The organism is Sphingobium sufflavum (assembly GCF_021403115.1).
Classification (GTDB): domain Bacteria; phylum Pseudomonadota; class Alphaproteobacteria; order Sphingomonadales; family Sphingomonadaceae; genus Sphingobium; species Sphingobium sufflavum.
Genome location: NZ_JAJSSH010000008.1, coordinates 114,120 through 225,357, shown reverse-complemented (window position 1 = coordinate 225,357; position 111,238 = coordinate 114,120). Strand labels below are relative to the sequence as shown.

The 111,238-nt window shown below is 65.6% G+C and carries 104 protein-coding genes, 3 tRNA genes, 2 other RNA genes, 3 pseudogenes and 1 riboswitch (1 of these 113 running past the window's edge); of the genes and pseudogenes, 69 read left to right on the top strand and 43 right to left on the bottom strand.

Features of this window, described 5'->3' with window-relative positions:
* The 4 genes from LWE61_RS13435 to LWE61_RS13420 all read right to left on the bottom strand — a co-directional run.
* Positions 1–308 (bottom strand): 3-hydroxyacyl-CoA dehydrogenase NAD-binding domain-containing protein (locus tag LWE61_RS13435; RefSeq protein ID WP_234150808.1); only part of this gene is annotated, 308 nt, incomplete at its 3' end.
* 234 nt (positions 309–542) lie between these two features.
* A complete protein-coding gene (locus tag LWE61_RS13430; protein WP_234150807.1) occupies positions 543–1,745 on the bottom strand; it encodes a type III PLP-dependent enzyme in 1,203 nt (400 codons plus the stop codon).
* A 150-nt stretch (positions 1,746–1,895) separates the two neighbouring features.
* Positions 1,896–3,083 carry a carboxynorspermidine decarboxylase gene (locus LWE61_RS13425; protein ID WP_234150805.1) on the bottom strand — a complete coding sequence of 396 codons (1,188 nt, stop codon included), beginning with the start codon at positions 3,081–3,083 and terminating at the stop codon, positions 1,896–1,898.
* Between the two features lie 101 nt (positions 3,084–3,184).
* A complete protein-coding gene (locus LWE61_RS13420; protein ID WP_234150803.1) occupies positions 3,185–4,393 on the bottom strand; it encodes a saccharopine dehydrogenase family protein in 1,209 nt (402 codons plus the stop codon).
* Positions 4,394–4,663: 270 nt separating this feature from the next.
* On the opposite strand from LWE61_RS13420, the gene LWE61_RS13415 reads away from it, so the two are divergent.
* Complete coding sequence (locus LWE61_RS13415) at positions 4,664–5,881, top strand: DUF3419 family protein (protein WP_234150796.1); 1,218 nt, start codon at positions 4,664–4,666, stop codon at positions 5,879–5,881.
* A gap of 4 nt (positions 5,882–5,885) precedes the next feature.
* On the top strand, positions 5,886–6,599 hold the full coding sequence (locus LWE61_RS13410; protein ID WP_234150794.1) for a class I SAM-dependent methyltransferase: 714 nt from the start codon (positions 5,886–5,888) through the stop codon (positions 6,597–6,599).
* On the opposite strand, the gene LWE61_RS13405 is transcribed toward LWE61_RS13410, so the two are convergent.
* From LWE61_RS13405 to murI, 4 genes are all read right to left on the bottom strand, one after another.
* Positions 6,568–6,915 (bottom strand): hypothetical protein, encoded by a 348-nt coding sequence (locus LWE61_RS13405; protein WP_234150792.1) that lies wholly within the window; start codon positions 6,913–6,915, stop codon positions 6,568–6,570. The two genes, LWE61_RS13410 and LWE61_RS13405, sit on opposite strands and share 32 nt — an antisense overlap.
* Positions 6,916–6,999: 84 nt before the next feature.
* Complete coding sequence (locus LWE61_RS13400) at positions 7,000–7,305, bottom strand: hypothetical protein (RefSeq protein ID WP_234150783.1); 306 nt, start codon at positions 7,303–7,305, stop codon at positions 7,000–7,002.
* Between the two features lie 296 nt (positions 7,306–7,601).
* A complete protein-coding gene (gene hemA / locus LWE61_RS13395; RefSeq protein WP_234150776.1) occupies positions 7,602–8,822 on the bottom strand; it encodes a 5-aminolevulinate synthase in 1,221 nt (406 codons plus the stop codon).
* A 271-nt stretch (positions 8,823–9,093) separates the two neighbouring features.
* Positions 9,094–9,897: a glutamate racemase gene (murI, locus tag LWE61_RS13390; RefSeq protein ID WP_234150766.1), complete on the bottom strand. Its 804-nt coding sequence runs from the start codon at positions 9,895–9,897 to the stop codon at positions 9,094–9,096.
* 221 nt (positions 9,898–10,118) lie between these two features.
* Between murI and plsY the strand changes: the two genes are divergently transcribed.
* The 3 genes from plsY (at position 10,119) to topA (ending at position 14,525) form a co-directional block, all read left to right on the top strand.
* Positions 10,119–10,736 carry a glycerol-3-phosphate 1-O-acyltransferase PlsY gene (gene plsY / locus LWE61_RS13385; RefSeq protein ID WP_234150764.1) on the top strand — a complete coding sequence of 206 codons (618 nt, stop codon included), beginning with the start codon at positions 10,119–10,121 and terminating at the stop codon, positions 10,734–10,736.
* A complete protein-coding gene (gene dprA / locus LWE61_RS13380; RefSeq protein ID WP_234150763.1) occupies positions 10,733–11,821 on the top strand; it encodes a DNA-processing protein DprA in 1,089 nt (362 codons plus the stop codon). Before plsY ends, dprA begins: the two co-directional genes overlap by 4 nt.
* 79 nt (positions 11,822–11,900) lie before the next feature.
* Positions 11,901–14,525, top strand: a complete 2,625-nt coding sequence (gene topA, locus LWE61_RS13375) for a type I DNA topoisomerase (RefSeq protein WP_234150754.1) — start codon at positions 11,901–11,903, stop codon at positions 14,523–14,525.
* A gap of 124 nt (positions 14,526–14,649) precedes the next feature.
* Here the strand turns inward: topA and LWE61_RS13370 are convergent, their stop codons facing one another.
* Positions 14,650–15,399: an HAD-IIB family hydrolase gene (locus LWE61_RS13370; RefSeq protein WP_234150752.1), complete on the bottom strand. Its 750-nt coding sequence runs from the start codon at positions 15,397–15,399 to the stop codon at positions 14,650–14,652.
* Positions 15,400–15,606: 207 nt separating this feature from the next.
* On the opposite strand from LWE61_RS13370, the gene yghU reads away from it, so the two are divergent.
* The gene (gene yghU / locus LWE61_RS13365; protein ID WP_234150750.1) at positions 15,607–16,482 is read left to right on the top strand and encodes a glutathione-dependent disulfide-bond oxidoreductase; all 876 of its coding nucleotides are present in this window, start codon (positions 15,607–15,609) and stop codon (positions 16,480–16,482) included.
* 120 nt (positions 16,483–16,602) lie between these two features.
* Here the strand turns inward: yghU and LWE61_RS13360 are convergent, their stop codons facing one another.
* The 3 genes from LWE61_RS13360 to LWE61_RS13350 all read right to left on the bottom strand — a co-directional run bounded on the left by LWE61_RS13360 (position 16,603) and on the right by LWE61_RS13350 (position 19,285).
* Entirely contained in the window at positions 16,603–17,637 is a 1,035-nt protein-coding gene (locus LWE61_RS13360) for an acyl-CoA dehydrogenase family protein (protein WP_234150749.1), read from the bottom strand.
* Complete coding sequence (locus tag LWE61_RS13355; RefSeq protein WP_234150748.1) at positions 17,634–18,833, bottom strand: acyl-CoA dehydrogenase family protein; 1,200 nt, start codon at positions 18,831–18,833, stop codon at positions 17,634–17,636. Before LWE61_RS13355 ends, LWE61_RS13360 begins: the two co-directional genes overlap by 4 nt.
* A 137-nt stretch (positions 18,834–18,970) precedes the next feature.
* Entirely contained in the window at positions 18,971–19,285 is a 315-nt protein-coding gene (locus LWE61_RS13350) for a Rieske (2Fe-2S) protein (RefSeq protein ID WP_234150738.1), read from the bottom strand.
* A gap of 182 nt (positions 19,286–19,467) precedes the next feature.
* Between LWE61_RS13350 and LWE61_RS13345 the strand changes: the two genes are divergently transcribed.
* The 4 genes from LWE61_RS13345 to LWE61_RS13330 all read left to right on the top strand — a co-directional run bounded on the left by LWE61_RS13345 (position 19,468) and on the right by LWE61_RS13330 (position 24,202).
* Complete coding sequence (locus LWE61_RS13345) at positions 19,468–21,186, top strand: FAD-dependent oxidoreductase (RefSeq protein WP_326490646.1); 1,719 nt, start codon at positions 19,468–19,470, stop codon at positions 21,184–21,186.
* Positions 21,187–21,224: 38 nt separating this feature from the next.
* Positions 21,225–21,998 carry an SDR family NAD(P)-dependent oxidoreductase gene (locus LWE61_RS13340; RefSeq protein WP_234150737.1) on the top strand — a complete coding sequence of 258 codons (774 nt, stop codon included), beginning with the start codon at positions 21,225–21,227 and terminating at the stop codon, positions 21,996–21,998.
* 132 nt (positions 21,999–22,130) lie between these two features.
* A complete protein-coding gene (locus tag LWE61_RS13335) occupies positions 22,131–23,276 on the top strand; it encodes an acyl-CoA dehydrogenase family protein (protein WP_234150736.1) in 1,146 nt (381 codons plus the stop codon).
* Positions 23,276–24,202, top strand: coding sequence for an acyl-CoA dehydrogenase family protein (locus tag LWE61_RS13330; protein WP_234150734.1), 927 nt, complete (start codon positions 23,276–23,278; stop codon positions 24,200–24,202). The genes LWE61_RS13335 and LWE61_RS13330 overlap by 1 nt, the downstream gene beginning before the upstream one ends.
* 72 nt (positions 24,203–24,274) lie before the next feature.
* Here the strand turns inward: LWE61_RS13330 and LWE61_RS13325 are convergent, their stop codons facing one another.
* Both LWE61_RS13325 and LWE61_RS13320 read right to left on the bottom strand, forming a co-directional pair.
* Entirely contained in the window at positions 24,275–26,350 is a 2,076-nt protein-coding gene (locus LWE61_RS13325; protein ID WP_234150732.1) for a TonB-dependent receptor, read from the bottom strand.
* Positions 26,351–26,528: 178 nt separating this feature from the next.
* Positions 26,529–26,781: riboswitch (cobalamin riboswitch) on the bottom strand.
* Positions 26,782–26,850: 69 nt separating this feature from the next.
* Positions 26,851–27,303, bottom strand: coding sequence for a globin domain-containing protein (locus LWE61_RS13320; protein WP_234150730.1), 453 nt, complete (start codon positions 27,301–27,303; stop codon positions 26,851–26,853).
* Positions 27,304–27,403: 100 nt separating this feature from the next.
* Here LWE61_RS13320 and LWE61_RS13315 point away from each other — a divergent pair, with 100 nt between their 5' ends.
* On the top strand, positions 27,404–27,829 hold the full coding sequence (locus tag LWE61_RS13315) for an Rrf2 family transcriptional regulator (protein WP_234150728.1): 426 nt from the start codon (positions 27,404–27,406) through the stop codon (positions 27,827–27,829).
* Between the two features lie 22 nt (positions 27,830–27,851).
* Here LWE61_RS13315 and LWE61_RS13310 read toward each other — a convergent pair whose 3' ends face one another.
* Genes LWE61_RS13310 through LWE61_RS13290 form a run of 5 tightly spaced genes read right to left on the bottom strand, consistent with a single transcriptional unit; the run spans position 27,852 to position 33,752 of the window.
* Entirely contained in the window at positions 27,852–29,060 is a 1,209-nt protein-coding gene (locus tag LWE61_RS13310) for a CaiB/BaiF CoA transferase family protein (RefSeq protein WP_234150727.1), read from the bottom strand.
* Positions 29,060–30,214, bottom strand: coding sequence for a CoA transferase (locus LWE61_RS13305; protein ID WP_234150725.1), 1,155 nt, complete (start codon positions 30,212–30,214; stop codon positions 29,060–29,062). The genes LWE61_RS13310 and LWE61_RS13305 overlap by 1 nt, the downstream gene beginning before the upstream one ends.
* A complete protein-coding gene (locus LWE61_RS13300) occupies positions 30,211–30,987 on the bottom strand; it encodes an SDR family NAD(P)-dependent oxidoreductase (protein WP_234150723.1) in 777 nt (258 codons plus the stop codon). Before LWE61_RS13300 ends, LWE61_RS13305 begins: the two co-directional genes overlap by 4 nt.
* Positions 30,984–32,414 (bottom strand): aromatic ring-hydroxylating oxygenase subunit alpha, encoded by a 1,431-nt coding sequence (locus tag LWE61_RS13295; protein WP_234150721.1) that lies wholly within the window; start codon positions 32,412–32,414, stop codon positions 30,984–30,986. Before LWE61_RS13295 ends, LWE61_RS13300 begins: the two co-directional genes overlap by 4 nt.
* A 24-nt stretch (positions 32,415–32,438) precedes the next feature.
* Positions 32,439–33,752, bottom strand: a complete 1,314-nt coding sequence (locus LWE61_RS13290; RefSeq protein WP_234150720.1) for a metal-dependent hydrolase family protein — start codon at positions 33,750–33,752, stop codon at positions 32,439–32,441.
* Between the two features lie 226 nt (positions 33,753–33,978).
* Here LWE61_RS13290 and LWE61_RS13285 point away from each other — a divergent pair, with 226 nt between their 5' ends.
* The 4 genes from LWE61_RS13285 to LWE61_RS13270 all read left to right on the top strand — a co-directional run bounded on the left by LWE61_RS13285 (position 33,979) and on the right by LWE61_RS13270 (position 37,098).
* Positions 33,979–34,314: a 2Fe-2S iron-sulfur cluster-binding protein gene (locus LWE61_RS13285; RefSeq protein WP_234150719.1), complete on the top strand. Its 336-nt coding sequence runs from the start codon at positions 33,979–33,981 to the stop codon at positions 34,312–34,314.
* A gap of 237 nt (positions 34,315–34,551) precedes the next feature.
* Positions 34,552–35,880 (top strand): cytochrome P450, encoded by a 1,329-nt coding sequence (locus LWE61_RS13280; protein ID WP_234150718.1) that lies wholly within the window; start codon positions 34,552–34,554, stop codon positions 35,878–35,880.
* A 10-nt stretch (positions 35,881–35,890) separates the two neighbouring features.
* On the top strand, positions 35,891–36,727 hold the full coding sequence (locus tag LWE61_RS13275) for an SDR family NAD(P)-dependent oxidoreductase (protein ID WP_234150716.1): 837 nt from the start codon (positions 35,891–35,893) through the stop codon (positions 36,725–36,727).
* A 92-nt stretch (positions 36,728–36,819) separates the two neighbouring features.
* Entirely contained in the window at positions 36,820–37,098 is a 279-nt protein-coding gene (locus LWE61_RS13270; protein WP_234150714.1) for an NADH dehydrogenase ubiquinone Fe-S protein 4, read from the top strand.
* Positions 37,099–37,396: 298 nt separating this feature from the next.
* On the opposite strand, the gene LWE61_RS13265 is transcribed toward LWE61_RS13270, so the two are convergent.
* Genes LWE61_RS13265 through LWE61_RS13250 form a run of 4 tightly spaced genes read right to left on the bottom strand, consistent with a single transcriptional unit; the run spans position 37,397 to position 40,180 of the window.
* Positions 37,397–37,966 (bottom strand): NUDIX hydrolase, encoded by a 570-nt coding sequence (locus tag LWE61_RS13265; protein WP_234150712.1) that lies wholly within the window; start codon positions 37,964–37,966, stop codon positions 37,397–37,399.
* On the bottom strand, positions 37,963–38,643 hold the full coding sequence (locus tag LWE61_RS13260) for a TPM domain-containing protein (RefSeq protein ID WP_234150710.1): 681 nt from the start codon (positions 38,641–38,643) through the stop codon (positions 37,963–37,965). Before LWE61_RS13260 ends, LWE61_RS13265 begins: the two co-directional genes overlap by 4 nt.
* Positions 38,643–39,551, bottom strand: coding sequence for a TPM domain-containing protein (locus tag LWE61_RS13255; RefSeq protein WP_234150709.1), 909 nt, complete (start codon positions 39,549–39,551; stop codon positions 38,643–38,645). Before LWE61_RS13255 ends, LWE61_RS13260 begins: the two co-directional genes overlap by 1 nt.
* A 23-nt stretch (positions 39,552–39,574) precedes the next feature.
* Positions 39,575–40,180: a LemA family protein gene (locus LWE61_RS13250; RefSeq protein ID WP_234150707.1), complete on the bottom strand. Its 606-nt coding sequence runs from the start codon at positions 40,178–40,180 to the stop codon at positions 39,575–39,577.
* Positions 40,181–40,307: 127 nt separating this feature from the next.
* Here LWE61_RS13250 and mscL point away from each other — a divergent pair, with 127 nt between their 5' ends.
* From mscL to LWE61_RS13220, 6 genes are all read left to right on the top strand, one after another.
* A complete protein-coding gene (gene mscL, locus LWE61_RS13245; RefSeq protein ID WP_234150705.1) occupies positions 40,308–40,742 on the top strand; it encodes a large conductance mechanosensitive channel protein MscL in 435 nt (144 codons plus the stop codon).
* A 98-nt stretch (positions 40,743–40,840) separates the two neighbouring features.
* Positions 40,841–41,116, top strand: coding sequence for a hypothetical protein (locus LWE61_RS13240; RefSeq protein ID WP_234150703.1), 276 nt, complete (start codon positions 40,841–40,843; stop codon positions 41,114–41,116).
* 65 nt (positions 41,117–41,181) lie between these two features.
* Positions 41,182–41,532, top strand: a transfer-messenger RNA (tmRNA) gene (gene ssrA / locus LWE61_RS13235).
* A 421-nt stretch (positions 41,533–41,953) separates the two neighbouring features.
* A complete protein-coding gene (locus LWE61_RS13230; RefSeq protein ID WP_234150702.1) occupies positions 41,954–42,346 on the top strand; it encodes a tetratricopeptide repeat protein in 393 nt (130 codons plus the stop codon).
* Positions 42,347–42,716: 370 nt separating this feature from the next.
* Positions 42,717–44,495 (top strand): hypothetical protein, encoded by a 1,779-nt coding sequence (locus tag LWE61_RS13225; RefSeq protein ID WP_234150700.1) that lies wholly within the window; start codon positions 42,717–42,719, stop codon positions 44,493–44,495.
* 96 nt (positions 44,496–44,591) lie between these two features.
* The gene (locus LWE61_RS13220) at positions 44,592–47,273 is read left to right on the top strand and encodes a TonB-dependent receptor domain-containing protein (RefSeq protein WP_326490645.1); all 2,682 of its coding nucleotides are present in this window, start codon (positions 44,592–44,594) and stop codon (positions 47,271–47,273) included.
* Between the two features lie 59 nt (positions 47,274–47,332).
* On the opposite strand, the gene LWE61_RS13215 is transcribed toward LWE61_RS13220, so the two are convergent.
* The gene (locus LWE61_RS13215) at positions 47,333–47,983 is read right to left on the bottom strand and encodes a prolyl hydroxylase family protein (RefSeq protein ID WP_234150699.1); all 651 of its coding nucleotides are present in this window, start codon (positions 47,981–47,983) and stop codon (positions 47,333–47,335) included.
* A gap of 125 nt (positions 47,984–48,108) precedes the next feature.
* Between LWE61_RS13215 and LWE61_RS13210 the strand changes: the two genes are divergently transcribed.
* The 17 genes and pseudogenes from LWE61_RS13210 to LWE61_RS13130 all read left to right on the top strand — a co-directional run bounded on the left by LWE61_RS13210 (position 48,109) and on the right by LWE61_RS13130 (position 62,733).
* Positions 48,109–48,993: a type II secretion system protein N gene (locus LWE61_RS13210; RefSeq protein WP_234150685.1), complete on the top strand. Its 885-nt coding sequence runs from the start codon at positions 48,109–48,111 to the stop codon at positions 48,991–48,993.
* A 24-nt stretch (positions 48,994–49,017) separates the two neighbouring features.
* Positions 49,018–51,153 (top strand): type II secretion system secretin GspD, encoded by a 2,136-nt coding sequence (gspD, locus tag LWE61_RS13205; RefSeq protein ID WP_234150830.1) that lies wholly within the window; start codon positions 49,018–49,020, stop codon positions 51,151–51,153.
* Between the two features lie 62 nt (positions 51,154–51,215).
* Positions 51,216–52,727: a GspE/PulE family protein gene (locus LWE61_RS13200; RefSeq protein ID WP_234150828.1), complete on the top strand. Its 1,512-nt coding sequence runs from the start codon at positions 51,216–51,218 to the stop codon at positions 52,725–52,727.
* Positions 52,720–53,946: a type II secretion system inner membrane protein GspF gene (gspF, locus tag LWE61_RS13195; protein WP_234150683.1), complete on the top strand. Its 1,227-nt coding sequence runs from the start codon at positions 52,720–52,722 to the stop codon at positions 53,944–53,946. Before LWE61_RS13200 ends, gspF begins: the two co-directional genes overlap by 8 nt.
* Positions 53,947–54,150: 204 nt before the next feature.
* Entirely contained in the window at positions 54,151–54,612 is a 462-nt protein-coding gene (gene gspG / locus LWE61_RS13190) for a type II secretion system major pseudopilin GspG (RefSeq protein WP_234150826.1), read from the top strand.
* A gap of 67 nt (positions 54,613–54,679) precedes the next feature.
* A complete protein-coding gene (gene gspI / locus LWE61_RS13185) occupies positions 54,680–55,051 on the top strand; it encodes a type II secretion system minor pseudopilin GspI (protein ID WP_267961720.1) in 372 nt (123 codons plus the stop codon).
* Entirely contained in the window at positions 55,048–55,668 is a 621-nt protein-coding gene (locus tag LWE61_RS13180; RefSeq protein ID WP_234150681.1) for a GspH/FimT family pseudopilin, read from the top strand. Before gspI ends, LWE61_RS13180 begins: the two co-directional genes overlap by 4 nt.
* A gap of 98 nt (positions 55,669–55,766) precedes the next feature.
* A complete protein-coding gene (gene gspJ, locus LWE61_RS13175; RefSeq protein ID WP_234150679.1) occupies positions 55,767–56,423 on the top strand; it encodes a type II secretion system minor pseudopilin GspJ in 657 nt (218 codons plus the stop codon).
* Positions 56,416–57,414 carry a type II secretion system minor pseudopilin GspK gene (gene gspK, locus LWE61_RS13170; RefSeq protein ID WP_326490644.1) on the top strand — a complete coding sequence of 333 codons (999 nt, stop codon included), beginning with the start codon at positions 56,416–56,418 and terminating at the stop codon, positions 57,412–57,414. The genes gspJ and gspK overlap by 8 nt, the downstream gene beginning before the upstream one ends.
* A 2-nt stretch (positions 57,415–57,416) precedes the next feature.
* On the top strand, positions 57,417–58,580 hold the full coding sequence (gene gspL, locus LWE61_RS13165; protein ID WP_234150677.1) for a type II secretion system protein GspL: 1,164 nt from the start codon (positions 57,417–57,419) through the stop codon (positions 58,578–58,580).
* A complete protein-coding gene (gspM, locus tag LWE61_RS13160) occupies positions 58,577–59,044 on the top strand; it encodes a type II secretion system protein GspM (protein WP_234150675.1) in 468 nt (155 codons plus the stop codon). The genes gspL and gspM overlap by 4 nt, the downstream gene beginning before the upstream one ends.
* Positions 59,041–59,766: a type II secretion system protein N gene (gene gspN, locus LWE61_RS13155; protein ID WP_234150673.1), complete on the top strand. Its 726-nt coding sequence runs from the start codon at positions 59,041–59,043 to the stop codon at positions 59,764–59,766. The genes gspM and gspN overlap by 4 nt, the downstream gene beginning before the upstream one ends.
* 35 nt (positions 59,767–59,801) lie before the next feature.
* Complete coding sequence (locus tag LWE61_RS13150; RefSeq protein ID WP_234150821.1) at positions 59,802–60,554, top strand: prepilin peptidase; 753 nt, start codon at positions 59,802–59,804, stop codon at positions 60,552–60,554.
* Between the two features lie 81 nt (positions 60,555–60,635).
* Positions 60,636–60,911 (top strand): annotated as a pseudogene (locus tag LWE61_RS20960) (SDR family oxidoreductase); the annotation flags it as partial.
* Positions 60,912–60,981: 70 nt separating this feature from the next.
* The gene (locus LWE61_RS20635; protein ID WP_407696234.1) at positions 60,982–61,269 is read left to right on the top strand and encodes an SDR family oxidoreductase; all 288 of its coding nucleotides are present in this window, start codon (positions 60,982–60,984) and stop codon (positions 61,267–61,269) included.
* A 91-nt stretch (positions 61,270–61,360) separates the two neighbouring features.
* Positions 61,361–62,440, top strand: a complete 1,080-nt coding sequence (locus LWE61_RS13140) for a methyl-accepting chemotaxis protein (protein WP_326490643.1) — start codon at positions 61,361–61,363, stop codon at positions 62,438–62,440.
* Positions 62,441–62,526: 86 nt separating this feature from the next.
* On the top strand, positions 62,527–62,733 hold the full coding sequence (locus LWE61_RS13130) for a hypothetical protein (protein WP_234150671.1): 207 nt from the start codon (positions 62,527–62,529) through the stop codon (positions 62,731–62,733).
* Between the two features lie 60 nt (positions 62,734–62,793).
* Here the strand turns inward: LWE61_RS13130 and LWE61_RS13125 are convergent, their stop codons facing one another.
* Positions 62,794–63,450, bottom strand: a complete 657-nt coding sequence (locus LWE61_RS13125; protein ID WP_234150669.1) for an alpha/beta hydrolase — start codon at positions 63,448–63,450, stop codon at positions 62,794–62,796.
* Positions 63,451–63,566: 116 nt separating this feature from the next.
* On the opposite strand from LWE61_RS13125, the gene LWE61_RS13120 reads away from it, so the two are divergent.
* From LWE61_RS13120 to LWE61_RS13070, 11 genes and pseudogenes are all read left to right on the top strand, one after another.
* Positions 63,567–64,613: a cysteine desulfurase family protein gene (locus LWE61_RS13120; RefSeq protein ID WP_234150666.1), complete on the top strand. Its 1,047-nt coding sequence runs from the start codon at positions 63,567–63,569 to the stop codon at positions 64,611–64,613.
* 47 nt (positions 64,614–64,660) lie between these two features.
* On the top strand, positions 64,661–65,773 hold the full coding sequence (locus tag LWE61_RS13115; RefSeq protein ID WP_234150665.1) for a cysteine desulfurase family protein: 1,113 nt from the start codon (positions 64,661–64,663) through the stop codon (positions 65,771–65,773).
* Entirely contained in the window at positions 65,770–66,126 is a 357-nt protein-coding gene (locus tag LWE61_RS13110; protein ID WP_234150658.1) for a 2Fe-2S iron-sulfur cluster-binding protein, read from the top strand. The genes LWE61_RS13115 and LWE61_RS13110 overlap by 4 nt, the downstream gene beginning before the upstream one ends.
* Positions 66,127–66,190: 64 nt before the next feature.
* Positions 66,191–66,288, top strand: an RNA gene (ffs, locus tag LWE61_RS13105) — signal recognition particle sRNA small type.
* Positions 66,289–66,352: 64 nt separating this feature from the next.
* A pseudogene (locus LWE61_RS13100) lies at positions 66,353–68,056 on the top strand (DNA polymerase III subunit gamma/tau); the annotation flags it as partial.
* Positions 68,053–68,376, top strand: coding sequence for a YbaB/EbfC family nucleoid-associated protein (locus tag LWE61_RS13095; RefSeq protein ID WP_234150654.1), 324 nt, complete (start codon positions 68,053–68,055; stop codon positions 68,374–68,376). The pseudogene LWE61_RS13100 and the gene LWE61_RS13095, both read left to right, overlap by 4 nt.
* Positions 68,377–68,523: 147 nt before the next feature.
* A complete protein-coding gene (gene lon, locus LWE61_RS13090) occupies positions 68,524–70,920 on the top strand; it encodes an endopeptidase La (protein WP_234150652.1) in 2,397 nt (798 codons plus the stop codon).
* A 269-nt stretch (positions 70,921–71,189) separates the two neighbouring features.
* Positions 71,190–71,462, top strand: coding sequence for an HU family DNA-binding protein (locus LWE61_RS13085; protein ID WP_234150650.1), 273 nt, complete (start codon positions 71,190–71,192; stop codon positions 71,460–71,462).
* A gap of 137 nt (positions 71,463–71,599) precedes the next feature.
* Positions 71,600–71,902 (top strand): hypothetical protein, encoded by a 303-nt coding sequence (locus LWE61_RS13080; RefSeq protein ID WP_234150648.1) that lies wholly within the window; start codon positions 71,600–71,602, stop codon positions 71,900–71,902.
* A 54-nt stretch (positions 71,903–71,956) separates the two neighbouring features.
* A tRNA-His gene (locus LWE61_RS13075) sits at positions 71,957–72,033 on the top strand.
* Positions 72,034–72,088: 55 nt separating this feature from the next.
* Positions 72,089–73,141: a Glu/Leu/Phe/Val family dehydrogenase gene (locus LWE61_RS13070; RefSeq protein WP_234150646.1), complete on the top strand. Its 1,053-nt coding sequence runs from the start codon at positions 72,089–72,091 to the stop codon at positions 73,139–73,141.
* A gap of 210 nt (positions 73,142–73,351) precedes the next feature.
* Here LWE61_RS13070 and LWE61_RS13065 read toward each other — a convergent pair whose 3' ends face one another.
* Positions 73,352–73,669 (bottom strand): PilZ domain-containing protein, encoded by a 318-nt coding sequence (locus LWE61_RS13065; RefSeq protein ID WP_234150639.1) that lies wholly within the window; start codon positions 73,667–73,669, stop codon positions 73,352–73,354.
* Positions 73,670–73,813: 144 nt separating this feature from the next.
* Here LWE61_RS13065 and hisI point away from each other — a divergent pair, with 144 nt between their 5' ends.
* The 3 genes from hisI to LWE61_RS13050 all read left to right on the top strand — a co-directional run bounded on the left by hisI (position 73,814) and on the right by LWE61_RS13050 (position 76,712).
* Complete coding sequence (hisI, locus tag LWE61_RS13060; protein ID WP_234150637.1) at positions 73,814–74,188, top strand: phosphoribosyl-AMP cyclohydrolase; 375 nt, start codon at positions 73,814–73,816, stop codon at positions 74,186–74,188.
* Positions 74,172–74,735, top strand: coding sequence for a hypothetical protein (locus LWE61_RS13055; protein WP_234150635.1), 564 nt, complete (start codon positions 74,172–74,174; stop codon positions 74,733–74,735). The genes hisI and LWE61_RS13055 overlap by 17 nt, the downstream gene beginning before the upstream one ends.
* Positions 74,736–74,900: 165 nt before the next feature.
* Positions 74,901–76,712, top strand: a complete 1,812-nt coding sequence (locus tag LWE61_RS13050) for an acyl-CoA dehydrogenase C-terminal domain-containing protein (RefSeq protein ID WP_234150634.1) — start codon at positions 74,901–74,903, stop codon at positions 76,710–76,712.
* A gap of 44 nt (positions 76,713–76,756) precedes the next feature.
* Here the strand turns inward: LWE61_RS13050 and LWE61_RS13045 are convergent, their stop codons facing one another.
* The 6 genes from LWE61_RS13045 to LWE61_RS13020 form a co-directional block, all read right to left on the bottom strand.
* The gene (locus tag LWE61_RS13045; RefSeq protein WP_234150632.1) at positions 76,757–78,058 is read right to left on the bottom strand and encodes a cell wall hydrolase; all 1,302 of its coding nucleotides are present in this window, start codon (positions 78,056–78,058) and stop codon (positions 76,757–76,759) included.
* An 11-nt stretch (positions 78,059–78,069) separates the two neighbouring features.
* Positions 78,070–78,987 carry a cysteine synthase A gene (gene cysK / locus LWE61_RS13040; protein ID WP_234150624.1) on the bottom strand — a complete coding sequence of 306 codons (918 nt, stop codon included), beginning with the start codon at positions 78,985–78,987 and terminating at the stop codon, positions 78,070–78,072.
* 23 nt (positions 78,988–79,010) lie between these two features.
* Positions 79,011–80,309, bottom strand: coding sequence for an MFS transporter (locus tag LWE61_RS13035; protein ID WP_234150622.1), 1,299 nt, complete (start codon positions 80,307–80,309; stop codon positions 79,011–79,013).
* A gap of 1,260 nt (positions 80,310–81,569) precedes the next feature.
* A complete protein-coding gene (locus LWE61_RS13030; protein ID WP_234150620.1) occupies positions 81,570–82,955 on the bottom strand; it encodes a sensor histidine kinase in 1,386 nt (461 codons plus the stop codon).
* Positions 82,952–83,671, bottom strand: a complete 720-nt coding sequence (locus tag LWE61_RS13025; protein ID WP_234150618.1) for a response regulator — start codon at positions 83,669–83,671, stop codon at positions 82,952–82,954. The genes LWE61_RS13030 and LWE61_RS13025 overlap by 4 nt, the downstream gene beginning before the upstream one ends.
* 93 nt (positions 83,672–83,764) lie before the next feature.
* The gene (locus tag LWE61_RS13020) at positions 83,765–84,601 is read right to left on the bottom strand and encodes an EF-hand domain-containing protein (RefSeq protein ID WP_234150617.1); all 837 of its coding nucleotides are present in this window, start codon (positions 84,599–84,601) and stop codon (positions 83,765–83,767) included.
* A 235-nt stretch (positions 84,602–84,836) separates the two neighbouring features.
* On the opposite strand from LWE61_RS13020, the gene LWE61_RS13015 reads away from it, so the two are divergent.
* The 5 genes from LWE61_RS13015 to LWE61_RS12995 all read left to right on the top strand — a co-directional run bounded on the left by LWE61_RS13015 (position 84,837) and on the right by LWE61_RS12995 (position 88,652).
* Positions 84,837–85,253 (top strand): GtrA family protein, encoded by a 417-nt coding sequence (locus LWE61_RS13015; protein ID WP_234150615.1) that lies wholly within the window; start codon positions 84,837–84,839, stop codon positions 85,251–85,253.
* A gap of 165 nt (positions 85,254–85,418) precedes the next feature.
* Positions 85,419–86,678 (top strand): glycosyltransferase family 2 protein, encoded by a 1,260-nt coding sequence (locus LWE61_RS13010; protein WP_234150608.1) that lies wholly within the window; start codon positions 85,419–85,421, stop codon positions 86,676–86,678.
* A gap of 4 nt (positions 86,679–86,682) precedes the next feature.
* Positions 86,683–87,627, top strand: a complete 945-nt coding sequence (locus LWE61_RS13005; protein ID WP_234150606.1) for a glycosyltransferase — start codon at positions 86,683–86,685, stop codon at positions 87,625–87,627.
* 1 nt (position 87,628) lies between these two features.
* Positions 87,629–88,258, top strand: coding sequence for a class I SAM-dependent methyltransferase (locus LWE61_RS13000; RefSeq protein WP_234150601.1), 630 nt, complete (start codon positions 87,629–87,631; stop codon positions 88,256–88,258).
* 13 nt (positions 88,259–88,271) lie between these two features.
* Positions 88,272–88,652, top strand: coding sequence for a GtrA family protein (locus LWE61_RS12995; protein WP_234150599.1), 381 nt, complete (start codon positions 88,272–88,274; stop codon positions 88,650–88,652).
* A 12-nt stretch (positions 88,653–88,664) separates the two neighbouring features.
* Here LWE61_RS12995 and LWE61_RS12990 read toward each other — a convergent pair whose 3' ends face one another.
* From LWE61_RS12990 to LWE61_RS12980, 3 genes are all read right to left on the bottom strand, one after another.
* The gene (locus tag LWE61_RS12990; protein ID WP_234150597.1) at positions 88,665–89,486 is read right to left on the bottom strand and encodes a 2OG-Fe(II) oxygenase; all 822 of its coding nucleotides are present in this window, start codon (positions 89,484–89,486) and stop codon (positions 88,665–88,667) included.
* Positions 89,487–89,544: 58 nt separating this feature from the next.
* On the bottom strand, positions 89,545–91,254 hold the full coding sequence (locus tag LWE61_RS12985) for a hypothetical protein (protein WP_234150596.1): 1,710 nt from the start codon (positions 91,252–91,254) through the stop codon (positions 89,545–89,547).
* Positions 91,255–91,459: 205 nt separating this feature from the next.
* Positions 91,460–91,533 (bottom strand) — tRNA-Gly (locus tag LWE61_RS12980).
* 192 nt (positions 91,534–91,725) lie between these two features.
* Between LWE61_RS12980 and LWE61_RS12975 the strand changes: the two genes are divergently transcribed.
* From LWE61_RS12975 to purQ, 4 genes are all read left to right on the top strand, one after another.
* The gene (locus LWE61_RS12975) at positions 91,726–92,973 is read left to right on the top strand and encodes a LysR family transcriptional regulator (RefSeq protein ID WP_234150595.1); all 1,248 of its coding nucleotides are present in this window, start codon (positions 91,726–91,728) and stop codon (positions 92,971–92,973) included.
* A gap of 132 nt (positions 92,974–93,105) precedes the next feature.
* A complete protein-coding gene (purC, locus tag LWE61_RS12970) occupies positions 93,106–93,885 on the top strand; it encodes a phosphoribosylaminoimidazolesuccinocarboxamide synthase (protein WP_234150593.1) in 780 nt (259 codons plus the stop codon).
* Positions 93,886–93,991: 106 nt separating this feature from the next.
* On the top strand, positions 93,992–94,225 hold the full coding sequence (gene purS / locus LWE61_RS12965) for a phosphoribosylformylglycinamidine synthase subunit PurS (RefSeq protein WP_234150591.1): 234 nt from the start codon (positions 93,992–93,994) through the stop codon (positions 94,223–94,225).
* A gap of 5 nt (positions 94,226–94,230) precedes the next feature.
* The gene (purQ, locus tag LWE61_RS12960) at positions 94,231–94,902 is read left to right on the top strand and encodes a phosphoribosylformylglycinamidine synthase subunit PurQ (RefSeq protein WP_234150589.1); all 672 of its coding nucleotides are present in this window, start codon (positions 94,231–94,233) and stop codon (positions 94,900–94,902) included.
* Positions 94,903–94,964: 62 nt separating this feature from the next.
* On the opposite strand, the gene LWE61_RS12955 is transcribed toward purQ, so the two are convergent.
* Positions 94,965–95,744 (bottom strand): queuosine precursor transporter, encoded by a 780-nt coding sequence (locus tag LWE61_RS12955; RefSeq protein WP_234150588.1) that lies wholly within the window; start codon positions 95,742–95,744, stop codon positions 94,965–94,967.
* 114 nt (positions 95,745–95,858) lie between these two features.
* Here LWE61_RS12955 and LWE61_RS12950 point away from each other — a divergent pair.
* Positions 95,859–95,935, top strand: a tRNA-Arg gene (locus LWE61_RS12950).
* Between the two features lie 340 nt (positions 95,936–96,275).
* Here the strand turns inward: LWE61_RS12950 and LWE61_RS12945 are convergent.
* The 3 genes and pseudogenes from LWE61_RS12945 to LWE61_RS12930 form a co-directional block, all read right to left on the bottom strand.
* Positions 96,276–97,801 (bottom strand): annotated as a pseudogene (locus LWE61_RS12945) (putative bifunctional diguanylate cyclase/phosphodiesterase).
* Positions 97,802–97,871: 70 nt separating this feature from the next.
* Positions 97,872–98,150, bottom strand: a complete 279-nt coding sequence (locus tag LWE61_RS12940; protein ID WP_326490642.1) for a hypothetical protein — start codon at positions 98,148–98,150, stop codon at positions 97,872–97,874.
* 114 nt (positions 98,151–98,264) lie between these two features.
* Positions 98,265–98,555: a hypothetical protein gene (locus tag LWE61_RS12930; protein ID WP_234150835.1), complete on the bottom strand. Its 291-nt coding sequence runs from the start codon at positions 98,553–98,555 to the stop codon at positions 98,265–98,267.
* Between LWE61_RS12930 and LWE61_RS12925 the strand changes: the two genes are divergently transcribed.
* Positions 98,554–99,042: a hypothetical protein gene (locus LWE61_RS12925; RefSeq protein WP_326490641.1), complete on the top strand. Its 489-nt coding sequence runs from the start codon at positions 98,554–98,556 to the stop codon at positions 99,040–99,042. The two genes, LWE61_RS12930 and LWE61_RS12925, sit on opposite strands and share 2 nt — an antisense overlap.
* A gap of 4 nt (positions 99,043–99,046) precedes the next feature.
* Here the strand turns inward: LWE61_RS12925 and LWE61_RS12920 are convergent, their stop codons facing one another.
* From LWE61_RS12920 to LWE61_RS12905, 4 genes are all read right to left on the bottom strand, one after another.
* The gene (locus LWE61_RS12920; protein ID WP_234150583.1) at positions 99,047–99,538 is read right to left on the bottom strand and encodes a methylated-DNA--[protein]-cysteine S-methyltransferase; all 492 of its coding nucleotides are present in this window, start codon (positions 99,536–99,538) and stop codon (positions 99,047–99,049) included.
* Positions 99,539–99,635: 97 nt separating this feature from the next.
* A complete protein-coding gene (locus LWE61_RS12915) occupies positions 99,636–100,007 on the bottom strand; it encodes a hypothetical protein (protein ID WP_234150581.1) in 372 nt (123 codons plus the stop codon).
* A 137-nt stretch (positions 100,008–100,144) separates the two neighbouring features.
* Complete coding sequence (locus tag LWE61_RS12910; protein ID WP_234150573.1) at positions 100,145–101,587, bottom strand: globin-coupled sensor protein; 1,443 nt, start codon at positions 101,585–101,587, stop codon at positions 100,145–100,147.
* A gap of 88 nt (positions 101,588–101,675) precedes the next feature.
* Positions 101,676–103,973: a CDC48 family AAA ATPase gene (locus tag LWE61_RS12905; protein WP_234150572.1), complete on the bottom strand. Its 2,298-nt coding sequence runs from the start codon at positions 103,971–103,973 to the stop codon at positions 101,676–101,678.
* Positions 103,974–104,147: 174 nt separating this feature from the next.
* On the opposite strand from LWE61_RS12905, the gene LWE61_RS12900 reads away from it, so the two are divergent.
* The 6 genes from LWE61_RS12900 to LWE61_RS12875 all read left to right on the top strand — a co-directional run.
* Positions 104,148–105,026: a LysR substrate-binding domain-containing protein gene (locus tag LWE61_RS12900; protein ID WP_234150570.1), complete on the top strand. Its 879-nt coding sequence runs from the start codon at positions 104,148–104,150 to the stop codon at positions 105,024–105,026.
* 145 nt (positions 105,027–105,171) lie between these two features.
* Positions 105,172–107,019, top strand: coding sequence for a methyl-accepting chemotaxis protein (locus LWE61_RS12895; RefSeq protein WP_234150568.1), 1,848 nt, complete (start codon positions 105,172–105,174; stop codon positions 107,017–107,019).
* 36 nt (positions 107,020–107,055) lie between these two features.
* On the top strand, positions 107,056–107,340 hold the full coding sequence (locus LWE61_RS12890; protein WP_234150566.1) for an STAS domain-containing protein: 285 nt from the start codon (positions 107,056–107,058) through the stop codon (positions 107,338–107,340).
* Positions 107,337–109,712: a chemotaxis protein CheA gene (locus LWE61_RS12885; protein WP_234150564.1), complete on the top strand. Its 2,376-nt coding sequence runs from the start codon at positions 107,337–107,339 to the stop codon at positions 109,710–109,712. The genes LWE61_RS12890 and LWE61_RS12885 overlap by 4 nt, the downstream gene beginning before the upstream one ends.
* Positions 109,709–110,581 carry a CheR family methyltransferase gene (locus LWE61_RS12880; protein ID WP_234150562.1) on the top strand — a complete coding sequence of 291 codons (873 nt, stop codon included), beginning with the start codon at positions 109,709–109,711 and terminating at the stop codon, positions 110,579–110,581. Before LWE61_RS12885 ends, LWE61_RS12880 begins: the two co-directional genes overlap by 4 nt.
* On the top strand, positions 110,581–111,238 hold the 5' portion of the coding sequence (locus LWE61_RS12875) for a protein-glutamate methylesterase/protein-glutamine glutaminase (protein WP_267961717.1). It continues 416 nt past the right edge of the window; only the first 658 of its 1,074 coding nucleotides appear in the window; the start codon lies at positions 110,581–110,583; its stop codon lies beyond the right edge, outside the window. The genes LWE61_RS12880 and LWE61_RS12875 overlap by 1 nt, the downstream gene beginning before the upstream one ends.

The following is a 111,238-nucleotide window of genomic DNA, read 5'->3' as shown; positions in this document are numbered from 1 at the left end:
GCGGCATAGACATAGCTGAGGTCGGCATGGCCGTCGCCGCGACGCGAGGGCGTGCCCACCGCGATGAACACCGCGTCCGCGCCCGCCACCGCCGATGCGATGTCGGTCGTGAAGGACAGCCGACCCGCCGCCGCATTGCCCGCCACCAGATGATCCAGCCCCGGCTCGAAAATCGGGATCTGCCCCGCCTTCAGCGCCGCGATCTTGCGGTCGTCCTTGTCCACGCAGATCACGTCATGACCGAAATCCGCAAAACAGGCCCCGGACACAAGGCCAACATAGCCCGAACCAATCATCGTGATTCTCATGAAGTTGCGACTTTCCGGGATAGTTGATGGAAGATGGTGCAATGCGGCATGAGCCGGGCACCCTAATAAGGCGTCGTCCGACAGATGCAAACCCGAAGCTGAGCGGTAGCCATTTGTTCTGCATTGCAAAAGTTAACGTGGCGCATCGCCCGGAGCGGCCGGGTCATAAGAAAAATCCCCCGGAGTTGGCCTCCGGGGGATTTTCTGACTGGATGAGAAGAAGGCGATGGTCGATCAGCTGCTCGACTTGCCGAACCGCAGGACGTTCGAAACGCGCGGTGCGACGACTTCGTCACGGTACAGGCTGGCCATCGGTTCATCGGCCACTTCGGCCACATGCTCCGAAGAGAAGCCGTTGAACGCCGTCCGCATCGCACAGCCATAGGCGCCCAGCATACCGACCTCGATATAGTCGCCGGGCCTTGCGTCGCCGGGGAGCATGAAGGGGCCAGCCATATGGTCCATGTCGTCGCAGGTCGGACCATAGAAGCTGAAAGCCTCCATCTCCGTGTCGTTCGCTTCGGGGCGCAGCAACTGCACCGGGAAGCGCCAGCCGACATGGGCGGCATCGAACAGAGCGCCATAGGCACCGTCGTTGATGTACAGCTCATTGCCGCGACGCCGCTCCACGCGGACGATCAGCGAGCTATATTCGGCGGAGAGGGCGCGGCCCGGCTCGCACCACAGTTCGGACGAGTAGCTGACCGGCAGGCTCTCGAACGTGCGGTGGATCGTATCGAAATACAGCTCCAGCGCGGGCGGCTCCATGCCCGGATAGACGGACGGGAAGCCACCGCCGACGTCGATGATGTCGACCGTGACGGACGAGGCGACAATGGCGGCGCGCACGCGCTCCATCGCCTGCGTATAGGCGTGGGGACTCATCGTCTGGCTGCCGACATGGAAGCAGATGCCCAATGCGTCCGCGACCTGACGGGTGGCGATCAGCAGTTCCTTGGCATCGACCAGATCGACCCCGAACTTGGAGGCCAGGCTGATCTGCGCATGGTCGGAGGAGACGCGCAGCCGGACGCACAGCTCCAGATCGGTCGCGCCCTTCGTCGCGCGAACGATCTTGTCCAGTTCCTCCATCGTGTCGAGGGAGAAGGTGCGGACGCCATGCTGGAAATAGGCTTCGCTGATCGCCTCGTCGGCCTTGACCGGATGCATGAAGCACAGCTTCGCATCGGGCAGGGTGCGACGGACAAGGCGGACCTCGGTGATCGAGGCCACATCATAATGCGTAATGCCGCTGTCCCAGAGCGTCCGGAGAAGCTCAGGAGACGGGTTCGCCTTGACTGCGTACAGCGACTTGCCCGGAAACTTCTCGACGAAGAACCGTGCGGCGCGGGCGGCGGCCTGCGGGCGAATAAGCGTTACCGGTGCTGCCGGTTTGAGGGAGAGAGCTACCCCCAGCGCGCTATGATGCTTGTACAATTCAAGGGACCTCCAGTGTAGTTCAGCCAATTGTGCTGCCTTGCGGTGGAAGTCCCATGGGGCAGCGAGAGAGCGCGATATATGGCTACGAGGGGGGCCTGTAAAGTATGGGGGTTAAATATTCCCTGTCATGAAACTGTCACATATTGTTCAGGACAGGCGCGCCTTGAAATCCGCGTAGGAGAAGGACCGGACCTCCCGCAACGCCCCGGAATCGCTCTTCCACAGCCAGATGGAGGGGAGGGGGACGCCGTTGAAGGTGTTGGTCTTGACCATCGAATAATGGCCCTGGTCGAGGAAGGCGATGCGTGCCCCCGGTGCGGCGGGCACCGGCAGGGCATAGTCGCCGATGATGTCACCCGCGAGGCAGGAGGGGCCGCCGAGTCGCGTCACCGGCTCACCCGTGCGCTCGCCCAGCATGGCGGGGCGATAGGGCGCCTCGATCACGTCCGGCATGTGGCAGGTGGCCGAAATGTCGGTGATGGCAACGGGCATGCCATTGTCCATCACGTCGAGGATTTCGCCGATCAATATGCCCGCGTCCAGCGCCACGGCCTCGCCCGGTTCCAGATAGAGGGCAAGGCCGGTCTGTTCCCGGATCGCGATCAGGAAGGCGACCAGCGCGTCCCGCTGATAATCGGCGCGGGTGATATGGTGGCCGCCGCCGAAGTTGAGCCATTTCAGCCGGTCGAAATGGGGCGCGAGCCGCGATTCGATGGCCGCCCATGTCCGTTGCAGGGGCAGGAAATCCTGTTCGCACAGGCTGTGGAAATGCAGCCCCGATACGCCGTCGAGATGATCGGCGGTCAGCTGGTCGATGGGGAAGCCCAGACGGCTGTGCGGTTGGCAGGGGTCATATTTGGCGACCTCGCCCTCCGCATGAAGGGGGTTGATGCGCAGCCCCACGTCGAAGCTGTGCCCGGCTGCCCGCGCCGCGTCGAGGATCGGGCGGAACCGCGCGTGCTGCATGGGTGAGTTGAAGATGATATGGTCGGAGAGCGCGCAGATTTCCGGCAGATCCTCCGCCTTGTAGCCTGCGCAATAGGTTGCGACCTCCCGGTCACCGTCCGGCCCGGCATATTCCTCCCGCCCCAGTTTCGCCTCATAGATGCCCGACGCGCAGACGCCGTCGAGATATTCGGCAACCACCGGACCCAGCGACCACATCGAAAAGGCCTTGAGCGCGGCGAGCAGTTTGATGCCCGCCCGGTCCCGCACATCCGCGAGGATGGCGAGGTTCCGCCGTACCGCCGCCTCGTCCACGACGAAGGCGGGGGTGGGGACGCTGTTAAGGTCGAAATGGGCGAAAGCGCCCGGATCACCGGCCTTGGTTTCCATGATGACCTACCCCCGTTCGCCCTGAGCCTGTCGAAGGGCTGTTTTTCCTTGAAGTAAAGTACGAGGCTTCGACAGGCTCGGCCCGAACGGGGTTGGGGCCGTCAGAAGTCCAGCGGACCCTCAAGCTCCTTCACCTGCCATGGCAGGCCATGCTGGTTGAGCATGTCCATGAAAGGATCGGGATCGAGCTGTTCGATGTTGAACACGCCCGCGCCGCTCCACACGTCCTGCATGACCAGCGCCGCGCCGATCATCGCGGGGACGCCGGTGGTGTAGCTGACCGCCTGATTGCCGGTCTCCGCGAACGCCTCTTCATGGTCGCAGATATTGTAGATGTAGAGGGTCTGGTCCTTGCCATCCTTGCCCACGCCGGTCGCGATGTCGCCGATGTTGGTCTTGCCCTTGGTCGTCTCGCCCAGCGAGGCAGGCTCCGGCAGCACGGCTTTCAGGAATTGCAGCGGGATGATCTCGCGGCCCTCATAGATCACCGGGTCGATGCGGGTCATGCCGACATTCTGGAGCACTTCCAGATGCTTGAGATAGGCATCGCCGAAGGTCATCCAGAAGCGCAGCCGCTTGATCTCCGGGAAGTGCGTGGCCAGACTCTCCAGTTCCTCATGATACATGAGGTACATGTTCTTGGGACCGACGCCCTCGAAATCGAAGCTCTGCTTGGTGGAGAGGGCGGGCGTGGTGACGATCTCGCCATTCTCATAATGGCGGGCGGGCGCGGTCACTTCGCGGATGTTGATTTCCGGGTTGAAGTTGGTCGCGAAATGCTGGCCATGGTCGCCGCCGTTGCAGTCGAGGATGTCGAGCGTGTCGATGCGGTCGAACTTGTGCTTTTTCAGCCAGGTCGCGAACACGCTGGTCACGCCGGGGTCGAAGCCGGAACCGAGGACGGCCATCAGGCCGGCTTCCCTGAAGCGGTCCTGATAGGCCCATTGCCAGCTATATTCGAAATGGGCGGTGTCGCGCGGTTCGTAATTGGCGGTGTCGAGATAATGCACGCCCGTCTTCAGGCAGGCGTCCATGATCGACAGATCCTGATAGGGCAAGGCGAGGTTCACGACCAGCTTGGGCTTTACGAGGTCGATCAGCGCGGCCATCTCGTCCACATTGTCGGCGTCGACTTCCGCGGTGCGGATGGTCTGGCCGGTCCGCTCCAGCACCGACTGCGCGATCGCGTCGCACTTGCCCACGCGGCGGCTGGCCAGCGTGATGTCGGGAAAGATGCCGGGGTTCATCGCCATCTTGTGAACCGCAACCGATCCAACGCCGCCCGCGCCGATCACCAGAATCTTGCTCATCCTCGATGCACTCCCTTGTGCTTCAAATCCGTCCCGGCGTCATGCGCCGGAGAAAGGCGCGATATAGGCCATACTCACCGGGACGCAATGCGTAGCGAGGCATCGACCCCATCCCGCACAACCGTCCCGACCCCATGGTCATAAAAGCGCCATCGCGCTGTCACCCCATGGTCACTGCCGCCCTCTAACGGGCCTTCATGACGTTCCGAGGACAATCCTGGGCCAAGGACAATCCCGACAGACGGGCCGACAGACGGAGGGCAAGGGCGCATGAGCAAGACACGGGCAGAGGCGATCGACCGGGCGGTCATCAACCATGACGGCATGACGAAGGAAGGGCTGCTGGAGCGCGCCTTTGCCTTCGCCTTCCGGGGACTGGTCTATGCCCAGATATGGGAAGACCCGGTGGTGGACATGGAGGCGCTGGCGATCCAGCCCGACAGCCATATCGTCACCATCGCCAGCGGCGGATGCAATGTCCTGTCCTATCTGGTGGCGGACCCGGAGCGGATCACCGCCGTCGACCTCAACACCGCCCATATCGCGCTCAACAGGCTGAAGGGCGTGGCGGCGGTCCATCTGCCGGACTATGCCCATTTCCGCCATTTTTTCGGCGATGCCGACCGGGCGGAGAACATCGACGCCTATCGGACCCATATCCGCCCCCATCTGGACGAGACATCGCGCCGATACTGGGAGGGGCGCGACATGGTGGGCCGCCGCCGCATCACCATGTTCGGCAAGGGCGCCTATAAGCGCGGACTGCTGGGCGGTTTTATCGGCGCGGCGCATCTGGTGGCCAAGCTGTACCGGATCGACCCGCGCGACCTGCTGGCCGCCCGCGACCGGGAGGAGCAGCGCGCGATATTCGAGGAACGGCTCGCCCCGATCTTCGACCGGAAATTCGTGCGCTGGCTGACGGACCAGCCCGCCTCCCTCTTCGGCCTCGGCATCCCGCCTGCCCAATATGACGCGCTGGCCGGGGATGCGAAGATGGCGGCGGTGCTGCGCCAGCGGCTGGAGCGGCTGGCCTGCGACTATGACCTGAAGTCCAACTATTTCGCCTGGCAGGCGTTCGGCCGCGGTTATGGCAAGGGGCCGGATGCCCCGGTGCCGCCCTATCTGGACGAGGCGAATTACGAGATCGTGCGCGCTCGCGCGCCGCGCGTCTCGGTCAATCACGCCAATATGACGGACTGGCTGGCGACGCAGCCGGACGCCAGCGCCGACCGCTATATCCTGCTCGACGCGCAGGACTGGATGAGCGACGCGCAATTGACGGCGATCTGGACGCAGATCAGCCGTACGGCCCGGCCCGGTGCGCGCGTCCTGTTCCGCACCGCCGCCGAACCGACGCTGTTGCCCGGTCGCCTGCCCGGCGCGCTGCTGGACCGCTGGCACTATCATGCGGAGGAGTCGCTGAATTATACCCGGCGGGATCGTTCCTCCATCTATGGCGGTGTCCACCTCTATTCGCTGCGGGGCTGAACCGATGTTGGAGACGGGTATCGCGTCGGGGCCGGGCGCGCATGGCAGGCTGATGGATGCGCAATATCGCTGGCAACGGCATGTCTATGACCTCAGCCGCAAATATTATTTGCTGGGCCGCGACCGGATGATCCGCGCGCTGGACGTGCCTGATGGCGGGTCCGTGCTGGAACTGGGATGCGGCACCGGGCGCAACCTGGCGCTGGTGGCGCGCCGCTATCCCGCTGCCTGCCTCCATGGCATCGACATATCGGCGGAGATGCTGAAGAACGCCCGCCGCAATGCGCCCACCGCCCTGCTGGCGCGGGGGGATGCGACCCGGCTCGACGCCGCGCTGTTGCTGAGTCGCTCGCGGTTCGACCGCATCTTCATGAGCTATACGCTGTCGATGATCCCGGACTGGCAGGGCGCGCTGGATCAGGCGGCCCGGCTGCTCGCGCCGGGCGGGCGGTTGCATGTCGTCGATTTCGGTCAGCAGGAGAGCCTGCCGCGCTGGTTCCGGCGGTTGTTGATGGGCTGGCTGGCGCGGTTCCATGTCACGCCGCGCGCCGACCTTTTCGCGGCGGGTGGGGCCTGCGCCGCGCGGCATGGGCTGCGTTTCAGCGCATCGCCGAGCCTGCGCGGCTATGCCTGGACCATGGTGCTGGAGCGCCCCCTGGACGGGGAGGGGGTGTCAGGCGACGCGATCAGTGGCGAAAGAAATCAAAGTCGTCTTTAGGTCCGGTCAGCCGGTCGTAGGCGGCTTGCAGCATGTCCGCCTGCGCCTTCACCCGCCGGAAATGGTCGAGCGGCACCCAATGGCGCGTGTCGTTGAAGGAGTCTGCCGCCCATGTGGTGCTGGCGGACTCGGCCGGTTCGACGGGCGGGGTTGGCTCGACGGGTTCGGCCAGCGCGGCGATCAGGTCCGCCAGCCGGGCGAACTGCGCGCTGGACATGGCGATCTCCACATTCGGCTGGGCATTGGCGACGGCCGCCTTCATCCGCTCCGCCTCGACCCGCGCCATGGCGGCGATGTCCTGACCGATGGTATTCACCCGCATCTCCTTCTCAGGAGCGATATGGTAAAGAATATCCGTTAACCGATGGTAACGATGCCGACAGGCGGGATTTGCCGCCTGTCAGATCGCGCCGGGGCCGTGGTGATGGCGGTGTTTCAGCCGCTCGTTCGCGCGCCACTGGCGACCCATGATCCACAGCGGGACAGCGCCGATCGCGGCGAACAGCATCACCATGCGCAGGAACGGGCTGTGGCCGATGGGCATGGTCACGGCGAGGATGGTGAGTGCGCCGATGAAGAAGGCTGCAAATTCAGGATGATGGACGGGTCGCATCAGCCGCCAGGCGGCGAGGCACAAGAGGATCGCGCACAACAGGCTGCCGAAAATCAGCAGGATGGACTCCGCCACGGTGACCAAAAGCCACATCGCATCTCTCCCCTATTTTTGGGGATACTATGCCCAAAGACCGGTGTTGCAAAGGAGAGAATGGCGTGCGGGAAAGAGGCAGCAGGAGGGCGTGCCGGAGGCATGGGCGTTTGCAGCGCGTGCCTATTTTCAGGGGTTTGCACGGGTCATTGGGATGCAGGACTGGGGTATGCAGGCCATGATGCCACAAGACCGGGTAACGGCAGGCTGGGAGTCGGGGGTGGCGCTTCCGCTGCTCAGGAGCGGCAGGGGGAGGGCAGGCGGAACCAACAGGCTCCGCCCGCCCCGTAAAGGCGTCAGGCCGCCTCGCGCTTTTCCAGTTCCAGCCGGTTCCAGATCTCGGCCAGCGCCTCGACCAGTTCCACCATCATCGCCTCCGTATGGGACGGACCGGGGGTGAAGCGCAGGCGCTCTGTGCCGCGCGGGACGGTGGGATAGTTGATGGGCTGCACATAAACGCCATATTCGGCCAGCAATATGTCGCTGATCCGCTTGGCCTTGACCGGGTCACCGACCAGCAGCGGCACGATATGCGTGACCGTGTCCATGACCGGCAGGCTGGCCTCGCGCATCAACCGCTTCAGCGTCGCGGCGGACGCCTGCTGCCCGTCGCGCTCCACGCTGGACTGCTTCAGGTGGCGCACGCTGGCCAGCACGCCCGCGACCAGTACGGGCGACAGGCTGGTGGTGAAGATGAAGCCGGGCGCATAGCTGCGGATCACGTCGATGATGACCTTGTCCGCCGCGACATAGCCGCCCATCACGCCGAACGCCTTGCCCAGCGTACCCTCAATGATGGTGACGCGGTGCGCGACCTCGTCCCGTTCCGTGATGCCGCCGCCGCGCGCGCCATACATGCCGACGGCATGGACTTCGTCGCAATAGGTGATGGCGTTGAACTCATCGGCCAGATCGCAGATTTCCGCGATGGGGCCGACGTCGCCGTCCATCGAATAGACGCTCTCGAACGCGATCAGCTTGGGCGCGGCCGGATCGGCAGCCTCCAGCAGTTCGCGCAGATGGGCGACGTCATTGTGGCGGAAGACCTGCTTCTCACAGCCCGAATTGCGGATGCCCGCGATCATCGAGGCATGGTTCAGCTCGTCGGAGAAGATGATGCAGCCCGGCAGGATCTTGGCCAGCGTGGCCAGCGTCGCCTCGTTCGAGACATAGCCGGAGGTAAAGAGCAGGGCCCCCTCCTTGCCGTGCAGGTCGGCGAGTTCCGCCTCCAGATCGACATGATAATGGGTGTTGCCGCCAATGTTGCGCGTGCCGCCGGAACCCGCGCCGACATCGTGCAGCGCCTCTTCCATCGCGGCGATCACCTTGGGATGCTGTCCCATGGCGAGATAGTCGTTGGAGCACCATACGGTAATCGGCTTCGGCCCGTTATGCCCGGCGAAACAACGGGCATTCGGGAACATCCCCTTGTTACGGAGAATGTCGATGAAAACCCGGTAGCGACCCTCGCTGTGAAGGCGGTCAATCGCTTGCTCGAAAACCTGCGTATAGTTCATTCTGGCGTTTCCCCGCCTCCCGGCGCGTAAATCCTTTGGCGCGCCATAGCGTTTCACTGTGGCCAAGGCCACTGATAACGGCTCGCAACTGGTCATGTGGCTCGCCTCTTCGTGCCGTTCGCTATCGACCCGTGCCTCTCTGCGTCCGCACAGTCGATGCGACAAAATGTCCTATCCGGCATGGCTGGCAGGATAGGACATCCCGATGCGGTGGGGAAATTAGCGATAGGTCTGAGACTGATCGGGCAAGCCGATCAGCGGGCGGCCATGGTCAGAGAAACTCGATACGCTCCAGTCCGAACTGTGCCAGTCCGGGGCGCAGCGCGGCGACATCGGGATCGTTTTTGGTGAAGACCGCGGTGCCGGGCGTCGCCGTCGCGGGCCAGGGATTGTCCCCGTTCAGATGGGCGATGCGCCGGGCGATACCGTCGCCGCCGTGCAGGAAGGCGAGCGGGCGCGGGGCGGCGGCCTTCAACTCCTCCTCGACCAGCGGGAAATGGGTGCAGGCAAGGACCACAATGTCCATCCTGTCCCCGCCGGGCTGGTCGAGCAGGCCCGCCAGTGCGTCGCGCGCGATGGCCGGGTCGAGCGGTTCGCCGCGCAGCTTCGCTTCCGCCAGGTCGACCAGAGCGGCGCTGCCATGGCGCAGGACGATGCAGTCCGCCCCATGTTCCTGCGCCAGCCGGTCGACATAGGGCTGGCGGACGGTGGCGTTGGTGCCCAGCACGCCGATGACGCGGCTGACGGACTGAAGCGCGGCGGGCTTGATCGCGGGCACCGTGCCGACCACCGGCACGTCGAGCGCGGCGCGCACCCCGGTGAGGGCGATGGTGGAGGCGGTGTTGCAGGCGATCACCGCCATGCGGGGACGATAGCGTTCGACGAGGCGGCCGAGCAGGGCGGGCACGCGCGCGGCGATCTCCGCCTCGCTCTTGGTGCCATAGGGGTATCCGGCCCGGTCGGCTGCGTAGATCACCGGCATGGTGGGGATCAGCGCGCGGGCGGGCCGCAGGATCGACAGGCCGCCGACGCCGGAGTCGAAGAATAATAGGGGAGCGTCGGGCGAAACCGTCATCACAGCCGCTTGCCGCCTCCATGGGGGGCACGTCAACCGTAACAATCTCCGGGGGACGATTTGGATGTCGGCAAGGGGGTGTCGAGAGGATGGCAGGACGGTCGGGGCAGAATGGTCGGGTTCGGTCTGTCCTGCATCAAGGCATCTCGACGGCGCTCGCCCGGAACGGCTAGGAGGGAGGCCGGTTCGATCAGGGGAGACAATGCGTGGATGAGTGGCAAATGCCGGCAGTGGTGATGGCGATCGGCTATCTCCTTGGCTCGATCCCGTTCGGACTGCTCCTGACACGGCTGGCGGGCGGGGGCGACCTGCGCGCCATCGGTTCTGGCAACATCGGCGCGACCAATGTGCTGCGGACGGGGCGCAAGGGGCTGGCGGCGGCGACGTTGATCCTCGACGGGGCGAAGGGCGCAGTGGCGGTCGCCATCGGCGAGCGGCTGTTGCCCGGTGGCGGCGGGGCGGTGCTGGGCGGTGTCATGGCGTTCATCGGCCATTGCTATCCTGTGTGGCTGCGCTTTCAGGGCGGCAAGGGCGTGGCGACCATGCTGGGCGTCACGCTGGCGCTATCCTGGCCCATCGGCCTGATCTTTGCGGCGGTGTGGATCGGTATGCTGGCGGTGACGCGCATCTCCTCCATGGGCGGGATGACGGCGGCGGTGGCGGCCCCCGTGGCGGCCTTTCTGCTGGGTGAGCATTATCTCCTGTCCGGGCTGGGCGCGATGGCCGCGCTGGTGCTGTGGCGGCATCGGGCGAATATCCAGCGGCTGGCCAAGGGCACGGAGCCGCGTGTCGGCAAAGGTGCGGGCAAGGGCGCGGGTGAAGGTTCCGGGCCTGCATGAATTCCGACGGTCAGGATCGGTTCGACCGGCTCCGCCTCATCCGCTCCCCCAATGTGGGTCCGGTCGCCTTTCGCCAGCTGATCGCGCGCTTTGGTTCGGCCGGGTCGGCGCTCCGGGCGATACCGGACATGGCGGCACGGGGCGGCGCGCGCGCCTTTCGCGTGGCGGACGAGCGCGCCGTCTGGGCGGAGATCAAGGCGGTCGAGGGGCTGGGTGGGCGTCACATCTTTATCGGGGAGCAGGGCTATCCCGCGCTGCTGGCGGAGGCGACCGCCGCGCCGCCCGTGCTGATGGCGATGGGGACGCTGGACCTTGCCGAACGGCCGGTCGTTGCGATGGTCGGTGCGCGCAACGCCTCGGCCGCCGCCTGCCGCTTTGCCCGGATGCTGGGGCAGGATGTGGGCGCGCGCGGCGGGGTCGTCGTCTCCGGCCTTGCGCGGGGTATCGACACGGCGGCGCATATGGGGTCGCTGGGCAGCGGCACGGTGGCGGTGATCGCCTGCGGCCTGGATGTCGTCTTCCCGCCGGAAAATGCCGCGCTTCAGGAACGGATCGCGGCCGAGGGCCTGCTGCTGACCGAGCATCCGCCCGGCACCGATCCGCTCGCCCGCCATTTCCCCGCGCGCAACCGCATCATCGCGTGGATGGCGCAGGGGACAGTGGTGGTGGAGGCCGCGCCCCGTTCCGGCTCGCTGCTCACCGCCCGGCTGGCGGGGGAAGAGGGGCGGGAGGTGATGGCCGTGCCCGGCTTCCCGCTCGACCCGCGAGCGCAGGGGTGCAACGCGCTGATCCGCGAGGGCGCGACGCTGGTGCAGTCGGCGGACGATATATTGGAAAGCGTCGGGCGGATCGGCGAGGGCAGGGTGCGCCAGCCCGGCCTGCCCTATGCCGCGCCGCCGCCCGCCGATCTGGCGGAGGGGGAGCGCCAGCGGGTGGTCGGGCTGCTGTCGATGGCGCCGGTCGCGGTGGACGAACTGATCCGCCAGTCCGGCTGCGCGCCCGGCGCGGTGCAGACCGTACTGCTGGAACTGGAGATTGCCGGAAGGCTGACGCGACACGCCGGGGGGCGGGTCAGCCTGAACTAGTGGATCAGGATGCGCTTGACGGGTGGCCCCGGAGCCATTCACCCTCGCGCGTACACGTAAGGGACTGTATCGGGGCCACATGCAACTCGTCATCGTAGAATCGCCGGCCAAGGCCAAGACCATCGAAAAATATCTGGGCAAGGACTTTCGCGTCCTCGCCTCCTATGGCCATGTCCGTGATCTGCCGGCCAAGGACGGGTCGGTCGATCCCGACGATGGCTTTGCGATGGCCTGGGAAAATTATGGCGACAAGGCGCGCCAGTTGAAGGCGATCACCGACGAGGCAAAGACCGCCACGCGCCTGATCCTCGCGACCGACCCTGATCGCGAAGGGGAGGCGATCAGCTGGCATGTGCAGGAGGTGCTGCGCGCCAAGAAGGCTTTGCCGTCCGTCGTTGACCGCGTGACCTTCAACGCCATCACCAAGGCGACGGTGCTGGAGGCGATGACCAAGCCGCGCGAACTGGATACCGACCTGATCGACGCCTATAAGGCGCGGCGGGCGCTCGATTATCTGGTGGGCTTCACCCTGTCGCCGGTGCTGTGGCGCAAGCTGCCCGGCGCCAAGTCGGCGGGCCGGGTGCAGTCCGTCGCGTTGCGGTTGGTCGTGGAGCGCGAGCGCGAGATCGAGGCTTTCGTGCCGCAGGAATATTGGTCCGTCGCCGCCGTGATGGAGCAGGGCGGGCAGGAGTTCACCGCCCGGCTGACCCGCTGGCGCGGCGAGAAGCTGGACCGGCTGTCCATCGGCAATGGCGGCGACGCGGCCAAGGCCAAGGCGGATGTCGAGGCGGGCCGCTTCACGGTCGAGAGTGTCGAGACGAAGCCGCTCACCCGCAATCCTCCGCCGCCCTTTACGACCTCTACCCTGCAACAGGAGGCGGCGCGCAAGCTCGGCTTCTCGGCCAGTCACACCATGCGGGTCGCGCAGAATCTGTATGAGGATGGCGCGATCACCTATATGCGGACCGACGGCGTGCAGATGGACGGCAGCGCCATCTCCGCCGCGCGCAAGGCGATCGAGGCGCGCTATGACGGCGGTTATCTGCCCGACAAGCCGCGCCAGTATCAGACGAAGGCGAAGAATGCGCAGGAGGCCCATGAGGCGATCCGCCCCGTGGAGTTCAGCCGCGATCATGTCGGCACCGGCGACCATGCGCGCCTGTACGATCTGATCTTCAAGCGCGCGATGGCTAGCCAGATGGCGGCCGCGCGGCTGGAGCGGACCACCATCGAACTGCTCGACGGCACGGGGCAGCATGGCCTGCGCGCAACGGGTCAGGTCGTGCTTTTCCCCGGCTTTCTGGCGCTGTATGAGGAAGGCCGCGACGATGCGGAGGATGACGACAGCAAGCTGCTGCCGCGCCTCTCCTCCGGCGACAGCCCGGCGAAGAAGAGCGTCACCGCCGATCAGCACAGCACCCAGCCGCCGCCGCGTTTCAGCGAGGCCAGCCTCGTCAAGCGGCTGGAGGAGTTGGGCATCGGCCGTCCGTCCACCTATGCCTCGACGCTTCAGGTGCTCAAGGACCGCAACTATGTGCGGGTCGAGAAGAACCGCTTCTTTGCGGAGGAGAGCGGGCGTCTGGTGACGGCCTTCCTCGAACGATTTTTCGAGCGTTATGTCAGCTATGACTTCACCGCCGGGCTGGAGGACCAACTCGACGATGTGTCCGGCGGCCGTGCCGACTGGCAGTCGGTGCTGGAGGCGTTCTGGCGCGACTTCAAGCCCAAGACCGTGGAGATCATGGACAAGAAGCCGTCGGAGGTGACGGCGGAGCTGGACACGTTCCTCGCGCCCATGCTGTTCCCGGACAAGGGCGACGGGGTCGATCCCCGCGAATGTCCGCTGTGCCATCAGGGCAAGCTGGCCCTGCGCGGAGGTAAGTTCGGCGCGTTCATCGCCTGCTCCAACTACCCGGAGTGCAAGTTCACCCGCAAGTTCGGCCAGCCCGGCGGCAGCGACGGCGCCGATGCCGGGCCGGAAGTACTGGGTCAGGATCCGGTGACCGGGCAGGACATCACCAGGAAATCCGGCCGCTTCGGTCCCTATATCGAGATGGGCGAGGGCAAGGAGGCCAAGCGCGCGTCCATCCCCAAGGACTTGCCCGATGGCGAACTGACGCTGGACTGGGCGTCCAAGCTGCTGAGCCTGCCCCGGACCATCGGCGACCATCCCGAATCTGGTAAGCCGATCACCGCCAGCATCGGCCGTTTCGGCCCCTATCTGTCGCATGACGGCAAATATGCGAAGCTGTCGGGAACGGCGGAGGTGTTCGAGACGGGCATGAACGCGGCCGTCGTCAAGCTGGCCGAGGCCGCCGCGCGCGGGCCGGGGAGGAGCAAGCAGGAGCCGCTCAAGATATTGGGCAACCATCCCCGCACGGAGGCGGAGATCAAGCTGATGGCGGGCCGCTTTGGCGCCTATGTCACCGATGGCGAAACCAACGCGACCATCCCCAAGAGCATCGACCAAGAGGCGCTGACGCTGGAGGAGGCGGCCCAGTTGATCGACGATCGCGCCGCCAAGGGGCCGCCAAAGGGCAAAAAGAAGGCCCCTGCGAAGAAGAAAGCTCCGGCAAAGAAGGCCGCCGCCGAGAAGGCGACGGGTGAGACCGGGGCTGCGAAAAAGGCCCCGGCGAAAAAGCCTGCGGCGAAGAAGGCGGCGGTGAAGAAGCCTGCCGCGAAGAAGGCTGACGCCGACGGCTGATCTGATCGGTTTTGGGGACGGGGTTTCCTGTTCCCCTGACCGTCATTTCGGGGGAGGCGTGGATGGGGGCTGGCTGCCAGCCTGAGCAGCCCCGCCTAAGCCCCGCTTTCCGCCCGCAGACCGGTCAGTCCTTCTGGCACGCCACGATGGCGGCAATCACGCCCAGCGTATCCTGCGGGTCGCGTACGCGCACGGTGTCCAGGCCGATTTCCTTGGCGGGATAGTCATTGCCGCCGGGAAAGATGGCGTCGCCGATGAAGAGCATCCGGTCCAGCGCAATGCCGCTATGGTCGCGCAGCTTCTTGAGGCCATAGCCCTTGTCCACGCCTTCGCGCGTGATGTCGATGGAGGTCGCGCCGCCCATGTTGATGGCGAGGCCGGGCAAGCGGGTGCGCAGGTCGGCCTGGATGATCTTGCGCTTGGCAAAGTCCGGATCCCAGCTTTCCTTCGCCTCGATGGGGGCCTGCTGGCCGAGTGCGGAGAAGGTGATCTGGCTGCCGCGATCCTCGATCCGTTCGCCCCACAATTGCTCCGGCTGGAAACCGGTCGCGTCGAGCGAGGCCCCGAATTCGCGTATGATCGTCGCCTTTTCCTCGTCGGAGAAAAGTTCGGCATAGACGGTGGACCATTGGCCGTCGCGATGGGTGTAGAGCTTGGTGCCGGTCGTGGGCATCAGCCACAGGCGGGACAGGTCGGCGCGGTCCGGCAACTGGCTGGCGACCTGTTTCTGGAATTGCGGCCAGTCGCCGCCGGAGATGACGGCGACATGCGCGACGGTCAGCAGGTCGGCCAGCGCCTGTCCCATGTCGGGCTTCAGCGCCTGCTTGCTCTCGGCCAGGGTGCCGTCCAGATCGAAGGCGATCAGTTGTTTCATTCTCGTCGCTCCCCTGAGCCGCCGCATCGGCATGGCTGGTCTTGGATGGGCGGTCGCCTATTGCCCCGCTGCCTGCTTGTCAAAAGGACATTGCGCCTGTTGGCGGGGCGGGTCGTTGCTTGTCTGGCAGTAATTTGCACGACGGCCTTTTCCCGACCCGCCTGCGATCCCACATGAGGCGCGATTTCAGGCAGGAGCGTCTTCCCGATGAGCGAACAGACCGACTATGTACCCCCGCGGATTTGGACCTGGGACAGCGAGAGTGGCGGGGCCTTTGCCGCCATCAACCGCCCGGTCGCCGGTGCGACGCATGATGCGGACCTGCCGGTGGGCCAGCATCCGTTCCAGCTTTATTCGCTCGCCACGCCCAACGGGGTGAAGGCCACGATCATGCTGGAGGAATTGCTGGCGGCGGGCCATGCGGGGGCGGAATATGACGCCTGGCTGATCCGCATCGCGGAGGGCGCGCAGTTCGGCAGTGGCTTTGTCGACGTGAATCCCAACAGCAAGATTCCGGCGCTGATGGACCGCAGCGGCCCGACCCCGCGCCGGGTGTTCGAATCCGGGTCGATCCTGCTCTATCTGGCGGACAAGTTCGGCGCCTTCATCCCCGCCGACCTCGACGGCCGGACGGAGGTCATCAACTGGCTGTTCTGGCAGATGGGCAGCGCGCCCTTTTTGGGTGGCGGCTTCGGGCATTTCTACGCCTATGCGCCGACCAAGATCGAATATGCCATAAACCGCTATGCGATGGAGGCCAAGCGCCAACTGGACGTGCTCGACCGGCAACTGGCGGAAAACCGTTATATCGCGGGCGAGGCGTATAGCATCGCGGACATGGCGATCTGGCCCTGGTACGGCCAGTTGCATACCGAGAACAGTTATGGCGCGTCGGAATTCCTCGACACGGGCAGCTACAAAAATCTCGTCCGCTGGGCGGAAGAGGTGAAGGCGCGGCCAGCGGTGCAGCGCGGCCGCATGGTTAATCGCGCGACCGGGCCGGAAGAGTTCCAGTTGCATGAGCGGCATGACGCCAGCGATTTCGATACGCGCACGCAGGACAAGCTGGTCGCGGGCGAGTGACGCCTGACTTGTAGACGGAGAGGGCGTTTCGTCCTGTCCGGCACGGATGGTCATCCGGCCATGAGAAAGGCCCGCTCGCTTGCGAGGGCGGGCCTTTCTCTGTTTGTCGTCGCGAAAGAGTCAGGCAGTGGCGAGCAAGGCCGCCGCGATCTGCCGTCCGGCCTGTTCCTCCCACAGGTCCGCGCCGCCACCCAGCGCCTCGTTCAGCGTCGCGCGCTTGAGGTAGAGGTGGCACTGATGCTCCTCGGTCAGGCCGATGCCGCCGTGGAATTGGACCGCTTCCTCCGTGATCGCATGATAGACGCGGGCGGCATGCGCCTTCAGCGCGCCCGCCTTGACCGGCTGGGTGACGGGGGCGGTGCGGCCCTCGCTGGCGTGGGTCCACAACAGGGCTTCCGCGCTCGCGAGGATGGTCTTCATGTCCGCCGCGCGATGCTTGAGCGCCTGGAACATGGCCAGCGGGCGGTCGAACTGCCGCCGGGTCTTGAGATATTCGACCGACATGTCCAGCGCCGCCTCCGCGCCGCCCAGCGAATCCGCCGACAGGGCGAACAGCAGGTGCGCCTTGAGCGCGGCGACAAGGTCGCTGGCCGTGTTGCTGCCGGCCAGTTCCACGCCCGCGTCCGCGCTGACGCCGGACAGGGTGACGTCGAACAGGCGGCGGCTCTTGTCCCACAGCGGACGCTCGGTCAGGGTGATGCCGTTGGTGCCGATGGGGAGCAGCAGCACGCGCGAATCCGTCACGACCAGCAGTTCGCTGGCGGTGTCGGCGTCGGGCACGGCGTTCAGCGTGCCGGACAGGGTGCCGCCGGCTTCGGTCGCGGTGGCGAAGCGCAGCGATCCGGTCATCAGTTCACCGGCCACGGCCCGCTCGATCAGATCCTGCCGACCGGCCTTCACCAGCGCTTCGATCACCATCATATGCGCGGCGACGGGACCGGGGGCGAGGATGCGGCCGAGTTCGAAATGGATGACGCCCTGCGCTTCCGCGCCAAGGCCCAGACCACCCAGTTCCTCCGGCACGGTCATGCCCAGCCAGCCCATCTCCACGATCAGATCCCAGATCGTGGCGGGATCCTGACCGAGGCCGCCCTCGCCAAAAGCCTTGCGGGCGGCGTCCTGCAATTCCGCCCGGCCGATGCTGTCGTCGCTCATGCGGCGTCTCCCTGAATCGTCCAGTTCTTCGGTTCGCGCGGCATGGCCAGCATCCGCTCGGAGATGATGTTGCGCTGTACCTCGTCGCTGCCGCCCGCGATGGTCCAGGCATAGCTGTTCATGAAATCGGCCATCCAGTTGCCGGTTTCCATGCCGCCGCCAAAGGTGATGGGCGCATGATACTGCGCGTCCATGTCATCGAGGCGCAGGCCCAGCAGCGTAAACTCGCGCAGCACGCGGGAGTAGCGCAGCTTGATGAGGCTCGCCTGCCCGACCTGCTCCTCACCCGCGATGCGCCATGCCAGGAACTGGTCGGCGAGGGCGCAGGTGGCGTCCACGCTGGTCGCGAGGCGACCGAAATCGCGCATGACGCCCGCATCGTCGAGCCGCCCGGTGTCGCGGATCAAGGTCGCGATACGCACCAGCGCGCCGCGCATCCGCTCCGACAGTTCCAGCAGGGTCAGGCCGCGCTCGGACGCCAGCGTCGCCTGTGCCACGGCCCAGCCATCGCCTTCCGCGCCGATCCGCTCGCTGACGGGGATTTCCACCTCGTCGAAGAAGATTTCGGCAAATTCCTCGTCGCCATGGATCTGGTTGATCGGACGCACGGTGATGCCGGGCGTCTTCATGTCGCACAGCAGGAAGGTCATGCCCGCCTGCTTCGCCTTCTCGTTGCTGGTGCGGACGAGGAGGAGGCACTTGTCGGCATATTGGGCGATGGTGGACCAGATTTTCTGGCCGTTGATGACATAGACGTCGCCGCGCCGTTCCGCACGGCAGCGCAGGCCCGCAAGGTCCGATCCCGCGCCCGGCTCGGAGAAGCCCTGGCACCAGGTCTCGCCCTTCAGTATGGCGGGGAGATAGCGTTCCTGCTGCTCCTTGCTCGCGCATTCCAGGATGGTGGAGGCGGCATGATAGGTGGAGACGAAGGACAGGAGGAGGCGCGGCGTGTCGGCGCGGGCCATCTCCTCATAGATCACCTTCTGCTCGGCCAGCGAGCGTCCGCCGCCCGGCCATTCCGCGGGCCAGTGGGGCACGGCATAGCCGCCCTCGACCAGTTTCAGGAACCAGTCGCGCTGGATACGGAAGAAGGCGTCCGGGTCAATGGACTCCTGCCGCCACGTCGCAGGCGCATTGGCGACAAGCCATGCACGCACCTCATTACGCAGCGTTTCGAGTTCGGAAGCCTCCGCCATCACTCCTCCATATTCCCTCTGGCCGACAACTGACGCCCTGTTTCACGGACCGGGGGCCTTTGGCAAGAGTGGGGAGGGTTTCGTCCTCCATAAACGCCATGGCGTAGCGGGAAAGGAGGCCGGGCGGAGGGGCCGGATCAGACCTCCACCTCGATCCTGTCGCCCACGATCCTGACCGCGAACGTCTCGATCGGCTGGGTCGCGGGCGGGTTCATCGGCGCGCCCGTCTCCAGGTTGAAGCGCGCGCCATGGACGGGGCAGGCGATCCAGCCCGCCTTCATCCGCCCGCACTCCAGCTTCTCGTCCGCATGGCTGCACTTGTTGATGACGGCGAAGATGCGGTCCTTCGTATGGCATAGCAGGATGGGCTTTCCCGCTACCTCCACCAGCTTGACCTTGCCCGCCGGCACATCCTCCACATTCGCCACCGGGACATAATGTCTATCGCTCATCGCCTGCTCTCATCGGGGTCGTTCGGTCCCACCTTGCGTGCCCGGCGGGTTGGCGCAATGCGTTGGGCGCACTCTCGCCCGCCAAAGCAAAAGCCGCTGCCGCGCGGGTCATTTCGATTGATCGGCCCAGCGTCGATATGTCGGCGGGCATCGCCGGGCGTACCGGCAGGGGAGAGGCAGTCGTGAGCGAAGCGCAAAGCTATGACGTGGTGGTCGTCGGGTCGGGGGCGGCGGGCGCGATGGCGGCGCTGCGGTCGGCGGACAATGGGTTGTCGGTGCTGCTCATCGAAAAGGCGCACAAGTTCGGCGGCACCTCCGCGACGTCCGGCGGGGTGATGTGGATTCCCAATCATGGCCTCAATCAGGAAGGCGACAGCCGGGAGCAGGTGCTGGACTATCTGGCCGCCGTCACCAGCGGCCCGGTCAATCCGGAACGGCTGCACGCCTATGTCGATGAAGCGCCGAAGATGCTGCGCTATCTGAAGAGCACGGGCGTGGAGGTGATGGCGGCGGCATGGCCCGACTATTTCCCGGACAAGCCCGGCGCCCGCGCCGACCGTTCCGTCATTGCGCCGACATTCGACGGGCGGCGACTGGGCGACGACCGCTATTATCTGATGCGGGAGCAATATAACCGCTTCAAGCTGTTCCACCGCTACACGATGGACCTGACCGAGACCTTCTCGCTGATGATGCAGCACAAGGGCTGGCGGGGCACGGCGGCGAAGATGATCACCCGCTACTGGACGGATTTTTCGACGCGCAGGCTGTCGGGCCGCGACCGGCGCTTTACGCAGGGCGCGGCGTTGATGGGGGCGGTGTTCAAGCAGGTCTTCGACCGGGGCATCGAACTGCGGCTGGAGACGGGGCTGGAGGAACTGGCCGTGGATGCGTCTGGCACCGTCACCGGCGTCACGGTCAGCAGCCACGGGCGGCGGTACGACATTCAGGCGCGCCATGGTGTGATCCTGGCGGCGGGCGGGTTCGAGTGGAACCAGCAATTGCGGGATCGTTTCTATCCGGTGCCCGGCATGACCCGGCACAGCAGCACGCCCGAAGACGCGAATCGCGGTGAGGCCCTGATCGCCGCGGAAAAGATCGGCGCGTCGACCGAACATACGGAGGAAGGCTGGTGGATACCCACCATGACCCTGCCCATGCCCAATGCCTCCAACTTCCACGAAATCCATCAGGCGGCGTTCGACGTGGGCCGTCCGTGGAGCGTGTGCGTCAACCGCAACGGTGTGCGCTTCGTGGACGAGGCGACGGGCTATGACAGTTTCGGACAGGCGATGGTGCGCGACCATCTGGCGACCGGGACGAACATGCCCTGCTGGCTGATCTTCGACGCCAAGTTCCGCCGCAAGTTCAGCGCGGGCGGCCTGATGCCGACCGTCCATACGCCGGACCGGAAAATCCCCGCCGACTGGTGGGACCATTATGTCTGGCGCGCCGACACGGTGGAGGCGCTGGCGGCCAAGATCAACGTGCCGGTGGCGGCGCTGGCCCGGACAGTCGCCAACATGAACGGCTATGCGAAAACCGGCGTCGACCCGGAGTTCGGTCGGGGCGGCAATATCTACGACCGGTTTTTTGGTGACCCGACCGTCACGCCCAACCCCAACCTCGGCCCCATCGACACCGCGCCCTATTATGCGGTGCCGATCAACAATGGCGATCTGGGTACGAAGGGCGGTATCCGCGCCGACGCCCGCGCCCGCGTGCTGGACGGGGAAGGCAAGCCGATTCCCAACCTCTATGCGGCAGGCAATTGCTCCGGCAACCCGTTCGGCAATGTCTATCCGGGTGCGGGCGGTACCATCGGTCCGGCCATGACCTTTGGCTATGTCGCGGCCAACGACATTGCCGAGCGCACGGGCAATGCGCGGGCGGCGGAGTGAGGGGCTTGAGCGGCACTATGACAGAGGGATTGAGCGGGATGCAGGACAAGGTAGCGATCGTTACCGGCGGTGGCGGCGGCATTGGCGAGGCGATCGTGCGCGCGCTCGGCGCGCGGGGCGTGAAGGTGGTCGCGGTCGGCCGCAACCCCGCCAAGCTGGAGAGGCTCGCGGCATCGGTGGGAGACAGTTTCGCCCTGTCGGCCATCGCCGTGGACATCACCGCCGCGGATGCGCCCAAGGCTATCGTGGACCATGCCCTTGCGACTTTCGGCAGGCTCGACATCCTCGTCAACAATGCCGGCTCGTTCAACTTCGGCCCGGTGCACAGCACGACGGACGACATGCTGTCCGAAGTGCTGGCGGTGTCCATGGCCGCGCCGTTCCGCCTCTGCCGCGAGGCGCTGGCCCATCTCGGCAAGGGGGCGTCGGTACTGTTCATCGGTTCGACCTGGGGCATTTACGGCACGCCGGGCGGCGGGGCGTATAGCGTGGTGAAGGCGGGCCTGATCGGCCTGACCCAGACGATGGCGGCGGAATATGGACGGCGTGGCGTCCGCACCAACTATATCGCACCGACCGTGGTGCGGACGGAGATGACCGATGCCTTCTGGGAGTCCGATTTCTTTCAGCGGACCAACCAGGAACTGACCCCGTTCGACCGCGATTGCACGGTGGAGGATATCGCCAACAGCGCGCTGTTCCTCTGTTCGGACGAGGGCAGCTTCATCAATGGCCAGACCATTGCGGTGGACGGCGGTATCTCCACCACCCGCTATGTCGCGCCGGAGGCGATTGCGGCGCAGCGCCGGTAGCGCGGGGGCGCTATGCCATGTCCCTGAATGTGACGCCCCTTGTTTATGGGGCGCAGGCTGGTCTAACGCAGCCCGGAGGCTGGGTTGGGCCAAGGCTGGGCCTGACCAAGGCCTTGTGGAGCGAAGACGGACATGGATTTCAACTGGACCGAGGATCAGCAGGCCTTTCGCCAGAAGCTGCATGATTTCCTCGCAAGCACGCTGCCGGACGATTGGGAGGAGTTTTCCAAACATGGTCCGGCCAGCCCCGCGCTGACCGAGTTCGCGCGCGGTTTCTGCCGCCAGCTTGCCGAAAATGGCATGCTCTTTCCGCACTGGCCCAAGGAGATCGGTGGCGAGGGCCTTGGTCCGTGGGAGCAGCAGATTCTGGCCGAGGTCATGTGGGAGTGGGGCGAACCGCGCGGCGGCCAATATATGAACGTCAACTGGATCGGCCCCACGCTGGTCAAGTACGGCACCGAAGCGCAAAAGGCGAAATATCTGCCTCAGATCGCCAGCGGCGAGATGCTGTGGTGCCAGGGTTTTTCGGAGCCTGACAGCGGGTCCGACCTTGCCTCGCTTCGCACCCGCGCGGTCCTTGACGGCGATGTGTACCGGGTGAACGGGCAGAAGATATGGACCAGCTATGCCGGTCTTGCCGACACCTGCTTCCTGCTGACGCGCACCAGCGACGACCGCAAGAAGGGCATCACCATCCTGCTGGTCCCCATGGACACGCCCGGCATCGTCGTGCGGCAGATCCCCAGCCTGATCGGGGAGGGCGACATTCATGAGGTGTTCTTCGACGATGTGGTCGTGCCCGCCAGCCAGCGGTTCGGCGAGGAAGGGCAGGCGTGGGAGATCATCGGCTTCTCCCTCAAGAATGAGCGGCTGGGCATTCCCCGCTACCATCTCGCGCGCACCGCGCTCGACCGGGCGGTGGCGCTGCTGCAGGAGGCGGGCGAGTTTTCGCGCGACGCCGTGCGGATAGAGGCGGGCAAATGCGCCGCCCTGTGCGAGGCGGCGCGGACCGCGAATTACGCCATCGTGCAACGCCGCGTCGATGGCCTCGACGTTGGCGGCGAATCCAGCTCCGCCCGTTATAATACGGTGATGGCGGAGCGGGCCGTCGCGGAATTCATCGTGGAATTCGTGCCGGAAGCGCTGACCGAGGGGCAGCCCTACCTTAAGATGCACCACCAGCGGGGCATCGTCGCGGGCATTGCCGCAGGGGCCGCCGAAATCCAGCTCAACATCATTGCCAGCGACGTGCTGCAACTGCCGAGGGAACCGCGCTGATGCTGCTGTCACTCACCGATGACCAGAACCAGATTCTCGATTTCGTCGATACGCTGACCAAGCCCTATGCGGGCGTACCGCTGCATGACACCAGCCTCGCGCTGACCAGCGATGCGCTGGATGCGGAACTGGTGGAGGGCGGCTTCCTCGACGTGGCGGCCATTCCGGAACTGGGCGCGGTCACCGCCGCTCTGCTGGTGGAGAAGCTCGCGCGGTTGCCGTTCGCGGTCGAGTCCGCCGCGACGGCTCTCGTGCGGCCCTTGCTCGACCCGGAATTGCCGCGTCCGCTGTGCCTGATCGAGGAGGGACAGCTTCGCAAGCCGGTGCGCTTCCTGAAAGCCGGGGCGACGGTCGTGGTCGTCGGTAAGAGCGGGGTGCGCAGTTTCACCGTGACGGACGACTTGGTGCGCGATGCGGGGGATGAGGTGCTTTACGCCTATCCCATGGCGTTCCTGACCGCCATTCCGGCGGATGTGCGGACGCATGACGTCAGCGCGGACGAGGTGCTGCGGGCATGGCGCGTGGGGCTGGCGGCGGAGTCGGCGGGTCTGCTGGCGGCTGCGTTGCAGAGCGTCACCACCTATTTGTCGGAGCGCAAGCAGTTCGGCCGTCCGCTCGCGACATTCCAGGCGTTGCGGCACCGGCTGGCGGAAGCGCAGGTGATGACCAACGGGGCCTATTGGCTGGCGATGCGGGCTGCCGGGACCGGCGATGCGGGCGATGCGGCGCTGGCCGCGCTGCACGCGCAGGAAGCGGCCAAGCGCGTCGCCTATGACTATCACCAGTTCTTGGGCGCGATGGGCATGACGCTGGAGCATCCGTTGCACCTGTGGACCTACCGGCTCAAGGCGCTGTCCGGCGAACTGGGCGGGCGCGGGGAGCAGGCGCTGGCGGCGGCGGATACGCTGTGGGGCGCTGCGGCCTGATCGCGGTTTCCAGCATGGTGATAAGGATGACGCCCGCCTGATTGTTCAGGCGGGCGTTGTCGTATCGGTGGCTCAGAAGTGGAACTTCGTGCCCACGCGGAAGGTGCGGGGTTCGATGACGCGGCTCAGGCGTCCCTCGACCGGCCCGGAGTCAAAGGCCGGGATGTAGGATTCATATTGATAGGCGATGTCCTTATCCTTGCTGGCCAGCAGGTTGAGGACTTCGCCATAAATCTCCACCCGCTTGCCCTTCCATGCGGCGCGGGCGTTGACGATGGTACTGCCGGAATCGCGGCTGCTATTGTCCTCGATCAGCGGATAGGGGCCGAGGTGGCGGACGCGGACGCTGGCTTCCCACGCCGGGAACACGATGGCGGCCCCGGCGGATGCGGCATTTTCGAACGCGTTGGGGATATGGTCGCCATTGTCGTAGCGGGCGTGGCTGGCGGTGTAGTTGGCGTCGAGCGCCAGCCACTGCAGCGGTCGCCAGAACCCTGCCAGTTCGAAACCATGGCGGCGGCTGGCCCCCGATGGCTCCACCGCGTTGGAATCGCCGACGAAGCGCAACTCGCTGCCGACATCCAGCCAGTAATAGGCGGCGGTCAGCGTTGCGCCCGCCGTCTGGATGCGCGCGCCCAATTCCTTGCCCGTGCCGCGCACCAGCGTGGGGACGGGCGTGTCACGGTTCACCGCTCCGCGCACGTCGTTGGAATGGAAGCCCCGGCCCCAACTGGCGTAGAGTTCGACGATGGGCAGTGCCTGCCACGCCACCGATGCCTTGGGCGAGAGGATGGAATCATGGCCGCTGCCTTTGCCCAGCGTGGCGGCCACGGCGTCCCTGGCCCGCACGTCATAATGATAATAGTCGCCGCGCAGGCCGCCGATCACGCGCACCCCCGTCACCGGTTTCCACGTCGCCTCGCCATAAAGGGCCGCTGACAGTTCATTGACCCGGAAGCCGCCGAGCGAGTCCACGAAGGCGCGGTTGGCGGTGCGATGGACGCCGACATTGCCGATCGCGTCATAGCGGTTCTCCGTGCCGAGGGTGACAGCGAGGGCAGGCGTGACCTCCCAGTTCTTCTCGCCGCGCAGGCCCAATACCCAGCGCCGGTCGAACTGGCGGATCTGCGCGCTGGTGCCGTCGGTGTTGGCATAGGTGGGGTTCGAATACATCGACCAGTCGTAAAACTGGGCATAGGCGTTGGCGCGCCAGTCCGACTGGACCACCGAAACATTGCCGACGAACCGCGTCGTCTCGCCACGTGCGGAGGGATCGGGCGAGCAATAGGCGTCGGGGCAGAGGGCGGAGCCGATGATGCGTTCGGGGATCTGCTCCGTGGGATTCCAGCTGGCGTGATAGCCATGCAGGGTGACGGCCACCTCTCCCGTGCCGGTGGGCACGCGATATTTGCCGAAGCCGCTATAGTGGCGCAGATTTTCCGGTTCCTGCCAAGGTCCGTCATAAGCCTTTGCCTGCACCACCAGCGTCAGGTCGCCGGGACCGACATCATGGGCGGTGCCGCCCGCCGCGACGCGCCGCCAGCCATAGGAGCCGCCTTCCGCCGAAATCCAGGGCCGGTCGAAACCGTCGATGGTGGACATATAGGCGGCGCCCGCCAGCGCGAAATCACCGCCATCGGCGCGATACGGTCCCTTGCGATAATCCTCCCGCGCGACGATTTCCGGGATGAGGCCGTTGAGGTCGAGATAGCCCTGGCCATGGCCGTGGGTCCGCAGGTTCATCTGCACGCCGTCGATATAGGTGGTGAAGTCCGAACCATGGTCGAGGTTGAAGCCGCGCAGGAAATATTGATTGGCCTTGCCACTGCCCGAATGTTGCGCGGCGACCATGCCCGGCACGGCCTCCAGCAGTTCCGCCACGCGCAGCAGGGGACGCACGAGCAGGTCGGACCCGCTGACGGTGCCCTCACTGGCGGCATGGGCGATACCGATCTTGGCCTCGCCGCGACCGAAGACGAGGATTTCGGGTGTGCCGGCTTCGCTGGTGGTTTTGCTGCCTGCGCTGGCGGTTGCCGTTTCCTCCGCATAGGCCGCATGCGCCGGGAGGAAGAGGGCGAACGCGCAGGCCGTGGTCAGCAGGCGCGTGGTGGGCAGGCGGTAAGCCTGTGTCGATGTTATCGATGTCATGGGAAAAACACTCAGGGCGCCAAGCGACTGGAGGCGGAGGCGTGCCGTCCTGCGACGGTCGACGCGCGTCACCGGCCGGACGCCACGGGCGACCGGTACGCGAACCGATGCGGCCTCCACCGCTCGTTCGTCGCTCAGACGGAGTTCACCGTGCCGCGGCCATCCCCTGGACCCAGGCAAGAGCGACCAGACGCCGGCAGGTCTCCTGGCTCACGGGTCGTCGCTCGATACATGGCCTTCCCAGGTCTCGCATGATTTAGCGTCCGACCCAGTGGCTGGCGGCAGGACGATGGTCCGCCGCCGATATGCATTTCGCTCGCCGCTTACAGTTGCAGGGACAGCCGTGGCTTTGGTTGCCCCCGTATCGGGTGGCATCCGCACCACATTCCCATTCAAGCCCCTTGCGGGGCACCGACGCGATCATGCCCGGCCGACCGGGCAGGGCGTTGGTTACAAAGGCGAACCGATTTCCGCAAGGTGGATTGCGGAAAAGAACTGGGTCAGGCCGCTGCGTCGTACAGTTCCCGTTCCTTGCCGATCAGGATGTTGGCGAGGAACCAATATGCCTCTCCCCAAGCGGCGAGCAGTTCGTCGGTCGCGGCTTCCGCGCCCAGCACATCGCGGATGGCGGGCAGGAGAGCGTTGGCGACATGGGGATAATGTTCCGCCTTCACGCCTGTTTCGACATGGCGGGCGACCATGCGCTCCACCGCCGGGGTCAGGTTCTGCAACTTGTCGATATTCTGGGCATAGGCGAGGATCGCTGCCGCCAGCCGCTTGGGCTGTTCGCCGCTTTCCTGCGCGGCCTGATCGAAAAGCGCCTTGATGTCCGTGTCCACGAACAGCCGCTCATACATGCGTTGCGTGATGGCGAGACCGTGGCTCTGGAGGGCGGGTGCGCTCGCCTTGACGATGGCCATGGTTTCGGGGCTGAGGGCTGCTGCAGTGCTCATGGGACGACTCCTCTAAACATGTATTATGGATGCATCTATACGAGAGTCGTTTAAACATGTAAAGATGGTGCATGTTATTGGATGCCAGAAACGATCCCAAATGCGCCTGACCCGCTACACCGATTATGCACTGCGCATCCTGCTGCACACCGCCACCGCGCCGGATGGACGCACGTCGATCGCGGCGATTGCGGAGCGGCATGCGATTTCGAAAAATCATGTGATGAAGGTGGTGAACCAGCTCGCCAACGATGGTTTTTTGAAGACGGTTCGTGGGCGGGGCGGGGGGCTGCAACTGGCGCGCCCGGCGGAAGATATCCGCATTGGCGAGGTGGTGCGGCGGACCGAGCCGGAGTTGCAGGCGGCCGATTGTGGCGCTTGCATGATCCGCGCGGGATGCGGCCTGACCCCGATATTGGGCGATGCGATGCGGGCGTTTATCGAAACGCTGGACCGGGTGACACTGGCCGAGGCGGTGCGGCGGTGCGAGCCGGGCCTGTTCCCCTTGTTCGGGGAATTGGGCTGATCCGGGTGACCGGCGGTGCGGCCTAATCCACCACCCTGCGGGCGGCAAGGTCGGCCAGTTCCGCTTCCGACAGGCCGAGCAGTTCGCGGTACACATAATCGTTATGTTCGCCGAGCAGGGGCGCGCCGCGTTCCACCTTTGCCGGGTCGGGGGTCATGCGCCAGCTTGGACCGATGATCGGGCGGCTGCCGTTGCGATGGTCGCTGACCATGCGATAGCCCTCCCGCCCCCAGAGATGATCGTCGGAACAGAGGTCGAGCGAACTCTGGCTGCGGAAGGCGGGAACGCCCGCATGGCGGAGGCGGTCGGCCAGATGGCTGGCGTCCTGGGACGCCGTGGCGGCGGAGAGGGCGGCGTCGAGGGCGTGGCGGTTGGACAGCCGGTCGGGGAGGGTGGCGAAGCGCGGGTTCGCGGCCAGTGTTCCAGCGCCGAGGGTCTGGCATAGCGCCTGCCATTCTGGGTCGATGGCCACCGCGATGCTGATCCATTCGCCGTTCGCGCAGGGGTAGGTGCCATGGGGCGCCATGTCGGGGTGATGGTTGCCGTCGGCCTCCGGCACCGCACCGGTTACGCTCCACGCGAAGAGACTGTCGCCCACGAGGCTGGTCATCGTCTCGACGGCGGAAAGGTCGATATATTGGCCCTCGCCGGTGGTTTCGCGGTGGTGGAGCGCGGCGAGGATGGCGAGGGCGGCGCAAGCGCCGACGCTGCTGTCGCCATAGCGGATGTTCATGCCGCGCGGCACCTCGCCCTCATGCCCGACCAGCGCGGTGAGGCCGCTCAACGCCGCAAAGCTGGGGGCGTAGCCGCTCTGATAGCCCAGCGGACCGTCATTGCCCCACATCTTGATCGAGAGCTGGATGATGTCCGGTTTGATGCGGCGCAGTTCCTCATAGCCGAGGTGGGAGCGTTCCATCGCACCGGGGCGGATATTGTCGATCACCACGTCGCTCTGCCCGACCATGCGGCGCAGGAGGGTCAGCCCTTCGGCGGTTTTCATGTTGAGCTGGACCGACAGGATTTCCTGGTTGATCGACTGGAAATAGGGGGCGCTGTCTCTGTCGACGCCGCCATAGGCGCGCATCTCGTCGAGGTTGGTGGCGCTCTCCACCTTGATGACCTCCGCACCGAGATGGGCGAGCAGCTTGCCCGCATAGGGGCCGGCCCAGACCTTGGTGAGGGCGAGGATGCGGATGCCGGCGAGGGGACCGCCGCGATCGGGGAGGGGCATCAGGCGGGTTCGCTTTTACAGGTTTTACAACCGAAAGGGGGTAAGGACGGGGCGGGGGTAAGGTGGATGGGCGTAGCGCTCATCCGGTAGGGTGCGGTGGGGCAGGCGACCGGGCCGAAGACGGGGTGTTGGATCGTCTGGAAGAAGCCGCGGTGGACGAATTGTTCGTTGCAGACCAGATCGGCGGCGATGTTGACCGGGACCATGGCGACGCCCCGTTTCTGCGCGGCTTCCGACACGGCGACTTTCGCCTGACCGGCGCTCCATTGCGCGAAATGAACGCGGAACTCGGCCACGCGCTCCCTTGTACAATGAAACTCCAGCCAGTCGTCCGGGAAGGACTGCGCCCATTCCGGCTGGCCCATCAGGTCCAGCAGGCCGAGCCAGTGCGCCTGTGTGGTCATGAACAGGAAGACATGGCCGTCGCGCGCCGGGAAGCTGGTGCCGGGGCCGCCCATGTCATAGGCGCCGCGATCCGCGCCCGGCTCCGCCTCGCCCGCCAGCATGCGGCCCAGCACGGCGTCGGTGCGGTTCACCTGCACCTGCACCTCCGAAATGTCGATGAACTGGCCCTGCCCGGTGCGGCGCTGGCGCAGGAGCGACGCGAGGAGAGCGGTGGCGGCGTCGATCCCCGCCTCATAGTCGGAGAGGAACCGGCCCGCCCCCTTGAGCGGCGGCTTGTCGGGTGGCGTCTCGCTGGGCGAGTGATAGGCCCATCCGCCCGCATTGATGACGTTGATCGACCGGGCGATCTGCCATTCCGGCGGCGCGCCCTGCCCGAAGGGGGTGACGATGGCATGGACCAGCCGGGGATGCGCCGCGGCGATGGCGGTGGAGGTCAGGCCATGCGCGGCCCCCCACCGTTCGTCATGATCGTCCACCAGCGCGTCGGCGCGAGCGAGCATCCGGTCGAGCAGGGCGCGGTCGGCGCTGTCGGCCAGGTCGAGGACGACCGATTGCTTGCTGGTGTTGAGATAGTGGAAAAGGGTGCTCTCCCCCCGATGACATGGTCCCATGTGCCGGGTGGGCGCGCCGCCGGGCCGCTCCACCTTGATGACCGTCGCGCCAAGGTCGGCCAGCAGCTTGGCCGCATATTCCCCCGCCGGGCGCTCCGCGATTTCGATGAGGGTGAGGCCGTTGAGCGCGCCGGTCATAAGGACAGTCCGTCGTCGATGGTGAAGGTCGCGCCGGTGATCTGGCGCGCACGGTCGGAGAGGAGATAGAGCGCCATGTCGTCCAGCGCGTCCGCGTCCAGCAGGCGGCGGCGATGGGTGGCGGCCACATCCGCCTGTCCACGGGGGGAGGCGAACCAGTCGGCGTTGATGTCCGTCGCGATCCAGCCGGGTTGCAGGATGTTGACGTTGATCCCCTGCCGCACCCATTCGCGCGCGAACTGGCGAGCGAGATGGGCAAGGCCCGCCTTGGTCGCGGCATAGAGGGCGTCGCCGGTGCCATTCTGTTGCGCCGTGATCGACCCGATCAGGAGGATGCGGCCATCCTGCCGATCCGCGCTGCCCGATGCGATCAGCCGCCGCGCGCCCTCCCGCGCGACCAGATAGGTGCCGAGCAGGTTGGTGTCGATCACGCTGCGCAGGCCCGCCACCGGCACGTCCGTCGAGCGGCCGCCGGTGCCGGTGCCCGCGTTGCAGAGGATGCCGGTGACGGTGCCGAAATGCGCCTCCGCCGCGTCATAGGCGGCGATGACGGAGGGTTCGTCGGTCACGTCGAGGGGGATGGCGAGGGCTTGTCCGCCCGCCGCGATGATCCGCTGCGCGAGGGCCTCTGTCCGGTCGGTGCGGCGCGCGCCCAGCACGACGCGCGCACCCGCCGCGCCGAGCCGCCGGGCAAGGCCCGCACCGATGCCGGATGAGGCGCCGGCGACGAGGATCGTCCTGTCCTGTACGGAGGTGATAGGTGCCTGGGTCACGGGCGCCGCATACGTTCCCCGTCGAGGGGCAGGGGCGGCAGGGCCATATATTTGTCCACCGCCCGCTCAAAATGGCGGATGCGGATCTCCTGATAATCGGCCAGGGTGATGCCGGACTTGGCGCTGGCCTCCAGCCCCTCCTGCTGGGCGTAGAGATTGTCGGTGTCCTGATCGAGGATCTTGCCGAAGCCGGGGTCCATGCCGACCGATTCCATGAAGCTCTGGTCATCGCGGAGGATTTCCGGTTCGGCGGGGTCGGGCCGGTCCGCGCCGTCGGGCACGGGGCGCATGAACATCACCTCGAAGATGCAACGGCGATGGTCGCGGGCGTCCGGGCGGAAGCGGTAGATCATCGGCAGGGAGATGCCGGGGAAGAGATAGAGGTTGGGGAACATGGTGTAGCTGTAGGTGTCGAGCAATTCGGTGTCCGACACATGGGCCAGACTGGTGTTCGCCGCTTTCTCGAACAGGCCCCGGAACATGTCGGCCATCACCTGTCGTGCGCGTTCGCCCTCCTGCAACTGCGGCTTGGTGCCGCCCATGGCGCTGCTGTCGCCCATGGTGAAATTGTCGATGATGTCCTGTTCGCTATACTGGCCATAGAGCTTTGGGCTGACTACGCCCAGCGTCGAGATGAAGCGGTTCACATGCTCGCCATAGACGTCATATTGCGAGTTGACGTCGCCATTGGCGGGCGCGACCTGCGGGTGGGTGTCGCCGACATGATAGGCCTCCTGAAACGCCTCCACCACCAGTTTCCAGTTGGCGGGATAGCTTTTCTGGACATGAAGATAGATGTAGCGGTTCTCCAGCTTCCATGCCGCGAAATGGGCCATGATCTCCGGCCCGAAATAGTCGGCAAGGGTGGGTGCGTCCGGGTCCATGTTGAGGAAGACGAAGCCGCCCAGCGTCTCCACCCGCGCTTCCGGCAGGGTGGCCTTCGCCTGATCGACATGGGAGAAGTCCCACTGGCAGGGGATGGATGTGTTGGTGCCGTCGAGGTTCCATGTCCAGCCGTGGAAGGGGCATTTGAGGTCGTTGGCGAAGCCGGTGGTGCCGGACGGCTTCAGCTTTGTGCCGCGATGCAGGCAGGCGTTCACATAGGCGCGGATTTCCGTATCGGTGACGCGGGTGACGATGAAGCTGTACGGGCCGATGTCATAGACATAATAGTCGCCGACCTCCGGGATATGCTCCTCCCGGCAGGCCATCTGCCATGTGCGGGTCCAAAGGCGATCGAACTCGCCGCGCTGGAAGGCGGGGTCGATGTAGCGGTCCTTCGACACGTCCGCGCTGCCCAGATATTCGTAGGATTCGGAGGCGGCCCATGCGGGGGCGGGGACGCGGTCGCGGGCGATGATCTCCTGCGTGCTTTCGGCGGGGCAGCGGGCCGTTCCGGGGGCGAGGGTGCCGGATTCGAGGTTCATGGGGTCGGTCTCCGTGGTGTCGGGTCAGGCGGCGATGCCGGAATGGGCGGGCGTGCGGGCCGGTTCGCTGGCGGGGGGCAGGGTGAGGGCGGGGGCGAGTTTGTGGATCGCGCCGTCCTTCATGATGAGGGCCAGACGGCTGTGCTCGGTGAGGAGGGCGATGTCCTCCAGCGGGTTGCCGTCGATGAGGAGGAGGTCGGCCAGTTGCCCCGCCGCCAGCGTGCCGAGATCGCCCTCCGCCCGCATGGCGAGGCCGCCGTTGCGGGTGGCGCACAGCAGCGCGTCGGCGGGGGCATAGCCATAATAGCGGACGAAGAATTGCAGGTCGCGCGCCTGCTCCCCCTGTTTGCTCCAGCCGAAACCATAGTCGCCGCCGATCAGGTGGCGGATGCCGCGCTTGCGGAGTTCGGTGTGGGTCTTGATGCTGTTCTCCAGCAGGTCCGGGATGTTCATATGGCCGCCGACTTCGGGGCTGAGGCCGTGGGCGGACGCCTCGCCGTTCATGATCTGGTGGAACAGGCCGACGGTGGGGACGACGAAGATGCGCTCGCGCGCTTCCTCCATCAGGTCGAGCAGTTCCTCATCCGCATATTCGGTGTGGAACAGGCCGTCGACGCCCGCGCGGACGCAATGCTTCGACCCTTCGATAGAGCGGGTGTGGGCGTTGATGCGGCGGCCATAGGCGTGCGCCGTCTCCGCCGCGACGCGGATTTCCTCGAAGGTCATCGGCGTGGTGTGACCGGGGGTGGAGGGGTAGAAGGGGTCGCCGGACACGTCGAGCTTGATATTGTCCACTCCCTCCCGGCAGTGGAGGCGTACCGCGCGGCGCATTTCGTCGGCGCCGTCGACGATGGTGGCGGGGCCGCCGGGGCGGGGATCATGTTCGCGCCCCTCGTCGCCCATCGCGCCGGTGACGCTGATCTCCAGCCCGCCCGCGCGGATGCGGGGACCGGGGAGGCGGCCGGCGTTGACCTGGTTACGCACCGCGACGGCGAGGCGCAGCTTGGCCTCCGACGCTCCGTACGCGGAGGTGAAACCGGCGTCGATCAGCGCCTTTGCCCCGCGCGCGGCGGTGAAGACCTGTTCCTCCGGCGTCGGCGTGATGAGATCCTCGGTCCGGCACACATTCTCGAACGACAGATGCGCGTGCCCTTCCGTCATGCCGGGCATCAGGAAACGCCCCTGCGCGTCGATCAGCGTGTCGGCGGCGGGACGGGAGGCGCTTCCCGCTGGGGTGACGGAGGTGATGCGGTTGCCGTCGATCATGAGGTCGCCGACGAAAGGCGCAGCGCCCGTGCCGTCAAAGATCGTCGCGTTCGCGATGCATGTCGTTGCCACCGAAGTCCCTCCTCCGCGCCGGTTGGGGTCCGGGCTGCCGTATTGGAGCGTCGAAATTAGGGGATCGGGGCGGGCGACCCAATGACTGGACGCGCAGGGGGCGTGTCCCCTGACGGTGACGGCGGGCGGATTGCTGCGCCTCCGGTCAAGTCTGCGCGCCGGGCGAGCGATTTCCAGCGGGGCGGGGATGGGGCATTGCGAGGGGACAATCAGGAGCGGATTTCCCATGGCAGCGTTGACAGTCACCTTCATCGAAACAGACGGCACGGAGCGGGCGATCGACAATGTCGATGCCGGGCCGTCCCTGATGGAAGTGGCCCGGAACAGCGGTATCGCGGGCATCATGGGCGATTGCGGCGGTGCCTGTTCCTGCGCGACCTGCCATGTCTATATCGATGAAAGCTGGCTGGAGCGGGTCGGCGCGCCGGACGACATCGAGTATATGATGCTGGATATGGTGGCGGACGTGCAGCGGGATAACAGCCGCCTGTCCTGCCAGATCAGGATGCGCGAGGAACTGGACGGGCTGCGGCTGACGGTGGCGCCGCTGCCGGGCTATTGACGGGGTGGTGGAGCGGTTCGGCCGCCGCTTTGCCGATTTTCGGCGTTGCTTCGCTGCGCTGGCAATGACGAGGGGGAGGGCGGAGGGTGGGGCAACGACCCCCCTGACGCCCACCATTGCCCCGTCGGGCAAGGGCCATGTCGAGGCGGGTCATGGTGCCGGGCGGCGCACCCCTCCACTATGATGGCCTGCCGCGTCCAAGGGGCGTGTGACGACATATGAGAGGAAGGAAGCGCGATGGCGTCTGTCGAGGCCGAGGGTCTGGTGAAGGGGGGATGCCCGGTGGATCATGGTGCACAGGATCATGGAGCGGTGCTGGCCGGGGCCACGCTGAAAGACCCGGCGATCCTGGCGCATCCCAACGCCTATTATGCGGCGATGCGCGCTGAGGCGCCGGTCCATTATGACGAGAAGCTGGGGATGTACCTCGTGTCCCGTTACGAGGATTTGCAGAAGGTCTTTGCCGATCCGATCACCTTTTCCGTCGAGCAGGGCTTCAAGCATATCTATGGCGGCGCCTATTTCGAGGAATTCAAGGCGATCATGGAGCGGGACGGCGGCGGGTTCTTTCCCGACGCGATCATGAGCGATCCGCCCTATCACACCCGCGTCCGCAAGCTGATGGAGAGCGCGTTCACCGCGCACCGGGTCAAGGAACTGGAACCGCGGATCGCCAAGGTCATCACCGATTTCATCGAGGGGATCGCCGACAAGGGGCGGGCCGACGCGGTGGAGGATTTCGCCGTGCCGATCACCATCCATGTGATCTGCGAGCAACTGGGCCTCGACCATTTCGACGCCGCCAAGGTCAGCCGCTGGTCGCAGGCGGTCACCGCGCAGATCAGCGCGATGCAGGACCATGCCGCGATGGTGGAGAATGCGGCGCATATCTGCGACCTGCAAAATTACCTGATCGCCCGGATGAAGGAGCGGGAGGACAATCCGCGCGAGGACATGATTTCCGATGTGGTCCATGCCCGCTCGCCCGATGGCGACGGCGCCGCGCTGACCTTTGCCGAGGCGGTGTCGCTGGTGCGCGCCATATTGATTGCGGGCAACGACACGACGGCGACGGCGCTGACCAACCTGATCTTCATCCTGGCGACGCAGCCCGCCATCGCGCAGCAGTTGAAGGAGAATGTGGATGACGAGCGGTATCTGAACCGCTTTGTCGAGGAACTGCTGCGGGTCGAGCCGCCGGTGCGGGGCCTGTCGCGCATGACGACGCGCGACGTGGAACTGGGCGGTACGCTGATCCCCGCCCATTCGATGATGCTGAACCTCTATGCGTCGGGCAATGACGACCCCAATGTCTTTCCCTGCCCGCGCGATTTCGACGTGAACCGGCCCAATGTCGGGCGGCAGGTGGCGTTTGGCGGCGGCGTGCATCGCTGCATCGGGCTGGCGCTGGCGCGGATGGAGATCAAGATCACCGCGCGCGAGCTGGTGAAGCGGCTGGACAATCTGACGCTGGACATCGCCATCGAGGACATCACATACCTGCCCAGCGTGGCGACGCGCACGATGCAGCGTCTGCCGATCACATTCACGCGGCGCACGGTTTAAGGAACGGCAAGTGGGTCAGGAACTGGCAGGCAAGGTCGCGGTCGTCACCGGCGGCGCGGGCGGCATCGGCCGTGCGACGGTGCAATTGTTCGTGGTGGAGGGGGCGAAGGTCGTCATCGCCGACCGGGACGTGGCGGCGGGCGAGGCGCTGGCCGCACGGCTGGGCGATGCGGTGGTCTTTCTGGAGACGGATGTGGCGGACGCCGACGCGGTGCAGGCGGCGGTGGACAGGGCGGTCGATCATTTCGGCGGCCTGCACATCATGTTCAACAATGCTGGCATGTCCTGCGGCGCTTATCCGCAGTTCATTGACGACCGGCTGGACGATTTCCAGCGGGTGATGGCGGTCAACCTCTATGGCCCGATGATCGGCACGCAGCGCGCGGCGCGGCATATGAAGGACCATGGCGGCGGCGTCATCCTGACCAACGCCTCCATCGCGGGGATGCTGGCGGGCAATGCGATGATGACCTATCGCGCGTCGAAGGCGGGGCTGATCCATTTCAGCAAGTCGGCCGCCATCGACCTGGCCCAATATGGTATCCGCGTGAACTGCATCGTGCCGGGGCATATCCGCACGCCGCTGTCGAGTTTCGGCGATGGCGTGACCGATGCCACGGCGGCGCGGCTGGAGGCGGCGATCGACGCGGTCTATCTGTCCAACCAGCCGCTGAAACGGCGCGGCCTGCCGGAGGATGTGGCGGAGGTCGCCCTGTTCCTGGCGAGCGACCGGGCGCGGCAGGTGACGGGCATCGCCATGCCGGTGGAGGCCGGGGTGACGGCGGGCGACCCGGTCAATCATTTGCAGGATATTTTCGACGCGCGGGTGAATGTGCTGGGGGCGTGAGATTCGACCGCCGACGGGACGCCGCGCCATCCAAAATCTTGACAGACGGGGCGCTATGCGCGACCGGGCTGGGACGGTCAGGAGTGAAGCAGATGTCCGCGCGAATCTATCAGATACCCAAGAACGCCATGCAGTCCGGCCGTGCCCGCACATCCACCTGGATGCTGGACTATGAACCGGCGGAGGCGAAGAAGCCCGACCCGCTGACCGGATGGGCCGGCTCCGGCGATACGCGCGAGCAGGTGAAGCTGGGCTTTCCCACGGAAGCCGCCGCGCGCGCCTACGCCGAACGCTATGGCATCGCCTATCATGTGGTGGCGACGCCGCCGCGGGCGCTGAAGATCCAGGCCTATGCGGATAATTTTCGCTGAGGTGAGGGGGTGAAGGGCGGTGCGCCGGGGCGATTGGCGACCGGCTGCCGTTTGGCCTGCGCTGGTTTGAAGCGCAGGCGCGGTTCCCGAAGACACTATGGTCCTTCGACATTTACGAGCGGCGCGCGCCTCGCTTGAACGGGGCGAACGGGTTTTGCGAGGCGTGGATGGTTGTCGCGGTCATTTTCTGCGTCATCCCGAACGTGATCCGGGATTCCGCTTACGGACTTGATACCGCGATCTGAAAAGAGGCTGGACCCTCCGGGGTGACGAGAGGTGGTGGCTTTACTCCTCCCCGTCAAACCGCCGAAAATCCCTCGCCCAGCAACAGCAACAGCTTGACGTCGATGGCATAGCCCTCCGCCCGCCGTTCGGCGAGCCAGGGTTGCAGCCCGTCGAGGGGGACGCGGTGGACGGTGATGCCTTCGCCCGCCGTGCCGCCGCCGTCCCCCACGCGGGTCAGGCCATGGGCGCGGAACAGGGTGAAGCTCTCCGACACCATGCCTGGCGACGAATGATATTGGCCGAGATCCTCCATGCGCGCGGCCTGATAGCCGGTTTCCTCCTCCAGCTCGCGCGCCGCGGCCAGGGCGGGGGCCTCGTCCGCCTCCGCCCCGTCGCCGACCAGCCCGGCGGGCAATTCGATGCAGGGGCGGCCCAGCGGCACGCGAAATTGCTCGACCAGTATGACGTGACGATCGTGCGGGTTGGCATCCGCCCCTTCGTCGATGGCGAGGATGACGGCCGCGCCGATCCCGCGCGAACGGCTGACATATTCCCAGCGGCCGCGCTGCTTGGCGATGATGAAGCGTCCCTCCCAGCGGACCTCCTCCGGCAGGGTCATGTCGTCGTGGGTCGGTGCGCTCATAATAGGATCAGCCTGTCGGGGAGTTCGTTGGGGTTAGCGCCGGTGGCGGGCAGGTGGCGGGCGAGGATGGCGCCGATGCGCTCCACCGCGCGGGCCATGCCGGGGCCGACGCGACCGCCGCGCACTTCGGCAAGGAGGGCGGCCATCGCCTCCCCCCATTCATCGGGATCGACGCGGGACGCGATGGCGCTGTCCGCCACGATCTCGGCCCGATGTTCGTCGAGGGAGAGGTAGAGGAGGACGCCGGTGCGCCCGGTCGTGCGCGCCTCCGCCGCCGCGCGGAACAGGGCGACGGCGCGGCGGCGCACCCGGCGGCTGCGCGTGGCGGCGGGCGTCATCGCCATGCGGAGGGCAGGGATGGCGAGCAGGTAGCGCACCGCCAGAAACTTGGCGATGGCATGGCCCAGCAGTATCAGCAGGAAGAGGCGCAGCGGCAGCTCATGATGCCATGCGCCGAGCAGCCAGCCATAGACACGCTGGAACAGGTCGGGGAGGGCGGCGGCCAGCGCGATGACGAGGAAGGCGGCGGCGATCGCCCAGTGCAGGCCGACATCATGATAGGCGTCGGAGCGGCGCGCGACGATGGTGACGATCTCGCCATCCGTCTGCGCCTCCGCCAGCGCCACGGCGTCGGAGACGAGGCGGCTGTCCGCCGGGGTCAGGGAAATGCGCGCCATTACCAGCCTCCGCTCGCGCCGCCGCCGCCGAAGCTGCCGCCCCCGCCGGAGAAGCCTCCACCGCTGCCACCCCCACCAAAACCGCCGAAGCCGCCGCCATGATCGTCATCCCGGCCACCGCCCAGGCCCGGCCCCCACAGGATGATGGGCGCAGCGCCGATGCCGCCCCCGCCATAGCGCTTGCCGCCCCGCGCGCGGGAGACGAGCGGGAGGACTACGAACAGGCCGACGAAAAGGAGGACGATGACCGCGCTCATCACGTCGCTGCTGCCCTCTTGCCGGTCGGCCTCGGCGGCCATGGCGGCGGCGCGGGCCTTTGCCTCCTCCGGCGTCAGTTTCAGGAGCGCGCCAATCTCCTCCACGCCCGCCGTGATGCCGCCGGGAAAGTCGCCCGCCTTGAACCGGGGCGTGATGGCGTTGGCGATGATGAGGGCGGAGGTGGCGTCGGTCAGCACGCCCTCCAGCCCATAGCCGACCTCTATCCGCACGCGCCGCTCGTTGGGCGCGACGATCAGCAGCGCACCGTCGTTGCGCCCCTTGGCGCCGATGCCCCAGACGCGGCCGAGGCGATAGCCATAGTCGGCAATGTCGCGGCCCTGCAAATCCGGGATGGTGGCGACGACAAGCTGGCGCCCCGTGTCCTTTTCCAGCGCGGCCAGCCGGGCGTCCAGCGCCTGTTCGCCGGCAGGGTCGAGCAGGTTCGCGCCATCGACCACCCGGCCGGTCAGCGCGGGAAAATCCTGCGCATGGGCCAGTGTCGGCACGAGCGCCGTCGCCAGCGCGAGCAGCAAGAGCAGCGCCAGCCGCTGGAGGAGGGGGCGAAGCGCGGGGGCCGAGGGCGCAGGGGGGCGACGGGCAGGGGCAGGGGCCGGGCGCGCCGGGTCAGAGCATATCCGGGCAGGGGACATGGGCCGCGCCCTCCGGTCCCCCGTCAGTTTCCGTTGAACATCGCGCCGACGTCGGGCGCGCTGTCCGCCCCGGCCTTGGCCGCGAAGGGGGCCATGGGCTGCGCGCCGTGGATCAACTTTGCGCCGATCATGTCGGGGAAGGTGCGGATGCGGGTGTTATAGGCGCGCACCGCCTCGTTATAATCGGTCACGGCGACGGTGATGCGGTTCTCCGTCCCCTCCAGTTGCGACTGGAGCGCGAGAAAATTCTGGTTGGTCTTGAGGTCGGGGTAGGCCTCCACTGTGGCGAGCAGGCGGCCGAGCGACTGGGACAGCGCGCCCTGCGCCGCCTGGAACTGCGCGACCTTGGCCGGGTCGTCGAGGTCGTCGGCGCTGACCTGCACGGAGGTGGCCTTTGCGCGGGCCTCCGTAACCTTGACCAGCGTATCCTGCTCCTGCTTGCCCGCCGCGCGCACCGTGGCGACGAGGTTGCCGATCAGGTCGGCCCGGCGCTGATACTGCGCCTGCACGTCCGCCCACTTCGCCTTGGCCACTTCCTCCGCCGCGGGTACGCTGTTGATGCCGCAGGAGGCGAGCGAGAGGCTGGCGACGGTCAGGAGGAGGAAAGCGGGCAGGCGGGTGCGGGCCATGATGTAAAATCCCTTAAACTCCGGGTGTCGCCCGGACGGGCTGGTAAATAGGACGTTGCGCGAGAGGCCGCAATGGTCTTAGCCTGGGCCATCGCAGTATTGCATCCGGCAGTAAAAGGGTTTGACGATGGCATTGGTGAGTGAATTCAAGTCTTTCATTGCGCGGGGCAATGTCCTGGACCTGGCGGTCGGTGTCATCATCGGCGGGGCGTTCGGCACGATCGTGTCCTCCGTGACCGACGACCTCATCATGCCGGTGATCGGCGCGGTGACGGGCGGGGTCGATTTTTCGAACCATTTCATCCAGCTCGGCACCATTCCCGGCGACTTCAAGGGCGACCTCAACAGCTATGCCGACCTGAAGAAGGCGGGCGTCGCGATGCTGGGCCTGGGCGCGTTCGTGACCGCGATCATCAAGTTCCTGATTCTGGCGTTCATCATTTTCCTGATCGTTCGGCAGGCGAACAAACTGTTCCCCAAGCCCGACGCCACGCCCGCCGCCGAGCCGGCCGAGGTCACGCTGCTGCGCGAGATACGGGATTCGTTGCAAAAGAACGGGTGAATTCAGCCTGTTGCGCGGCATTTGCATCGCAGGCGGAACCTTTTCGGGGCGTGGCGGCTTTCACCCCTGCTCATTTGTAATAACAGGAGGACTCCCCCGTGAAGGCACCGCTCATCATCGTCGCGGCGACCGCACTTGCCGCCCTTTCGGCGTGCGACAGCAAGCAGGCGCAGAATGTCGAGAATAAATATGACAACGCCGCAGATGCGATCGACAACCGTGCCGACAATATCGAGCAGGCTGGCGACAATCTGACCGGCGCCGCCGCGAACGCCAACGAGAATGTGGTGGACGCGCTGGAGAACAAGGCCGACGCGACCCGCGAACTGGGCGATGCGAAGGCCGACGCGATCGACAAGGCGAAAGCCCACTAAGATCGGCTCGACTGACGGCGGCACAGTCCGCCGGGTCAAAAAAGAGGGCGTGGCATGATGGCCACGCCCTTTTCTTTTGCGCGCCATGCCCTATATCCATTCTGTCGGCTTGTCCGACTATGGCGATAAATTGTGCCGTGTAATAGACGCAGCGGACCCGGGGGCGGTACCCGGCGGCTCCACCAGAAACGGCGGATCTTTCAGATTCTCGCCGGTCCTGATGGGGCCGAACTAGGATCGACGTGTGTTCAAAGACGGTATTTTCGCCCGGGCTGAGTAACCCGCATAAGGCTCAAAACCCAATAAGTGCCAACGATAACGAAGCACTTGCTCTCGCAGCATAATTGAGGGCCTCACGGCCTGACATTATCCTAACAGAACGCGGCTGGGCCAGCCGGGCAACAGAATGGATTCCAGCGGCACGGGGAGCGCCGGGCAACAGAAGCTCCCCACCTTTCCCTACCTTTTTACCCGAAGTTGGTGCGTGTGCGCCGGATGGCGTCTGGCTGTCCGCGCCGGATGGCGTCCGCTGTGTGTATCAACGGCACAGGATCGCGCGCGGATGGCCTGTGGCTGCGCGCGCAGGCGGCGTGCTGTCCATGGCTGTGACGGGCATGTGTCCCCGAAGCGCGATGGTCTTTCCGATTCGTTTTTCAGTTTCCTGTTTTGTTACAGCATGATGACATTTAGGGAATTGTGACAATTGTCATATTCACTGTCATAAAACTATTATTATATTTCAAAGGGATGTAACGGTTTTGGACGATGGTTTTCCGTTGTGGAATGGCGCATCTGTGCCATAATCGGAGCAGCTTCGGAGAGGAGGTGGAAGGCATCATGAAAAGCATTTCGGGTTTCTTCGCGGGTGGTCTGGTACTGGCCGCCGGCGTGTTTCTGGGGGGTGGCGCATGGGCGCACGATCCCGCAAAAATCGTCTATCCGGGGGACGGGCTGGCGGTTTCCGCCATTGGCGAGGGACGGCTGGCGCAGGCCGAGACGGTCCTGAAACCGCGCTATGCGGAGGATGCGCAAGACCCGGCGCGTCTCATCAACCTGGGTATCGTCTATGCACGGGCGGGCAAGGCGTCGGAGGCGCGCGGCGCGTTCGTGGCGGCGGGCAATGCCCCCGAATGTGACCTGATCCTGTCGGATGGCCGGGAGGTGTCGAGCCGGCAGGTCGCGCGGCAGCAGATCGCCATGCTGGACAGCCGGGCGTTCGCCACCCGCTGATCGATCCTGATCCGCGCGATCGCGCGGTCCGTCGCATAAGGGGACGCTTTCCGAAAGGACGGCGTCCCTTTTGCATGAGGGCGTGGGGGCGATGCAGGGGCGTCCGTTCCCGCCCGCAAGCCCATGGTGCCTGGGTTTTGCGCCTGCAACGGCGGGGAGGCGATCCCCGCCATGGCGCAGGCCGTGCAATATAATCGTCATAATCATGTCATCTAAAAGACGCCCAAATTCCATTCGGCTGTCACATCCGCTCCCTAGGGGCGGCTCCGGGAACAGGGATCGGGGGGACGGCCGCAACGACGGTGCCGTCAATCCCTTCCTCACTGGGTCGGCACATCATCCGCCGACCAAACCGGAAGCGGAGACGATAATGGGACGTATTTCACGGATTACGACGATTTTGCTGGCTGGCGCTGCCCTGCCGATGCTGGCCGCCTGTGGCGCGTCCGACATTGCATCGCCCGGTGACAATACGGTGATCGGCGGTGGCGGCACGGGTACGCCGACGCCCACATCGCCCAGCGTCGGCCCGAACCAGGCCCCGACCGGCACCATCGCCTCCATCTCCGCACAGCTCAACACGCTGGTCCAGACGCAGGGCTTCGTCGACGAGGGCGTGATCGAATTCGGCGCAACCGCCGCATCCGGCACCACCGCGGCGACCCCGGCGGTTTCCGGCTTCCGCGTCATCCGCCTGCCCAGCCTGATCGACAAGGATACGCTGCTCCCCTATATTCCGGGCGTCGCCTATCTGATCGACGGCACGGTCAATGTCGGCATCGACCTGGGCGGTTCGTCCGCCGGCAACTCCACCGGCCGTTCGGCCAACCTGACCGTTCAGGCGGGCGCGATCCTGTTCGCCGACAATGGCGTGGGCGCGAAGATGCAGCGCGTGACAGTGGGCGCCACCGGCGCGCTGACCCGCACGGATCGCGGCTCGCTCAGCAGCGCGACCGGTCCCGACTATCTGATCGTCAACCGTGGCTCCAAGATTTTCGCGAACGGCGAGGCGGCCAAGCCGGTCATCTTCACCGCGCGCCAGAACCTGGAAGGCGTGGCGACCGACACCGGCACGGCGAATTCGCAGGGCCTGTGGGGCGGTCTCATCATGGCGGGTCGTGCACCGATCAGCGATTGCACGACCGCAGGCGTGGCGGGCGGCTCGGCCGACTGCTTCCGCATCGTCGAGGGCACCGGCACCGCCCGCTATGGCGGCGACGTGGCCGCCGATAACAGCGGCACGCTGCGCTATGTGCAGATCCGCTATTCGGGCATCGCCATTTCGGAGGGCAACGAGCTTCAGGGCCTGACCCCCGCAGGCGTCGGTTCCGACACGATTATCGACAATGTGCAGGTCCACAACAGCGCGGACGACGGCGTCGAAATCTTTGGTGGCCGCGTCAACGCCAAGCATCTGGTCATTACCGGATCGGACGATGACGATCTGGACACCGACGTCGGTTATCAGGGCGCGGTCCAGTTCGTGCTGGGTATCAAGCGCACCGACAATGGCAGCTCCGACCCGCGCAGCATCGAGGTGGACTCCTCCGGCAACGAGGACGCGCTGCCCCGCCAGTATCTGCGCCTCGCCAACTACACCTTCGTCAACAATCTGGCGAATTCGACCGCGAGCCAGGAAGCCCTGTATATTCGCGGCGGTGCGGATGCGACGCTGGTGAACGGCATCGTCAAGACCTCGACCAAGGCCTGTATCGACCTCGACCAGTCGCAGACGGTGCGGGCGGCGGACGGCACGCTGGCCGCCCCCGGCCCGTTGCAGGAACTGGGCGCGCCCGTGTTCCACTCCAACTATTTCGACTGCCCGGTGGCGGTCAACAACGACAATGAGACGGGCAATCTGACCGCGGCGGCCGTCACGGCCCTGTTCACCGCCGGCACCAACAATGTGCTGGTCGGCAACACGGCGCTGACGTCCATCTTCCTGCCGACCGGCGCGGCGGCGACCAATGTCGCGTTCAACGCCGCCACGCTGAACCGGACGGGCGAGAGCTTCCTGGTCACGACCACCTATATCGGTGCGGTCAAGGATGCGACCGACAACTGGTACAAGGGTTGGACCTGCACGCCCAGCTATGTGAGCAACCTCGGCGGTCTGGGCAACTGCACCTCCATTCCGACCTACTCCTAATCTTCAGACCGACATGGGCGCGCGGCCATATGCCAGCGCGCCCATGTGCCTTTTTCAGGCCAGCGCGCCCACGCGCCTTTTTCAGGGATGGACATAATGATGAGAAAAGCGTCCGCTTTCGGCTCGATGCTGCTGTTCTCGACAGCGTTGACCGCGCCTGCCCTTGCGCAGGACGCAGCCCCCGTGCAATCCGCGCCCACGGGCGCCAGGTCGCAGGCACCGGACACCGCCGGCTCCGCGTCCGCTCCGGCCGAGGAACAGGTCGAGGTTTCGATCCCCGGCGGTGGCGGCAACACGGGCAACGACATCGTCGTGACCGGCCGCTACATCCCCAACATCATCAAGCAGACGTCCGAAGTGGTGTCGGTCCTGTCCGCCAGCGACATTGCGCGCACCGGCGAGGGTGACATTGCGGGCGCGCTGCAGCGCGTGACCGGCCTGAGCGTCGTGGGCGAAGGCTTCGTCTATGTGCGCGGCCTGGGCGACCGTTATTCGCTGTCGCTGCTCAACGGCTCTCCGCTGCCGTCGCCCGACCCGCTCAAGCGCGTCGTGCCGCTGGACATCTTTCCCAGCAGCCTGATCGCCAGCGGCATGGTGCAGAAAAGCTATTCCCCCAATTTCCCCGGCGAATATGGCGGCGGCGTCATCAACCTGACCACCTTGTCCACGCCGAAGGAGAGCTTCCTCCAGGTCGGCGGATCGGTCGCCTATGACACGGAGACGACCCGTCTGCTCGGCTACACCTATTATGGCAGCAAGAGCGACTGGCTCGGCTATGACAGCGGCACGCGCGATGCGCCCGGCTTCATCAAGGAAGCGGGCGACGCCAACGCCGTCATCCCCGCCGCGCAGGCCGCGACACTTTCCAACACCCGCACCACATTGTTGCAGCGGCTGACCGATACGCCCGCCAACTGGTCGGCGGACATCAGCGGCGGCACGCGCTTCGACCTGGGCGGGGTGCGCGTCGGCGTGATCGCCAGCGCGGGCATCAGCAACACCTGGATCACGCGCGATTCCGCGCGCGAGACGGGCGACGACGATGGCGACATCCAGAAGGCGTTCCGCACGGTATCGACCGACAACCGCATATTGGTGAACGGCCTGTTCGGGCTGGGCTTCGAGTTCGGCCAGCACAAGGTGCGCCTCACCAACCTCTATATTCATGACACGGTGAAGCAGGGGCGTCTGGAATCGGGCTATAACCGCTTCGCCAGCCTCGATCCCGCGCCCGGTTCGCCGGACCCGCAGATGATCCAGGGCACGTCCTGGGCGGAACGGCAGTTGTACGACCTGCAAGGCGCGGCGGAACTGCGCTTCGGCGCGCTGAGCGTAGACCTGCGCGGCACCTATGCCAACACCAAGCGCACGTCGCCCTATGAGCGGGAATTCTCCTATATCTACAATGTCGCCGCCGACGATTATGTGAACGACCTGAGCGGCGGTAGCCAGCGCGCGACCATCGCGTTCAGCGACCTCAACGAAGATCTGTACGGCGCGGGCATCGACGTGGGCTACAGCCTGCCCACGGAACGGTCGATCAAGGTGACGGCGGGCTATGCCTATACCGACATGGACCGGACATCGAGCCGCTACTTCTTCCGCTACACGCCGCGGGTCAGCGCCCCCATCGCGCAGTTGCGGCCCGACCTGCTGCTGTCGCGCGACGTGATCCTGAACCAGAATCTCTCGCTCTCGCCGGAAAGCGCGGCGGGCGCGACCGCCTATGACGCCAAGCTGCGCATCCATGCGGGCTATGGCATGGCGGAGATCGAACTGTTCGACGGCTTCCGCATACAGGGCGGCGCACGGTATGAGACGGCGGACCAGACGGTGCGGTCGAGCGGTGGCTTCACCCCCACCGCGCTGAGCAACGACTATTGGCTGCCGTCGCTGACCTTCACCTGGAATTTCCGGGAGAATATGCAGCTTCGCCTGCACGGGTCCAAGACGATCGCCCGGCCGCAGTTCCGCGAACTGGCGCCGCAGCAGTATCAGGACTTCACGACCAACCGCACCTTCGTCGGCAACGCCCTGTTGCAGGACAGCGAGCTGAAAAATGCGGAGGGCCGGTTCGAATGGTTCTTTGCGCGGGACCAGCGGATGAGCGTCGCCGCCTTCTACAAGGACATCAGCAACCCGATCGAGGGCGTGGGCTTCCTCGATACGTCCAGCGGCACCTTGCTGTACGGTTTCGCCAACGCGCCCAAGGCCAAGCTGTATGGTGCGGAGGTCGAGTTCCAGAAATATCTGCCGCTCGACGGTCTGTTCAAGGGGGATTTGTTCGCCACCAAGCGGGCGGTGATTATCGCCAACTACACCTACTCCAATTCGGAGCTGGAGGTGGGCAATCAGCAGATCTTCGACCCGTTCCCCACGGCGGGCGCGGTGACGCGGGTGGCGGCCAACACGGTGTTCCGCGATGGCGCGGCGATGACGGGGCAGTCGGACCATCTGGTCAACCTGCAACTGGGCGTCGAGGATACCGACCATCTGTCGCAGCTGACCCTGTTGTTCAACTATGCCAGCGACCGGGTGACGACGCGCGGGCCGGGCAATCAGGTGGACTATATCGAGAAACCGGGCGTGCGGCTGGATATCGTGTATCGGCAGGGCATCCGCACCACCTTCGGCGAGATCGAGCTGAAGGCGGAGGCGCGCAACCTGACGCGCACCGACTATCGGGAAGAACAATCGTTCAGCAACGGCAATGTCGTGCGCGTGAACAGCTACCGTCAGGGTGCGCTCTTCTCGTTCGGCGCGAGCATGAAGTTCTGATCCAGGGGGTGGTGTCGGGTGTCCATGGGGGCGTCACCACCACCGTTTCCCCAATTTATTCAACCGACCCAGGGTTTTTCGCGAAACCATTTGGTGATGATATATTTGGTGCCCGCGCGCACCTTTATCCCGTGATGCAGCGTATCGGGATTGACGCCGCCGCCGGTGCGGCGATTGTTCCAGCACAATAATTTGCCCGGTTCCGGCTGGATGCTCTTGCCCAGCCGGGGAAAGCGCGTGGCCCCGCCCGCCTGCGGCAGGTTGAGATAGGCCATCAGCGTCCAGGTGCGATTGCCCGACAGCGTGCAATAGCGCGGATAGTCGATGCCGCCCGGCTCGAAATAATCGGTATGCGCCTTGAACTCCTGCCCCACGGCATAGCGTTGGCCCTGCAAGGGTTCGCCATGGGCGGGGTCGATGCCGATGAAGGCGGACAGGCGCCGGTTGATGTCCGCGATGAACGGGTCCGCGCCGTCGAGGTCGCACGTCTCGCTGGTGCGGAACGCCGCATCGCCATTGCTGTCCGCGATGGTGGAGGGGCGGCGCGCCGCGTCGATGCGGGCGATGAGCGCGGCGCAGTCGTCGGGCGGAAGGAAGGCGCGGGCGATGAACAGGTCGACCGCGCGTCCGGGGAAACGCTGGACGCCGGGCAGGCGCTGCGGATCGAGATGTGCGTCTGGGCGCGCGTCGAGGGGCTGGCCGGGCGTCATGCCGCCGGTGATACGAAAGCCAGCGTGCCGTGCAAGCGCCGATTGGCGGCGGCCCCCTGTGAAATATTTCTGTCATAAAATGGTAATCTTGCGGTCAACTCCCCTCCATAGAGGCAGGGCCGACGATGATGGGATCGAAGGCGCTGATGCTCGACAGGATAGGGAATTTTCGCAGCCGCCTGCCACGCTATCCGGTGGCCGCGATGCTGGCGAAAGGCGCGGAGGCGGCGCTGTTGCTGATGCTGGTCGTGCAGGTCGCGCGGCTGGTGTGGGCGGTGGTGACGCCGTTGGGCATGGTGGGGGAATGGCAGGCGAAGCGGCCCGCCATCCTGCCCGCCGCCGCGCGCATCGCCCTGTTCCAGGCGTTCGACCCCTTCACGCGCGGGCAAGCCGCCGACCTGTCCGCGACGCAGGTGACGGGGCTGGCGCTGCAACTGTTTGGCACGCGCATCAACGAGGGGTCGGGGCAGGCTTCCGCGATCATCGCGACGCCCGACGGCGTGCAGTCCAGCTTTGCGGTGGGCGACCAGATATTGCCGGGCGTCACGCTCAAGACCGTATCCTATGACCATGTGGTGATCGACCGGGGCGGCGCGGCGGAGACATTGTTCCTCGACCAGTCGGCCGGCGGCGCGCCCACGGGCACGGAGGGCGGCGCGCCTGTCGAGGGCGGACAGGCTCCGGCTGCGGCGGATGGCGGCGGCGGTCCGGCCCCCGCCGGTCCGGCCGCGCTGACCGCCGCGATGGTCCAGCGCGACATCGGTTTCATGCCCCGGTCGGAGGGTGGGCGGGTGTCCGGCATCATCCTCTCGTCCAAGGGCGCGGGTTTTCAGGCCGCCGGTTTCCAGTCCGGCGACATCATTACGCAGGTCAACGGCCGACCCGTCACGTCGATGGGCGATCTGGCCGGCATACAGGCGCAACTGCGCCCCGGCGCGCGCCTCTCGCTGATGATCGAGCGGGGAGCGGCGACGGTGCCGGTGAGTGTGACCTTGAGCGGGGGACAATAAGTGACGGGTTTTCGATCGCTGCTGATGGCGGGCGCTCTTTCGATGGTCGTGGCGGCGGGGCCGCTGGCGGCGCAGCAGACGCTGAACGTGCGCGATGCGGACATCCGGGCCTTTATCCAGGATGCGGCGCGGGTGACGGGGCGGACCTTCATCATCGACGCGCGGGTACAGGGCAAGGTGTCGGTGGTGACCGACCGACCGCTGAGCAAGTCCGAATATTTCGAGATTTTCCTGTCCACGATGCGCGCCAACGGGCTGGTCGCCGTGCCCGCGCCGGGCGGGGCGTTCCGTATCCAGCCGGTCGATGGCCTTGCCGGACAGCCGGGCGCGGTGGGCCGGGCGTCCAGCCGCAACCAGTTCATCACCGAGGTCATCCGCCTGCGCACCATCGACGCGACCAGCGCGATGGAGACGCTGCGCCCGCTCATCAGCCGGGAGGGGGCGATCACCGCCAACCGGGCGGGGCGCAGCATCGTCGTGGCCGACTATGCCGATAATATCGCGCGTATCCGGCAGGTGCTGACCCGCATCGACCGGGAAGGCATGGGGACGGAAACGATCATGCTGCACAATGCGGGCGCGCGGGAGATCGCGACTTCGCTCCAGACGCTGATGGCCGGCGGCGGGGGCGATGGCAATGTCGGCGGGGCGACCGTCGTCGCCATCGACAGTTCGAACAGCATCGCCATTCGCGGCGACAGCGCCTCCGTCGCGCGGCTGGCAGCGATGGCGCGCGATTTCGACAAGCGGGCGGCGGCGGGCACGGAAATCCGCGTTTATTGGCTGGAACATGCCGATGCGGAGAAGCTGTTGCCGGTGTTGCAGCAATTGCTGGGCCAGTCGGTATCGACGCCGGTGTCGTCCGGCGGCGGTTCCGGCGCGACGGGGGGCGGCAAGGATGTCGCCTCGCCCGCCATGGCGGCGGCTGCGGCAAGCGCGGCCCCTGCGGCGTCTTCCTCCAGCGGCAATGGCGTCGCGCGGCGCGGGGCGGCCATCGTCACCCGCTATGAAGGCACTAACGCCATCGTCATCGCGGGCAGCGCGGAGACGCAGCGGATGCTGGGCGAGGTGATCCGCCAGCTCGACACCCGGCGTGAACAGGTGCTGGTCGAGGCGATCATCGTGGAGATCGGTGATGCGGCGGCGCAGAAGCTGGGCGTGCAATTCCTGATCGGCAGCACCAAGACCGGCTTTGCCGCGACCAATTACAGCAATGCGCAGCCCAATATCCTGTCGCTGGCGGGGGCGATCGGCGCGAACGAGCTTGGCTCCACGACGACGACGGTGGTCGCGCCTGATGGCACGCGGACGGAGACGACGACGCGGACGAACAGCGACCTGTCCAGTCAGTTGCAGTCCGCAGCGGTCAGTTCGCTGCTGAGCGCGACGGGCGGCTTTGGCGGCGTCGCGACGGGCATCGGCAACAACGGCATTTTCGGCGCGATCATCAACGCGGTGAAGAGCGACACGAACAGCAACATCCTCTCCACCCCGTCCGTGATGACGCTGGACAACCAGAAGGCCAGCATCCTGGTCGGGCAGGAAGTGCCGGTGACGAGCGGCGAGGCGCTGGGCCAGAATTTCGACAACCAGTTCCGCACCGTGCAGCGGCAGAATGTCGGCATCCAACTGGAGGTGAAGCCGCAGATCAACAGCGGCGGCGCGATCAAGCTGTTTCTGCGGCAGGAAGTGTCCAGCGTGGCGGGGCCGGTTTCGAACAACAGCAGCGACCTCATCATCAACAAGCGCGAGATTGAGACGACGGTGACGGTCGATGACGGCGACATCCTCGCGCTCGGCGGCCTGCTGGACGATAATGAGCGGCGGACGATCGAGAAGATCCCGCTGCTGGGCGATATTCCCGCCATCGGGCAATTGTTCCGGTCGAAGAGCAAGTCGCGGTCCAAGACCAACCTGATGGTCTTCATCCGCCCGACCATATTGCGGAGCCGGGAGGAGGCGCAAAAGCTGACCGCCCAGCGTTACGGTTATATCCGTGACCGGCAGGCGGCCTTTTCGCCGGGGCAGGAGCCTGCGCTGGACGAGCTGGTGCGCGATTATATGGGCGCGGTGCCCCCGGCGCCGTCGACGCCGCAACCGGGCGATGAACGGGTGCCGCCGACTCCCCTGCCGATCTCTGCGCCGGGAGCCGCGAAGTGACCGGCGCGCCCGGCGATCCGTTCGGGCAGGCGGGTGACGAGCCGGTCGACGATCCTGTGGAAATGACCCCTTGGGAGGCCGTGCCGGGCCGTCCGGTCGACATACCCTATGGCTTTGCGCGGCGGCATGGCGTCGTGATCGTGGACGATGGCGAGGGCCGGGCGATCCGGGTCGCGCTGAAGGAAGGGTCCGATCCGCGCATGTTGGTGGAGGTGCGCCGCCACCTCGCCCGCCCGTTCGACGTGGAGATGGCGGACCAGTCGGCGTTCGAGAAGCATCTGTCCGACCGCTATGCCCTGATTGCGGGGGCGGGCGGCGCGGCGGCGGAGATGGCGGGGAGCATCGGCAACGACGACCTCGACCTGATCGCGTCGGATATTCCGACCGCCGACGACCTGCTGGACAGCGCCGACGATGCGCCGGCCATCCGCCTCATCAACGGCATCATCGCGGAGGCGGCGCGGCAGGGCGTCAGCGACATCCATATCGAACCCTATGAGACGGGTCTGGTCGTGCGGATGCGGATGGATGGCGTGCTGACCGAGACGCTGCGGATGCCGCCGCATGTCGCGCCGGTGGTGGTGAGCCGTATCAAGGTGATGGCGCGGCTGGACATTGCGGAACGGCGCGTGCCGCAGGACGGGCGCATCGGCCTGTCGCTGGGTGGCAAGCTGCTGGATGTGCGCGTCTCCACCCTGCCCGCGCGGGCCGGGGAGCGGGTGGTGCTGCGTATCCTCGACAAGGCGAATACGGGCATCGGCCTCGACGTGCTGGGCATGGCGAGCCATGTCGACACGGTGTTCCGGCAGGCGCTGGCCGAGCCGAACGGCATCATCCTCGTCACCGGGCCGACCGGCAGCGGCAAGACGACGACGCTCTATGCCGGTCTGCGGCAGTTGAACGACGGGTCGCGCAACCTGCTGACCGTGGAAGACCCGGTCGAATATGCGGTGGAGGGCGTCGGCCAGACGCAGGTCAATGCCAAGGTCGGCCTGACCTTCGCGGCGGGGCTGCGTGCCATCCTGCGCCAGGACCCGGACGTGGTGATGATCGGTGAAATCCGCGACCGGGAAACGGCGGAGATTGCGGTGCAGGCGTCGCTGACCGGGCATCTGGTGCTGTCGACCGTCCACACCAATGACGCGGTGGGCGCCATCACACGGCTGCGCGACATGAAGGTGGAGCCGTTCCTGCTCGCCTCCACCCTGCGCGCGGTGATCGCGCAGCGGCTGGTGCGGCGGTTGTGCCAGTCATGCCGGGAGCCGGTGGTGGCGGACAAGTCCGCCTGCGCGCTACTGGGCTTTGACGCGGGGACGTGGATCTATCGCTCCGTGGGGTGTGAGGCGTGCAATCACACCGGATATAAGGGGCGGATCGGCGTGTTCGAGGCGGTGCGGATCGACGATACGCTGCGCCGGATCATCAATGAGGGCGGCGATGAATCGCTGATCTCCCGCCATGCCTTCCTGAATGCGCCCAACCTGAGTTCGTCGGCTCGCGCGCTGGTGCGGCAGGGCGATACGAGCGCGGAGGAGGCGATCCGCATCTCCCGGTCGGAGGTGCTGGATGCCTGAATTCGCCTATACCGCCATCGACCCCGGCGGGCGGGAGAAAAGGGGACGGCTGCGCGCCGAAACCCCCGGTGCGGCGCGGGCCGTGCTGGAGGACAGGCGGCTGTTCGTCGTCAAAATGGGCGAGGCAACGGAGGCGACGGGTCCGGCGCGGGCCATGCCCTGGTCGGTGGGTGGCAAGCGCCTGTCCGGCAAGGAATTGACGCTGTTCACCCGGCAACTCTCCACGCTGGCGCAGGTCAGCCCGCTGGAGGAGGCGCTGCGCACCATCACCCGCCAGAGCGAGAAGGACCATATGCGCGCCATCGTCGGTCGCGTGCATGCGGGGGTGATGGAGGGGCGGACGCTGGCCGATGCGCTGTCCGTCGAGCCGAAGAGTTTTCCGCCGCTGTTCCGCGCGATGATCGCGGCGGGCGAGCGGTCGGGCGCGCTGCCGGACCTGACCGAGCGCCTGTCCGTCCTGCTGGAGCGGCAGGCGGAGATGCGGGCGAAGGTGCTGACCGCGCTGGCCTATCCCACCGTGCTGGCGCTGTTCGCGATGATCGTGACCATGGCGCTGATGATCTTCGTCGTGCCGCTGGTGGTGGAGCAGTTCGATACGCTGGGCCAGCAATTGCCGTTGCTGACGCGCATCGTGATGGGCCTGTCGCTGTTCCTGGCGGGATGGTGGTGGCTGCTGGCGCTGCTGCTGGCGCTGGGCAGTTTTGGTTTCTGGCGGGCGCTGAAGCGCGAGGGATTTCGCATCCGCTTCGATGGCGCGCTGCTGCGCATCCCCTTTCTGGGGCGGTTGATGCGCGACCTGCATGCCGCGCGGATGGCGCGCACGCTGTCGACGATGGTGCAGAGCCGTCTGCCGGTGGTCGAGGGGCTGACCCTGACCGTGCCGACCATCCACAACCGGGTGCTGCGCGCCGCAACGAACGAGATTGTGGAGGCGGTGCGCGGCGGCGGCAGCCTGTCCACCGCCATGCGCCGGGCGGGCGTGTTCCCGCCGCTGCTCGTCTATCTCGCCGCCAGTGGCGAACAGGCGGGGCAGCTCGACATCATGCTGGAGCGTGCCGCCGATTATCTGGAGCGGGAGTTCGATGCCTTCACCGCGGCGATGTTGTCGTTGCTAGAGCCTCTCATCATCATCCTGATGGGCGGCGTGGTGGCGGTCATCATCCTCGCGATCCTGTTGCCGATCATGCAGTTGCAAAGCCTCACCGGGGCGGGAGCCTGACCCATGTTGAAATATGCCTTTAGCCGTCGTCCGCTGGCCGAGCAGGACTTTCTGATCCAGAACGGCGATGCCGAAGACTTCATCCGGCCCGCGACCCTGTCCGCCGGGGAGGGGGAGCGCACGCCGGGTTATGTGGAGCGGGCCTTCTGCTTCGTGCGGCGGTCGTTCGATGCGGATTTCGCGCGGCGGCAGGCCTATCGGTCGCTGCGCCGTTCCGCCGAGCATGGCTTCGCGCCCCCTCGGCGTTCTGCCGAACACGGCTTTACGCTGGTCGAACTGCTGGTGGTGATCGTCATCATCGGCCTGCTGGCGACGATCGTCGCGATCAACGTGATCCCGGCGGGCAACACCGCGCGGGTGGAGAAGGCGAAGGCCGACATCGCCACGCTGGAGCAGGCGCTGGAGCAATATCGGCTCGACAACATGACCTATCCGTCGGGCGGGGACGGCCTCAACGCGCTGCTCTCCGCGCCGGGCGGCCTGCCGCAGCCGGAACGCTACCGGCAAGGCGGCTATATCAAGAAGCTGCCGAACGATCCGTGGGGCAAGCCCTATCTTTATACCGCGCCGGGCAAGAAGGGGGCGTTCGACATCTACTCGCTGGGCGCGGATGGCGCGCCGGGCGGCGAGGGTGAGAATGCGGATATTTATTCCAGCGACCAGTAAGGCGCACGCCGGACGGGCCGTCCAGGGGGCTTCTGCGCCTGTGGCAGCGGCCGCTAAACGGGGTTTGATGCCGGAGGGGCGTTCCGCCGAACACGGCTTCACGTTGCTGGAGATGCTGGTGGCCCTTGCCATTTTCAGCCTCGCGGGGCTGGCGCTCGTGCGCTTGCAGGCGGTCTCCGTACGGACGGCGAGCGATCTCGACGCGCGCCTGATCGCGCAGGTGACGGCGCGCAACCTGGCCTATGAACGGCTGACCGACCCCACCCCGCCCGCGAAGGGCGAAAGCGAGGGGCGCATCGCCAATGCGGGCCGCGAATTTCGCTGGAAGCAGGTGGTGACGCCCGCCGACGACCGGCGACTGGTCATGGTGACGGTCATGGTGCAGGCCGGGGCCGGGCAATCGCCCGCGGTGGTGAGCCTTATGAGGCCCGCGACATGAGGCTGGAGGATATGGTCCTCCTCGCGCGGATGGGCCGGGGCGGGTGCCGCGCGTTGAAGGCGCGGGGTGGCGTCGTGCTGGCCAAGGAAGGGCGGGGCTGCGACAGGCTCGGCCCGAACGGGGGGAGGGTGGTGCGCTCTCGCTCCGCCGAACACGGCTTCACGCCCTTTCGGCGTTCCGCCGAACACGGCTTCACGCTGGTCGAACTCATGGTCGTGCTGGTCATCATCGGGCTGATGTCGGGGGCGGTGTTGCTGACCATGCGCGATCCGCGCGGCGGGTTGACGGAGGAGGTGGATCGCTTTGCCGGAAGGGTGCGCGCGGCGCGTGACCGGGCGGTGGTGCTGGCGCGCCCGGTGGCGCTGTGGGTGTCGCCGGCCGGCTATGGGTTCGAGGAACGGCGGGACGGGCGCTGGGTGCCGCTCGACGCAAAGCCGCTGGTGAACGCCGACTGGAACGGCGGGGCGCGGGCGGAGGCGGGCGCGGCCAGCGCTGGCCGGGCGCGGCTGTGGTTCGACACTATCGGGCGGGCGGATCAGCCGATGGCCTTCACGCTCAAGCGGGATGGGCGCTCGCTGCCCGTGTCGGTCGGGTTGGATGGCAGGGTCGTGCGATGATGGTTTCGTCTCGTGAACAGGGCTTTGAGTCCTCGTTGCGTTCCGCCGAACACGGCTTCACCCCAGTGAGGCGTTCCGCCGAACACGGCTTCACCCCAGTGAGGCGTTCCGCCGAACACGGCTTCACGCTGATCGAACTGCTCGTCGCGCTGATGATCTTCGCCATGCTGTCGATGGCGGGCGTTGCCCTGTTGCGCGGCAGCGTGTCGGCGCAGGGGGCGGTGCGGACGCATCTTGACGGGCTGGCCGATGTGCAGGTCGCCCTCGCCACGCTGGAGAGCGACCTGGCGCAGGCGACGGTGCGGATCAGCCGGACGCAGACGGGCACGCTTGCCCCCGCCTTTTTCGCGCGGGCGCCGGGCGGCGAGGCGCCGATGCTGCAATTCGTGCGGACGGGGTGGACCAATCTGGACAATGCCCCGCGCGCGTCGGTGCAGAAGGTCGAATATTGGTGGCGCGACGGGCGGGTCGAGCGGGTTGGCTATCCCTTTGTCGATGGCGCTGCGGCGGGCGAGCCGGCGGTGCTGCTGTCCGGCGTCACGGCGCTGACCCTGCGGTTTCGCGATGCGCGGGGCGACTGGCGGGAGGATTGGGCGCCGTCACAGCCCGACCTGATGCCGCGGCTGGTGGAGATGAGCGTGACGGGCAAGGGTCGTCCGCCGCTGGTCCTGCGCTTCCTTGTCGGGCCGGGCGGGGTGGAGAAGCCGGTGCAGGCTGCGGCCCCGGCAGCAACCACGGGAGCGACCGGTGGTTGAGGCGGCTTTCATACCCCCGGCGCGGGAGCGGGGCGCGGCGCTGTTGACCGTGCTGATGCTGGTCGCGGTGATGGCCGTGATTACCGCCGTGGCGCTGGACCGGCTGACGCTGGCCACGCGCATGGCGCAAAATGGCGTGAGCGCCGATCAGGGCCGGGCGTTCCTGATGGCGGGGGAGGCGGTGGCGTCCCTGCGGCTGGCGGATCTGGTGACGGCGCGCACGGGCAAGACGACGCTGACGGGCGGCTGGCTGGGCAAGCCGCAGGCCTTTCCCGTGCCCGGCGGCATGGTGGTGGCGCGGGTGCGCGACGCCGGAAACTGTTTCAATATCAACAGCCTGGTCAAGGCCGAGAGCGCGGACAGCTATAGCGCGCGACCGGAAGGGATCGCGCAGTTCGCGGGCCTGTTGCGCCTGCTGGGCACGGACCCGCGGCTGGCGGAGCAGATTGCGATGGCCAGCGCGGACTGGATCGACAGCAATGACGTGCCGGGGCCGGGCGGTGCGGAGGATGCCCATTATGGCCAGTTGCCGCTGCCCTATCGCACGGCGGGCGGATTGCTGTCCGATCCTAGCGAGTTGCGGACGGTGGCCGGGATGACCGCCCCCGTCTATGACCGGGTGCGGCCCTGGCTGTGCGCCTTGCCGGTGGCGGAACTGTCGCCGGTCAACATCAACACTCTGCTGCCGGATCAGGCGATCCTGCTGGCCATGCTGGCGGACGGGCGGATCGGGGCGGAGACGGCGCGGCAGATATTGGCGCAGCGCCCGATGGACGGCTATGGCAGCCTCGTCACCTTTTGGGCGCAACCGGCGCTGGCCGGGCTAGGGCTGACCCCGGCGGTGACGGAGCAGGCGAAGTTGACGAGCCGCTGGTTCGAGGTGGATCTGACGGTGGACCTCGCCGGGACGGATGTAAGCGAGACGGTGCTGTTCGATGCACAGGATGCGCCCGCGCGATTGGTGCGCCGGCGGTGGGGGGATGAAGGCTGAGCATGACCGGCACGATATTGCCAGACGGCATGATATTCTGGCTGTCGCCCGACGGTGGGGCGGCGGGCGGCTGGTTGCGCGTGGTCGGTGGCCATGTCGTGCAGCGCGGCGGCGAAAGCGGTGCCGGTGCCGGAAGTCGGAGCGGAGCGGACTGGCGCGCGGCGACGGGGTTGGTGGCGCTGCCCGCCGGAGATACGGCGATGCTGATCGTGCCCAGCGGCGATGCCGCGCTCCACTGGATCGCGTGCCCCGGCATGACCGTGCGGCAGGGCGCGGTCGCCGCCCCCCTGATGGCGGTGGAGGCCAGCATCGGCACGCCCGATACGCTGCACGCCGCCGTGGCCCCGGCGTTGGAACCGGAGCGGCCGCATATTGTCGCGGTGGCGGCGCGCGATGCGATGGAGCGGTGGATCGGCTGGTGCGCGGCGGCGGGCGTGCCCGATGCGGCGCTGGTCCCGGCGGCGCTGCTGCTGCCCCCGGTCGAGGACGGCTTTGTCGCCGGGCGCGTCGGCGGGGAGGCGGTGCTGCGCGGAACCGATTGCGCGCTGGGCGGCGGCGACGCGTATGCACCCCTGATCGTCGGGGATGCGCCGGTGCGGGAACTGGACGGTGCGACGGTGGAGGCGGGACTGGTCGCCGCACTCGCCGCGCCGCCGATGGATTTGCGGCAGGGCGGCTATGCCGTGCGGGCGGCGTCGGCCATTGATCCGGCCTGGGTCCGGCGGGTGGCGGTGCTGGCGGGAGCGGTGATGCTGGCCGGGCTGCTGGTGACGCTGGTGACGGTCGTGCGGCTGCATGGGGAGGCATCGTCGCTGGACGCGGCCACGCTGGCGCTGGCGCGGGACGTGGTGCCGGAGGCCAGCGATGTGGCGGATGCGGAGATGCGGCTGGCGGCGCGTGTCGCGGCGAAAGGCGGCGCGGGCGGCGGCTTCACCGGCACGGCGGCGGGGCTGCTGGCGGCGATGCAGGGTGCGCCGGGCGTCACCATGACCGGCCTGTCGCAACTGGCCGACGGGACGGTGCGGGTGCAACTGGCCGGACCCCGGCCGGACGATATCAATGTGGTGCTGATCGCGCTCCAGAATATGGGGTGGCGGGTCGCCGCCAACAGCGTGCAGCAACAGGGAGCGCAGACCATCGCCGACATCAGCGTGGTGCCGTCATGACGGCGTTGAAACAATGGTGGAGCGGCCTGAGCGGGCGTGAGCGGCGGCTGGTCACGATCATGCTGCTGCTGGTTGGCGGGCTGGTCCTGTGGCTGGGCGTGTGGCGGCCGGTGGAGGCGGGGATCGCCAGCGGCTGGGCCCGCTATGGCGCGGCGGTGGACGCCAATGCATCGGTGCGGGCCAGGCTGCGGCTGATCCGGCGCGCGTCGGGCACGGGGGTGGTGGCCCCCATCGGGCAGAGCGTGGCGCAGACCGCATCGGAGGCGGGCCTGACGCTGGATCGCAGCGCGGCGCAGGGCGCGGGGCAGATGGCCGTGACCATCGCATCGGCACGGGCCAGCGCGGCGCTGGCCTGGCTGGCCGGGCTGGAGGCGCGCGGCATCATCGTCGAGACGATCAGCATGACGCCGGGCGCGACCCCCGGCACGGTGGCGGTGCAGGCCGTCCTGCGGGAGGTGAAATGATGCGCTGGCTCAATCTGTCGCCGCGCGGGCGGAATATTCTTGCCGTGGCCCTGCTGCTGGCGCTGGTCGGCGCGATGCCGCTGCGTATGTTGTTTGCCCTGGTCGATGCGGGGGAGATGGGCATCGCCGCCCGGTCCGTCCGCGGGCCGGTGTGGTGGGGCGCGGCGGAGGAGTTGCAGGCGGGACCGGTGCGGATCGGCACGGTCGACGTCATGCTCTCGCCCCTCCACCTGCTGCTGGGCCGGGCGCGGCTCGACATCCGTCGCAAGAAGGGACTGCCGGACGACATAGAGGGCGCGCTGACCGCCGGGGTCGCCACGCGCGGCATCGACGACATGACCGGGACGCTGCCGATGGGCGGCGCGCTGTCGCCCCTGCCTGTCTCCACCGTGGAGATGCAGGATGTGAGCATCGCCTTCAGCGGATCGCGCTGCGTCCGGGCGGAGGGGCGGATGCGCGCGATGCTGTCGGCGGGATTGCCGGGCATGGACCTGGCCAATGGCCTGTCGGGTGCGGTGCGGTGCGACGGGACCGACCTGCTGATCGCGCTGGTCAGCCAGTCGGGTGTCGAGCGGATCGAACTGCGCGTGGATGGCGCGGGCCGCTATCGGGGCGGCATGACCGTGGCGGGCGGCGATCCGCTGGTGGCCGTGGCGCTGGGCGCGGCCGGGTTCCGTCCGGTGGGGGCGAACCAGCGGCTGGACGTCAGCGGCTCCCTGTGAAGCTTTCGCTTATCGCTGACGGGGTCGGCTTGCCGATGCTGGTCGGGGCCGGGATCGGTGTCGGGCTGGGCCTGATCCTCGGCAGCTTTCTGGGGGCGCTGGTGACGCGCTGGCCGACCGGGCGGAGCGTGGCGGCGGGCCGGTCCTGCTGCGATACATGCGGGGTGGCGCTGCGCCCGCGCGATCTGGTGCCGGTGCTCAGCGCGCTGCTGGCGGGACTGCGCTGCCGGTCCTGCGGCGCGCGGATCGACCCTGTGCATATGGCGATGGAAGTGGGGGCGGCGGCGATCGGAGCGATCGGTTTTGCCTTTGCGCCGGATACGCTCGCGGCGACAGCCTGGTGCCTGCTGGGCTGGGGGCTGCTGACCCTCGCCCTGCTGGATGCGCGGCATTTCTGGTTGCCGGATGCGCTGACCCTGCCGCTCGCCTTCCTCGGCTTTGTGGTCGGGCCTTATGCGACGGATGTGGCGATGCCAGATCGCGGGATCGGCGCGGCGGCGGGCTATGGCGTGCTGATGGCGGTGTCGCTGGCCTATCGGGCGATGCGCGGGCGAGAGGGGCTGGGCTGGGGCGATGCCAAGCTGCTGGGCGCCATCGGGGCATGGGCGGGGTGGCAGGCGCTGCCTTTCCTGTTGCTGGTCGCTTCGCTGGCCGGGCTGGGCTGGGCCGGATGGCTGGCGGTGCGGTACGGTGGGGTGGAGCGGGACAGGCGATTGCCGCTGGGGACGATGTTGTGCCTCGCAACCGGACCTGCCTTATGGGGTGAGACGATGCTGCTGGCGGCCTGACAATGGGGATGGAGAGGCTGTCGGCATCCATTTTTGCACCAGGGGCACGGCTCGTGTGGGTCGATCTGGACGCGGCGGCGGGTGAGGCGGCAGTGGCGTAAATCCGGGCGGCGGGCGGCGGGCGGCGAGGCGAGCGCTGTCCCCTGCGACGTGGCCGATGATGCCGCGGTGGCGGCGCTGATCGCGCAGGTCGTGGCGACGCACGGCGGCATTGACCCGCTCATCGACAACGCCGGGCTTCATTCGCAGGCCTGTAGCCGCCCGATGGCTGAACGGGGCATGGCGACGCTGCGCCGCCTGTTCGAGGTGAAGGTGATGGCGGTGGCCAGCGTCACCCCGGCCGCGCGCACGGCGATGGCGGGGCGGTCGGGCGCTTCGGTCATCACCATCTCCTCCACAGCGGCATATTCTGCGGCGGGGCTATGGCGTGTCCAAGCTGGCGGTGCGGGGCATGACGATCAGCCTGGCGCGCGAACTGGCGGTGGACGGCATCCGCGTCAACGCCATCGCGCGGGGCATCATCCTGACCGATACGATCCGGTCCGAACTGCCGCAGAGCACCATCGAACGTATAAAGTCCCAGCAATTCAGCGATCGCGAAGGGGCGGAGCAGGATATTGTCGAGGCGATGCTGTATCTGGCGTCGGACCGGGCCGCTTGCATGACCGGCAAAACCTTGCACGTCAGTGGCGAATTTTCCCTGTCGATGGGATAGCGACTTGCCGAAACTCGGCTCGTCTTGCAGCTAATCTTCCATCAACCATTATGGATTATCGACCCGCCAACGAAAAAACAGGAGAGGCTGGTTGACTGCGACCGTTGGAACAGGGGCGGCCTATGAGGCCATCTGCCGAGCCACTCTCCTTGTGCATCTCGATCCCGACGGCAGAATCGTCTGGGCCAATGCCGGTTTCTGCGACAGGATCGGCGTGCCTGTCGGTGACCTTGCGGGGCGCAATGGCGCGGATGTCCTGATCCGCGAGGGTGGCGGCGCCGACCCTGCGGTGCGCCGGGCCGAATTGATCGACGGCGATGTCAGCGGCGGGATGCGGCGGTTGCGGGCCGCCGACGGCAGCCTGTTGTGGGTCCATGTCCGCGCCATGCCGATGGCGGACGGCGCGGGCGAGCTGACCCAGATATTGTTGCTGGTGACCGACATCACCGGGTCGCGCGGCCGATTGGTCGAGTCCGATGCGTTGCTGGCGGCGGTGGATCGCAGCCAGGCGGTGGTCGAGTTCGAACTGGACGGCACGATCATTGACGCCAACGCCAATTTCCTGACGCTGGTCGGCTATGCGCGGCACGATGTCGTGGGGCGGCACCACCGGATGTTCTGCATGGCGGGGGACGATCAGGGTGTCGATTATCGGCGTTTCTGGGGCGGGCTGACGACAGGCCAGTTCGAAACGGGCCGGTTCCGCCGCAGGGCCAGCGATGGCCGGGAAATCTGGATACAGGCCAGCTACAACCCCGTCTTCGATGGGGAGGGGCGCACCATCCGCATCGTCAAGATCGCCAGCGACGTGACCGCGCAGGTCGAACTGGAGCGTGAGGTGCAGCGGCAACTGGACGAGGTCCAGCGGTACCGCATGGACGTGGAGGACCAGAAGCATACGCTGGAATGGACGGTGGGCCGTCTGGCGGCGATCGTGTCCAGCATCCGCGATATTGCCTCCCAGACCAACCTGCTGGCGCTGAACGCGGCGATAGAGGCCGCGCGGGCGGGTGAGGCCGGGCGCGGGTTCGCCGTAGTGGCGAGCGAGGTCAAGAAACTGGCGTCGGACACGCGCGCGGCGACGGTGAAGGCGACGGAGATGATGTCCGCTGCCGAGAACAAGAGCTATGATGGCGCCATCGAATGGTTCGGGGACGAGAAGAGGGCCTGACGCTTTCAGGCCGCCCCGTCCGCACTCGCCCACCCAATATTGCATGGCCCATTGCCAGCGCGACCCTGCGCTACCTATAGGGCGGCATGGCTGGAACCATTCTTTCGATCCTGATGCTGGCGGGCGTGGCCCTGCTCAGCGGCGGATTCTATCTGATCTTTCGGATGCGGGACACGAAGCGCGGGCTGCTGATGCTGCTGGCGGCGGTGGTCATGTTCGCCAATGTCGCGATCTGGATCGCGCCGACCTCATCGGGCGAGAGCCTGAGCGCGCCGGGCGAGGGCGTGCACTGATCGCGCAGGCCGCAATGTAAAAGGGTCTGATTCCAATTGCATGGAACCAGACCCTCATAATCATTTGATAGGCGAGTCGGGCGCGAGCCGCATGTCGAGATAATTGTCGACCGACATCATCAACTGGTCCCGCTCATGCTCGAAGAAGTGATTCGCGTTTCGAATCTCATCATGATGGATGGTGATGCCCTTTTGCGTGCGCAGCTTGTCGACCAGACGCTGCACCGAGCTGGGGCTGACCACCTCGTCCGCCGCGCCCTGCACGATGATGCCGGAGGCCGGGCAGGGGGCGAGGAAGGAAAAGTCATACATGTTCGCGGGCGGCGCGACGGAGATGAAGCCGCGCACTTCCGGGCGGCGCATCAGCAACTGCATGGCGATCCATGCGCCGAAGCTGAAACCGGCGATCCAGGTGGTCTGCGCCTCCGGGTGGAAGCTCTGCACCCAGTCGAGCGCCGCGGCGGCATCGGACAATTCGCCGATGCCATTGTCGAATGTGCCCTGGCTGCGGCCCACGCCGCGAAAGTTGAAGCGCAGGACCGCAAAGCCGCGCTTCACGAACGTCTTGTACAGGGCCTGGGTGATATGATCGTTCATCGTGCCGCCGCCGTGCGGATGCGGATGAAGGATCATGGCGACAGGCGCGCGCGGACGCGGCGGGGGGCTGAAGCGCCCCTCCAGGCGACCTTCGGGACCGGGAAAAATGACGTCGGGCATGGCACCTGATGAGCTGGGGGAATGGGGCTTACCCGGTGCCGGACGGCACGGGCGGAAGCGCGCTCTATATAGGTATCTGTTGCTTTTTCGCAATGTTGGATTGAAGTGCCCGATTCGTGACCCGTGCAAACCCCCTCATTTACCTCGATCATGCCGCGACGACGCCGGTGCTGCCGGTGGCGCGCGAGGCCGTGATCGGCGGGCTGGACGGCTGGGCCAACCCGTCATCGCCCCATGCGGCGGGGCGCAGGGCCAAGGCCGCGCTGGAGGAGGCGCGGGCGCGGATCGCGGCGGCGCTGGGCTGGGGCGGGTCGGTCGTGCTGACCGGTGGCGCGAGCGAGGCGATCGCCATCGCCCTGCGGCAGGCGAAGGCGGCGCGGCGGATCGCATCGGCGACGGAGCATGATTCGGTGCTGCGCCATATCGGACATGCGGATAGGCTGGCTGTCGATTCGCACGGGCTGGTCGGGACTGACGGGATCGACTGCACCGATGCGCTGGTCGCGATCCAGCATGTGAACAGCGAGACGGGGGTGATCCAGCCGGTGGATGCGGTCGGCACGGCCATTCGCCGCGGCGGCGGCCTGTGGCTGTGCGATTGCGCGCAGAGCGCGGGCAAGCTGCCGCTGCCGGATGCGGACTTCATCGCCATCGGCGCGCACAAGCTGGGCGGGCCGGTGGGTGTGGGCGCGTTGCTGGTGCGCGACCTTGCCCGGTTGAACGCGGGCGGCGGGCAGGAACTGGGCTATCGCGGCGGGACGGAAAATCTGCCCGCGATCCTGGGCATGGCGGCGGCGCTGGAGGATGCGCGCGACTGGCTGGTGCGCGCGGCGGCGTTGCGGGCGACGCTGGACGCCGCCATTCGCGCCATGGGCGGCGAGGTCGTGGCGGGGGATGCGGCGCGGATCGCGACCATCGCCTCCTACCGTATGCCCGGCGTCAGCGCGCGGGCGCAACTGATCCGCTTCGATGGCGCGGGGATCGCCGTGTCGGCGGGCAGCGCCTGCTCCTCCGGCACGCTCAAGACCAGCCCGGTGCTGGCGGCGATGGGGTGGGACGAGGGCGCGGCGGCGGCGGTTGTGCGGGTCAGCTTCGGCTGGACCACGACATCGACGGACGTGGAGGCCTTCATCGCGCAATGGCGCCGAATTGCCGGGATTTAGGAAGCGATATTTGCTATCATGACCTTGATGGAAATGGCCCCAACGCGATGATCTATCTCGACTATCAGGCCACCACGCCGCTGGCGCCCGAAGTGATTGCCGTCATGGCCGACGGGCTGCACCGCCATGGCAATCCGCACAGCGCCCATGCCATGGGGCGGCAGGCGGCGGCGGAGGTCGAACTGGCGCGGGACCGGGTGCACAGGACGCTGGGGCTGGGCGGCGGGCGGCTGGTCTTCACCAGCGGCGCGACGGAGGCGCTCAACACCGCCATTCAGGGGATGGCGCAGGGCGCGGCGGGCGGCGGGCGGACGCGGATCGTCACCCTTGCCACCGAACATGCCGCCGTGATCGACACGGCGCTGGCCTGCGCGCGATGGGGCATGGAGGCGGTGCTGCTGCCGGTGGGGCCGGACGGGCTGGTCGACCTGAACCGCGCGGCGGAGGTGATCGACGATTCCACCGCGCTGCTCGTCGCGATGCAGGTGAATAACGAGATTGGCGTGATCCAGCCGCTGGAGGCGCTGGCCGCCCTGGCGGCGCGGGTCGGCGCGCCCTTCCTGTGCGACGCGGTACAGGGTTTCGGGCGCCTGGCGCTGCCCGTGACGCCGGACATGGTGGCGATCAGCGCGCACAAGGTCCATGGGCCGAAGGGGATCGGCGCGCTCTGGCTGCGCGATGGCCTGTCGCTGCCGCCGCTGATGCACGGCGGCGGGCAGGAGGGCGGCGTGCGGTCGGGCACCCTCTCGCCCCTGCTGTGCGCTGGGTTCGGCGTGGCGGCGAAGGTTGCGGACGAACGGCGGGCGGAGGATGCCGCCCATGTCGCCGCCCTGTGGGAGACGGCGCGGCGCCTGTTCGCGGGCTGGACGGTGAACGGCGGCACGGAGCATCGCTATCGCGGCAACCTCAACATCCGGCGCGACGGGGTGGATGCGGCGCGCATCCTCTCCTCCTGCCGCCGGGTGGCGATGTCGCTGGGGTCGGCCTGCGCCAGCGGATCGGGGCGGACCAGCCATGTGCTGCGCGCCATCGGCCTGACCGATGCACAGGCACGCTCGTCGATCAGGCTTGGATTCGGGCGCTATACCACTATGTCGGACGTGGAGGAGGGGGCGCTCCTCATCCTCGAAAGCGCCAGCGAGCAGGAGCCTATGGCATGAGTGGAACCGACACCGGCGACATTGCCATCCGCTTCATCAGCGCGGATGGCGAGAGCGTGCAGGAGATATGGGCGCGCGACGGCGACACGCTGCTCGACGTGGGGCAGGCGGCGGGACAGCCGCTGGAGGGCACATGCGAGGGGCAGATGGCCTGCTCCACCTGCCATGTCATCGTGGATGCGGCGGATTTCGCAAAGCTGCCCCGCGCCAGCGAGGCGGAGGAGGACATGCTGGACCTTGCCGCCGCCGCCACGCGCACCAGCCGCCTGTCCTGCCAGATCACCCTCAAGACGGTGATGAAGGGCCTGACTGTGCGTATCCCCAGCGAAAGCCATAATATGCAGGGTGTGTGAGGGGGGCGAAGCCTTCGTTGCGCGATGCCGCTTGAAAAGCGCATCCAATCCCGCCATATGCGCCCTCGGAAGTCGGGCGGGCGCAGTCTTCGCCAACCTGGTCAGGTCCTGACGGAAGCAGCCACAACGAATTCGCTGCGGGTCGTTCCGGCTTCCACCTTCTCCTCCCCCTGTTCCCCTATCGCCGAACGCGCTTCCTTCGACAGGCGAGCCGCGACCCGCTAAGAGGGTGCCCATGTCCGATTCCCAGCAGCCTTATCGCGTCCTTGCGCGCAAATACCGGCCGCAGACCTTTTCCGAGCTGATCGGACAGGAAGCGATGGTCCAGACGCTCGGCAACGCGATCAAGCGCGGGCGGCTCGCCCATGCGTTCGTGATGACCGGCGTGCGCGGGGTGGGCAAGACGTCCACCGCGCGGCTGGTGGCCAAGGCGCTCAACTGCATCGGGCCGGATGGGCAGGGCGAGGCGACCATCGACCCCTGCGGCGTGTGCGAGCCGTGCAAGGCCATCGCCGAGGGCCGCCATATCGACGTGGTGGAGATGGACGCCGCCAGCCATACCGGCGTGGACGATGTGCGCGAGATTATCGAGGCGGTGCGCTACGCCGCCGTCTCCGCGCGCTACAAGATCTACATCATCGACGAAGTGCATATGCTCTCCAAGAACGCCTTCAACGCGCTGTTGAAGACGCTGGAGGAGCCGCCCGCCCATGTGAAATTCCTGTTCGCCACGACGGAGGTGAACAAGATTCCCGTCACCATCCTGTCCCGTTGCCAGCGGTTCGACCTGCGCCGCATCCCCGGCGAGGCGTTGCAGGCGCATTTCGCGCATGTGACGGAGCAGGAGGGCGTGCAGGCCGACACGGCGGCGCTGGCGCTGATCGCGTCGGCGGCGGAAGGGTCGGCGCGCGACGGCCTGTCGATCCTCGATCAGGCGATCGCCCATGCGGAGATGATCGGGGAGGAGCAGCCGCATGTCACCGCCGATCAGGTGCGCGACATGTTGGGGCTGGCGGATCGCGGCAATATCCGGCGGCTGCTGGGCCATGTGCTGGCGGGTGATCCCGGCGCGGTGCTGGACGGGCTGGCCGGGCAATATCGGATGGGCGTCGATCCGGGCGGTATCCTCTCAAACCTCCTCGACCTGATCCATGCGATCACGCTGACCAAGTCGGGCCGGTCGGACGACGACCCGGCGCGGTCGGAGGAGGAGCGGCAGGCGCTGGACGAATGGGCGGCGAAGCTGGGCTTTGCCGACCTGCACCGGCTCTGGCAGCTTCTGCTCAAGGGGCATGGCGAGGTCGTGGGCGCGGTCAATTCGCGCGATGCGTGCGACATGACCCTGCTGCGTGTCGTCCATGCCGCGACCATGCCCGATCCGTCGGAACTGGCGCGCCTGCTGGCGGGCGGCGTCCCGGCAGCGGTGCCGGGCGCCCCCATGGCGGCGCCCTCCGCGCCGCAGGGGCAGGCGGCGATGGCCCAGTCCGCAGCGATCGCGACGGCTCCCGTCGCCCCGGTCGCCACCGTTGCCGCGCCCGAAGTGGCGGGCGGCGTCTTTCCTCCCAATTTCCCGACGCTGGTGGAATGGCTGTTTCACAACCATGCGGGGCTGGCGAGCGACCTGCATGATTGCGTGGGGCTGGTCGCCTATGCCCCGCCGATGATCGACCTGCGCCTGATGCGGCCGCTCAGCGCCACATTCGGGCGCGATCTGGCGGAGGCGCTCAAGGCGATCACCGGGCAAAGCTGGACCGTCAGGCTCAGCGACGGCAATGCGCAGCCGACATTATTGGAACAGGAGCGGGCGGCGGTCCAGACGCGCGAGGATGCGGTCTGGTCGTCGCCGGTCGGGCAGGCGATACGGGAGACCTTTCCCAACGCCGAACTCGCCGGTATCGAACCCCGCAAATATGGGAGCATGAACGGATGAAAGACCTGAACGACATTCTCGGCATGGCCAGCCGGGTGCAGGAGGAACTGACCAAGGCGCAGGCCGGTCTGGACGCCATCGAGGTGGAGGGCAAGTCCGGTGGCGGTCTGGTCACGGTCCGCGCCAGCGCCAAGGGGCGGATCATCGGCCTGTCGGTCGACGACAGCCTGATCGACGTGGCGGACAAGGGCGTGATGGAAGACCTGATCGTCGCCGCGTTCAACGATGCGCGCAAAAAGGCGGACGAGGCCAGCGGGTCGGAAATGGCCAAGCTGACCGCCGGCCTGCCGCTGCCCCCCGGTTTCAAGCTGCCGTTCTGATGCGAATTTCGCTGGTCGGATTCAGCTATTGCTCATGTTTGTGGCGGTAGGAAAACCGCCCATCTGTCGCGTAACGATTGAATCTGGACGCGGCGCACCGATATTCCGTGGCAAGACGGCCGTGTTCGAGGCCGAAGTGGAGCCAGAATGACCCAGACCCTTCCCTTGCTGCCCCTGCGCGACATCGTGGTTTTCCCGCAGATGATCGTGCCGCTGTTCGTTGGCCGCGACAAGAGCGTCGTCGCCCTCGAAAAGGCGATGGAGGCCGACAAGGATATCTTCCTCGTCACGCAGCTCGACCCGGCGATGGACGATCCAGCGCGCGACGACCTCTATGACATCGGCGTCGTGGCGACGGTGCTGCAAATGCTGAAACTGCCCGACGGCACGGTGCGTGTGTTGGTCGAGGGGCGCAACCGCGCCACGCTGGCGGCGGTGGAGGAGGCCGAGAGCTATCTCTCCGCGCAGGTGGACGAGCATGTCGATGTCGAGGCGACGGGCACCGAGATCGAGGCGATGATGCGCTCCGTCGCGGACCAGTTCGAGGGCTATGCCAAGCTCAACAAGAAGCTGCCCGCCGAAACGCCGGTGCAGTTGCGCGAGATTGAGGAGCCGGGCCGTCTGGCAGATTTCGTCGCCGCCAACATCAGCGTGAAGGTGTCCGACAAGCAGTCGCTGCTGGTCGAGGGCGATCCCATGAAGCGGCTGGAGATGGTCTTTGCCTTCATGGAGGGCGAACTGGGCGTGCTTCAGGTCGAGAAGAAGATCCGGGGTCGCGTGAAGCGCCAGATGGAAAAGACCCAGCGCGAATATTATCTGAACGAGCAGCTCAAGGCGATTCAGCGCGAGCTGGGCAACAGCGAGGGCGAGGAAGCCGACGAGCTGGCGGAACTCACCGCCAAGATCGCCAAGCTCAAGCTCAGCAAGGAAGCGCGCAGCAAGGCGAACGCCGAGCTGAAGAAGCTGAAGGGCATGCAGCCCATGTCGGCCGAGGCGACGGTGGTGCGCAACTATCTCGACGCGCTGCTGGGCCTTCCCTGGGGCAAGAAGAGCAAGCTGAAGAAGGATCTGGTGCAGGCGCAGGAGGTGCTCGACGCCGATCACTTCGCGCTGGACAAGGTCAAGGATCGGATCATCGAATATCTGGCGGTGCAGGCGCGGTCGGATAAGCTTAAGGGGCCGATCCTGTGCCTCGTCGGCCCTCCGGGCGTCGGCAAGACGTCGCTGGGCCGCTCCATTGCGAAGGCGTGCGGGCGCGAATTCATCCGCCAGTCGCTGGGCGGTGTACGGGATGAGGCCGAGATTCGCGGCCATCGCCGCACCTATATCGGCTCCATGCCGGGCAAGATCGCGTCCAACCTGAAGAAGGCGGGCACGATGAATCCGCTGTTCCTGCTGGATGAGATCGACAAGCTGGGCCAGGATTTCCGGGGCGACCCGGCGTCGGCCCTGCTGGAGGTGCTGGATCCCGAACAGAACAGCAAGTTCCAGGACCATTATCTGGAGGTGGATGTCGACCTGTCGGACATCATGTTCGTCACCACGGCCAACTCGCTGAACCTGCCCCAGCCGCTGCTGGACCGCATGGAGATCATCCGCCTCGAAGGCTATACCGAGGATGAGAAGGTCGAGATCGCCGAGCGGCACCTGATGGCCAAGCAGGTCGAGGCGCATGGCCTGAAGGACGGCGAGTTCAGCGTGACGCAGGATGCGGTGCGCGACCTGATCCGCTATTATACGCGCGAAGCGGGCGTCCGCACGCTTGAGCGCGAGATTGCGCGTCTGGCGCGCAAGGCGCTGCGCCGGATCGTGGAAGGCAAGGACGAGAGCGTCACCGTGACGCCCGACAATCTGGCCGATTTCGCAGGCGTGCGGAAATTCCGCTATGGTGTGGGCGAGGAAGAGCATCAGATCGGCGCCGTCACCGGCCTGGCCTGGACGGAAGTGGGCGGCGAGCTGCTGACCATCGAATCCGTCACGGTGCCGGGCAAGGGCATGGTCAAGACGACCGGCAAGCTGGGTGAGGTGATGACCGAGTCCATCCAGGCGGCCTTCTCCTATGTGAAGGCGCGTTCGCCGGCCTATGGCATCAAGCCCAGCATCTTCCAGCGCAAGGACATCCATATCCATCTGCCCGAAGGGGCGGTGCCCAAGGATGGCCCGTCGGCGGGCATCGGCATGGTGACGTCCATCGTCTCCACGCTGACCGGCATCCCCGTGAACCGCGAAGTCGCGATGACCGGCGAGGTCACGCTGCGCGGCCGCGTGCTGCCCATCGGCGGCCTGAAGGAAAAGCTGCTGGCGGCCCTGCGCGGCGGCATCAAGACGGTGCTGATCCCGGCGGAGAATGAGAAGGATCTGGCCGAGATTCCGGCGAATGTGAAGGAAGGGCTGGAAATCATCCCGGTCAGCCATGTGGATCAGGTTCTGGCCCGCGCCCTGACCGCGCCGCTCACCCCGATCGACTGGTCGGAGGCGGACGATCTGGCCGCTCAGCCCGCCATCGGCACCCCGGTGGATGGCGAGGTTCCCATCCGCCACTGACGCCGCATTTCCGGGGGTGGGCAGCCTTTTTTGCTCGCCCCGGAACGCACGGTTGACGGGAGAAGGGCCATGATGCCGATCGGAATGATCGGATCACGGTCTGGCCAACATGTCTGTTTTGTCCTATGACCGAAGCCAGACCCTCTTAAGTCCCCGATTTGCGGGGTGTTTTCGCGATTTTGCTTTGACTCGCGCGGTAAGCTGCGCCTTATTGCGAGTCCTTAACAGAGCGATTCCCGGCAAACACATAAGAAGGGGGTTCCCAAGGCATGAATAAACAGGATCTGATCGGTTCGGTCGCGGAGGCCAGCGGGCTGAGCAAGGCCGATGCGGGCAAGGCGGTCGAGTCCGTGTTCGACTCGATCTCGGCCACGCTGAAGAAGGGGGACGAGGTTCGTCTGGTCGGCTTCGGGACATTTTCCGTCTCCAAGCGCAAGGCATCGACGGGCCGCAACCCGCGCACCGGCGAAGCGATGACCATCAAGGCGTCGAACCAGCCGAAGTTCAAGGCCGGCAAGGGTCTCAAGGACAGCGTCAACTGACCATCTATCGTACAACAGGGCCGTAATCGGGCGACGCAACGTCCGGACGAGCAGCATTAGGAGAGGGAAGCAGGGTGCCTGCTTCCCTTTTTTCATGCGCGAAACCCTGTCGATGGCGCTGGAGCCTTTTCGAAGGGATGGAGTCATTTTCTGGCTCGGAAAACGCGATAAATCAAAAGGCCGGAGCGTTTTCGAAGCGGATGCAACCATCTGCTGGCTCGGAAAATGCGATAAATCAAAAGGCTGTAGCAACCGAGCCGATGCAATCGGGCCGGACCCTGCTCGGGAGCATTTTCGAACTGGCCGTTGACGATCATCATCCCGGAAAATGCCCGACCAAGAAACAGGAGCGTTTTCACGTAATGGGAAAAGGCCCTGCCGGGGTGTTCCTGCCCGACCTTTTTCCGGTCCAACCACATTTCGCGCCAGAACTGGCTTGACGCTGGGGGCGGACCCACCCTATGAGCCGCGCTCTGACGCTTCGCGCGTCGGTGGCGATCGTAGCTCAGTTGGTTAGAGCGCCGGTTTGTGGTACCGGAGGTCGGGAGTTCAAGCCTCCTCGGTCGCCCCATTTTCCCCACATCTGCCAGGCGGCATGCCTGGCCCCCATATGGGAGCGGCCCGCCGTGACATCGCCCTGGTCCTTGCCCGACTTCGACGACCATGAGGGCGTGCACCTCTTCCACGACCGGGCGGCGGGCCTGCGCGCGATCATCGCCATTCATTCGACGCATCTGGGACCGGGCGCGGGCGGCGTGCGCTTCTGGCGCTACGCCCGCGACGAGGATGCAATCACCGACGCGCTGCGCCTGTCGCGGGGCATGAGCTACAAGAACGCCATGGCGGGCCTGCCCATGGGTGGCGGCAAGGGCGTGATCCTGGCCCCGGCGGATGGCGTGAAGACGCCCGACCTGCTGCGCGCCTTTGGCGACGCCATCGCTTCTGTCGGCGGGCGCTATGTCACGGCGGAGGATGTGGGCATCGCGGAGGCGGACATGCTGCACATCGCGGAACGCACCCCCTATGTCTCCGGCCTGCCCGTCGCGGACGGGGAGGCAGGGGGCGATCCCGGCCCGGTAACGGCGCAGGGCGTCTATCTGGGCATCCGGGCCGCGGCGGGCCGGATCGGCGGTGGCAGTGAGGATATGGTGGGCGTGCGCGTCGCCATTCAGGGCGTGGGCAGCGTCGGCGGCGGCGTCGCGCGGCGGCTGGCGGCCGATGGCGCGATCCTGACGCTGGCGGACGTGAACACGGCCCGTGCGGCGGCACTGGGCCGGGAACTGGGCGCGACGGTGGTCGACGCGCGGGAGATTTTGACGGTCGAGGCCGACATCCTCAGCCCCAATGCGCTGGGCGCCATCCTGAACGAGGGCAGCATCGGCGCCCTGCGCGTGCGTGCGGTCGCTGGCGGCGCGAACAACCAGCTTGCGACGCCCGGCGATGCGGCGCGCCTGCACGATCGCGGCATCCTCTACGCGCCCGACTATGTCATCAACGCGGGTGGCATCATCAATGTCGCGCTCGCCTATCTCGGCCCGATCACGCGCGAGGCGATCCTGGGACGGGTGGCGGAAATTCCGGGCCGGTTGCGGACGATCTGGACGGACAGCGCCGAAAGCGGCCTGCCGCCATCGGTGGTGGCGGACTGTATCGCGCAGGGTTTGATCGGGCGGGGATAAGCCTGCCATTGCCGGCTCGCCAAGGGCAGGGGTGACGTCGGACATGTTCTGCGCACCCCAGGACTATGCCACCCGTGCCCATCTTAACGGAAACCGGCTTGTCCCCGGCCAATCACCGCTCGCTGCACCCAGTGCAATGCCGACCAACGCGCCTGCCTTAGAACGACGCCATGCCTTGGAGCGACCGCTTTCCCGCCCAACCAAACGCCCCTAATCCGGCGGCGCATGTTCCAGAAAAGCGGCCAGATCCAGCTCCTGGATGAACTTTACCCCCGCCGTGCCATCCTTCTTCCGCACGATGGTGCCCAGGACGTCGCCATTGCCGGGGATGGAGGCGCTGATGACATCGCCGATGCTGATCTGCGGCGGCCCATCGATCAACATGCCCGATGTGGAGATGTTGCGGATGCGGCTACGGAACGGCGGCACGGTGGGACCAGTGATCGCGCTCACATAATGGCTGGGCATCCGCTCTGCGCGGGCGACGAGCGCCCGGCTCTTCGATGCAGATGACGAGTCTCTGGCCATGTCTCTTCCTGACGCGGGATGTTTACCATAGTCTTTACCGCCTATGCAGGCAATCACCCGTCAGGGTTATGGTTCCGCCCCATTTGCCAATCTGCTCGATGATGGAGGCTTTTCCCCGTCGCCTGCCGCTCCTATAGCCGGATTATGACAGACGCACGCGACGAGGGGCTGGTCCTCGATCCCAAATATGACCGAGACGGCCTTATCACCGCCGTCGCCAGCGATTCCGCGACCGGTGAGCTGCTGATGCTTGCCCATATGAACGCGGAGGCGCTGGCGCTGACCGTGGAGACGCGCATCGCCCATTTCTGGTCGCGCAGCCGGCAGGCGCTGTGGAAGAAGGGCGAGACGTCCGGCCATATCCTGCATGTGGAGGATATTCGCATTGACTGCGATCAGGATGCGATCTGGCTGATCTGCCGTCCGGCGGGGCCAGCCTGCCATACGGGGCGCAAGGATTGTTTCTACCGTCGGGTCGTCGGCGATGGGCTGGAATGGGTGCATGCGGACGACGCATGACGCCGTGCGCCAGATGGCGGTGGCAATGCTTCTCATCCTCCCGGCCTGTGGCGGTCCGGTGCCCGGCGCCGGGAATGACGCGCAGCCGGTCGCCGGGGGCAATGCGGCGGCCGACGCGCTGGAGGCGCTGGCCACCGAAAGCGGGGTGATCGGGGAAGACGGATCGGTGGAACCGGTCGGCAGTTATGGCCGCGCCTATGATGGCGGGGAGGATCGGCTGTGTGTCCTGCCTTCCGGGGGTGAAGCAAAATCCTATCGCTTCGGCGTGGAAATCCGCATCGGGGAGGAGGAATATTGCCGGGGGTCTGGCAAGGCCAGCCGGGCGGGCGATCTCCTCATCCTGCGGTTCGACGGCGGCCGCTGCACCGTCACCGCCCGTTATGACGGCGACCGCATCGCCATGCCGGGCGCGGTGGATCGCGGTTGCGCCAGCCTGTGCAGCGCGCGCGGGTCGTTCGCCGGGGTCAGTTTCCCGCGCATCGGCATGGACCGGGCGGCGGCGGATGGCGTCATGGCCAATGATGGCGCGGCGCTCTGCGGCGGCTGACCGCGCTCTCCCGCCATTTTTCGATTTGATCCGGCGGCGTAACGCGCCATCATCCGGTTCGGGAGCGAAGGGCGCAGTGTCCGCGTTTCCGTGACGGGCGCGGCTCCACCCGCGCCTTTCGCCAACCGGCACCCGCGGCAACCGGGCCGGATCGAGGAGAGAGACATGCCTTCCTATACCGCCCCCGTCAAAGACAGCCGTTTCATCCTGGAGCAGGTGCTGGGGATGGAGGCGCTGGCGGCGCGGATACCGGCCTTTGCGGGCGCCACGCCGGATGTGGTGGGCGCGGTGCTGGAGGAAGCGGGCCGGTTCGCGGCGGAACGGCTGCTGCCCCTCAACCGCACGGGGGACGTGCAGGGCTGCACCCGGCAGTCGGATGGCAGCGTCACCACGCCCGACGGCTTTCGGGAAGCCTATGCGGCGATGATCGCCGGCGGATGGACGACGCTGGGTTCGCCGGAGGCGTTTGGCGGGCAGGGCTTGCCCGCCATGGTGTCGGCGGCGGCGAATGAATATCTCAACAGCGCGAACCACAGTTTCGCCATGTACAGCGGCCTGACAGAGGGTGCGGTGGAGGCGATCCTCGCGGTGGGGACGGCGGCGCAGAAGGCGCTCTACGTCCCGCCGATGGTCGCGGGCCGCTGGACCGGCACGATGAACCTGACGGAACCGCAGTGCGGCACCGACCTGGGCCTGATCCGCACCCGCGCCGAGCCACAGGCGGACGGCAGCCACAGCATCACCGGCACCAAGATCTTCATCTCCGCCGGCGAGCATGACCTGACGGAGAATATCGTCCATCTCGTGCTGGCCCGCACGCCGGGTGCGCCGGTGGGAAGTAAAGGCATATCGCTTTTCATCGTGCCCAAATTCCTGGTGCAGGCGGATGGCACGCCGGGCGCGCGCAACGCTGTTTCCTGTGGCGCGCTGGAGCGTAAGATGGGCATCCATGGCAACGCGACGTGCGTCATGAACTATGACGGCGCGACCGGCTGGCTGCTGGGCGAGGAGCATAAGGGGCTGGCCGCCATGTTCATCATGATGAACGCGGCGCGCCTGTGGGTGGGGCTTCAGGGCCTGTCGCAGGCGGAGATCGCCTATCAGAACGCAGCCCTCTACGCCACGGAACGGCGGCAGGGGCGGGCGCTGACCGGCGCGGCGGAGCCGGACCAGCCCGCCGATCCCCTGATCGTCCATCCCGATGTGCGGCGGATGCTGATGGAGGGCAAGGCGCTGACCGAGGGGCTGCGCGCGCTGTGCCTGTGGGGCGCGTTGCAGGCGGACCTCGCCCATCATGGCGACAGTGATAAGGAAAGGCAGGACGCTGCTGACCTGCTGTCCCTACTGACCCCGGTGATAAAGGGCTATGGCACCGATCAGGGTTTCCATGTCACCGTCATCGCGCAACAGATTTGGGGTGGCCATGGCTACATCGCCGAAAATGGCCTGGAGCAATATGTGCGCGATGCCCGGATCGCGATGATTTACGAAGGGGCGAACGGCGTGCAGGCGATGGATCTGGTCGGGCGCAAGCTGCCGCAGAATGGCGGGCGGGCGGTGCAGCTCCTCTTCGCCACCATCGCGGCGGAGGTGGCGGAGGCGCGGGGCCGGGGCGGCACTCTCGTCCCGCTGGCCGACGCGCTGGAGAAGGCGACGGGCCAGATGCAGGCCGCAACCCTGTGGCTGATGCAGAATGGCTTGACCCGGCCGGACAATGCCGGCGCGGCGGCGACCGCCTATATGCAGTTGACCGGCATCGTGGCGCTGGGCCTGATGTGGCTCCGCATGGCGAGCGCGGCGGCGACACTGGCGGAGGCGGGGGGAGGCGATGCGGCCTTCCTGTCGGCCAAGGGCGTGACGGCGCGTTTCTTTGCCGAGCGGATGATGCCCCGCGCGGGCGCGCTGCGGCGGGAGATCGAGGGCGGTGCGGATGCGCTGATGGCGCTGCCGGCGGAGGCGTTCCTGCCCGGTGGCTGATGTGGGTGGGGCCTGTATGGGGCCTGATTCCTGGGGGCGTGATCCTATGGGCCAAGCGTGACGGTTTCGGTGCCGGTTCGCGGCGCTTCCCCGGTGGGGGAGGGCACCGCACGCGCCACCGGCGCGCGTTCGCGCATACAGCGCGCTTTTGGAACAGCGATAAATTCCCTGCAATTATAAAGGGATCGTTCCAGTCCTTCAGTCGTCATACGCATATAGGCATAGCTCATGCTGGCAAGCTTTGCGTCGGCGATGGGAAAGGCTTCCGGCATGTCGGCGGTGCGCGTCCAGCCCAGCAGGCGGCATTTGACCCGTCCCCCGCACATCTGGCGGGCGAGCTGCTCCAGCGCGTCCGGTGTCGCCTTGGGGTCGATCAGCATGATGAAGGCGTCCCCCGCCGAATTGATTGCGCCTAGCCGCGCCGCGCCAAAGCGTTCGCCGATCCGGTCGCGCCCGATGGCGGCTGCGGGGGTGGCGAGATCGGAGAAATCCGGCAGTTTGGCGAGCGGGAGCAGCGCGCCCTTCCCCACCGGCGCGGCGCGGGCATGGACGGGTGAGAGAAAGGCGAGCCGCGCGATGGCAGGCTCCGCACCCCCCTGTCTGCCGCGAAAGGCGCCGGGTGTTCCCCACCACCCTTTCCAACGGAAAAACAAATGACTATCGACCGATGTTATCTTGTCGAGTGAATTGCTCCAATAGGGCACGACCCAGTTGGTATGATAATGAGTGGCATATCCCACCCGGCGGTCGACCGCGCCTGACAGCATCCGGCTCGCCAGCGCCCGCGCCCGTGCCCAGGCGGCGGCCGACGGGATACGCGCCAGCGCACCGTCGCAGGTGAAGGTGAACTGGCAGCCCGTCGTCCGCTCCGCCCCCTGGAACACCACGCCGCAGATGGTTTTGGGGAAGGCGGGGTGGCGCATGCGGTTGATGATGACCTGCGCCACCGCCTCCTGCCCGGACTTGTCGTCCCCGGCCTCATAAAGTTCCGCTGCGGCGAGGCAGTCGGTCGCACGCGCGCGGTCGTCCGGGTCGCCGCCGATGACAAAGGGCCGGGCGGCGGGATTGGGCGCGGTGGAGAAGGGGATGGCGGCGTTGACCGCGCGGGCCGTCTCCGGCGCGATCTGTCGGATTTCCAGCGGCTCCACGGCGGGCGGCGGGCTGGAGGGATGGCCCTGCGCCGTGCGTGACGCGATCCCGGCCTGTGGCGACGGGTTGGAGAAGGGCGTGCTGAGCGCCGCGACCAGCAACGGTATGCCGATCAGGATTGCGGCCCAGAGCAGCAGCGGCCAGCGGCGCCTGTCGTCCCGCGCCGTCCCGCCGGCCGCTCCGGGCTGCTGGTCCATGTCCGTCGCCCTTATTCCGGCAGGAAGTCCGGCACGGAGAGATACCGCTCGCCCGTGTCATAGTTGAAGCCCAGGATACGGGCGTTGGCGGGCAGGTCCGGCAGTTTCTGCGCAATCGCCGCCAGTGTCGCGCCGGACGAAATGCCGACCAGCAGCCCCTCTTCCCGCGCGCTGCGCCGGGCAAACTCCTTGGCGTCGTTGGGATCGACCTGGATCACCCCGTCGATATGCTGCGTCTGGAGATTGGTGGGGATGAAGCCCGCGCCGATGCCCTGAATGGGATGCGGGCCGGGCGCGCCGCCGGAGATGACCGGGGACAGCGTCGGCTCCACCGCATAGGCCTTCAGCTTGGGCCATGCCTGTTTCAGCACCTTGGCGCAGCCGGTCAGATGCCCGCCCGTGCCGACGCCGGTGATCAGGACGTCGATCGGATCGTTCGCGAACTCTTCCAGAATTTCCTGAGCGGTTGTCGTGACATGAGCCTCAATATTCGCAGAATTTTCGAACTGTTGCGGCATCCAGCTATGGGGCGTCTGCGCGACCAGTTCCAGCGCGCGCTCGATGGCGCCCTTCATCCCCTTCTCACGGGGCGTCAGGTCGAAGGTCGCGCCATAGGACAGCATGACCCGCCGCCGCTCGATCGACATGCTTTCCGGCATGACGAGGACGAGGCGATAGCCCTTGACCGCGGCGACCATGGCCAGGCCGATGCCGGTGTTGCCCGATGTCGGCTCGATGATCGTGCCGCCGGGCTGGAGTTGTCCGCTGGCCTCCGCCGCGTCGATCATGGCCAGAGCGATACGGTCCTTGATCGACCCGCCGGGGTTGGCCCGCTCGCTCTTCACCCACACTTCGGCGTGGGGGAACAGGCGGGACAGGCGGACATGGGGGGTGCGGCCGATCGTCTCCAGGATTGAAGATGCACGCATGGCGGTTCGATTCCTTCGCTTCGTCAGTTGTTCGCTACATCGGGCGGATCGAAGCTGCGTGCAAGCCGCAGTTCCGGATAAAGACGCGACCACAGCAGGGTCACGGCGATGGCGCCCACGCCGCCCAGTATCACCGCGCTGACCGGCCCGATCAGGGCGGCGAGAAAGCCCGACTCCGCCTCGCCCAGTTCGTTGGAGGCGGAAATCGTGAGCTGGGAGACGCTGCTGACCCGGCCGCGCATCTCGTCCGGCGTGTGCAACTGGACGAGGGACTGGCGCACGAAGACCGATACCATGTCCGCCGCGCCCCACACCATCATCGCGCCCAGAGCCACGGGCATCTGGATCATCGCGGGCATGAAGGCGGTGGCGCCAAAACAGACGGTGGCCGCGCCGAATATCACGACGGACGCCAGCATCTTGACGCCGACATTGCGGGTCATGGGAAAAATGGAGAAGAACAGCGCCATGGCCGCCGCGCCGATGCCGGGTGCGGCGGCGAGGTGGCCCAGCCCCTTGGACCCTACGTGCAGGATGTCGCGGGCATAGACGGGCAACAGGGCGGTCGTGCCGGCCAGCAGGACGGCAAACAGGTCCAGCGTGATCGTCGCCTGCACCAGCCGGTTACGCTTCACATAGGCGAGGCCGTCGACGATCTGGCGCAGGGGGTGGCGCTTGCGGTCCGGCTGCGCCTGCTTCACCGGTCCCATCAGCGCCAGCATCAGCAGCGAGACGAGGAACAGGATGGCGCTGGCGGCATAGGCGAAATGGGGCTGGATCGCATAGGCATAGCCGCTGATCGCCGGGCCGATGATGGAACCGGACTGCCAGGCGATGCTGCTGAGTGCAAAGGCGCGCGGCAGGATCGGGAGCGGCACGATATTGGCGGTCAGCGACCCCAGCGACGGCCCCTGAAAGGCGCGGCACACGCCCAGCAGCGCCGCCAGCGTGAAGATGAGCGGCAATCCGATCCATTGTTCATAGCTGGACACCGCCAGGATCAGCGCGCTCGCCAACTGCCCCAAAATGGTCAGCATGGCGAGGACACGCCGGTTGTAGCGATCCGCGAGCAGGCCGGACAGGGGCGTCGCCAGGAACAGCGCGACGAACTGGATCAGGCCGATCAGGCCCAGTTGCGTCACCGCCAGCGCGGGCGACATGGTCAGCCGGGCGATATTATAGGTCTGCCACGCGATGATAAGGGTCATGCCCTGCTGCGCGATGACGGCGGCGAACCGCACGGTCAGATAGGCCCGGAAAGCGGGTACATGGAGTGGATGCGACGGAAAGGGTTTTTCCGGCGAGGGATTGGCCTGCTGCATGGCGCTCCCCATGGCCCAGAGTGGGCCGGGGGGTAAACAAACTTCTGGTTGGAACGGGCCAATTTCCCATTTCTTGTGATTTGGTAGACAATTTGTCCCGGCCGATGTTTCCGCGTGAGGGCGAGGGGGGCGAAAGAGAAAGGCGGGGCGGTTTAGGGGCGGATTTCCTCTTGGATGTGATAGGTTATCACTTATCGATACGGTCGGCCACGATCGTTGGTCTCCCCGTGCCTTGGGAGGGATGATGGCGTGGGGTGATATGGTTTCGCTACAGACTGCGTTCCGGTGGTATGGTCGTCATCGGTGGTGCGACCGGCCCTGTTCATGGGCTGTCGCGTTCTGCCACGTCGGAGCCGTGATGCGGCAGCCTGCCCCTGTTGCGGCCAGTCGGTGGACGCAGTTCCTGTTCCCCTCACTCTTGCGGATGGAGCAGGGATTGAACGGGATTATCCTATCGCCCTCCCTTACGTCTTTCCCTGGACGATGGTTCACGCTGATCGGTTGAACCTGTTTGCTTGAAGGCCCTTGTCTCACGGGATGGGGTGCGTTCAGTGTCTGGGATGGCGGCCTGCTGTGTCGGTGGCGGGAAGACCGTAGCTGCTCTTCTGATGGCAAGTCCATTTGCGAAGGGATGTCGGCAGGCGGCGCAGTAGTCTCAAGGCCGCTTGTTACAGGCGCTGGCGTGGAGCGCCTTGTGCAAGTTGGCATGGGGCAGAGGGCAACCATAGGATTCCGCCAGTTTGGCGGCTCTCTGCGTGGCTCGCAGAGAATGTCGGTTATTTTGATTAAAAATATCATAAAAACAATAATATGAAGTGCATATTTGATTCATAATATTTATGGTTAATACCTCTTAATCCTTTGATATGCCCATGCCGCAGCCGTTTTTTTGCCTTGCGAGATAGGCCGCGCCTCAGCACATATATGAGGCTCTGCTGGCACCAGCGGCCCGTGGCTCGGCACGGGCCATGACAGGATACGCCTCATCGAACAGAATGATGTCGCGCTGTTCACCCGGATCGGGGAGCGGGGCGCGGCCCCTCTTGTGGCGGGCGGTATCCCTATGCGCGCGCTCCATTGAAAGCGGCCCATTGCAGTCCAGCTTCCTCACATGGCAGGCTTTTCCCAATCACCCCATCGCGAGGACGGCCGTCAACTCCACCAGTCACAGGGCGGAGGAGGCGAGCGAAGAACGGTATATCATGAGATAGGTTTTACCCTATCGGACAGCCCCCGGCATCACCCCGCCATCCCCGGCAATCACGCCAGTTTCAGGCGTATTTCCGCGATCAGGCCGCTTTCGGGTGAACGGTTAGAGAGGGTCAGTTCGCCGCCTTCCGCCCGCATCACCACCCGCACCAGCGCCAGGCCCAGGCCCGATCCGCCCGTCTCCCGGTTGCGCGACTGTTCCAGCCGGGTGAACGGTTCCAGCATTTCAGGGATACGGTCCGGCGCGATGCCGGGGCCGCTGTCGATCACCCGCAACAGGGCATGACCGTTCACCACCGCCACGGACACGCGGGCGGACTGGCCATATTTGATGGCATTGTCGATCAGGTTGCGGACCGCGCGGCGGATGGCCGGGGCGTGGACCAGCACGATGGCGCGCTCCGACTCCTCGAACCGGCTGTCGGCGCCCATCGCTTCGAAATCCTCCGTCACCGCCTCGGCCAGCGCGGTCAGGTCGACGCGCTGCGGCGGCTGGCGGTCGGCGCCCGCGCGGGCCAGCGAGAGGATGTCCTCCAGCATCTGGTTCATCTCTTCGATGGTCGCGGCCATCTGCTCCCGCTCATCGGCGTCGTCGACCGACTCCACCCGGACGCGCAGGGAGGCGAGGGGAGTGCGCAGGTCATGGCCGATCGCGCCCAGCATATGGTCCTTCTCCGCCAGCATCGCGCCGATCCGCGTCTGCATGTCGTTGAAGGCGCGGCTGAGTTCGCGCACGTCTGCGGGGCCGCGCTCCTCCAGCGGGACGGTCTGGCGATGCGGGCTGTAATCGCGCGCGGCGACGGCCAGCGCGCCCAGCGGCGCGGACAGGCGGCGCGCGATCAGCAGCAGGGGCAGCAGCACCGCAGCATAGATGAGCAGTGTCTGCCAGATCAACAGGCGCGCCAGCGGCGGTCCGCCATCGCGCACCCGGCCCATGGCGGTGATCCAGCGGCCGTCCCCGGTCTGCACGGTCAGGCGCAGGAGGTTGCGGGCGCGCGGCTTGTCCTGCCCGTCCAGGCCGTCCATCCCGCGCGGGCGGGCGGTTTTCGTCGGCCGGGGCGGGCGTTGTTCCTGGTCCACCACCTGTTCGACGGTCGCCACGACGCTGCGCACATGGATGCCGGCATTTTCGAACATCTCGGCGGCGCGGGCGGCGATGGCCGGCTCGCTGCGCCCGGCAAAGGCCGGCGCGCGGGTGGCGATGGCGATGCGGCCATGCTCCTGAAAGGCGCGGGTCCGTTCTTCGTCCCCACCCTCGATGGTGTCGATGATGCGCAGCGCCGCCGGGGCCGCGCTGACCGTCACCCACTGCCGCCGGTTTTCCTTCACCAGCAGGGCAAAGCTGATGAGCTGCGCGACCAGCAGCAGCAGCGCGGCCACCACGACCAGCCGGGAGGCGAGGGTGGAGGGCCGGAACCGGGCGAGAAAGGATTTCATGAGCGCGTCACATCCGCAGAAAGCATATAGCCGCCGCCCCACACCGTCTTGATGAGGCTGGGCGACTTGGGGTCGGGTTCGATCTTGCGGCGCAGGCGGCTGATCTGGTTGTCGATGGCGCGGTCGAAGGGATTGGCCTCGCGCCCCTGTGTCAGGTCCAGCAACTGGTCGCGGGTCAGCACCTGGCGCGGTCGCTCCAGAAAGGCGATGAGCAGGCGGTAATCGGCGGTGCTGAGCGGAATGGCCACGCCGTCCGCGCCGGTCAATGTCCAGTCATCGGTGTTGAGCGCCCAGTCGGCGAAGAGGAAGGCGCGGGTGGGTGGGGCGGTCTCGCGCGCCGCGCCCGCGCCCGCACGGCGCAGGATCGTCTTGATCCGGGCGACCAGTTCGCGCGGGGAGAAGGGCTTTACGACATAATCGTCCGCGCCCATCTCCAGCCCGACGATACGGTCCGTCTCCTCCGACCGGGCGGTCAGCAGGATGACGGGCATCTCGCCCTTTTCCCGGACATGGCGGCACAGGCTGAGGCCGTCCTCGCCCGGCATCATGATGTCGAGGATCAGCATGTCGATGGCGCTGCTGTTCAGCGTGCGGCGGGCGGATTCCGCATCGGCGGCGGCCGTGACGCGATAGCCGTTCTTCGTCAGGAAGCTGGTCAGCGGATCGCGGATCGACCGCTCGTCATCGACCAGAAGAATATGCGGCTTTTGCGTCATGAAAATTCCGTGCCTCTATTGCGACCTGTTCGCAACCCCTTGTGCCGCCGCCCGGCCCCGGAAAGCAAGTCCAGGGCCGGGCGGGACGGCGGATTACTTGGCCGGAGCCTTGTTTGGGGCCGTGTTCGGGGCCCTGCCTTCCGGCGCGGGGCCGCCATGGTGGCCCCGGAAGCCACCCCGCCATCCGCCCCGCAATCCACCGGCGGCGTCGCGCTCTGCGGCGGTGATCTTGCCATCATGATTGCTGTCGATCCGATCGAACAGGGCGAGCGGGCGCTTCACGAAGTCGGCCTTGCTGATGTCGCCCTGAACGCTGCCATCGCGCCCACCGGCAAAGCCATCGCCGAACACGCCACCGGGGCCTTTGCCCCAACCGCGCGCGCCATGACCACCATGGCCACCATGGTCGCCCCAGCCGCCACGCCCGTGACCGCCCTGATCCCGGTCGCCCCGGCCTTCACCGTGCGGACCGGCATCGGGGCCGCCATCCGGTCCCTTGCCGAAGCGCGGGCCACCGGGCGGCGGGGGCGGGGCGCCAGCGTCCTTGCCGGATGCCCCTCCCTTGCCCGGCGCGTACTTGCGGTCGTGTGCGGCGCGGAACTCGGCGGGGCTGATCTGACCATTCTTGTCGCTGTCGATGGCGGCGAACCGCGCGCCCAGCCTCTGGTCGCGCAGCGTGTCGCGCTGCGCCTGCCGCTCGGCCGGGGTGATGATGCCGTTGCGGTCGGTGTCGAGCGCGGCGAACCGCTGGTCGAGGGCGGCGGTGAATTCGGCGCGGGTGATGACCCCGTCCTTGTTGCTGTCCAGCGCATCGAGGACGGGGTGGCCGGCGCGCGTTGGCGGCGGTGCGACGGGCGATTGCGCCAGCGCCGCAGCACCCCCGGCCAGCAATGTCCCGGCGGCCAGTATCGAGAGAAGACGGTGATTCATGAACCCACATCCTTGTGCCTGAAAGATATGGCGCAGACAGGCTGCGCCGCTGACATCTCCTCTAGGGCTGTATTGTATCAGGCGATTGTCGCCCGCCCGGATATTTGTCGCAAAATGTAGGGGCGGGGACTGTCTTTCGGGCCATCTGCTGTTAACCGGCTTTGGCTATGATTGGCCTGTCGATTCCATGGGCGGATCGACTCTCTGGGCAAGAGGCATTGGATAGTTGAAGGCCATGCGTTTCCTTTCGCCGGTCCACCGCGACCTGTTGCGCTTCACCCTGTTGTCGGGTGCCTGCTGGCTGGTCGACATGGCTCTGCTGCTGGCGCTCACCTATGCGGGCTGGCACGCGGCGGTCGCCAATATCGCCAGCTCGCTGATTACCGCCGCCATGGTCTATCTGCTGTCGTCGCGCCATATCCATGACGGCAAGGCCGGTGTCGCCTCGCCGCGTCTCATCCTCTATCTGGTCTATACGCTGCTGGTGATCCTGATCGCGTCCTGGCTGATGGCGATCCTCGTTCATTGGCTGGAGGCCGCGATGCCCCTCCGGCTGCCCGGTGCGGTGCTGGTGGTGGTGGCAAAGGTGGGGGTGACGCCGCCGCAACTGGTCGGCAATTTCTTCATGTCGCGGATGATCGCGCGCGCCTGATCCGCGCAACCCACCCCCTGCCGAAAAACCGCTGAATCCACGGTCTCGCATGGCGCAGGGGGCATCGGCCCTCCCTCGAAACCATGCCCCGTCCAACCGCCGGTTTAGGGAAGGGTTTACCATTTCCCTTTACAGCTTGGTCCCGACCATCCGGGGAATGCATTCATGTTTCAGTCCAGCAAGGCTGTCTTTACAGACGCAGCCGCCGTCGACGTCACCATTTTGATGCCGTGCCTCGACGAAGTGCAGTCGCTTCCCCATTGCATCGCCAACGCGCATGAGGCGCTGCGTCGCATCGCCGACGCTTATGGCATTACCGGCGAGATCGTGATCGCGGACAATGGCTCGACCGACGGCAGCCAGGCGCTGGCGACCGCGCTGGGCGCGCGGGTCGTGCCGGTGGCGGAGCGGGGCTATGGCGCGGCGCTGATCGGCGGCGGTCATGCCGCGCTGGGCCGCTTCATCCTGATGGGCGACTGCGATGGCAGCTATGATTTCACCGACGGCGTGGCGATGATCGGCAAGCTGCTGGACGGCCATGCGCTGTGCATGGGGTCGCGCTTCGACGGCGGTATCGCGCCGGGGGCCATGCCGTGGAAGAATCGCTACATCGGCAATCCGGTGCTGACCGGCACCCTCAACCTCTTTTTCCGCGCGGGCATCAAGGACGCGCATTGCGGCCTGCGGGCGATCCGCAAGGATAGCTTCCTGCGCCTCAACCTGTCGGGCACCGGCATGGAGTTCGCCAGCGAGATGGTCATCAAGGCGGCCCTTCTCCGCCTGCCCATCGCGCAGGTTCCGGCGACGCTCTCCCCCGACCTGCGCGAACGGCCGCCGCATCTGCGCCCGTGGCGCGATGGCTGGCGGCACCTGCGCTATCTGCTGATGCTGGCCCCCAACTGGCTGTTCGGCGTTCCGGGCCTGCTCGCGGTGCTGCTGGGCACGATCATCATGGGTCAGGCGGCCCTGCAATATGGTCGTCCGGGCAGTTTTCCGGCGGTGGGCGATTACTGGACGATCATCGGTTCGGGACTGCTGACCGTCGGCCATCTCGCCCTGCTGCTGACGCTGGCGGGACAGGTCTATGCGCTCAAGACCGGATACCGTATGCCCGGACGCCTGTCCCGCACGGTGACGCGCGTCGCGACGCTGGAACATGCGCTGATCGCGGGGCTGGCCAGCCTGTGCGCGGGCGGCGGCGTGCTGGCCACCGTCTATGCGCAATGGGTGGGGCGTCATTATGGCATGGCGGACAATATCTTCCTGCCCACGCTGGGCGCGCTGCTCGTCACGCTGGGCATCCAGACGATGCTGGGCGGTTTCCTCATGGCCATATTGGGCGGCCATCAGGCGCGTTTCCTCGCGTCCGCGTCCCCCGCGCCGACCGGGCTGCCGGACTCCTGGTCCCCGACCATCGGGGCCTGATCGCATGGCCCAACCCTGGCTGTCCGTCATCCTGCCGGTCCATGGCGGGGCGCGTTATCTGGCCGCCACGCTGGACAGCGTGCGCGCGCAGCGGACCGACGGCATCGAATTCCTGCTTTACGACAGCAGCCCCGACACCGCATGCCGGGATATTGCCGCGCGCTACGCCGCCGATCTGGACCTGCGCCATATCGCGGTACAGGACGTGCTGCCCTGGCCGGAAAAGACCGACCTGGGCGTGGCGCAGGCCGCGGCCCCCCATGTCGCCATGCTGCATCAGGATGATCTGTGGCTGGCGGGCCATGTCGATGCGATCCGCGCCAGCATCGCCGCCGCGCCGGACGCCGTCATGCATGTCGCGGCGTCGCGGCTGGTCGATGACCGGGGCCGGGACATCGGCCAGTGGTCGCCCCCCTTCGCCCCCGGCCTCCTGCCCGGCGCGCTATTCGGGCGGCGGTTGATCGTGCAGAATTTCCTCGCCATTCCCTCGCCCGTGGTGCGGCGCGACGCCTGGCTGGCGGTGGGCGGCATGGACCATGCGCTGTGGTACACCGGCGACTGGGATCTCTACCTGAAACTCGCCCGCACCGGCCCGATCGCGGTGCGCGCGCGCGCGACGACCGCTTTCCGGGTGCATGGCCAGTCGCTCACCATGACCGGCAGCCGCGATGCCGATGCGTTGCGCGGCCAGTTCGACCGGGTGCTGGAGCGTCACGGCCCCGAATTCGGGCTGAACCGCGACCGCCGCCTGCGCGCGCGGGCGATGGCGTCGGTGGACATCAACTGTGGCCTTGCCGGAACGGCGGCGGGGCAGGGCGGTTCGCTGTGGCCGACGCTGCGCCGCTTTCTCGGCCTCGGCCCCGTCGACGCCCTGCGTTATCTCTATGAATCCCGTATCCTCGAACGGGCGGCCCCGCGTTTGCGGGCGCGCCTTTGCGGAGTATTGTGACATGCCGCTTGGTTCCACCGTTCGCGCGATGTTCGGCCCGCATGAACGACGGGTTTCCGACCTCTATCGTGGCCTCTTCCTCGACCTGGACGATTATGCCGCGAAGATTGCCGGCTGGTCGCCCGGTGCGCGCAAGATTCTGGAGGTCGGCTGCGGGGAGGGGGCGGTGACGGAAGTGCTGGCCCGCATCTTCCCGCAGGCGGACATTCTGGGCATCGACATCACGCCGCGCGTGGGACGTCTCTATGATGGCCCGCGCGACCGGGTGGAGTTCCGGGTCGCCGCCGTGCAGGACGTGGCCCGCGACCATCCCGGCGCATTCGACCTCATCATCCTCTCCGACGTCATGCACCATATCCCCGTCGCCCTGCGCGCGGAGATCGTGGGCGCCATCGGGCAGGCGCTGGCCCCCGGCGGCCGCTTCATCCTGAAGGACTGGGGCAAGGCCGCGACGCCGATCCACTGGCTGTGCCATGCGGGCGACCGCTGGCTGACGGGCGACCGGGTCAGCCATCTCGTCCCCGATCAGGCAAAGAGCCTGATCCTCGACCGGCTCCCGGCGCTGCGCTGCGTGGAGGAGGGGCATATCGCGCCCTGGACGAACAACTACACGCTGGTTTTCGCCGCGTGACGGTCTTTGCGGCATGACGGGGCGGCGGGAGCCGGGCCGCTACCTGCTGGTCGGTGCGGCCTGCGCCCTCTTCAACAATATCATCCTGATCGGCGGGGATGCGGCGGGGCTGCATTATGCCGTCTCGGTATTGCTGACCTTCGTGCTGATGCTGCCGCTGAGCTATCTCGCCCATGCATCCTGGACGTTCGACGCGACCGTCAACTGGCCCGCGTTCGGCCGGTTCCTGCTCGGCTCCCTCAGCAGCCTCGCCATGGCGACCTTTGCCGTCGGCCTGTTCCACGACGCGCTGCGCCTGCCGATGGTGCTGGCCGCGCCGGTGGCGACGGTCGTCATGACCGTCTATAATTTCCTCATGACCCGCTGGGCCGTCCGGCGACGCCAGCGGTCCTGATCGCGGCCCTGCCTATCCCTCGCGGCCCCGGTCATAGACATGCGGGTTGGTCCATTTGTCCCCCAATATCCTGAGCGCGGCGGTGCGCAGCGCATTGTCCGCCCGCATCACCAGATCCGCCGGAACCTGCCCCGGTTCGCCGCGGAAGGATGTCGCATGGAAATACTCCTCCGCATCGGGTGACTGGCGGGAGAAATAATAGTTGGAGACGCAGCACCGCCGCCCGTCATGCCGCACCTCGTTGACCGAGTGCCAGGACGCCTTGTTCGTCACCATGATGACCAGGCTGTTGAACCGGCTGGGAAAAGTCCGCGCAGGACCACGCGGCCCCTCATCCCACAGTTGCAGGGAGCCGCCAAATTCCTCCCGCCAGTCCGGCGTCACATAATAGAGCAGGTTCAGCACCCGATACCGCTGTCGCTTGCGATCGTGCGAATTGTCGAGATGGGGGCGCAGATAGGCTCCCTTCGACATGGCGCTGATCCCGCCCGCATAGAGGTCGACATCGGGATCGAGCCCCTCCAGCCCCGTCAGCCGGGCGATCAGTGCAACGATGCGCGGGTCTTGAAAGGCATAGACAATCTCCTCCAGCAGTGGATCATAACTATTCATCTGTGCCGCCACATGCTTGTTTTCCTTGATGGATTTCTTGAGCATCATGCGGTCGGACTGGGGAAAGCGGTCATGGATCTCCCGCGCCAGCTCGGGCGGCAGCAGGTCGTCGATCTGGCAGGACGGGATCTTGCCCGGCGTCTGGAACGCGCGCGCGAGGTCATCCACGACCGGCTCCAGCCGCGCCGCGATCAGGTCTGCGATTTCGGTGCGAACGGGCAATGGGGCACTCCTTTGCCGCCATTCTCGCCGATCATGGTTAACAACCGGTTGCAGGGCGTCAGGGCCGCCGCAGGCAGCGCGCATCCCCCAGCGTCCCGACCAGCGCCCGGAAGCGTGGGCTGTCCTCCGGCAGGGTCGGCGCGAAACCGGCGTGGTGCATGTCGGCGCGCGTGACCAGCGATAGCGTGCCCCGGCGGCACAGTTCGGCCAGCATCGGCGCCGTCATCGTGCGGGAGGAGAAGCGCAGCGGGTGATTGTCGAGGTCGGGCCGGTTGCGCACATGGTCTATCGCATTGGCGGTCCAGCGCCCGTCTGTGCTGGGCGAGACGCTGGTGTCGATCAGTACGAAATCGCTGCGCCGCGCGGCGATGGTCCGTTCCAGCGCGACATGCGGCGCGACAAAGCCGTCCACGCGCGCCAGCAGCACCGGCATCGCGCCCAGCAGCGTGGCGGCGCTCAGCACCCAGACTAGGCCATCGGCCTTCGTCCCGATCCGGTCGGCCAGCCTGCGATAGCCGAACCCGCCCAGCAGCGCGAAACTGCCCAGCAACTGGTGCAGATAGCGGTATCCCCATCCATGCCCCTGAAAAGGCAGGATAAAGCTGATGAAGACCAGCAGCAGGACCACACCCCACAGCAACGGCCCGGCCACGCCCCGGTCCCGCCAGCCCAGCGGCAGGGCGGCGACCAGCAGCGGCAGCAGCGCCAGATTCTGCCAGGCGACGAACCGCAACAGGTTCAGGATCATATAGGGGATGGTCAGCGGGTCGCGCTCGACCAGCAGCGGCAGCACGCGGCGGACGAAGAAATTGTCCGGCGGCCCTGCGGCTCCGTGTGCTGCAACCCCGCCCGCCGCTGTCGCCGCCCAGTGGGAATAGCCGACCCAGCATCCGGTCATCGCCAGATAGGCGGCGCCATAGAGCAGCACCAGCCGCCATTGTCCGTCCCGCAGGCGCCACAGCAGGAAGGGGGCGACGAACAGCGGGTGAAAGACGATCTGGTGCAGCCCCATCGCCACAAATCCGGTCAGGATCGCCACGCCATGCCCGGCCCGCCCGCCGCGCAGGAAAGCGGCCAGCCAGACGAGGTTCAGCGCCATATGGGCGGTCATCGCATAGGTCGTCATCGCGGTGACGAGCATCTGCGTCGACAGGGCATAGATCAGGAAGACGACCCAGCGCGCCCGGACATCCGCCCCGAACGCCCGCTTGGCAATGTCATGCAGGGCGAGCGCGCCGACGAGGACGAGCATGGGGTTGAAGAAGGCCGGATCGGCGATCCTGGAAAAGGCCAGCCGCAACCAGGCGTTGGCCGGCAGATAGTCGGAAACGAGGGCGAGGGGATTGTCCATCTTCGCCAGAAAGGCGGGCACCAGCGTCTCGGCATAGGCGCGCCATGCGGGGGCGAGGGGTGCCGCGATGCGGCCCTTGTCGAACACCGCCATGTCGAACACGACCATATGCTCGTCCCGCGACAGGGGGAAATCGCCCATCAGCGCATGGCTGCCCCAGCCCAGCAGCGCGACCAGGATCCCGCCCGACAGGATCAGCACGGGGCGAGGGGGCAGGCGATCGGGCAGCGGCAGGCGCGGCGCGAACAGGATGGTCAGGATCAGCAGCGGCGGCAGCGCGATGAGGATGGGCAGGTCCTGGCTCTGCACCTGATACAGCGGGAAGATGTCGCTGGTGCCCCGTGCGATCAGGCTGACCATCAGGCCCAGCAGAACGGCCGCGAGGCAGATCATCCCTGTCGTTCGATGCTGGCCCATCGCTTGCCTCTCCCTATCCGGCGCGTCTCTGTCCGGCGTGGGATGCGCCGGGCGGCCCCACAATCCCGGCCTGATTCCGTCCCGTAACAGAATCGATCATGGACGAAACAGCCACCGCTCACCGGGGGCATTTCGCGCCAGAAGGTACCGCAGGTTCCTGCGGAAACAGTCTCATCAAAATGGGGTAAATGTCTGAAAACATTATTGGAGCGGGTAGCGGGGATCGAACCCGCATCACAAGCTTGGAAGGCTAGTGCTCTACCATTGAGCTATACCCGCGACACCAGATGGCGTGGCGCTCCATTGCCACCGGCCATGCCCCTGCGTCAATCCGCTTTTGTTCGCTTTGGCCACGGAAAAATGCGGCTTCGTGCCGGTGGCGCGCTGGTGGTGGGCCGGTTGCGCGTCGGTTACTGGCATCGGGTGCGGCGATCCTTGCCCTCTGCGGGCCATCGCCCTATGGCTTGCTGCATGGAACGACCGACCATGCGCCAGCTCGAAATCTTGGCCGAAGTCGCGCGCGTCGGCACCTTTCGCGGGGCCGCGCGGCACCTCGGCCTGTCGCAGGTCGCGGTCAGCGATCATATCCGGCAACTGGAGAGCCGCCTCGGCTGCGCCCTGTTCGTCCGCAATGTGGGCGGCAAGCCGACCCTGTCGCCATCCGGCAAAATCGTGTTGGAACATGGTCGTAACGTCTTGTTTGCGTGCGATTCCTTAATCTCTGCGGCGCGCGGCGCGGCGGGCATCCCGGTGGAAACGGCGGGGGAGGTGGGGGACGTGGCGCCTCCCGTCCTGCTCGACTACGACATGGACCTGGAGCCGGTGGAGGCCCTCGTCTCCTTCGACGAAGACTTGGTGTTGGAGGAACCGGAACCCGTCGCCATCCCGAAGCCCCGGCGCAAATCACCCAAGGTCGAAACAGTCGATTTGGTTGGTCAAGTTGTAACGGTCAGCCTCTTCGACGCGGTCAAGGACGTCCCCTCGCCGCAGGTTCCGTCGCCTCTTGTCGAAGCAGAACTGGTCGAGGTCGTAGAGCTGGAAGCACCGCCCGCCGCGATCGAACCGGTCAAGCCGGAACCTGTGGAGGCCGCGCCGCCACTCCGCGAAAAGCCGATCACCGTCGCATCCCACCCCGCGATCCTGTCCCGTTTCCAGGACAAGCTGGCCGCCGCGCAGGAAGCCTTTCCCGAACGGCCCATCGCCGTCGATTTCGCTCGCTTCACGCCGGAAGCCGTTGCCGCGCCGCTCGCCTCCGGCCGGGTGGACATTGCGCTCTTCTACGCGCTGGGCGAAGTACCGGGCATGACCTCCGACTATTTGTGGAGCGAGAGCTGGTCCCTGTTCGCGCGGGCGGATCATCCGCTGGCGCAGGCCGACATGCTGACGCTGGCCGATTGCGTGGACATGCCGGTGATCCTTTTCGAGGATAGCAATCCGCTCCGCGCCCTGTGCGAGGCTTGTCTGGTCAAGGTTGGGCTATGGCCCGCGCCGACCGTGCTGGAGACCGATGATTTCGCCGCCATCGCCACGGAACTGCTGGAATATGGCGAGGCGGTGTTCCCGGCCTTCGGCGTCACCGCGGCGCAATTCGCCGCCCGGCCGGGGTTGAAGCGACTGGCGCTGGTCGAGCCATTGCCGGGCGTGCAGGTACGCCGCGCAGTCGGGCCGCTTTCGGATGAAGACCCCACAGTTTCCGCGCTGGCCGGGCTGCTTGGTTAGGGCATGACGCGGGATGAATTGAAACCTGCGTCCGGCTGGTCTATGGGGGCACCTCAGTAGCCCCGGCCCGCTGATCCGCTGCGATTCGCGTCTCCGGGGCTTTGTTTTTCCTCCTGATCGAGTAGGCACAATATGGCGCGCCGCCGGCAGATTTACGAAGGCAAGGCCAAGATCCTTTATGAAGGACCGGAGCCGGGCACCATCATCCAGTATTTCAAGGATGATGCGACCGCCTTCAACGCGCAGAAAAAGGGCACCATCTCCGGCAAGGGCGTCCTTAACAACCGGATTTCGGAACATGTGTTCACGCTGCTCCAGCATATCGGTGTGCCGACGCACTTCATCCGCCGTCTGAACATGCGCGAGCAACTGGTGCGCCAGTGCGAGATCATCCCGATCGAGGTCGTGGTCCGCAATGTCGTCGCAGGCTCCTTGTCCAAGCGTCTGGGCATTGAGGAAGGCACGCAGCTTCCCCGCACGCTCATCGAATATTATTACAAGGATGACGCGCTTGGTGACCCGATGGTCACGGAGGAGCATATCGCGTGCTTCGGCTGGGCCGGACAGGAAGAGATGCACGATATTGCCGATATGGCGATCCGCGTAAACGACTTCATGAGCGGCATGTTTGCTGCCATCGGCATCCGACTTGTCGACTTTAAGCTGGAATTTGGCCGTGTCTTTGACGGCGAGTTCGCACGGGTTATCCTTGCCGACGAGATCAGCCCAGACGGCTGTCGCTTGTGGGACATGGAAACGGGTGAGAAGCTGGACAAGGACCGCTTCCGCCGCGATCTTGGTGGCGAAGTCGAAGCCTATCAGGAAGTTGCCCGCCGTCTCGGTCTTCTTCCCGAAGGTTTGGACACCGACGTGCTCGATTTGGAATCGCACCGCAAGAAGCGGGGCAAGTAAGCAAGCTGTCTTGCGGTTCGATGTCGGCGCTCCTAGAGCGTGCCGCATCGAACCGCATCACCCCAGCCTGATCGTCAGGCCATTTTAAGCTAGGACCAGTATCGCCATGAAGGCCCGGATTTTCGTCACGTTGAAGCCCGGTGTGCTCGACCCGCAGGGCAAGGCCATCCATCACGCGCTTGCCGGTCTCGGCTTTGACGGGGTGAATGACGTCCGTGCGGGCAAGGTGATCGAACTGGATCTCGCCGACGATACCGGTGACGCTGCCATCGACGAGATGTGCCGCAAGCTGCTCGCCAATACGGTGATCGAAAATTACCGCATCGAGCGGCTGGGCTGATCGCCATGAAGAGCGCGGTCATCGTCTTTCCCGGTTCCAATTGCGACCGCGATCTAGCCGTCGCCTTTCGCGAGATCAGCGGGCAGGAACCGGCCATGGTCTGGCACGGGGATAGTAAGTTGCCGGACGGTCTGGACATCATCGGTGTGCCGGGTGGCTTCTCCTATGGCGACTATCTGCGTTCCGGTGCGATGGCTGCGCGTTCGCCGATCATGCGTGCGGTCGCAGATGCTGCGGCACGGGGTGTCGCGGTAATCGGCATCTGTAACGGTTTCCAGATATTGACCGAAGCGGGCCTGCTGCCGGGCGCGCTAATGCGCAATGCCGGCATCAATTTCGTGTGCCGCAACGTCCAGTTGGGCGTGGCCAACAACCAGACGCTCTTCACTACCGCCTATGAGGCTGGCGAGGCGATCAGCGTTCCCGTCGCGCATCATGATGGCAACTATCAGGCGGATACCGAGACGCTGGATCGTCTGGAGGGCGAGGGCCGTGTCGCCCTGCGCTATCTGGAGACGGTGAACGGCTCTGCCCGTAATATCGCGGGTATCGTGAATGAGAGTGGCAATGTGATCGGCATGATGCCGCATCCGGAGCGCGCCATCGACGCGCGCCACGGCGGCACCGATGGACGCCGTTTGTTCGACAGCATCCTGTCGCGCTTCGTCACCGCCTGAATGTTGGCATCGACCAGCGTTAAAGAGTGATTAATTCGACTGAACTATTAGAAAAATCACTCTTAAATACTGGTCTTGAAAGGCGAGAAATTGGTGTTCTCGTCATAGATGTCGAGGCCCTCCCGCTTTTTCAGCCAGCCCACCACCAGATAGGTGACAGGAGTCAGCACGACCTCCCAGCTGACTTTCAACGCCCAGTTGGTGACGAGAACGGTCAGCACCTGATCGGTCGACCACACGCCCAAGAAGGCGAGGGGGTAAAATATCAGGCTGTCGACGCCCTCGCCGAAGATCGTCGACCCTATGGTTCGCGCCCAGAGCGCCTTGCCCGCTGTCCAGACTTTCATCCGGGCGAGCACATAGCTGTTCACAAACTCACCCGCCCAAAAAGCGGTGACGGACGCACCGACGATCCGCCAGGTGCTGCCAAACACCGATTCATAGGTGGCCTGGCAGACCGCGCCGGGGCTGCTAGCCTTGACGACTGCGGAGAAGGCAGCGGCGTCGCTCGCAGAGCAGCCCCATTGATTGAACGCGGGCATGGCGACGACGATCGCACTCATCACCGCCATGAACAGCATGGCAAAGAAGCCTGCCCAGACGCAGCGACGCGCCCGGCCATAGCCATAAACTTCGGTCAGCACGTCGCCCAGCACATAGCCGATGGGAAAGAACAGGATGCCCGATCCGAAGACGAAGCCATTGACGATGCTGAGTTTCGCGGCGCCGATCAGGTTCGACAAGAGCAGAATGGTAACGAAAGCCGCCAGCGCAAAATCATAATAGCGCATGGGACGCCCAGCGAGGGTGGCGGCATCGACGGCTGTGGGATGGTTGCTCATATGGCGATGCATATCGCACGATATCGCCTTTGCAAACGAGCCGTAATGAATCCGTGACGAAGTGGCACGAAAGCCGTTTGCCGCCTGTCTGGAATCCTCTATGGGCGATCAGGCGCGCCCGTAGCTCAGCTGGATAGAGCACTCGCCTTCTAAGCGAGCGGTCACTGGTTCGAATCCAGTCGGGCGCACCATTTCCAGAGGATGGGTCAGCTCGGATTGTGCGAACGAGGCACCTTCTCAGGCTGGAGGTATCAATACTTGATAGTACAGGGCGGTGTCCGCTCCCAAGCTCCTTTGCATCATTTACAGGAAAATGGCCGTCCAGTAGAATTGGGCAGGCCAGTAAAGAACTCTTCCCTCATGAGGGGAGCCCTTTGGGTCGCGAGGGAGTCCTAAACCAACTGGTTGAGAACCGCTTCATAAAAGAGACGTGCGAGCAGGGAAAAGCGCGTAAGGTCAATCAATTGCGGATTAATCGCAAGCTTGCCAACTTCGGGATAAGGCCTTGGGTGGCATCAGCACATCGACCGATCAACCGTGACGTTTTGTACCAATCTCCAGCAAAGCTCCCGGTAAATGGGGCTCCGGCTCACGTGCGCGGCGCTGTATGGTGAGGAAAGCTTGTAGTTCGTCCAGCGGCATGGGCATGCCGATATCATAGCCCTGCAGGAGGTCGCAGCAGAGCAATTGCAGGAGCCGCGCCTGCCAATCGCTTTCTACCCCCTCGACCACTACCCGCATGCCAAGACTATGGCCAAAGTCGATGACGGAGCGAATGATCTGGGTCGTCTTGCGCTTATCATTGACGTTGCGCAGGAAGCTCTTGTCCAGCTTCAGCCAGTCCAGCTCGAAATGCTGGAGATAGCTGAGCGAGGAATAGCCGGTTCCGAAATCGTCGAGGAAGACGTTGATGCCGATTTCGCGCAGGCGGCTGATGGCGTTGCGTGCCCATCCATGTCGGAGATCAGGACGCCCTCAGTGACTTCTATCGTCAGCAGTTCGGGGCGCACACGGCCTTGCAACAACTTGTCGAAGACACGGTGCACAAATTCGGGATGGCGGAAATACACCGGGGAGACATTCACCGCCACGGGTAGGTTACCCATCGTCTGGATCGTCTTCAACGCTGCGTCGAGGGTCCAGTCGGTCAGCGGCATGATCTGGCCGCTTTTCTCCGCAATTTCGATGATGGTGCCCGGTGGCACGTCGCGCAGCCGGGCGGACCGGGACCGCAGCAGGGCCTCGACACTGCTCACCTTATTGGATCGTGCATCGACAAGCGGCTGATAGTGCAGGGAGAATTCATCTTCTACCAGCGACCGGCCAAGTTCGATCCTGATCGCGCTTTCCCGAATTTGGCGGCCGTCGAGTATATCGTCAAACACCCGGACATCGCCGCGCGCGTTGCCCTTTACTTCATACATGGCGACGTCCGCCCGGCGAAGCAATTCATACCCGTCGTCCAGTGTAGGGTCGCCGATGGCGATACCGACTGACGCACCCACGGACACGATCTGGCCTTCCACGGCGAAGGGCTCGCTGATCGCCAGAACCAGCCGCTGTCCATAATGGTCTGCGCGCGTGCCTTCCTCCGGAATCAAGATCGCGGCAAACTCGTCACCCCCCAGGCGGGCGAGGATGGCATTTTCCGGCGTCAGTTCTGCTGCGTGCTGTGCCGCCTGACGTAGCAACAAGTCGCCGACTTTGTGACCCAGCGTGTCATTGACCTCCTTGAACCGATCCAGGTCGAAGAACAGGACGATGACCGTGCTGCCCGCCTCGCCCAAGTCGGACAGGGTGTCGAGCGCATAGGTGAAAGCCTCCCGATTCATGAGATCGGTTAGGGGGGCGAGGCGCAGGCGCTGCTGGAAATGCTCTCGCTGGCGTTCGCTGGCTGTGAGGTGCTTGCGTGCCTTTCTGCCACTGACAAGAGCGGCACCGACCGATGCTAAGGTTGCGGTCGTGGCAACCGCTATACCGGCCGAACCCGCAAGAACTACGGGCAGGATGCCTGATTCAGCGGCCGCAAGGAACCCGGCGGGCAGGATGCTGAACATGCTTGCATATGTCTGGATCCATTGTCGCGGTCCAATCGGGGCAGGGTGGTGGAGCGCCGGCGCCGGTCCATCATGGCCGTGTCGCCCTCTGTCGTCCGTCGTCACCGATTTGGCGGAATATCTCGAGGCGCTGTTCGGTCAGTTTGCTTTCGGCCAGCGCCTTTTCATTGTCGAGCGTGTCGATAACCGCGCGTAGCTCAGATGCTGCGCCATGCGGGCGCGCAGGATCGGCAGGCTTATGGGCTTGGTCATATAGTCGTTGGCATCGGCGCTGATGGCGGCGACGATGCACTCTTCCTCGCCTGTAACCAAGGATGGCATTGAGCGGCGTACGCAGTTCATGGCTCATATTGGCGAGGAATTTCGACTTTGCCAGATTCTGCTCATTGGCCTGCTCGCGCGCCTTTTCCAGGTCGCGGCGATGGTCAGCCGGGCGCGCCGGTCAAGGCTGGGCATCCGCCGGTCAAGAGCGAGCAGATCGGCATCGATAGCCGTTTGCGTCATCGCCTTGCCCTTGAAGAAATGCAGGTCGGAGGGGCGTCGGTTCTTCGGTCGAGGCTAGGTAGCCGATCAGGGTTTCCAACGGGCGCGAAGCCGTGGCGGCGATACGGCGCGACAGATAGGAACTGACGGCCAGTGCAAGTGCGGAGGCGCTTATGCCTACAAAACCCGCGATGATGATTGTATTGGCCGCTCCTAGCGAGAGCAGCAAGCCTGCCAGCAGTCCGGTCAGCGTGGTAACGGTCGCGATCATGGCTGCCGCAGCAACGCCCAGCGCCCGCATGACCTTCCGCTTCGATACCAAGGACGGCGCTTTCCAGAATCTGAAGGTCGATGATGACCTGGGTTTTGCGTTCGAGGCCGGTACGGAACTGATGGTTACCAACCGCATGAGCATCTTCCTTGACGGCAAGAAGGCGCTGCTGCGCCCGCGCGCCTGCGGCACCTTTGCCGGGGCCATGCCAATTGTGAGAGAGATGATGGTTCAGGTTCAAACCACAGTCCATCCGCGCCCGCCCCGGTGGGAGTGCAGCGACGACATTGTCGTCATTGACGATTGCGGTCGGGAACTGGCGGGCCGGCTCGGCAATGTGTCGCATGCCGGTTTCATAGCTGAGTGTGAAGAAAAGATCCGCATCGGCGCGGTGGTGCAGGTCGTGCTGCCGAACCGCGGCAAGGTATGTGCGGAGGTGCGCTGGGCGGTCGGCTGGCGCTTTGGCGCCATGATCGTCGAGGAGTGAACTGTTAGAGCAGCCGTGCGTCGCCTTCCAGTGCTAAGAGATATTCCTTGGCCGGGATGCCACCTGCAAAGCCGGTCATAGTCCCATTCGCGCCGACCACCCGATGGCAGGGCGCGACGATGGAAATGGGATTGCGCCCGTTGGCTGCTCCCACCGCGCGACTTGCACTGGGCCTGCCAATCGCTCGCGCAATCTCGCCATAGCTGCGTGTCTCGCCAAACGGGATGGTAAGTAGAGCAGCCCAGACATCCTTTTGAAAATCGGTTCCCCGAAAATCCAGCGGAAGATTGAAAATCCGCCGTTCTCCTGCGAAATATTCGCCCAATTGTCGCGCGACCTCGCTGAGGATCATATGATCCGGTGCGTTAGCGCAGGGGCCAAGTGGCACGCGCTTCGGATCATCATTCTCCCACAGGATCGCGACAAGACCCGTTTCGCTGGCCACGAGCCGGAGTGCGCCGACTGGCGAGGTGAAAATGCTGTTGGCCAGAGTCATGGCTGTCCTTATCGCTGAAGATCAGACGGGATATATAGGAGTGGTGCCCTGTTTTGCTTCCCGTCTCTTGCGATCAAACTCATCAAGGGAGGCGGTGTCAATCCGCCGTTGCCGTGAGCCATGCGATCGCCGCGTCCATGTCGGTGAAGGAGGCATATTGGGTATGCCCGGTCAGCCGGGCGACCTGCATCTTGACCAAGGCACTGTTCACGACGACAGCCGTCCTGTCCTGAAGCTGAATGCTCCCATCGGAGGATGTGTGCCTGTTCAGTCGCTCACTGGCCCATTGGCTTTGCACGGCTGCCTCGCGGGCATCCACCAGATGCAGGAACCGCTTGCCGCGTGTTCGTTCCCGATCGCGTAAGCGGCGCAGTTCCTGAACATAGAGGTCCAACTCTTCAGGGGGCGTCATGCCGCGGGCTACAGTCTGAATGACACCCAAACGCTCGTTGAACGTGGCTTCCAGCACCTGTTTCCCTCTCCATATTTTTTCGGTGCGGTATCCCTGTGGGGCCGCGCCGAAAGCGAATAGGCTGAAGGAGGTGCTATTACTAGTCCCAAGTCAGTGCCTTGACCAAGGGTGGTAAGGTAGAGACAAGTAAATGATCAGGCTGCGCGTGCGAAGCTGCCTTGTCCATGACCCGGACCGGCGTCCACTTGGAACCGGCCGATCGCGGTCGAAAGGCGCTGCGCTTCTTCCGCCATGGTGCGGGCGGCCGCAGTGCTTTCCTCGACCATGGCGGCATTTTGCTGGGTGGTGCGGTTCATGTCGGCGACGGCGCCGTTGATATGCTTGAGATTTTCGCTTTGCGCGACGCTGCTGCCTGAAATCTGCTCTGCCACCGCGCTGCTCTCGCCGACTTGGTTGAGGATGGCGTTGAGGGCCTGGCCTACTTCGCCCACGAGGCGCACGCCATTCTCGACTTCACCCAGACTGCTCTGGATAAGCTTACGGATTTCCTCGGCAGCTTCGGACGAGCGCTGCGCCAGCGACCGCACCTCATTGGCGACAACCGCAAAACCCTTGCCATGCTCGCCCACCCGGGCGGCTTCGACGCCCGCATTCAGCGCCAGCAGATTGGTCTGGAAGGCGATGCCATCGATCAATGTGATGATGTTCCCAATTGCACCGGAGCTTTTCTCAATCTCCGTCATGGCGGCCATGGCGTTGCGGACGACCTCGCCGCCGTCGATGGCCTGGCGATGTGTCTGTGCGATGCTGGCGTTGAGGTTGCCCATCGCCTGCGTCGTGTCGCTGATCATGCTGGTTAGTTCGTTCATCGCGGCAGCGCTTTCTTCCAGGCTTGCGGCCTGCTGTTCCGTGCGTTGGGACAGATCGGTCGAGGCCGAGCGGATTTCTGCGGCGCCGGTGGAGATGGACCTCGCGCCGTCCGTCACGCCGGACAGCGTTGCGCCGAGACCCGAAATGGCCGAATTAAAGTCGTTCTGAAGCTGGTCATATTCCTGCGGCAAGCCGCTGAGACGAACCGTCAGATCGCCGCTGGACATGGCGGAGAGGGCATTGCCGATCTTCTCGATGGCGGCAGTGCGGCGCTCTTCCTCCGCTGCGGTGTAGGTTGCCAGGGCGATGTCCATGTCGAGCAGCGCCAACTTGATGAATTTTCCGGCCCGCCGCGCGGCGCTGCGCCGCGCAGGTGAAAGTGCACCCGCGCCATGGGCCATCATTTTGCTAACGATATGCTCCATGATGCGGGCGTAGCCGCCAATATACCATTCCGGCGCAAGACCGATGGTGGAGTGGACTCGGCCGATACGGTTCGCGCTCTCTACATAGCGGTCGGTGACGCCATCGGCGAACAATCGCACCCAATGGTCTTTTTGCGCGCGGCGTGCCTTGTCCATGCCTTCGCGATTGGGAAAGAAACGCGCGGCGTCCGGCGTACCCTCCACTGTCTTGTAGAAACCGGCCAGCGCGTCGTCTGCATATTTTGCGAGCGACTTGCCGATAGCCCGGTAATCCGAGTCCTGCGCGCCAATGCCGTAGAAATCCAGCCGCTTGGCTACGGCCTGCGATGCGATACCCGTCATTATCATTCTCCCGTTTGAACGGGGAATGCCGCAAAAGGATTAATATGCCATTAGCCATGGGCCATTTCGGCCCATGGCCAAGGGTCGTTCAGGCTTTGCCGCCACCTTTGGGCGTCACCATGCCGGGGGTGATGAAGCCAATGGGATCGGCTGACCGTGCTTTTTGCATGAGGGTGGCTTCCATGGCTTCATATTCGCGCTCGGCTTCCTCTGTGACGGAGGGGCGCGTGTCGGCAAGGGCTTTTTCGAAATGTTCCCCTGTCACCTGGGTTACGCCCAGCGATTCACGTAGGGCGTGTAGGCCCGCCCTACGCACAAGATCCTCCAGATCTGCACCAGTGAAGCGATGCGCCCGGTCGGCGATGTTGTCCAGATCGACATCTTCCGCCAGTGGCATTTTGGCAGTGTGAATGCCGAGGATGCGGCGCCGCCCATCCCGATCCGGCACGCTGACATAGACCAGTTCGTCGAACCGTCCCGGTCGTAACAGGGCAGGGTCGATCAGCGTGGGACGGTTGGTGGCGCCGATTACGACAACCGACTGCAATTCCTCCAGCCCGTCCATCTCCGCTAGAATGGTGTTGACGACTCGTTCGGTCACCTGCGGTTCGCCTAGCCCGCCACCGCGCGCGGGGACGAGGCTGTCCAGTTCGTCGATAAACAGGACCGTTGGGGCGACCTGTCGGGCACGGGCGAACAGTCGCGCAATCTGTTGCTCGCTCTCGCCATACCATTTGGAGAGCAGGTCGCTGGATTTGGTCGCGATGAAATTCGCCTGCGCCTCCCGCGCGACAGCCTTTGCCAGCAGAGTCTTGCCGGTGCCGGGCGGGCCATAGAGCAGGAAGCCCTTCGCCGGACGGATGCCGATGCGGCGGAATGCGTCGGGATCTTTCAGCGGCAGCTCAATGCCTTCCTGCAATCGTAATCGTGCCTGATCCAGGCCGCCGATGTCGCCCCAGCTGACGTTGGGAGTCTGCACCATCACTTCGCGCATGGCGGAAGGCTGGACGCGTTTGATAGCGGACAGGAAATCTTCGCGCGTGACGCTCAGGTCGTCAAGAACTTCTGGAGGAATGGTGCCTTCCTCTAGATTGAGGCGGGGCATGAAACGGCGGACCGTCTCAATCGCCGCTTCCCGTGTCAGTGCGGCGAGATCCGCGCCGACAAAGCCATAAGTCTGCCGCGCCAGTTCGCCCAGATCGACTCCATCTCCGAGAGGCATGCCCCGCGTATGGATGCCGAGTATCTCCCGTCGCCCGCGTTCGTCCGGAACGTCGACGATAATCTCCCGATCGAAGCGACCGGGGCGACGCAGTGCTTCGTCCAGTGCTTCCGGTCGGTTGGTGGCGGCGATGACGACGACGTTAGCGCGGGCTTCCAGACCATCCATGAGGGTCAGGAGTTGCGCGACCAGTCGTTTCTCTGTCTCTCCCTGCACTTGACCACGTTTCGGGGCGATGGAATCGATCTCGTCGATAAAGAGGATGCTGGGCTGGGCCTTCGTCGCTTCCTCGAAAATCTCGCGCAGCCGCTTCTCGCTTTCCCCATAGGCGGACCCCATGATCTCTGGCCCGTTGATGAGGAAGAACTCCGCGTTACTCTCATTGGCGACGGCCCGGGCGAGGCGGGTCTTACCGGTTCCTGGCGGGCCATGCAGCAGCACGCCACGCGGTGGATCGACGCCCAGCCTCTGGAACAGTTCGGGATAGCGCAGGGGAAGCTCGACCATCTCACGCAACTGGTCGATGGTTTCCGACATGCCGCCGACATCATCATAGGTCACGTCGGCGCGGCGGCTTTCGCGGGCTTCCTCATATTCCTCGCGCAGTTCGATCTCTGTCGTGGCGTCAATATGGACGAAACCGCGCGGTGTAGTGGACACCACAATCAGGCGGATTTCCTGAAGAGCATAAGCAGGAGCGTTGAACATCCGGCGCAACTGCGGTGGCATATTGTCGCGATCGACCTGTTGCTGGCCCGCCGTCGCGACGACATCGCCCGCCGCAAGGGGGCGACCGGAGAACACGCGCTTCAAAGCATCGGGATTGCCCTGAAGGCGAAGGTTCTGTTGCGCCGGAGCGAGGACGACACGCTGGGCAGCCTTGGTCTCACCCTTGGTTATTTCAACGAAATCGCCCGATCCGACCCCGGCATTGGCGCGCTGGAGGCCATCGAGGCGGAGCAGGTCCAGTCCTTCGTCCTCACGGTAGGACAGGACCGCGCGCGATGGGGTGGACCGTTTGCCGATGATCTCGACTACGTCTCCCTCCGCCAGTCCTAGTTCCTGCATGACGCCGGCGGGCAGGCGGGCCAGGCCGCTGCCGCTGTCTTCGGGTCTGGCATTAGCGACCTGAATCCGGCGTCCCTTGGTCAGCGTCTCACTCATCGCTGGTGCTCTCCTCGATGTCGTTCAGGTCAGAGATAGGCAATCGTTTCCATAACGCAAATATTGGCCCATGGGTCCGTAACCGCGTGACTCTGCAACAAAGCGGGCGACACTGAGCGGCTTTGGTTATATTTGTGCGGTGCAGCGTACTGGGAATCGGGAAATAGTAAGAGAATGCGCCGCCTGCCACCGCTCACCGCGCTAGAGGCGTTCATACAGGTCGCACGGACAGGGTCCGTAAAGGCGGCCGCGGCGGAGCTTGCGCTGTCTACCCCGGCGCTTAGTCGGCGGGTACAGGCGCTGGAACGTTACCTCGGCCTGACGCTGTTTGAGCGTAAGCATCAGCATATGGAACTGAACCCCGACGGGCAGAAGCTGATGACGGAGATCGCGCCCGTACTGGATGCTCTCGGCATGGCCATCGACACGGTCTTGAAGGGGCGGCGGGAGCTGCGTCTTCGGCTCGGCGTCTTGGCGCTCTTCGCCAGCCAGAGCCTGTTGCCACGGATGGGGGAATTGCGTCGGCTTTATCCCGAATTCCATGTCGATATCGACACCAGCCCGCTCGCCATGTCGCGGTTGGGCGACAGTCTGGATGCGGCAATAATCCTGACGCGCGACGTCGATATGTCCATTTATTTCAATGAACTGGGTCGCGATGACATCTATCTGATCGCGCCGAAGGAGCGAACGAGGGGGGCAGATGCCATCACGTCGCCCGCAGGTCTCGCGAAAGAAACCATTCTGATCCATCGGGACATGCCGATGCTGTTCGAGGACTGGCGACGGGCCATCGGGGAACCGGATCTGGAGCCACGCGCGGTCGAACATTATGATTCGGGCCAGTTGATGCTGGAGGCTGTTGCTCAGGGTTTTGGTGTGGCAGTGATGTTCGGGCGTCATTTCGAATCCGCTCACGATCCCCGTCTGGCCCGGCTTTTCGAGTATCAGGTGGAAAGCCCGTACCGCTATTATTTCGTGTGTCGCCATCGCGCACTGGAAAACAAGGCTGTTCGCATTTTTCACGATTGGCTGTTTTCCGCCGAAATCTGACCAGAAACACGGTTTCTTATTATCCCTGATCCCGCGTTAACCCCTTTTTTCCACCTTCTGTCGCAGGAAGGGGTGAGGGTTATGGGAGTGTGCCTGAAAGCGGTCGTGAGCATCGCGCCAAGGCCTTGTTGACGCGAGGGATCAAGTGAACATCAAGAAGCAAACGCAACTCGGTGCAGGGATACTCGTCGGCACGCTGGCCGTGGCGATGCTCGTTTCCGGCTATGGCATCAACCAGATCCGGGTTGGCGGTGTGGCCGACACCCAGAACAAACTGATGGACGACCTGAGGAATGACATCGCCACGCCGGCACTTTACGTCGTGGAGCCGTGGCTGAAGGTCAATCTCATCATGCAGCGCGACGGTTCGGAAGCCGAGCATGTCCAGTCGCTGAAGCAGATGGAAGCCGCTTTCAAGAAGAGCGATGCCTATTTCGAGCAGCAGGGCCTGTCGCCGGAAACGCGCAAGAACCTGGACGCGACCGCTGCGTCGGCGAAACAGTTCTGGACCGTGATCGACGGTCAGTTCCTTCCATCACTGGCCCGCAAGGATTTCGCCGGGCAGATGGACTCCTACGGAGCCTTATCGCAGGCTTATCACAATCAGAAAACCGCCGTAACGGCGCTTACCGCCAGTGCGACCAAGGATGCCGAGGCTGCCCAGTCCGCCACCACGACCGTATTGGCGACCACGCTGGTCATTCTCGGCATTGTCATGGCCAGTCTGGCTGGCCTGATGATTGCAGCCGTCCGCATGTTGAACAGCCGCGTCGTCAAGCCGCTCTCCAATTCGGCGGAGCTTATGAACCGCATGGCCAACGGTGACTATAACGTCGCCATCATCGGTCAGGATCGGGCCGACGAAATTGGTGATATGGCCAAGGCAATGGGCGTTTTCCGTGCGGCCGGTCTGGAAAAGAACGAGTCGCAGGATCGCCAGGAGCATGTTGTGCGCGCGCTAGGCACCGGCCTTGAGGCGGTAGCGGCGGGTGACATGACCTATCAGATCAATGAACCGTTCGCCGGGCAATATGACGGCCTGCGACTGACCTTCAACAGCACGGTTGCCGGTCTGGAGCGCAGCCTGAGCCAGGTAGCCGGTTCGGCTCAGAGTGTTCACGCGGGTTCCACGGAAATCCGCGCGGCGTCTGAGGATCTCTCCCGCCGGACGGAGCAGCAGGCCGCCTCCTTGGAGGAAACCACCGCTGCGATGGATCAGGTGACGGGCATGGTCGGCGATACCGCACGCGGTGCGGCTGAAGTGCGCGGTTCGATCAACGCGGCTCATAAGGACGCGACCGAAGGTGGCCAGGTGGTCAGCGAGGCGGTTTCAGCCATGGATGCCATCGAGAAGTCCAGCCAGGAAATTGGCCAGATCATCAGCGTGATCGACGGCATCGCCTTCCAGACCAACCTTCTCGCCTTGAACGCAGGTGTCGAAGCGGCGCGAGCAGGCGATGCGGGCAAGGGTTTCGCGGTTGTCGCCAACGAGGTCCGGGCGCTGGCCCAGCGGTCCGCCGACGCAGCCAAGGACATTAAGGCGCTGATCACTACCAGTTCCGTCCAGGTGTCGCATGGCGTTAACCTCGTCAGCGAGACGGGCAAGATGCTGGATCGCATCGTGACCAAGATTTCGGAAGTGAACGCCCTGATCGCCGACATTGCGAATAGCACAGAGACACAGGCCACGAACCTCAAGCAGGTCAATGGCGCCGTTACCGACATGGACAAGATGACGCAGCAGAATGCGGCAATGGTCGAGCAGAGCACGGCCGCTGCGCGCAGTCTGGCGGCCGAGGCCGACGAACTGGCCGCTCTCGTCTCGCGCTTTCAGTTGCGGAGCGCCCGCGCAGCGGCCCGCGCCGCCACGCCCAGCGCACCGCAGCACAAACCGCAGCATATACCAGCACCGGCTCCTGCCGCGCGCCGTCCGCAGACCAGCGGCAATCTCGCGCTCAGCATGGATACGGACGAAGACTGGAACGAGTTCTGATCCGTCGGAACTTTGGGGACATAGGAAGACATACCGATGATATCGCTCTCTGCAGACCTCGACCGCACCAACGTCGCCAGCCTGGCCCATGAAGGGGCCGAGGTTCTGGCCTCCGGTGTCGGTGCGCTGACCTTTGACGGGTCGGCCGTGACGCGGGTTCGCCTCTGCGCCGTGCAGATGCTGGCCAGCGCGGCGCGATCCGCAGCGACGGCCGGGGTGGCCTTCTCCGTCGAGCAACCGACCGCTGAACTGGTCGCCGCTGTTCGCCTGTGTGGCCTCTCCGACCTCATCCTTCCGTCGGCCGGGAGTGCTGTGCAATGACCAACGACGATATCCTCAACATCTTCTTCCTCGAATGCGAAGAAGCTTTGGCTGCCGCTGAGACCGGCCTGATGGACTGCCGCGAAGGCAGCGCATCGGCGGAAACGGTCAACAGCATCTTCCGCTCGGTCCACTCGATCAAGGGCGGGGCGGGAGCCTTCGGCTTCACCGCTCTCCAGGCGTTCACGCACAAGTTCGAGACGGTGCTGTCCTTTGTTCGTGAAGGACAGTTGCCACTCGGCGAGGCGCTGAATGGCTTGATGTTACGCGCATTCGACTTGCTGACCGATCATGTCAGTGCGGCGCGAGGTGAGGCGGATACGCCGGACGATACGGCTGTCAGTGCCGATCTGGAAGCGATGGCCGCTCGGGCGGAAGCGGGTGAAGGGGCTGAGGAAGAAGCGCCGGTAGCCGAGGAGATCCCCGCGCCCGTCGAGGATATCCTGCTCGACTTCGATCTGGACAGCCTGCTGGGCGACATTGGCGGGGAAGAATCGTCAGCGGCTGAAGCGGCACCCGAAATGGGGCCGGAACTGGACATCGACGCGTTGTTCGATGCGGAAATGGCGGCTGCCGAAGCCAGCCTTGCACCGGAATCTGACGCTGCACCGGCCGACAATGACAGCGCAGACTGGACCGTGCTGGTTCGTCCCCGTGCTGGTGCGATGGCTAATGGCGGTGATCCGCTGCTGTTGCTGCGCGAACTGGAGGCACTCGGCGGCAAATGCACCGCAGTCCATCATAATCATGTGCCCGAACTGGCCGATTTCGATGCGGCCAATGCCTATCTCGGTTTTGTTTTCCAGGTTCCCGCATCGGTTGACGAGGATGCAATCCGCGACATCTTCGATTTTGTCGGCGATGATTGTGGACTTGAGGTCATTCGCGGTGATGCGGGTGACGGCTTTGCGAAGATGATGGCGCCAGAGCCGGAAAAGCTCGTCCGCGAGGAACGGCCTATCGTGGCACCTGTCGCTGCGCCTGTGACGATCGCCGCGCCAGCCGCCGCTCCGGTAAAGGTCGCTGCGCCGGTTGCCGCACCTACGCCGGTCGCAGTTGTTGCCAAGGCTGCTCCCGCTGCACCGACGCCGGCAACTCCTGTCGCCGCTGCGCCGTCTCCTGCGGCAAAGCCTGCTGTGACGCCGGAAAATGCAGCTGCCGATGCCGCTCGCAAGGCGACTGTCGCTTCGGGTCAGACCATTCGCGTCGACCTCGCCAAGCTGGATCGTCTGATCGACACGGTCGGCGAATTGGTAATCGCGCAAGCGATGATGGCGCAGAGCCTTTCCGAGCATGGTCTCGGCCAGATCGACGAAATCGGTATGCTCGACCAGCTGACCCGCGAGTTGCAGGATAGCGCCATGTCGATCCGCGCACAGCCGATCGGTTCGGTGTTCAGCCGCGTGCCGCGTATCGTGCGCGAACTGGAGACGGAGACGGGCAAGCGCGTTCGTCTGGAAGTGTCCGGTGAGCAGACCGAGCTGGACAAGACGGTCGTGGAACGCCTGGGCGAGCCGCTGACCCATCTCATCCGCAACGCCATCGATCATGGCCTCGAAAGCACCGAAACGCGCATCGCCAACGGCAAGTCGCCGGAGGGCGTCGTCAAGCTCTCGGCGGAGCATCGTTCCGGCAAGATACTCATCTCCATCGCAGACGATGGTGCCGGTATTAATCGGGAGCGCGTATTCTCCAAGGCTGTCGAAAAGGGGCTGATTGCGCCCGACGCACAACTCACTGACGAGGAAATCGACAATCTGATTTTCGCTCCCGGTTTTTCGACTGCTGCCGTCGTCTCCAACATCTCCGGCCGCGGCGTCGGCATGGATGTGGTGCGGCAGAATGTGAAAGATCTGGGCGGTCGTATCACCATCCAGTCGAACCCGGGCCGGGGTAGCGTCTTTACGCTGGCGCTGCCGCTGACGCTGGCGATCTCGGATGGCATGATCGTCCAGGTTGGCGACCAGACTCTGGTGGTTCCGCTTACCCATGTGGTGGAGAGCCTGCGCCCTTCGACCAGCGACCTGCGCTCGATGGGCAATGGCCGCAACATGCTTGACGTGCGCGGCACCTTCCTGCCCATCATCGAACTGGCCAAGCCGATTGGTGCGCAGGGTGCTGCGCTGCGGCCGGAGGAAGCCGTGCTGATCGTCGTCGAAACGGAAGATGCGGGTTCGGCTATCCTGATGGTCGACGCAATCCTCGACCAGCGCCAGTTTGTCATCAAGAGCCTTGAGACCAACTATCGCCCGGTTCCCTGCGTCGCGGGTGCGACCATCCTTGGCGACGGCAAGGTCGCGCTGATCCTTGATGTCGACACGCTCGTCGGTTCGGCCGTGTCCTACAATGGCGGCGTGAGGCTGGCGGCATGAAGCACGAGGCCTTCGACCAGTTCGTACCGTTTCCCGGTATCAGCGAGCATATCTACTCGGCTCGTGATTTCGCGGCGGTGCGGGAACTGGTCTATGAGGTGTCGGCCAATGTGCTGCCGCCGAACAAGTCGACGCTGGTCTATTCCCGGCTCGCTCCCCTTGTCCGTAACAGTGGTCTGGGCACTTTCAGTGCCTATATCGGCAAGCTCAAGGCTGACCCCGCCGAGCGGCACAAGGCGGTCTGCGCGCTGACCACCAACCATACGGCCTTCTTTCGCGAAGACCATCATTTCGACCATTTCCTGGAAACCACGCGTCCGGACCTGCTCCGCAAGCTGGCAGCCAAGCAATCGGTGCGGCTGTGGTCGGCAGGATCGTCCAGCGGGGAGGAGGTATTCTCCCTGTGCATGACTCTGCTGGGTCCGGACAAGCTGGAGGCGCGGCGCTTGCTGACCTCCGATCTGGCCGTGTTGGCCAGCGATCTGGCCGACCATGTGCTCGTGAAGGCGCGCAAGGCGGTTTATGATGCCGACGCGCTGGCGCCCGTACCTCCCAATCTCCGGGCGTTGTGGGTGAAGGAAGACGGCAAGGGGGGAGGGACCATTGCCGATCCGATCCGGGAGCTTGTCCGCTTCCGATCGCTCAACCTGATGGGGCCATGGCCGATGAAAAAGCCATTTGACGCCATCTTCTGCCGTAACGTCATGATCTATTTCGATCAGCAGACGAAGGATGATCTGGTGGCGCGCTTTGCGGACCAGCTGATCCCCGGTGGCTACCTGTACATCGGACATAGTGAGAGGGTTTCGGGGCCTGCTGCGGCGCGTCTCGAACTTGTTGGCAAGACGATCTACCGAAAGATACGATAATGGCAATCAGGGTTCTTATCGTCGACGACAGCCCAACCATGCGGGCGCTTCTGCGCCTCATGCTGGAGCGGGAGAGCGACCTCGAAATCGTGGGGGCTGCCGCCAATGCGGTAGAAGCGAGGGGCATGATCCGGGAGCTTAATCCCGACGTGGTGACGCTCGACATCGAAATGCCGGGCATGAACGGTCTCGAATTCCTCGAGAAGATCATGCGCCTGCGCCCGATGCCGGTCATCATCGTGTCCAGTCTGACGCGCGAGGGCACGTCGACGACGGTGCGCGCGCTCGAACTGGGGGCGATCAACTGCTATGCTAAGCCGACCGGTGTGGCGACTGATCTCGTCACCGCCGACGGTGGCCGCCTTGCCAATCTGATCCGAGAGGCGGCGCAGGTGAAGGTGAGTGGGCATGCGTCGGTGGCGACTGCCGCGGCACCCGCCAAGTCGCAAACGGCACATGTGCAGGCCAGTATGGTGCTTACCTCCGCGCGGAGCAGCGGCGGCGATGCGATCATCGCCATCGGCGCTTCGACAGGCGGCGTAGAGGCGCTCAGCAATTTGCTGCGTCGCTTCCCGGAGGATTGCCCGCCGACCGTCATCGTGCAGCACATCAATGGCCAGTTCGCGCCTGCCATGGCGGCGCGACTCGACAGCCTGT

Bases quoted from the DNA above. Each gene is read 5' to 3' on its own strand.
- LWE61_RS13260 (WP_234150710.1), bottom strand. From the start codon at position 38,643: ATGGCGCGCATTTCCCTGACCCCGGCGGACAGCCGCCTCGTCTCCGAC.
- gspF (WP_234150683.1), top strand. From the start codon at position 52,720: ATGCCTGAATTCGCCTATACCGCCATCGACCCCGGCGGGCGGGAGAAA.
- purQ (WP_234150589.1), top strand. From the start codon at position 94,231: ATGAAGAGCGCGGTCATCGTCTTTCCCGGTTCCAATTGCGACCGCGAT.
- purC (WP_234150593.1), top strand. From the start codon at position 93,106: ATGGCGCGCCGCCGGCAGATTTACGAAGGCAAGGCCAAGATCCTTTAT.
- LWE61_RS13255 (WP_234150709.1), bottom strand. From the start codon at position 39,551: ATGTCCCCTGCCCGGATATGCTCTGACCCGGCGCGCCCGGCCCCTGCC.
- LWE61_RS13200 (WP_234150828.1), top strand. From the start codon at position 51,216: ATGACCCCTTGGGAGGCCGTGCCGGGCCGTCCGGTCGACATACCCTAT.
- LWE61_RS13080 (WP_234150648.1), top strand. From the start codon at position 71,600: ATGGAGTCATTTTCTGGCTCGGAAAACGCGATAAATCAAAAGGCCGGA.
- LWE61_RS13215 (WP_234150699.1), bottom strand. From the start codon at position 47,983: ATGACGCCCGGCCAGCCCCTCGACGCGCGCCCAGACGCACATCTCGAT.
- LWE61_RS12940 (WP_326490642.1), bottom strand. From the start codon at position 98,150: ATGAGCCATGAACTGCGTACGCCGCTCAATGCCATCCTTGGTTACAGG.
- LWE61_RS13005 (WP_234150606.1), top strand. From the start codon at position 86,683: ATGGCCCAACCCTGGCTGTCCGTCATCCTGCCGGTCCATGGCGGGGCG.
- LWE61_RS13335 (WP_234150736.1), top strand. From the start codon at position 22,131: ATGGATTTCAACTGGACCGAGGATCAGCAGGCCTTTCGCCAGAAGCTG.
- LWE61_RS13025 (WP_234150618.1), bottom strand. From the start codon at position 83,671: ATGACGCAAAAGCCGCATATTCTTCTGGTCGATGACGAGCGGTCGATC.
- LWE61_RS13330 (WP_234150734.1), top strand. From the start codon at position 23,276: ATGCTGCTGTCACTCACCGATGACCAGAACCAGATTCTCGATTTCGTC.
- LWE61_RS13015 (WP_234150615.1), top strand. From the start codon at position 84,837: ATGCGTTTCCTTTCGCCGGTCCACCGCGACCTGTTGCGCTTCACCCTG.
- LWE61_RS13210 (WP_234150685.1), top strand. From the start codon at position 48,109: ATGATGGGATCGAAGGCGCTGATGCTCGACAGGATAGGGAATTTTCGC.
- gspN (WP_234150673.1), top strand. From the start codon at position 59,041: ATGATGCGCTGGCTCAATCTGTCGCCGCGCGGGCGGAATATTCTTGCC.
- LWE61_RS13130 (WP_234150671.1), top strand. From the start codon at position 62,527: ATGGCTGGAACCATTCTTTCGATCCTGATGCTGGCGGGCGTGGCCCTG.
- LWE61_RS12930 (WP_234150835.1), bottom strand. From the start codon at position 98,555: ATGATCGCGACCGTTACCACGCTGACCGGACTGCTGGCAGGCTTGCTG.
- LWE61_RS13220 (WP_326490645.1), top strand. From the start codon at position 44,592: ATGATGAGAAAAGCGTCCGCTTTCGGCTCGATGCTGCTGTTCTCGACA.
- dprA (WP_234150763.1), top strand. From the start codon at position 10,733: ATGAATTCCGACGGTCAGGATCGGTTCGACCGGCTCCGCCTCATCCGC.
- LWE61_RS13085 (WP_234150650.1), top strand. From the start codon at position 71,190: ATGAATAAACAGGATCTGATCGGTTCGGTCGCGGAGGCCAGCGGGCTG.
- lon (WP_234150652.1), top strand. From the start codon at position 68,524: ATGACCCAGACCCTTCCCTTGCTGCCCCTGCGCGACATCGTGGTTTTC.
- LWE61_RS12910 (WP_234150573.1), bottom strand. From the start codon at position 101,587: ATGACGGGTATCGCATCGCAGGCCGTAGCCAAGCGGCTGGATTTCTAC.
- hisI (WP_234150637.1), top strand. From the start codon at position 73,814: ATGACAGACGCACGCGACGAGGGGCTGGTCCTCGATCCCAAATATGAC.
- LWE61_RS13360 (WP_234150749.1), bottom strand. From the start codon at position 17,637: ATGAGCGACGACAGCATCGGCCGGGCGGAATTGCAGGACGCCGCCCGC.
- LWE61_RS12890 (WP_234150566.1), top strand. From the start codon at position 107,056: ATGATATCGCTCTCTGCAGACCTCGACCGCACCAACGTCGCCAGCCTG.
- LWE61_RS12885 (WP_234150564.1), top strand. From the start codon at position 107,337: ATGACCAACGACGATATCCTCAACATCTTCTTCCTCGAATGCGAAGAA.
- LWE61_RS12905 (WP_234150572.1), bottom strand. From the start codon at position 103,973: ATGAGTGAGACGCTGACCAAGGGACGCCGGATTCAGGTCGCTAATGCC.
- LWE61_RS13315 (WP_234150728.1), top strand. From the start codon at position 27,404: ATGCGCCTGACCCGCTACACCGATTATGCACTGCGCATCCTGCTGCAC.
- LWE61_RS13035 (WP_234150622.1), bottom strand. From the start codon at position 80,309: ATGCAGCAGGCCAATCCCTCGCCGGAAAAACCCTTTCCGTCGCATCCA.
- LWE61_RS13230 (WP_234150702.1), top strand. From the start codon at position 41,954: ATGAAAAGCATTTCGGGTTTCTTCGCGGGTGGTCTGGTACTGGCCGCC.
- LWE61_RS13125 (WP_234150669.1), bottom strand. From the start codon at position 63,450: ATGCCCGACGTCATTTTTCCCGGTCCCGAAGGTCGCCTGGAGGGGCGC.
- LWE61_RS13020 (WP_234150617.1), bottom strand. From the start codon at position 84,601: ATGAATCACCGTCTTCTCTCGATACTGGCCGCCGGGACATTGCTGGCC.
- topA (WP_234150754.1), top strand. From the start codon at position 11,901: ATGCAACTCGTCATCGTAGAATCGCCGGCCAAGGCCAAGACCATCGAA.
- LWE61_RS13425 (WP_234150805.1), bottom strand. From the start codon at position 3,083: ATGGAAACCAAGGCCGGTGATCCGGGCGCTTTCGCCCATTTCGACCTT.
- LWE61_RS13225 (WP_234150700.1), top strand. From the start codon at position 42,717: ATGGGACGTATTTCACGGATTACGACGATTTTGCTGGCTGGCGCTGCC.
- LWE61_RS12925 (WP_326490641.1), top strand. From the start codon at position 98,554: ATGGCTGCCGCAGCAACGCCCAGCGCCCGCATGACCTTCCGCTTCGAT.
- LWE61_RS13420 (WP_234150803.1), bottom strand. From the start codon at position 4,393: ATGAGCAAGATTCTGGTGATCGGCGCGGGCGGCGTTGGATCGGTTGCG.
- LWE61_RS13000 (WP_234150601.1), top strand. From the start codon at position 87,629: ATGCCGCTTGGTTCCACCGTTCGCGCGATGTTCGGCCCGCATGAACGA.
- plsY (WP_234150764.1), top strand. From the start codon at position 10,119: ATGCCGGCAGTGGTGATGGCGATCGGCTATCTCCTTGGCTCGATCCCG.
- LWE61_RS13115 (WP_234150665.1), top strand. From the start codon at position 64,661: ATGATCTATCTCGACTATCAGGCCACCACGCCGCTGGCGCCCGAAGTG.
- LWE61_RS13370 (WP_234150752.1), bottom strand. From the start codon at position 15,399: ATGAAACAACTGATCGCCTTCGATCTGGACGGCACCCTGGCCGAGAGC.
- purS (WP_234150591.1), top strand. From the start codon at position 93,992: ATGAAGGCCCGGATTTTCGTCACGTTGAAGCCCGGTGTGCTCGACCCG.
- LWE61_RS12920 (WP_234150583.1), bottom strand. From the start codon at position 99,538: ATGACTCTGGCCAACAGCATTTTCACCTCGCCAGTCGGCGCACTCCGG.
- LWE61_RS13325 (WP_234150732.1), bottom strand. From the start codon at position 26,350: ATGACATCGATAACATCGACACAGGCTTACCGCCTGCCCACCACGCGC.
- LWE61_RS13400 (WP_234150783.1), bottom strand. From the start codon at position 7,305: ATGTGGCTTTTGGTCACCGTGGCGGAGTCCATCCTGCTGATTTTCGGC.
- LWE61_RS12995 (WP_234150599.1), top strand. From the start codon at position 88,272: ATGACGGGGCGGCGGGAGCCGGGCCGCTACCTGCTGGTCGGTGCGGCC.
- LWE61_RS12975 (WP_234150595.1), top strand. From the start codon at position 91,726: ATGGAACGACCGACCATGCGCCAGCTCGAAATCTTGGCCGAAGTCGCG.
- gspI (WP_267961720.1), top strand. From the start codon at position 54,680: ATGCCGGAGGGGCGTTCCGCCGAACACGGCTTCACGTTGCTGGAGATG.
- LWE61_RS13415 (WP_234150796.1), top strand. From the start codon at position 4,664: ATGAGCAAGACACGGGCAGAGGCGATCGACCGGGCGGTCATCAACCAT.
- LWE61_RS13010 (WP_234150608.1), top strand. From the start codon at position 85,419: ATGTTTCAGTCCAGCAAGGCTGTCTTTACAGACGCAGCCGCCGTCGAC.
- mscL (WP_234150705.1), top strand. From the start codon at position 40,308: ATGGCATTGGTGAGTGAATTCAAGTCTTTCATTGCGCGGGGCAATGTC.
- LWE61_RS12880 (WP_234150562.1), top strand. From the start codon at position 109,709: ATGAAGCACGAGGCCTTCGACCAGTTCGTACCGTTTCCCGGTATCAGC.
- LWE61_RS13270 (WP_234150714.1), top strand. From the start codon at position 36,820: ATGTCCGCGCGAATCTATCAGATACCCAAGAACGCCATGCAGTCCGGC.
- LWE61_RS13295 (WP_234150721.1), bottom strand. From the start codon at position 32,414: ATGAACCTCGAATCCGGCACCCTCGCCCCCGGAACGGCCCGCTGCCCC.
- LWE61_RS13310 (WP_234150727.1), bottom strand. From the start codon at position 29,060: ATGCCCCTCCCCGATCGCGGCGGTCCCCTCGCCGGCATCCGCATCCTC.
- LWE61_RS13265 (WP_234150712.1), bottom strand. From the start codon at position 37,966: ATGAGCGCACCGACCCACGACGACATGACCCTGCCGGAGGAGGTCCGC.
- LWE61_RS13285 (WP_234150719.1), top strand. From the start codon at position 33,979: ATGGCAGCGTTGACAGTCACCTTCATCGAAACAGACGGCACGGAGCGG.
- LWE61_RS13150 (WP_234150821.1), top strand. From the start codon at position 59,802: ATGCTGGTCGGGGCCGGGATCGGTGTCGGGCTGGGCCTGATCCTCGGC.
- LWE61_RS13305 (WP_234150725.1), bottom strand. From the start codon at position 30,214: ATGACCGGCGCGCTCAACGGCCTCACCCTCATCGAAATCGCGGAGCGC.
- LWE61_RS13050 (WP_234150634.1), top strand. From the start codon at position 74,901: ATGCCTTCCTATACCGCCCCCGTCAAAGACAGCCGTTTCATCCTGGAG.
- LWE61_RS13355 (WP_234150748.1), bottom strand. From the start codon at position 18,833: ATGGCGGAGGCTTCCGAACTCGAAACGCTGCGTAATGAGGTGCGTGCA.
- hemA (WP_234150776.1), bottom strand. From the start codon at position 8,822: ATGAACTATACGCAGGTTTTCGAGCAAGCGATTGACCGCCTTCACAGC.
- murI (WP_234150766.1), bottom strand. From the start codon at position 9,897: ATGACGGTTTCGCCCGACGCTCCCCTATTATTCTTCGACTCCGGCGTC.
- gspL (WP_234150677.1), top strand. From the start codon at position 57,417: ATGACCGGCACGATATTGCCAGACGGCATGATATTCTGGCTGTCGCCC.
- LWE61_RS13110 (WP_234150658.1), top strand. From the start codon at position 65,770: ATGAGTGGAACCGACACCGGCGACATTGCCATCCGCTTCATCAGCGCG.
- yghU (WP_234150750.1), top strand. From the start codon at position 15,607: ATGAGCGAACAGACCGACTATGTACCCCCGCGGATTTGGACCTGGGAC.
- gspD (WP_234150830.1), top strand. From the start codon at position 49,018: ATGGCGGGCGCTCTTTCGATGGTCGTGGCGGCGGGGCCGCTGGCGGCG.
- LWE61_RS13045 (WP_234150632.1), bottom strand. From the start codon at position 78,058: ATGGACCAGCAGCCCGGAGCGGCCGGCGGGACGGCGCGGGACGACAGG.
- LWE61_RS12900 (WP_234150570.1), top strand. From the start codon at position 104,148: ATGCGCCGCCTGCCACCGCTCACCGCGCTAGAGGCGTTCATACAGGTC.
- LWE61_RS12985 (WP_234150596.1), bottom strand. From the start codon at position 91,254: ATGGGCCAGCATCGAACGACAGGGATGATCTGCCTCGCGGCCGTTCTG.
- LWE61_RS13280 (WP_234150718.1), top strand. From the start codon at position 34,552: ATGGCGTCTGTCGAGGCCGAGGGTCTGGTGAAGGGGGGATGCCCGGTG.
- LWE61_RS13410 (WP_234150794.1), top strand. From the start codon at position 5,886: ATGTTGGAGACGGGTATCGCGTCGGGGCCGGGCGCGCATGGCAGGCTG.
- gspM (WP_234150675.1), top strand. From the start codon at position 58,577: ATGACGGCGTTGAAACAATGGTGGAGCGGCCTGAGCGGGCGTGAGCGG.
- LWE61_RS13320 (WP_234150730.1), bottom strand. From the start codon at position 27,303: ATGAGCACTGCAGCAGCCCTCAGCCCCGAAACCATGGCCATCGTCAAG.
- LWE61_RS13065 (WP_234150639.1), bottom strand. From the start codon at position 73,669: ATGGCCAGAGACTCGTCATCTGCATCGAAGAGCCGGGCGCTCGTCGCC.
- LWE61_RS13095 (WP_234150654.1), top strand. From the start codon at position 68,053: ATGAAAGACCTGAACGACATTCTCGGCATGGCCAGCCGGGTGCAGGAG.
- LWE61_RS13030 (WP_234150620.1), bottom strand. From the start codon at position 82,955: ATGAAATCCTTTCTCGCCCGGTTCCGGCCCTCCACCCTCGCCTCCCGG.
- LWE61_RS12955 (WP_234150588.1), bottom strand. From the start codon at position 95,744: ATGAGCAACCATCCCACAGCCGTCGATGCCGCCACCCTCGCTGGGCGT.
- LWE61_RS13180 (WP_234150681.1), top strand. From the start codon at position 55,048: ATGAGGCTGGAGGATATGGTCCTCCTCGCGCGGATGGGCCGGGGCGGG.
- LWE61_RS13340 (WP_234150737.1), top strand. From the start codon at position 21,225: ATGCAGGACAAGGTAGCGATCGTTACCGGCGGTGGCGGCGGCATTGGC.
- cysK (WP_234150624.1), bottom strand. From the start codon at position 78,987: ATGCGTGCATCTTCAATCCTGGAGACGATCGGCCGCACCCCCCATGTC.
- LWE61_RS13250 (WP_234150707.1), bottom strand. From the start codon at position 40,180: ATGGCCCGCACCCGCCTGCCCGCTTTCCTCCTCCTGACCGTCGCCAGC.
- LWE61_RS13055 (WP_234150635.1), top strand. From the start codon at position 74,172: ATGCGGACGACGCATGACGCCGTGCGCCAGATGGCGGTGGCAATGCTT.
- LWE61_RS13350 (WP_234150738.1), bottom strand. From the start codon at position 19,285: ATGAGCGATAGACATTATGTCCCGGTGGCGAATGTGGAGGATGTGCCG.